We start from the raw sequence: 112,239 nt of genomic DNA, 5'->3' as shown, positions 1-112,239 counted from the left end.
TCGCCGCTTCCTGATGCTGCACGGAGAGGGATTGGCCGCCGAGCGCCCGGCCGTCTGGGCCCTGCGCTTCTCGCCGCTCGTCGGCATCTGGGGCGAGGAAGGGCTGCTCATAGAAACCACTGGCCTGCCCGAGCGCGAGCCCGATCTGCTGCGCCGCGTGCTGGCCGCCTTCTCCGCAGCGGGCGCCCCCGCGCGCGGCCTGCTGGGTGCCGCCCCGGCCGCCCTCGCCGCCTTTCTCCGCGCCGGAACGCGCCCGCAGGTGCTGGCGCCCCGGCAGGAGGCCGCCACCCTGCCCCGCCTGCCCGTCACCGCCCTCGCCCTGCCGCCGGAAATGATCACGGCCCTGCACCGCATGGGCCTACGCGACGTGGCAGCGCTGGAGGCGCAGCCGCGCGGCCCCCTCGCCCGCCGGTTCGGCCGCGCCATCGCCGAGGAACTGTCGGCCCTGCGCGGCCGCATCGCGCCTTTCACCCCCATCCGTCCGCCGCCCCGGCATCATCAGGCGCGCGAATACCTCTCACCCCTCTGCACCGCCCCGGCGCTGGAGCGGGCCATCGCCGCTCTCGCCGACCGGCTCTGCACGGGCCTCCTGGAATCCGGCGAGGGCGTGCGGGCGCTGCGCCTCACGGCCTTCCGGGGCGATGGCTCCTGGCAGGAGCTTCGCCAGGGCCTGGGCCAGGCGAGCCGCGACCCCGCGCATCTGCGCCGCCTGCTGGACCGCCGCGTGGAGGAGCTGCGCCCCGAGCTCGGCTTCGAGAAGCTGATCCTGGCCGCCGAGGTGGCGGAGGCGCTGAACGCCCGCCAGGCTGCCCTGCCCGGCGAGGAGGTACCGGCGGAGAGTTTGTCCGAAATGCTCGATCGCCTCGCGCAGCGGGTGCGAATCTGGCGGCTGGCCCCGCAGGAATCCCACTGGCCGGAGCGCGCGGCGGCACGCGCGGATGCCTTCGGGCCGGTCGGCGAGGCGCCCGCCGCGCCGCGCCCGCTGCGCCTGCTGCGCCGGCCCATCCCGGTAAAGGCCAGCGCCCTTCTCCCGGACGACCCGCCCTTCCAGGTCACGCTCGGCCAGCGCGTCGAGCGCGTGATCTCCGCCGAGGGGCCGGAGCGCATCGAGCCCGAATGGTGGCGCGCGCCGGAAGACCGGCCGCCGCGCGACTATTATCGCCTGCAGCTCGCCTCGGGCGCGCGCTGGTGGGTCTGCCGGCGTGGCGAGCGCTGGTTCATCCACGGGCACCTGCCATGAGCGTGATCCGCCTGCCCCAGGGGCCGCCGCGCCCGCCACGGGAACCGGCGCAACGCGCGGCGGTCTTCGGCGAGCTGGGCGCGCTGTCCAACTTCACCTTCCTCGAGGGCGCCTCGCACCCGCATGAGCTCGCGATGACGGCTGCGCTGCACGGGCATCGCGTGCTCGGCATCGCGGATCGCAACTCCGTGGCGGGGCTGGTCCGGGGCTGGGTGGCTTGTCAGGAGGCCGGGCTGCGCTTCCTCGCGGGCGTGCGGCTCTGCCTGACGGATGGCAGCGAATACCTCGCCTGGCCGACCGATCGCGCCGCCTGGGGCCGCCTCTGCCTTCTGCTCTCGACGGCGCGCATGGAGGCACCCAAAGGCGAATGCCCCATCACGCCCGAGCAGATGTACGCCGCCATGGAGGGCCAGGTGCTCGCGCGCATGGCACCCGCGATGCCCGACGCCGCCTTCGCCCAGCGCCATGCGCGCGAGGCGCGGATGCTGCGCGAACGCCTCGCGATGCCGCTGCTGCTCGCCGCGCAGACCCGCGCGCGCGGCGCCGACCGGCACTGGCTGGACCTGCTGTCGCAGGTGCCCGAGGCACGGCTGATCGCGGCCGGGGGCGTGCGTTACCACGTATCGGACCGCCGGCGGCTCGCGGATGTGCTGAGCGCCATCCGCCTCGGCTGCACGGTGGACGAGCTCGGCCTCGCCGCCGAGCCCAATGGGGAAGCGTGCCTCAAGCCCGAGATGGAGATGCGCCGCCTCTTCAGGGAACATGAGGAAGCGGTGGACCGCGTGGCCGAGGTGGTGGCGGCGTGCCGCTTCGACATGAAGCAGCTTCACTACGAATATCCGGAGGAGATCCTCGACCCCGGCCGGACGCCGCAGGAGACGCTGGAGGCGCGCGTCCGCGAAGCCGCGCCGCGAATGTGGCCCGGCGGCGTGCCGGAGCGTGTGCAGGCGCAGCTCGACAAGGAGCTCGCGGTCATCGGGAAGCTGAAATACGCGTCCTACTTCCTGACGGTCAGCGAGATCGTTCGCTACGCCAGAAGCAAGGATATCCTTTGCCAGGGCCGTGGTTCGGCCGCGAATTCCGCGGTCTGCTATGCGCTCGGCGTCACCTCCCTCAATCCCGATACCTACCAGCTCCTCTTCGAGCGCTTCATCAGCGAGGAGCGTGGCGAGCCGCCCGATATCGACGTGGATTTCGAGCATGAGCGGCGCGAGGAGGTGATCCAGCACATCTACCAGCATTACGGCCGCCACCGCGCCGCCATCGCCGCGACCGTCATCCGCTACCGCAGCCGCAGCGCGATCCGAGAGGTCGGCAAGGCGCTGGGCATCGAGGAGGAAGCCACCGCCTTCATGGCAAAGGCCAAGGGTTCCCCCGGCAATGAAGGAACCTGGGAGCATATCGCCGAGGCCCGCGGACTCGACCCCACGGATCAGCGCGTAAAGCTGGCCTGCGAGCTGGCCGAGGAGATCTACAATTTCCCTCGCCACCTCGCGACGCATGTGGGCGGCTTCGTCCTCACGCGCGGTCCGCTTACCGAGTTCTGCGTCGTCACCCGCGCGGCGATGGAGGACCGCCACACCATCGAGTGGGACAAGGACGACATCGACGCGATGAAGATGCTGAAGGTCGATGTCCTCGGCCTCGGCATGCTGAGCTGCATCCGGCGCGCGCTGAAGCTCATCGGGTTCCAGGCGATGACGGAAATCGAGCCCGAGGATCCAGACACCTACGAGATGCTGTGCCGTGGCGAGAGTCTGGGTGTTTTCCAGGTGGAGAGCCGCGCGCAGATGAACATGCTGCCGCGCCTCAAGCCGCGCAGATTCTACGACCTGGTGGTGGAGGTCGCGATCGTGCGTCCCGGCCCCATCCAGGGCGACATGGTGCACCCCTATCTGCGCCGCCGGAACGGCGAGGAGCCGATCGACACGCCCGAGGGCCTGCAGGAGGTTCTGAAGGAGACGATGGGCGTGCCGATCTTCCAGGAGCAGGCCATGCGCATCGCCATGGTCGGCGCCGGCTTTTCCGGAACGCGCGCCGACGAGCTGCGCCGCGCCATGGCCACCTTCAAGCACACGGGCGATGTGCCGAAGTTCAAGCCGGACTTCATGGAGGGCATGAGGAAGAACGGCTACGACCAGGACTTCGCCGAGCGCTGCTTCAAGCAACTCGAGGGCTTCAGCTCCTACGGCTTTCCGGAATCCCACGCGGCCAGCTTCGCGCTGCTCGTCTACATCTCCGCCTGGCTGAAGTGCCACCGCACCGCGGCGTTCACCTGCGCGCTGCTGAACAGCCAGCCGATGGGATTCTACTCGCCCGCGCAGATCGTCCGCGATGCGCGCGACAATCATGTGAAGGTCCGTCCCATCGACGTGACGGTCAGCGAATGGGATTCCACGCAGGAGGAGCTGGCGGGCTCGGACGCCCCATTGGGACACAAGCTTCGCCACGCGCTGCGTCTGGGCCTGCGCCTTATCAGCGGACTGTCGGAGGATGCCGCAAACCGCATCATAGCCGCGCGTCCCTTCGCCGATCTCCGCGACATGGTGCTGCGCGCGAAACTGGACCGCCGCAGCGTGGAGCGGCTTGCGGAGGCCGATGCGCTGCGCGGGCTCGGCCTCAACCGGCGGGAGGCGATGTGGGAGGCCGCCGCCGTGGAGCGCGAAATGCCGCTGGACGCCCCCGTCGCGGAACCCGCCTCATCCCTGCCGGGCGCCACGGCGGGCGAGCAGGTGGTGCTGGACTACACCGCCACCGGCCTCAGCCTGCGCCAGCATCCGCTGACCCTGCTCCGGCCGCAGCTGCGGAAGCTGCGCGCCGTCAGCACCGCCGAATTCGGCCGCGCGCGCGATCATGCCTGGCTGCGTGTGGCGGGGCTCGTGCTGGTGCGGCAGCATCCAGGCAGCGCCAAGGGCGTGATCTTCTTTACCATCGAGGACGAGCATGGCGTCGCCAACCTCGTGCTCTTCCGCCACGTCTCGCGGAAGTACCGCGCCGAGGTGGTGAGCTCTCGTCTCGTCATCGCGGAGGGCCGGCTGGAGCGCGCGGAGAAGGGCCACCACGTGCCCATCCTGCACCTCGTGGTCCATAAGCTGGAGGACCATTCCGACTTGCTGCACACCCTGCACGGCCTCGATCTCGACCCATGGAACCGCGTGATCGCGCCGGCGGACGAGATCCTGCACGGGCCGGGGCTGCGCCAGCCGAGCCGGGACTTTCACTAGAGCAGATCCCGCTCGGGCGGATCGTGCCATCGGGTGAAGATGCTCGCCCAGCTAGTCGGGCTTGCGCGCCTCCGCCCCGCCATCCTCGCCGGGCAGCGCGAAGCCGGCGACGGCCTGCCAGACGCGCAGCACGAAGGCGTCGTCCCGTCCACCCTGGCCGATCGCGCGCTGCGCCACGAAGAGCTGCAGCGCCTGGGCGGCGAGCGGCACGGGCAGCGAGGCCTCGCGCGCCATGGCCTCCACGAGGCCGAGATCCTTCACGAAGATGTCGCCCGCCGAGAGCGGCGTGTCGTCGCCTGCCAGCACATGCGCCATGCGGTTCTTGAACATCCAGGACGCGCCCGCCGCGCCGTTGACCACCTGGTAGACCGTGTGCGGATCGAGCCCCGCGCGCAGCGCCAGCGCCATGGCCTCGGCCGCGGCCGCGATGTGCACGCCGGCCAGCAGCTGATGCACCACCTTCATAGCAGCGCCCTGCCCCGGCTCGGCGCCGAGGTTCCAGACCTGGCCGGCCGCCGCATCCAGCAACGGCTTCGCGGCGGCGAAGGCGGCCTCCGATCCGCTGGCCATCACCGTCATCCGCCCCTCGCGCGCCGCAGCGGCGCCGCCGGACACCGGCGCGTCGAGATAGAGCAGGCCGCGCGCCTCCGCCTCGGCCGCCAGGCGCCGCGCATCGGCCGGCGACATGGTGGCCGAGCAGACCACGACCCCGCCCGGTGCCAGCCGCTGCGCCGCGCCTTGCTCGCCGAACAGCGCGGCCTCGGCCTGGGCGGCATTCACGGTCAGGACCAGCACGGCTTCCTGCCCGGGATCGAGATCGGCGCCGCGCGCCACGGCACGGTTGCCGAAGGCGCGCCGCGCCCCCTCGCTCGGATCGACGCCGGTCACCTCCAGCCCTGCGCGCAGCGCACTCGCCGCCACGCCGCCGCCCATGCTGCCGAGCCCGATCACCGCACACCGCATCGCCATCCCTCCTCGATCCTTCCCCTGGGCTCTTGCTCAGGCCCGCACCCGGATCATAAATTCGTTGGCATGTTCAGGACCCTGGCACTTCCATTCACCCTGACCTGCCTCGTGGCCAGCTTGGCGCCGCTGCCGCTGCTTGCCCAGTCTCGCCCCAGCGCCCCTGGCTCCGGCGGCGTCTTTGTGAGCCGCGAGGGCGGGCGGGCATCGATCGTGGTGACGGGCCGCATCTCTCCGGAAACCGAGACGGCCTTCGCGGCCGCGGTCCGCAGCAACCCCAATGCCCGGGTCGTGCTGAACAGCGCGGGCGGCTCGCTCAATCCGGCCCTCGCCATGGGCCGCCTGATCCATGAGCGGCGGCTGCAGACAGTGGTGCCCGACGGGCGCGGCTGCTTCTCCGCCTGCGGCCTCATCTGGATCGCGGGCGCGGAGCGGCATATCGGCACGGGTGCCCGCATCGGATTCCATGCCGCCTATGTCCCGCAGCAGGGCGGGCCTGGTCAGGTCAGCAGCTCGGGCAATGCCGTGATCGGCGCCTATCTCAGCCGGCTGGGCTTCAACGACAATGCGATCCGCTTCCTGACCGCCGCGCGGCCCGAGCAGATCTCGGTCGTGAAGCCCCAGCAATTCGCTGAGATGGGCGTGACCGTGCGCAACGTGGCCACCCGCATGCCGGACATCCCGGACACGCCGGCGGCGGCGCAGCCCGGCGGCACGGGCAAGTTCATGCCGCCGGACAAGAGGCCGCGATAGTTTCAGCTATCGCCGCTGGCGCCCGTGAGCCGCACCAGCTCTTCCATAAGCACGACGTCCTGGCGCTGCATCTCGGCCATGGCCGCCGCATCGCCGCCGGCCGGGATGTAACCGAGCTGCTCCAACCGCTGCTTAGTGCGCGGGGCGCGGACGGCCTCCGCGATCACGCCCGACATGCGCTGCACGATGGGCTGCGGCAGGCCGGCCGGGCCGAAGATGCCGATCCAGCTGCTGAAATTGTAGCCGGGCACGGTCTCGGCGATGGTCGGCATGTCGGGCAGGCTGGCCACGCGCTCGGGGCGCGTGATGCCCAGCGGGCGCACCTGCTCGGTCCGCACGAAGGGCAGCACCTCCACCATCGGCGCAAAGATGACGTCGAGCCGCCCGGCCACGAGGTCGGCCATGGCCGGCGCGCCGCCGCGATAGGGGACATGGGTGAACTGCACGCCCGCCCGCTGCTCGAACAGCGCGCCGGCGAAGTGCTGCGTGCTGCCCGGGCCGCTGGTGCCCATGTTCAGCTTGCCTGGATTGGCCTTCGCATAGGCGATGAATTCCGCCAGGTTTCGCGCGGGCACGGAGGGATGCACCGCCAGCAGCGCGCCGCCAAGCAGCACCAGCGACACAGGCGTGAAATCGCGCACCACATGGAAGCCCATGTTCCGGAAGAGGAATTGATTGGTGGCATGCGTGCCGACCGAAGCGACGACATAGGTGTAGCCATCGGGGGCGCTGCGGGCGACGAATTCCGAGCCGATATTGCCCGAGGCGCCGACCCGGTTCTCGACCACCACGGGCTGCCCGAGCGGCCCGGAGATCGCCTCGGCGATGACCCGGCCGGAGGTGTCCGTGCTGCCGCCGGGCGCGAAGCCCACGACGAAGCGGACGGGCCGGTCGGGCGTCCATGACGCCTGCGCGTTGGCAATGCTGGGCAAAAGTGGCGCAGCGGCAAGCGCACGCGCGAAATCGCGACGATTCATGGACTTATCCTCCGTTATTGTCCGGAGCATAAGACCAATCTCGGGGGCGAGACTAGACCGCCCGCCCTTCCTCGACCGCATGGCATGCCACCATCGTATCGCCGGCCGGCTTCATCATCGGCACCTCCGCGCGGCAGCGCGCATTGGCGAGCGGACAGCGCGGGTGAAAGGTGCAGCCCGGCGGCGGCGTGATGGGGCTCGGCACCTCGCCGCCCACGGGGATGCGCTGCCGGCCCGTCATGTCGAGGTCCGGGATCGCCTCCATCAGCGCGCGCGTATAAGGGTGGCGCGGAGCCTCGAAGAGCGTCTCGGCCGGTGCGAGCTCGACCAGCTTGCCGAGATACATGACCCCGATCCGGTCGCTGACCTGCCGCACGACGGCGAGGTTATGGCTGATGAAGAGGTAGGTCAGTCCCAGGCGCTGCTGCAGCTCCTTCATCAGATTCAGGATCTGCGCCTGCACCGAAACGTCGAGCGCCGAGGTCGGCTCGTCGCAGACCAGGAATTCCGGGTTGGAGCTCAGCGCGCGCGCGATGGAGATGCGCTGCCGCTGCCCCCCGGAAAACTCGTGCGGGAATTTCTGCCCGTCCAGTGGCGAGAGGCCGACCTGCATCAGCAGCTCGCCCACGCGGGCCTGGATCGCCGCCTTGTCGCGCAGTATATGGAAGGCGCGGATGGGCTCGGAGATAATGTCGGCCACGCGCCAGCGCGGATTCAGCGAGGCGTAGGGATCCTGGAAGATCATCTGCATGCGGCTACGCTGCGTGGAATCCGCGCGCGCTACCTGCAGATCCTGCCCGTCGAAGACCACCTTGCCGAAGGTCGTGCCGTAGAGACCGACGACCAGGCGCGCCACGGTGGATTTGCCGCAGCCGCTCTCGCCCACCAGGCTCAGCGTCGTGCCCTTCGGAATCGCGAAGGACACGCCATCTACCGCGCGCAGCGTGCGCTTGCCCTCGCGGGCGATCAGGCGCTGCAGCGCGGGCCGGGACACGTCGAAATGGCGCGCGATGTTCTGCGCCTCGAGCATCGGGCCGGTCATCGCGCGCCCTCCGCATGGAGCCAGCAGGCGGCTTGCGTGGTGCCCGCATCCATGAGTTCGGGCCGGTCCACGCGGCATCGGTCGAAGACCTGCGGGCAGCGCGGATTGTAGGCGCAGCCCTGGGGAATGGCGGAAAGCCGGGGCATGGCGCCGTCGATCTGCTGCAGCCGCTCCACGCGCCGGTCGAGCGGCGGGATGGAGCCCATCAGGCCCTGTGAATAGGGATGCCGCGGATGCTTCACCAGCTCGCGCACCGGACCGATCTCGCTGACGCGACCCGCATACATGACGGCCACGCGATCGGCGGTCTCGGCGATGACGCCCATGTCGTGCGTCACCAGCATCATCGCCGTGCCCTTTTCGCGGGCCAGCGTCTTCAGCATGGCGATGACCTGCGCCTGAATGGAGACGTCGAGCGCCGTCGTCGGCTCATCGGCCACGATCAGCTTGGGCTCGGCGCAGAGAGCGAGCGCGATGACCACGCGCTGGCGCATGCCGCCCGAGAATTCGTGCGGGTAGCTGTTGATGCGCTCGCGAGCGGCAGGAATTCCCACCAGTTCGAGCCAGCCGATCGCCTTCTCCCGTGCCTCGCCGGGACCGACCGGCAAGTGCGCGGTGATCGTCTCCACCAACTGCCGGCCGATAGTGTAAAGCGGGTTCAGGGTGGTCAGCGGATCCTGGAAGATGGCGCCGATCTGCCGGCCACGGATGCGGCGCATCTTCTCGTAGGGCAGATTGTCGATCCGCCGGCCTTCGAGAAGAATCTGCCCGGCGGCAATGCGTCCCGGCGGCTCCAGCAAACCGATGATGGCGGCACCGGTCATGGACTTTCCGGCGCCGCTCTCTCCCACGACTCCCAGCACCTCGCCGGGCGCGATGTCGAAGGAAACGTCGTCGAGCGCCACCAGCGTGCCGCGCCGCGTCGGGAACTCCACGCGCAGGTTCTTGACTTGCAGCAGCGACATCAGCGGAGCTTCGGGTTGAGGGCGTCGCGCAACCAATCGCCCAGCAGGTTGACGGACAGGACCATCACGATCAGCGCGATGCCCGGGAAGATGGTGATCCACCATTCGCCGCTGAACAGGAAGTCGTTGCCGATCCGGATGAGGGTTCCGAGCGAAGGCTGCGTCGGCGGCACGCCCACGCCGAGGAAGGAGAGCGTCGCCTCCGCCAGGATCGCAAAGCCGAGATTCAGCGTCGCGATGACCAGAACCGGGGACATGACGTTGGGCAGCACGTGGCTTCGCATGATCCGCAGCGGCGAGAGGCCGATGACGCGGGCCGCCTGCACGTACTCCTTGTTGCGCTCCACCAGGGTGGAGCCGCGCACGGTGCGGGCGAATTGCGGCCAGTTCGAAATGCCGATGGCGAAGATCACGACGAAGAGCGCGATCTGGTCATGCACCTCGCGCGGGAGCGCGGCGCGCACGACCCCATCCACCAGAAGGGCCACCAGGATGGAGGGAAAGGTGAGCTGGATATCGGCGATGCGCATCAGCACCGAATCCACTTTGCCGCCCATGTAGCCGGCAGCCAGGCCCACGCAGACGCCGACCACGGTCGAGAAAATCACGGCGCAGAAGCCCACCAGCAGGGAGACGCGCGCCCCGTACATGATGGCCGAGAGCATATCCCGCCCCTGGTCGTCCGTGCCGAGAGGGTACAGCGCATCGCCCTCGGCCTCCCAGGACGGCGGCTTGAAGGCGTCCATGAGCTGAAGGGATGCGAGATCGAAGGGGTTGTGCGGTGCGATCAATGGCGCCAGCAGCGCACCCGCTATGCAGATGAACGCCACGATCGCCGAGGCGACGGTGATGGGCGAGCGCGTGAAGCTCCACCAAAGGTCGGAGTCGAAGAAAGCCCTCATCTCAGTGCCCCCTGCCCCGGCCGATCCGCAGCCGCGGATCCACCGCGTAGTAGAGCAGGTCCACAATCAGGTTGATGGTCACGAAGACCAGCGCGATCATCATGAGGTAGGCCGCCATGACGGGAATGTCGGCCGCGCCGACGCTCTGGATGAAGAGCAGCCCCATGCCTGGCCACTGGAACACCGTCTCGGTCACGATGGCGAAGGCGATGATCGAGCCCAGCTGAAGCCCGGCAATGGTGATCACCGGAACGAGCGTGTTCTTCAGCGCGTGGCCGAAATAGATGGCCCGGTTGGACAGCCCACGCGCCCGCGCGAACTTGATGTAGTCCGTCCGCAGCACCTCCATCATTTCGCTGCGGACGAGGCGCATGATGAGGGTGAGTTGGAACAGGCCCAGGGTGATCGCCGGCAGGATCATCGCCTTGAGGCCCGACACCGTCAGGAAGCCCGAGCTCCACCAGCCCAGCCGCACCACGTCGCCGCGCCCGAAGCTCGGCAGCCAGCCCAGCCAGACGCTGAAGGTGAGGATCAGCAGGATCCCGATCAGGAAGGTCGGCAGCGAGACGCCGATCAGGCTGAAGGTCAGGAAGAAGCGACTCAACCAGGAATGGCGGAAGATGCCGGTGTAGACGCCCATCGGCACGCCCACGCAGAGCGCGATGACGGCGGCGCAGAGCGCCAGTTCCAGCGTCGCCGGGGCGCGCTCGGCGATGAGTTCGGCGACGGGACGGGAAAGCCGGTAGGACAGGCCGAACTCGCCTTGCGCGGCGTTCACGACGAACTTGGCGAACTGCACAAAGAAGGGCTGGTCGAGGCCGAGATCGTGAACCAGGGCCGCGCGCTGCGCTTCGGTGAAATCCTGCCCCAGCATGATCGCCACTGGATCACCGACATAGGTGAACATGGCGAAGCTGATGAAGGAGACGACGAACATCACCGGCAGGGCTTGAAGAATCCGGGAGACGACGAAGGAGAACATCAGCAGGCGCCTCCGGCCCGCTCATCCCCGTCCCGCACATTCCCGACAGCGTCGCGGCATGGCGCCGCGACCTGCGTCAGTCGCCCCATTCTGCTGTCTCCCAGCCCGCCATCCACGGCAGGAATTTTCGCTATACGGGCTCGGAAGGCCGGGTGGAAGCCTCTTGCGGACGCCCGGTCGCCCATTCCTTGATGATCGAGTAGCCCACTGCCAGCAGGACGGGCCCCAGAAACAGGCCCAGGAAGCCAAAAGCGAAGACGCCACCCAGCGCGCCCAGGATCGTGAGCAGCAGCGGGAGGTCGGCGCCCCGGGCGATCAGCCACGGCCGAATGAAGTTGTCGACGGACGAAATGCCCAGTGCGCCATAGGCCAGCATGAAGATGCCCCAGCCGATGCTGCCCGAGGCCAGCAGCCACACCGCGGCCGGTAGCCAGACGAGCGGCGCACCTACCGGCAGGATGGAGATCACGCCCGCGATCACGCCCAGCAGCACCGGTTGCGGCACACCGGCGAGCCAGAGCCCGAAGAAGGTCATGAAACCCTGCACGACGGCGGTGCCGAGCAGCCCATAGACCACGCCCTGGGTGACATTGCCCGTCAACTCCCAGAGGGGAGCCGCGCGAGGCCCTGCCACCTGGCGCACGAGGGAGAAGGTGTGGTCGGCGATGGCGGCGCCGTCCCGATAGATGAAGAAGGCGAGCAGGATCGCGATCAACATCTCCGCGATGCCCGAAAGCAGCGCGAGCAGCATCGAGAGGGCCGTCTGCGCGATGGTTCCCGCATAGGGCCGGACGAAGGTGACGAGGTGGGAGGTGTCTCCCGCAATCACGTTCCACCAGTTGTTCAGATACTCGCCCACGATGGGAATGGTCAGGAAGAAGGCGGAGAGATCCGGCAGGCCCTCGGTGAAGACGCGCTCGATCCAGCCACGAATGTTGTCCACATCCTCCCGGCTGGTCGGGGCGGCGAAGACCAGGGGCAGGCCGATCACCAGGAACTCGACCACCACCATGACCACGGCGGCGGTATTCGGCCCGAGGCGCAGCCGGTCCGTCAGGGCGCGATAGGCGGGCCAGGTGCAGAAGACGAGGATCACCGCCCAGAGCAAGGAGGAGATGAACGGCCTGAGCACGAGAAAGCAGCCCACTGCCAACGCGGCCGCCGCCAGAAGGGCCACGAACCGGGCCACCATTTCCTTCGAATCCATGATCCGCCCTTTGCCCAGGTCCCCGGTAGGGGACTACAATGCCGATGTGAACGTCCTCGCACCACCCCGGCCACGACTTTCCATCGAGGTCGTCTTCGATCTGGTCTGCCCGTGGTGCTACCTCGGCATCCGGCGCCTGCTGCGCGTCCTCGAAGGCCGGCACGACCTGCAGCCGGAGTTGCAGTGGCGCCCCTTCCTGCTGAACCCGGAAATCGCGCCCGGCGGCATTCCCCGGCAGGATTGGCTCACCCGGAAATTCGGCGGCGAGGACCGGGTACGCCGGCTGCACGGGACCATCGCCGAACTCGGCCGCGCCGAGGGAATCGCCTTCCGCTTCGACCTCGTCCGCCGCATCCCCGCGAGCCTGGATGCCCATCGCCTTCTGCGGTGGGCCAGCCGGTACGACCGGGTGGACGCGCTGGTGGAGCGCATCTTCGCCGCCTATTTCTGCGAGGGCCTGGATATCGGCCACCATCCCACCCTCGCCGGCCTTGCGAGCGACCTGGGCTTCGACGGGCCTGAGGCGCTCCGCTTCCTGGGCAGCCCAGGCGAGATCGAGTGGGTGCACCTGGAGAACCTCCGCGCCCACCGCCTCGGCATCAACGGCGTGCCCTGCTTCCTCGTGGAAGGCGAGCACGCCATCGCTGGCGCGCAGGAGCCCGAGGTGCTGGAACGGCTGATCGAGGTCGCCCTGGCGTTCTAACTGTCCTCGAACGCCGGGCGGCGCGTCGCGCTTTGCGACCCCGCTCTCCGGACCTGGCTCGGAGCGCCAGGCTGCCCGTCAGGCCGCCTTGGCCTGCTGCGCGATCTCCAGGAGCTTCGACACCAGCCCGCGCGCCGCCTTCACCCGCGCGTCGAAGGGCAGCTCCCTCAGCAAGGCGAGCTTGTGGTCGGGCCGCAGCGAGATCAGGCCCTTCTGGCTCGACACCCAGGCCACCAGCCCGCCGGGATTGGCGAAGCGGTTCTTGTGGAAGGCGATGATGACGCCCTTCGGCCCCGCATCCACCTTCTCGACCCCCGCCCCACGGCATTGCAGCTTCAGCGCCACGACCTGCAGCAGGTTCTCGACCTCGACCGGGATGGGCCCGAAGCGGTCGGCCAGCTCCGCCGCCATGGCCTCGATCTCCGCCTCTACGGCCAGCGCGCCGATCCGGCGGTAGAGGCCGAGACGGACCGGAAGCTCCTGCACATAGGTCTCGGGGATGAGCACCGGCAGGCCGAGGTTGATCTGCGGCATGAAGGCGCTCTCCGCCTCGCGCCCCTTGCGCGCGCCGGCGCGCAGGTCGGCCACCGCTTCCTCCAGCATCTCCTGGTAGAGCTCGATGCCGACCTCGCGGATCTGGCCCGACTGCTCCTCGCCCAGCAGGTTGCCCGCGCCGCGGATGTCGAGGTCATGGCTGGCCAGAGTGAAGCCGGCGCCGAGGTTGTCCAGCGTCTGCATGACCTCCAGCCGCTTCTGCGCCGTGGGCGAGAGGCGGTGGTGCGGCGGCCAGGTGAGATAGGCATAGCCACGCTGCTTGCCGCGCCCCACGCGCCCGCGCAGCTGATAGAGCTGTCCCAGGCCGAACATGTCCGCGCGATGGATGATGAGCGTGTTCACCGCTGGCATGTCGAGACCGCTCTCGACGATGTTGGTTGCCAGCAGGATATCGTACTTGCCGTCGCCGAACTCGGTCATGATCTGCTCGAGCTCGGTGGGCGCCAGGCGTCCATGCGCCTGGGCGATACGCGCCTCGGGCGCGATCTCCACCAGGCGCTCGGCCATGCGCTGCATATCTTCGATGCGTGGCACGACACAGAAGATCTGGCCGCCCCGGAAGCGCTCGCGTTGCACCGCCTCGCGCAGGACGAGGCCGTCCCACGGCATGATGAAGGTGCGCACCGCGAGGCGATCCACCGGCGGCGTTGCGATTACGCTCATCTCGCGCACGCCGGAGAGGGCCAGCTGCAAGGTGCGGGGGATGGGCGTCGCCGTCAGCGTCAGCACATGCACGCCAGCCTGGAGCTCCTTCAGGCGTTCCTTGTGCTTCACGCCGAAATGCTGCTCCTCGTCCACGATGACGAGGCCGAGATCGGCGAACTGGATCGTCTTGCCCAGCAGCGCGTGGGTGCCGACCACGATGTCGATGGAGCCGTCCGCCACGCCTGCCTTCACGGCCGCGGCCTCCTTGGCGGTCACCATGCGGCTGAGCTGCGCGATCCGCACGGGCATGCCCGCGAAGCGCGCGGTGAAGCTGCGATGATGCTGGCGCGCCAGCAGCGTCGTCGGCACCACCACGGCCACCTGCGCGCCCGACATCGCGACCGTGAAGGCCGCGCGCAGCGCGACCTCCGTCTTGCCGAAGCCGACATCGCCGCAGATCAGCCGGTCCATCGGCTTGCCGAGCGCCAGATCCTCCAGCACGTCGGCGATGGCGCGGAGCTGGTCATCCGTCTCGGAATAGGGGAAGCGGGAACAGAACTCATCCCACGTTCCCTCGGGCGGCGCCATGGTCGGCGCCTCGCGCGTCTGCCGCTCGGCCGCGATGCGGATGAGGGCCGAGGCCATGTCCGCGATGCGCTGCTTCGCCTTGGACTTGCGCGCCTGCCAGGAGGCGCCGCCGAGCTTGTCCAGCGTGACGCCCGCCGTCTCGCTGCCGAAGCGCGAGAGCATCTCGATATTCTCGACAGGGACGAAGAGCTTGTCGCCGCCGTCGTAGATCATCCGCAGGCAGTCATGCGGCGCGGCGCTGACCTCGATGGTCTCCAACCCGTCGTAGCGCCCGATGCCGTGGTCCTGATGGACCAGCAGGTCGCCGACCTCGATCTGCGTGGCGTCGGAGATGAACTGGTCCGCGCGCTTCTTGCGGCGGGGGGGGCGGGCGATGCGCTCGCCCAGCAGGTCCTGCTCCGCCGTGATGGACAGGCCATCCGCCGTGAAGCCCCGCTCCAGGCCCAGGATGCCCACGCCCACCACGCCGGCCGTCAGGCGCTGGAACTGATAGTAGTCGTCCACCGGCTCGGCGGCGACGCGGTTCTCGCGCAGTAGTGTCACCAGCCGCTCGCGCGAGCCGCGCGTCCAGGCGGCCAGCATGGGCTGCCGCCCCCGGCCGCGCTCGGTCTCGGCATGGGCGCCGAAGGCGTGGAAGACATTCTCGCCGGCCTGGCGGATCTCGGTGAAGAGGCGCCCGGCGCGGCCGCCGGCATCGAAGCCGGGCGCGCCCTCAGGCTGGTGGAAGGGGGAAAAGTTGAACCGCTTGCCGCCCGCGAGCATGCGGTCCCAGCCCTTCTGGTCCAGATAGAGCAGCTTGGGCGGCGCCGGGCGGTAAGGAACCTCGCCCTCGCTGATTCGGGCGGGGATGCGGCGGGCCTCGTAGTGGTCCTCGATCATCTCCAGCCGCGCGGCCAGCGCGTCGCGCGCCTGGGCATCCAGGCTGACCGAGGCGCCGGGCAGGTAGTCGAGCAGCGTCTCCATCTTCGCGTGGAAGAGCCCGGCCCAGTGCTCCATGCCCGGATGCCGGCGCCCCGCGCTGATGGAGACGTAGAGCGGGTCCTCGGCGGCCGCATTGCCGAAAAGCTCGCGATAGCCGGTGCGGAAGCGCTCGATGGAATCCGCGTCGAGGAAGACCTCGCCCACGGGCCGCAGCGTCAGGCGGTCGATCGCGGCGCCGCTGCGCTGGGTACCCGTATCCAGGCGGCGGATACTCTCGATCTCGTCGCCGAAGAGGTCCACCCGGACCGGGTCGCTCTCGCCTGAGGGGAAGAGGTCCAGGATGCCGCCGCGAATGGCGTATTCGCCGGGCTCCATCACGGTCCCGGTGCGGCCATAGCCATTGGCATCGAGGAAGCGGGCGATCTCCTCGATATCCGCGCGCCCGCCCTTGCGGAGCAGCAGCGCCGCGCCCCGGAAGGCCTCGCGCGGGGGCACCTTCTGGACCAGCGCGTTCACCGTCGTCAGCACGATGCGCGGGCGAGTGGGCGGCGCCGTCAGCTCGGCCAGGGTGGCGACGCGCTCGGCCACCAGCTCGGGATTCGGCGAGACGCGGTCATAGGGAAGGCAATCCCAGGCCGGCAGGCGGAGCACCTCGGCCTCGGGCATGAAGAAGCCCAGCGCATCGGTCAGCCGCTGCATCCGCGCGTCGTCGCGGCAGACATGAATGACCGGCTCCTGCGTCTCGGCGCGGCGCTGGCGGATGAGGAGGGCGTCGTAACCCTCGGGCGCCCCGTAGACGTCGAGGCCTTGGGAAGGCTCGCTCACGGCAACTCGCCCGGCCGGCCGGAGCGGAGATGATCCGGCAGGCCCGCGCCAGGCTTCATCATCTCGGCCACGATGCGATCCAGCAGCGGGTTCCGCAGGTCAGCGGGCACGGGGTGGCGCCCGGTCAGCCAGTCGGTCAGGTCCACGTCGGGCAGGTCGAGGATGGCTTCGAGCTGGTCCAGCTCCGCCGCCGACATGCCCGCGATGTGGCGGCTCACATAGCCGCCGAGCATCAGGTCGCATTCCTTGGTGCCTCGATGCAGCGCCCGGAACAGCATGCGGCGTTGGCGCGGGGGGAGCCCAAGGGGCTCAGGGGTTTCGTCAGGACTCGTCACGAATGGCATATAGGCCCGCGTGAGCCAGCCTGTCAGCCTCATGGGCCTATTGGAGCCCCTTGATAGCCTTCCGGGCGTCGGCCCGCGGCGCGCAGCGCTGATCGAAAAGGCCTGCGGCGGGGCGCGCGTGCTGGATCTGCTCTTCCACCTGCCGGACCGGGTGACGGAGCGGCGGCGCATCTCCCACCCCTCCGAGGCGCCGGCGGAGATTGAGGCGGTGCTGCGGGTCACCCCCCTCTCCTACCGCTCGGCCATGAGCCGGGCCTCCCGCCGCTACATCGAGGTCCGGACGGCGGAGGAGGTCACGCTCCGCTTCATGCAGGCCAATCTCGGCTGGATCGAGCGCCTGCTGCCGCGCGGCGAGGCGCGCTTCATCTCCGGCCGCATCCGGCCGGAGGGGGAGGCCTGGTCCTGCATCAGCCCGGACGTGGCCAAGGACGAGGCCGCGCTGCCCAGCCTCGAAGCCGTCTGGCCGCTGACTGAGGGCCTGTCCCGCACGCATCTGGCCGGCGCGATGGCGGCCGCCCTGAGCCGCCTGCCCGCCTTCGAGGAATGGCACGACGAAGCCCTGATGCGCCGCGAGGCCTGGCCGGGCTTCGCCGATTCACTGCGCGCCCTTCACGCCCCTCGGACCCGGGCGACCGAGAAGCCCTGGGAGAGGCTCGCCTATGACGAGGCCCTGGCCGGGCAGATCGCGCTCGGCCTGCTGCGGCGGCGCCGGCGGCAGGAGCCGGGGCGGCCGCTGACCGGCGACGGGACCCTTCGGGAAAAGGCCCTTTCCGCCTTCGGTCACCCCCTGACCGCCGACCAAGCCTCGGCCCTGGCCGAGATCGAGGCCGACCTCGCCGCTCCGCACCGCATGCTGCGACTGCTGCAGGGCGATGTGGGCGCGGGCAAGACGCTGGTGGCGGTTTTGGCCATGCTCCAGGCCGTGGAGGCCGGCGCCCAGGCAGCACTCATGGCGCCGACCGAGATTCTGGCCCGCCAGCACGCCCGCACCCTCGAAAAGCTGAGCCCTGTCCCAGTCGCCCTGCTCGCGGGCAGCGTGAAAGGGGCCGAGCGGCGGCGCGTCATGGCCGGGCTGGCCGATGGCTCCATCCCCATCGTGGTCGGCACCCATGCCCTGTTCCAGGAGGCCGTGGAGTTCCACGACCTCGGCATCGCCGTGGTGGACGAGCAGCACCGCTTTGGCGTGGAGCAGCGGCTGGAGCTCTCGCGCAAAGGTGAACAGGTCGACATGCTGGTCATGACCGCCACCCCCATCCCGCGCACGCTCCAGCTGACCCAATGGGGCGAGATGCAGGTCAGCCGGATCGCCCGCAAGCCGGCTGGCCGCCAGCCCATCGCTACCCGCATCGCCAGCGGCGGCAGGCTGGAGGAGATCATCGCCCGCATGGGGGCCGCGATCGGTCGGGGCGAGCGCGCCTATTGGGTCGTCCGGGCCATCACGGGCGGGGAGCATGACGACAGCGTCGCCGCCGAGGACCGCTTCGCCGAGCTCTCCAAGCTCTTTCCCGGCAAGGTCGGCCTCGCCCATGGCGAGCTGGACGTGGATGTCCGTGAGAGGGCCCTGGGCGATTTCGCGGCCGGACGCACGCAGATCCTGGTGGCCACCACGGTCATCGAGGTCGGCGTGGATGTGCCGGAGGCGACCATCATCCTCATCGAGCAGGCCGAGCGCTTCGGCCTCTCCGCCCTGCACCAACTGCGCGGCCGGGTGGGGCGCGGGCCCAAGCCCTCCTCCTGCCTGCTGGTCCATTCGGAGCACCTGTCCGAGCGGGAGAAGGAGCGCCTGCTCATCCTCCGCGACACCGAGGACGGCTTCGTGATTGCCGAGGAGGACCTCCGCCTGCGCGGTGGCGGCGAGGCGCTGGGCACCCGCCAGGCCGGGCAGGTCCAGTTCCGACTCGGCCTGCGCGGCGAGGACGAGGCCAGCATGGCCCGAGCCGAGCGCCGCCAGCGCGACCTCGTCGAAATGGCCTCCCAGGACGCGGAGGTCCTGCTGAGCCGCGATCCCAGCCTGGCCACTGCCCGGGGGCGGGCCGTCCGGACCCTGCTGAAGCTCTTCGACAAGGACGAGGCCGTCGGCAAGCTGGCCGCCGGATGAACGCCCTGCGGCTTGTCAACGGCGCCCTCTTTTGTAAACCGGCAGGGCATCGGGGGGCTTGCTGTTGACGGCACTGATCGAGATCGAGGGGCTGACCAAGCGTTTCGGCAGCTTCACGGCGGTGGATGGGGTGAGCTTCACCGTCCAGCGCGGCGAGGTCGTGGGCTTCCTCGGCCCCAATGGCGCGGGCAAGTCCACCACCATGCGGATGCTGGCCGGCTTCATGCTGCCCACCGCCGGAACCGCGCGCATCTGCGGCCAGGACGTGGTGGAGAAGCCCGTCGCCGCCAAGCGGGAGCTCGGCTTCCTGCCCGAGGGCGCGCCGACCTACCCCGAGATGAGCGTGGTCGACTTCCTCACCTTCTGCGGCCGCATCCGCCGCTTCTCGGGCGCGGAGCTGGCCGGGCGGGTGGCCCACGCCATGGCTCAGACCCAGTTGGAGGGCGTGCGCCTCCAGCCCATCGAGACGCTGTCCAAGGGCTTCAAGCGCCGCGTCGGCCTGGCCCAGGCCCTGCTGCACTCGCCGCCGGTCCTGGTGCTGGACGAGCCGACGGACGGCCTCGACCCCAACCAGAAGCATGAGGTGCGGGAGCTGATCCGTGCCATGGCGCCGGAGAAGGCCATCATCATCTCGACCCATATCCTCGAAGAGGTGGCCGCCGTCTGCACGCGCGCCATCATCATCGCCCATGGCCGCGTGCTGGCCGACGCCCCGCCCGCCGAGCTGGTGAAGGACGGCCGCAGCATGGACGACGTCTTCCGGGCGCTGACGCTGGGAGAGGCGGCATGATGGCCGCCCTCGTCGTCGCGCGGCGCGAGTTCGCCGCTTATTTCGCGACACCCGTCGCCACCGTCTTCATCGTGATCTTCCTGGTGCTGTCCGGCGCGCTGACCTTCACGCTGGGCGGCTTCTTCGCGCGCGGGCAGGCGGACCTCATCCCCTTCTTCAGCTTCATCCCCTGGCTGTTCCTCTTCCTGGTGCCGGCGCTGACCATGCGCCTCTGGGCCGAGGAGCGGCGCCTCGGCACCATCGAGCTGCTGCTGACCCTGCCGATCACGGCTGGCCAGGCGGTGGTGGGGAAATTCCTGGCCGCCTGGGCCTTCTGCGCCGTGGCCCTGCTGCTGACGTTCCCGATCTGGATCACGATCAACCTCCTGGGCAGCCCGGACAACGGCGTGGTGCTGACCGGCTATCTCGGCTGCCTGCTGGTGGCGGGCGCCTATCTGGCGGTGGGAGCCGCGATCTCGGCGCTGACGCGCAACCAGGTCATCGCCTTCGTGCTGGCCGTGAGCGCCTGCTTCATCTTCGCCGCCGCAGGGTCGCCGGTGGTGACGGAGTTCCTCTCCAACCGCTTCCCGATCCTGGCCGACATCGCGCGCGGCCTTTCGGTCTCCGAGCATTTCGGCGGCTTCACGCGGGGCGTCATCGCCGCGAAGGACTTCGTCTTCTTCGCGAGCTTCATCGCGTTCTGGCTTTTCCTGAACGCCGTCATCCTCGAACACAAGAAGGCGGATTGATTCCATGCGGAACCGTCGCCTCACCTATTCCCTTCTCGGCGTCGCGGCCGCGCTCGCGCTTGCCGTCGGCGTGAACCTGCTGGCCGACCGCGTGCTCAACGCGGCGCGCATCGACCTCACGCAACAGCGCCTCTACACGCTCTCCCCCGGTACGCGGCAGGTGCTGGCCGGGCTGCATGACCCGATCACGCTGCGCCTCTTCTATTCCCGCAAGCTCGGCGCCGAGGTGCCGCAATACGGCGCCTATGCCGAGCGCGTGCGCGAAATGCTGCGCGAATACGTGGCTGTCTCGGGCGGCAAGCTGCGGCTGGAGTTCTTCGACCCCGAACCCTTCTCCGACGTCGAGGACCGCGCCATCGCTCTGGGCCTGCAGGGCGTGCCGCTCGATCAGGGCGGGGAGCAGGTCTATTTCGGCCTTTCTGCCGCCAACCAGGCGGACGAGGAACGCAACATCCCCTTCTTCCAGTCGGACCGGGAGCGCTTCCTGGAGGCGGACCTGACGCGGCTGATCTTCGAGCTGTCCAACCCCACGCGCCCCGTCATCGGCGTCATGTCGCCGCTGCCGCTGAACGGCGACCCGCGCGCCATGATGATGCGCCAGCCCGCCCTCGCCCAGCCGCAGGTGGTGATGCGCCAGCTCCGCGAGAGCTTCACCGTGCAGGACATCGCGATGGACGCGCAGGTGATCCCGCCCGAGGTGCAGATCCTGCTGCTCGCCCATCCTCAGAACCTCTCGGACCAGGCGCAATACGCCGTGGACCAGTTCGTGATGCGCGGCGGCAAGCTCTTCCTGATGCTCGACCCGCATAGCGAGATGCAGGCGACGCGCCCTGGCCCCAGCGGCCGCCCGCCGACCGAGACCTCCTCCTCCCTGCCCCGGCTGATGAACGCCTGGGGCATCGAGGCCCCGTCGGACCAGGTGGTGCTGGACCTGCGCGGCGCCTGGCGCGTCCGTGCCTCGCCGACCGATCGGGTCCAGGCGGTGGACTACATCGCCTGGTTCAACCTCCAGGGCGACAGCGTGAACCGCCAGGAGGTCGCGACCGCGCAGATCGAGCAGGTGACGGTAGGCTCCAGCGGCTACATCGCACCGCGCGAGAATGCCGGCGTCGAGTTCATCCCGCTGCTCACCAGTTCCGCGCAATCCATGGTGACGGATGCGGCCAAGGTGCGGACGGATCCCTCGCCGACGCGCATCCTCGCCGAGTTCCGCGCGGACGGGCAGCGGCGCGTCATCGCGGCGCGCATCCGCGGCAACCTCCGCAGCGCCTTCCCCGACGGGCCGCCGCCCCCGGCCGAGGGCCAGGAGCGCCCGGCCGATTTCCCCGCCCATCGCGCGGCGACGGAAGCCCCGGCCAGTATCGTCGTGGCCAATGACAGCGACATCCTGGAGGACCGCTTCTGGGTCCGCGTGCAGGACTTCTTCGGCCAGCAGGTCGCCACGCCCTTCTCGGGCAATGGAAGCTTCGTGGTGAACGTCGCCGACACGCTGGCCGGCTCGGACGCCATGATCAGCCTCCGCTCGCGCGGCGAAGGGCAGCGGCCTTTCGAGCTGGTGGACAACATCCGCCGCCAGGCCGACGCGCAGTTCCGCCAGACCGAGCAGCAGCTGACCGAGCGCCTGACCGCCACCGAGCGCCGCCTGCGGGAGCTGCGCCAAGGCACGGGCGGCGAAGGCGCGCGCAACACCAACCAGACCGTCATCACGCCCGAGCAGCGCGTCGAGATCGACCGCGCGCGCGAGGAGATCGCGAATACGCGAAGGCAGCTGCGCGCCGTGCAGCTGGAGCTGCGGCGCGATATCGAGACGCTGGAGTTCTGGCTGCGCGTCTTCAACATCGCCTTTGTGCCCGTGCTGCTGACGATCTTCGCGCTGGGCCTGGGCTGGGTGAGGAGCCGCCGTCGCGCGGCGGCCCGCGCATGATCGGGCGCCGCGGAGTCCTGCTGCTGGGCGCGGCGGCTGGCGTCACCATCGGCGCCGCCGTGTGGTTCCAGCCGAAGAACGAGGCCGAGGGGCAGTTCCAGCCCGGCGCCCTGGCCTTCCCCGGCCTGGCGCCCCGGCTGGCACAGGCCGCGAAGATCGAGCTGGTCCGCCACAACCAGACAACCACGCTGACCCGCGACGGCGACGATTGGCGCATCGCGGAGCAGCAGGGCTACCGCTCCCGACCCGAGCGCGTGCGGGAGCTGCTGACCGGCCTCACCGAATTGCGCCTCGTGGAGGAACGCACCTCCGACCCGTCGCGCTACGCCAGCCTCGGCGTGGACGACCCGAGGCAGGAGGGCAGCACGGCCACGCTGCTCCGCGTGCTGGACGCGCAGGGCACGGCCATCGCGGAGCTCATCCTCGGCCGCCGCCGCGTCCGCACCCAGGGCAACGTGCCGGAGAGCGTGTATGTGCGCCGCCCGGCCGAGGCACGCTCCTGGCTCGCCGAAGGGCGCGTGCTGACGGATGCGGACCCGGGGCTCTGGGTCAACCGTGACATCGTGGCCCTGGTGCCCGACCGGCTGCGCCGCGTCGAGATCGCCCGCAACGGCGAGCCAGCGCTGGTCCTCGCCCGCGCGGGCGAGGTGGATGCGCCGCTCGAGGTCGTGACGCCGCCCAACACGATCGCCGACCGCGGCGCCGTCGAAGAGGTCGCCCGCGCCTTCGACATGCTGAGCTTCGTCGAAGTCCGCCGCGCGGCCGATGCGCCCGGCGAGGCGCTGGGCGAAGCGAAGTTCACCTATACCGACGGCCTCACCATCACCGTCCGGCCGCAGCAGGACGGCCAGGTGCTCTGGGTGAAGCTGACCGCCGAGGGCGACAGCGATGAAGCCCGCCAGCTCCAGGCGCGCTGGGACGGCTGGGCCTATCAGCTGGGCATCTGGAAGGAGAAGGCGCTGGTCCCGCGCCTCGCCGACCTGCTGCCCGAGGCCCCGGCGACCGACGCCACGCCGACCGCGCCTCCTGCCCAGTGAGCGACGACCGGGAATATCCGGAGCGCCCCTGGGTGGGCATCGGCGTCGTGCTGTTCCGTGGCGACGAGGTGCTGCTGGTGCAGCGCGGCAAGCCGCCGCGCATCGGCTCCTGGTCGCTGCCCGGCGGCGCGCAGCATCTGGGCGAGACCGCGCAGCAGGCCGCCCGGCGCGAGTTGCTGGAGGAAACGGGCGTCGAGGCCGGGCCGCTCATGCTGGCGGATGTGGTCGATGCCATCGCCCTCGATGCGCGCGGCAAGCCCCGCTACCACTACACGATCATCGATTATTGCGGTCATTGGCACGCGGGCGAGGCCACGCCCGGCGACGACGTGGCGACCGTCGCCTGGGTGAATCCTGTGCAGCTGGCTGGCTACAAGCTGACCAAAGCCGTCCTCGATATGATCGCTCTCGCGCGCCTGCGGCTTGCTCAAGCCTCGGCTTGAGCCGACATTCCTTCCGGAAAAACGGGAGACACGCGGTCATGACCCTTCGACGAAGCCTCATCCTGGGCGCGGCGACGCTGCCGCTCGCCGCCCCTGCCCTGCGCGCCCAGGCGCGCCCGCTGCGCCTCGTGGTGCCCTTCCCGCCCGGCGGCGCGGTGGACCTGCTGGGCCGCATCATGGCCGAGAAGCTGCCGCCCGTGATCGGCTCGCCGGTCATCATCGAGAACCGGGGCGGCGCCGGCGGCCTGATCGGCGCCGACTACCTGGCCAAGGGCGACAAGGACGGGACGATGATCGGCCTGCTCGGCGTCACGATCCTTTGCGCCTTCCCCTTCATGAGCAACCGCCTGCCCTTCAACCCCCGTACCGACTTGGCACCCGTCTCGCAGATCACGGACGGCGCGCTGATGTGCGTGGTGAATGCGGAATCCGCGCGGCGGAACGGCTGGACCGACTTCCGCTCGCTCATCCGCTGGAGCCGCGCCAACCCGGACCAGGTGAAGATGGGCAGCAGCGGCACCGGCACCGCCAGCCATATCAACATCGAGGCCATCAACGCAGCGGCGAACGCGAAGATCCTGCACGTGCCCTATCGCGGCGGCGGCCCCGCCATCACGGACACGCTGGCAGGCACCATCGACATGATGTTCGACGTGATGCCCGCCCTGATGCCGCATGTGGCAAGCGGCAAGTTCCTGGCCTTCGCCGTGAGCTCGCACGAGCCGCTGTCGATCCTGCCGAACGTGCCGGGCATGAAGGATTTCGCGGATCTCGGCCTGGGTCAGCACAATGTCGTGACCTGGAACGCCGTGATGGCCCCGGGCGGCACGCCGGCCGAGCACCTCAACCGGCTGAACGCGGCGATCCGCAACATCGCGGCCCAGCCGGACTTCATCGAGAAGCTGAAGCCGCTGGGCTACGGCACCGTCGTCAGCGACACGCCGGCGAAGATGGGCGAGCTCATCGCGGCGGAGATGCCGGTGTGGGAGCGGCTGGTGCAGGTCTCGGGGGCGCGGCTGGAATAGCCGGCCCCGCCGAGCGTCAGACGGGCAGGTTGTCGATCAGCCGCACCTGCCCGAGCCAGGCCGCGCCGAGGACGCGGCCCGGCTTCGCCAGCCCACTCATTTCCTCGAACCCGTCCTCGCTGCGCAGCGCCACGTAGTCCACCTGCCGGAAGCCAGCTTCGCCCAGGCGGGCCTCGGCCTCACCGCAGGCTTCGGCCGCCGTCGCGCCCGCCTTCAGGCGCTCCGCCACATGGCTCAGCGCCTGGTACATGGCCACCGCCTTCGCCCGTGCCTCCGCGTCCAGGTAGGCGTTCCGCGAGGACAGCGCCAAGCCGTCCGCCGCGCGCACCGTCGGCACCGTCACGATCTCGATGGGCAACGCCAGGTCGGCTGCCACGCGGCGCACGACCATCACCTGCTGCCAATCCTTCTCACCGAAGACGGCGACATCCGCGCCGCTCAGCCCGAAGAGGCGCGAGCAGACCAGCGCCACGCCGCCGAACATCTGCGGCCGGTGCGTGCCCTCCAGCCCTTCGGCGGGGCCGCCCATGCTGATGCGGGTCGCGAAGCCCGGCGGGTACATCACCTCGACGGAGGGCGCGAAGAGCAGGTCGCAGCCCGCCGCCTCCAGCTTCGCGATATCGCCCGCCTCGTCGCGCGGATAGCGGCCGAGATCCTCGTGCGGCGCGAACTGCGTCGGGTTCACGAAGATGGTCGCGACCACCCGCTGCGCCAGCTCCCGGCCCCGCGCGACGAGGGCCAGATGGCCCTCGTGCAGGTAGCCCATGGTGGGGACGAGCGCGACGCGCTCGCCGGCCGCATGCCAGGCGGCGACCGCGGCCTTCAGCGAAGCCGCGTCACGGACGACACGCATCAGACGGCCAGCGACATGCCGATGGGCGGCTTCGCATCCTCCGGCAGCGGCGAGACGTAGGGGCCGCCCGCCTTCGCCGCGTGGTCCGCCTTGGCAGCCGCGATGAGCGCGGGGTTGTTCAGCGCGTCCACCGCCGTGCCGGCCATCACCTTGGCCACATGCACCATGCCCTTGTGCGCGTGCGGCAGCTTGCCCTGAGCGGTCGCCTGCCAGGAGTGCAGCGGGGTGCCGATGGCGTGCGTGGCGCCGCGCGCCTGCACCGTCGGCACCACCCAGGAGACGTCGCCCACATCCGTGCTGCCCACCATCGGCGCGCGCTTGGAATCAAGCGGCACGATCGCGTCCGTCAGTGCGGATTCGATCACCGGCATACCCATCTTGCGGAAGGCGGAGGCGACATCCTCGGCGGAGAGCGTGTCCTGGAACTTCTTCGCCGTCTCCCGGTCGGCCGCGTCGAAGGGCGGCGGGCCGAGGCGGTCGAGATTGTCCTGCATCAGCCGCTCGAGCGGATCGTTGCCCAGGAGGTTGGAGACGGCGGAAATCACCGTCGTCTCCACGCGCGTCTCGGTCATTAGCGCCGCGCCATCGGCGATCTTGCGGACGCGCTCCACCAGCGGGCGCAGCGTGGCCACGTCGGCGGCGCGGATCAGGTAGCGCACCTTCGCCTTGGCCTGCACCACGTTGGGCGCCACGCCGCCCGCATCGAGATAGGCGTAGTGGATGCGGCTCTCGGAGGGGATGTGCTCGCGCAGGTAGTTCACGCCGACGGACATGAGCTCCACCGCGTCCAGCGCGCTGCGGCCCAGATGCGGCGAGGCCGCGGCATGGCTCGCGCGGCCGTGGAAGGTGAAGTCGATGCGCGTGTTGGCGAGGCTGACCGGCTCGTTCACGCCGGCGAAGGAGGCGGGATGCCAGGAGATGGCGATATCCACGTCGTCGAAGAGGCCGGCGCGGGCCATGAAGCCCTTGGCGGCGCCGCCTTCCTCGGCCGGGCAACCGTAGTAGCGGACGCGGCCCTTGAGGCCGTTGGCGGCCAGGTAGTCCTTCACCGCGGTGGCCGCGAGCAGCGAGGCGGCGCCCAGCAGGTTGTGGCCGCAGGCATGGCCGTTGCCGTCGCCCGGCACCGGCTTGTGCTCCGCCACGCCCGCCTCGTTGGAAAGGCCGGGCAGCGCGTCGAACTCGCCCAGGATGGCGATGACCGGCCCGCCCTCGCCCGCCTCGCCCATCATGGCGGTCGGGATGCCGGCCAGGTTCTCGGTGACGCGGAAGCCCTCGGCATTCAGGTAGGCCGTGTGCTCGGCGGCCGAGCGCGTCTCGGCATAGGCCAGCTCGGGCATGCCCCAGACGCGGTCGGAGAGCTCGATGGCCGCATCCTGCTTCTCGTCGACGTGGCGCCAGATGGATTCGCTGTTCTGCATGGCAGTCTCAAATTCCTGAAATGGGCGGAAGCGTTTCCGCAAAGGCCGGACGCGCGGTCGCGGCATCGTACCAGGCCGCCAGTTTGTCCCGTCCCTCGCGCCAGCGGAAGACGGTGTGGCGGCGATCGCAATAGCTCAGGGCGCAGGCCAGCGCCACGCCTTCGGGCGTGAAGGCGCCATAATCGGCGGCGTCCAGCGCATCCAGCACGCGGCCGGCCCGCATGCGCTCCAGCGCCTGGAAGGACGGCGAACGCTCCTCGGGCGGGCGGCGCAGGTCGCGGTTCCAGACCGCAATGCCATCCGTCAGCGCCAGGGCCCGGCCGAGCCGCGCGACGCCGGCGGGGTCCGGCGGCAGCCAGCCGAGATGGGCGAGGATCAGCGGCACCTCCGCGATGGCGTCCTCGCCGTCCAGCAGCACCGGCACGCGGCCGGAGGGGCTGTGAGCCAGCAGCGGCGAGGCCGGGTCGCGCAACGGCACCTCGGTCTCGCGCAGGGACAGGCCGCGGTCGCGCGCCAGCACGCGGATCATCCGGGCGAAGGGGCTGCCCGCGGAAATGTAGAGGATCATCAATCCAGCCTGAGGGCCGCCCGCCGCTCGATCAAGCCCGCCGGGTCCTCGACGCCCGCGAGCCGGGTGGCAGCCAGCGTCGCGAAGCGATGCAGCAGCGCCTTGCGCCGGGCGGGCGCCATGGGATGGGCCGGCGCCTCGCGCACATGCGCCGCCTCCCACCCGTCGCTGACGATGAGGCCGACATCCTCCGGGATCAGGGCCTGGGGGAAGTCGAGGTCCACGGCGAAGTGCAGCTCGTCGGAAAATCCGCGGTAGTCCTGCCACTTGGCGTCGCACAGATAGTCCCGGGCACAGGACTTCACCTCGATAATCACGAATCCGCCATCCGGCCGGAGGGCCAGGATGTCGGCCCGGCGGCCATCGGGCAGCGGTACCTCGCAGAGCGGCGACCAGGCGCGGGCGAGGCAATAGCGCAGGGCGGCTCGGGTGGTGGAGAGAGTTCGGGCAGGCGCGTCCATGGCGCGATTTACGCCCGGCACCCTACCGTGAACAAGAGGGGAACTCCTTTTCCGCCTCAAGCACCGCGCGCGGCTGCACCCGAACCCGCAGAAAGGCGGTTTCCCAGCGCGGAGCTTAGCCTCGCGCCATCAGATCAGCCGATCTATGGCTGCCGCCATCCTCAGATCGCGCGTCGAAAGCCCGCCCGCGTCATGCGTGCTGAGCGTGATCTCGACCCGGTTGTAGACGTTGAACCATTCCGGATGGTGGTCCTGCGCCTCGGCCAGCAGGGCCACGCGGGACATGAAGCCCCAGGCGGCGGAGAAATCCTGGAACCGGAAGTCGCGCCGGATGGCGTCCCTGCCCTCCACCATCCGCCATTCCTGCAGCTCTGCCAGCCTCGCCCGTCCCGCCGCGTCCAGCTTCTCGACCATCCGACCCTCCCATGCGATGGAGACGGGATGCGACCTACCACGCCCCCCAGCCTCGAAGACCTCATGGAGATGGCGGAGGACGCGCTTGCCGCAATCCCCGCCGAGCTGCGGGAGATGGTGCGCGGCGCTGCGATCCTCGTCGAGGAGGTCCCGGACGACGAGACGGTCGCTGAGCTCGGCCTCGACAGCCCATGGGAACTGACGGGCCTCTACCGCGGCACGCCGCTGACTCGGAAATCCGTGCTCGACGCGCCGGGTGAGCCCGACACCATCCTGCTCTTCCGCGAGCCGATCCTGCTGGAGTGGATCGAGACGGGAGAGGACCTCTTCCGCCTCATCCGCAACGTCGTGATCCACGAAATCGGCCATCATTTCGGCCTCTCCGACGAGGATATCGACCGGCTGGAGAATGAGGGCTAGCGCCGCCTTCGCGCGCTGGCGTCAAGCCGCGCGCATCGCCCCCGCGACGATGACGGCCGCGCCGAGCAGGCAGAGCGCCGCGCCCGCGAGGTCCCAGGCGGTGGGCCGGAAGCCCTCCACCAGGATGAGCCAGCCGAGCGACGCCGCGACATAGACGCCGCCATAGGCGGCGAAGGCGCGGGCCGCCGCATCGCCCGGGGTCCATGTCAGCAGCCAGGCGAAGAGGGCCAGGCTCGCCATGCCGGCCACCAGCCACCAGCCCGAAGCGGCCTGGCGCAGCACCATCCAGAAGGCGAAGCAGCCCGCGATCTCGGCGATCGCGGCCAGCGGGAAGACGAGGGCCGCGCTCAGAGCTGGCGCAGCGCCAGGCAGACGCGGGCCACCTGCTCGTCCGTCAGCTCGGGATACATGGGCAGGCTGAAGACCTCCTGCGCCGCGCGGGCCGTCTCGACGCAGCCGGCGGGCCCGAGGGCGACGCGGCCCTCATAGGCCGGCTGAAGGTGGACCGGCACCGGGTAGTGGACGCCCGTGCCGATCCCCTCGGCCTTCAGCCTCGCCATGATCGCGTCGCGCTCCGGATGGCGCAGCACGTAGAGATGGAAGACGTGGTAGGCATCCTCCCGCCGCCTGGGGGGCGGCAGCGGCGTGCTGGAGAGCGCGGCATCATAGGCCTCGGCGATCTCGCGCCGGCGGGCGTTCTGCGCGTCGAGATGCGGCAGCTTCACCCGCAGGATGGCAGCCTGAAGCTCGTCGAGGCGGGAGTTCACGCCCGTCATGTCGCTGATGTAGCGCCGCACCCAGCCGTACTGGCGGATGGCGCCGATCCGAGCCGCCAGCTCGGCGTCGGGCGTCGCGATGATGCCGCCATCGCCCAGCGCGCCGAGGTTCTTCGTCGGATACAGGCTGAAGGCCGCCGCATGCCCGATCGTGCCCAGCTTCCGCCCGCCGAGCTCCGCGCCGTGGCACTGCGCGCAATCCTCGATGAGCATGACGCCCGCGGCCTCGCAGGCCTGCTGAATCGGGCCGAGTTCCACCGGCTGGCCGTAGATGTGCACCGGGATCACCGCGCGGATCGGCGGCAGGCCGGGCGGCGGGTCGGCCAGCACGGAGACCAGCTCGTCCGCGTCCATCGTGTAGGTGTCGGGGTCGATATCGAGCAGAAGCGGGGTCGCGCCCGCCATTTCGATCGCGGCCACCGTCGCGACGGCGGTGTGGCTCACGGTCACGACGGTGCTGCCCTCGCCGATGCCCATGCCGCGCAGGATGAGCATCAGCGCGTCCGTGCCGTTGGCGCAGCCCACAGCGTGCATCCGGGGCGCGCCCGGCTTGTTCCCCAGCCAGGCGGCGAACTCGGCCTCGAAGGCCTCTCCCTCGCGGCCGAGGATGTACCAGCCGGAGGCGAGTGCGCGGGCCACGGCGGCGTCGATCTCGGGCTGCAGCGCGCGATAGCCGGCGCCCGGATCGGCGAAGGGGAGCATGGGGAGGCTTGCGTTCATGGTCGTGTCTTTCGTGGCGTTCCCGGCTCAGGCCTTCACGGTCTGGTCGAGATCAACGTAGTCGCTCATGCGGTCCCGATACCAGTCGAGGCTGGCGCGCAACCCCTCCTCCAGCGAGACCTGGGGCGCCCAGCCGGTGGCGGCACGGAACGCGCTGTCATCGGCATGGTAGCTGCCGATGTCGATGGGCGCGCGATCGGCCGGGAATTCCCGCGTGACGTAGCTCCCGCGGCCGCCATTCGCCTGGATCACGGCGGCGGCGAGGTCGCGCAGGGAAATCGGCGGCGAGCCGCCGAGGTTGAAGACCTGGCCCGAGACCTTGGGATCGCTCGCCTGCTCGGCGGCCATCAGGAAGGCGCGGGTCACATCGTCCACATAGGCGAGGTCGCGCAGCTGGTCGCCGCCCCAGACCTCGAAGGGCTGGTCCTCCAGGAGCCGGCGCATCCAGATGCCGAGGAAGGTCTGCCGTGCATCCGCGATGCGCAGCCGCGGGCCATAGCAATTGGTCAGGCGCAGCGAGACGACGGGCCGGTGCAGCACGCGGTTCTCGAGTAGCCAGTACTGCTCGCCCGCCCATTTGGAGACGCCGTTGGCGTCCGGCGGATTAACGGGGTGGAACTCGTTCACCGGCAGGCTGATCGGGCGGCCGTAGAACTGGCGGGTGGAAGCATGCACGACGGCCGCCTTGGGCGCCGCCTCGCGCATCACCTGCACCAGCCGCACCTGGGCCACCGCGTTGATCGCGATATCGGCCACGGGGTCGCGCTGCCCGCCCATATGGCTGGTTTGCGCCGCCATGTTGAACAGCACGTCGGCGCGGTCGCAGAGGCTGTGCAGCTCGGTGTCGCGCAAATCGCCGCGCACGAGCATGACGCCCGCGCCCTCGAGGTTCGCGGGGTTTGCGCCCCCATCGGGAAGCATGGCGTCCAGCGCCGTGACGCGCGCGCCGAGGGCCGCGAGCGCATGGCAGATGTTGCTGCCGAGGAAGCCCGCGCCCCCGGTGACCAGCACGCGCTTTCGGCGCCAGAATTCAGGATTACCCAGCATCGTCTTCGCAGTCATACCTCAATCTCGCCCCTCCGGTTTCTTCCGGCAATGCGGCGGAATCACGCCAAAGGGATGGTCTTATTTCTCCTGCCTCTCGCCTCCATGGCTCCGCATGATCTCCGCGAAGCCGAAGAGCAGAAGGAGCTGCCCCAGGATGATCTCGGCCGCCGCCAGCAGGCGAATTCCGTCATCGGCCGGCTGGATGTCGCCGTAACCCACCGTGGATAGCGTGGCGATGCTGAAATGCAGCGCCTCCGGGAAAGTCAGCCGCGCGGGCTGGCCCAGATAGACGAAGAGATGCGTCGCGGAGAACCCGTCGCATATCCGGTAGAGCCCGCCAAAGCCCACCGCCAGAAAGGTGAAGAGGCTCACATAGGTCGCGATGGGCACCGCCAGCACCTGCAACCGCCGCCCGACGCGGCGCATGATCGCCGCAATCTCCATCAGCAGCCGGACGATGGGCATGACCGAGCGGGCGCTCACCGCACCGATCCCGGCCATGGCCAGGATCAGGGCGATATTCTGCAGTTCGGGCTCCGACCGGTTCACGGGCAGCGCGAGCGAGAGGGCGCAGATGGCGCTGACCGGCACGACCCAGCCCGCAAGCGGCGGAAAGCGCCGGCTCTCGACATGCCGGAGCTCGTGCGCCGCCGCGGCAAGCGCCCGCCGCCGCAACACGCCCGCGACGACGAAGGAGATCACAGGCAGCAGGAAGCCCACCGTCCGCGCCCATTCCGCCGCGCCCGGAAAGGCCGCGCGGCCGATCACCACGAAGAGGCACACATAGATCGCGAGGCTATTCGCCAGGGCCAGCGCGAAGAGCAGCCCGCGCGGCACGAAGGCCTGCATGACGCCCAGGGCCACGCTCGCGGCGAGGATGGAGGCGATCGCGTCCTTCCACTCCTCGTCCGAGACGCCGAGCGCCACCAGCAGCATGAAGGCGAGCGTCAGCCCGGCCGCCAGCAGCGTCCGCCGGCGGGCCGAGCGCGAGATCATCAGGGCAGCGCCGCGACGCCCGTGATCTCGACCTTCCAGGACGGATCGACCAGCGGGGCCTGGATGGTCATGCGCGCGGGCTTGTTCCGCACGTCGAGCCACGCGTCCCAGGCGCGGTTCATGGCGGGCGCGTCCTGGATGTCGGCCAAGATAATCTGGACCGACAGCAGATACCGCTTGTCGGTGCCGGCCGCTTCGAGCAGGGCGTCGATCTGACGGAGGATATCGGCGGTCTGGCCCTCGGCATCGAGACTGCTGTCATCGGCTACCTGGCCCGCCAGATAGACCAGGCGGCCATGCACGACGGCGCCCGAGAGACGCTCCTCTTGGGCCAATCGCAGGATCATCGGTCCACTTCCCTCCGCAAGACGATGATCGCGCTTAACGCGTCCCGCGCCGGCCGCAAATGGGTGCGCCGCCTTACTATCTTACTATCTTACTTTTGTGCGGCACGAAGACGCAGTGCCATGGCTCCGTCTTGGAACGGAGACGCAATGGCATCTCCGCAGGCAAAGCTATGCCGTAACCGCCTCAAAAGTCAAAGCATTATGGCCTGTTCTTCCGCCATTTCTGTACCTGGCGATCACGAATTGAATCAGCGGGCCCAATTGCTTTGCGCAACGGGCGGGGTGGGCAGACAATGGCCTCTTACAACAGGAGGGCGCGCCCATGCCGGCTGGCCCTAGCTACGTCATCTCCTTCTATTTCCACCGCGAAGGCGACCTGCCGATCCCCAGCGTTCATTGGAGTGGCAGCCTGCGGGATGCCGAGGATTGGGGCCGGGAGCGCCTGGTCTTCCTGGCAGAGCGTCCCAAGCCTATCCGGCGCCCCAACGCATGCCGGGTGCGCAGCTTCCAGGGTGAGTTGATCTCCACCTGGCAGGTCCCCAGCATGGCCCTTCACTAGGATCGCGCGGCGGTCGAGGCGGGGAGCTAGACTTCCTCGACGCCCGAGACGCCGGACAGCAGCTTCATCGCCTGCATGATCCGTGGCGAGACGTTCCAGAGCCCAGGCAAAGTCAGCTCCACCTCTTGCCCCGGCGCCAGGCGCGGGACGAGGCTGACACGTCCCTTGCCGCGTCCGTCGCGCTCCAGGAGCTTGCGTATGTCCGGAACCGCCGTCGCGGTATCGAGGAAGATCCGCATCCCCTGCCCCACACCCGCCGCCGCCTTCTCCAGCGGCTCGACATCCTGGGCCGTGAGGCGCAGCGCCTCGCCGTCCAGCCGCGCCTCCGCCGTTACCAGCACGGCCTGCCCTTCCTCCAGCAGCTCGCGCGAGCGGTTCAGGATCTCGCTGAAGAAGGTCACCTCGTAACTGCCGGTCTGGTCCGAGAGGCTGACCCAGGCCATGCGGCTGCCGGTCTTGGTGTTGCGCTCCTTCTTGGCAGTCACCGTGCCCGCGAGCTTGAGCCGGGTGCTGCCGCCCTTGGCCCGCTCGGCGATCTGGGCCGAGGGGGTGGCACCGAGCCGCCGCAGCGCGCCGCGATACTCGTCCAGCGGATGCGCCGAGAGATGGAAGCCCACCGCTTCGGCCTCGAAGGACAGGCGGTCCAGCGTCGGCCAGTCCGGCGTCTCGGGCAGACGCAGCATGGCGGGGCCCTGCTCCACCTCGCCAAACAGGCCGATTTGATTGCTCGTGCGGTCCTCGGCCGAGGCCTGGGCGCGGCGCAGCACGGTCTCGGCGCCCATCACCATGCGCGCGCGGTTGCCCTCCAGACTGTCGAAGGCGCCGGCCTTGGCGAGGTTCTCCAGCTGCATCTTGTTGAGCAGCCGCGGGTCCACGCGCCCGGCGAAGTCGGCCACGCTCAGGAAGGGCTCTCCCTGGTCGCGGGCGGCGACGAGGTCGCGCATCGCCTGCAGGCCCACACGCTTGATGGCCGAAAGCGCGAAGCGGATGGCCTGCTTCCCGTCGCGCTCCTCGATGCGGAATTCCGCGCCGCTCAGGTTGATGTCCGGCGGCAGCACCTTGATGCCAAGACGCCCGGCCTCCTGCATGTGGGAGGCGAGCTTCTCGGTCTTGTCCATGTCGAGCGTCATGGAGGCGGCGAGGAAGGCCACCGGATGGTTCGCCTTGAGCCAGGCCGTGTGATACGAGACGAGCGCGTAAGCCGCCGCGTGCGACTTGTTGAAGCCGTAATTCGCGAATTCGGCCATCAGGTCGAAGACCTCGCCGGCCGTCTCGGGCGAAATGCCGTTCTTGGTCGCGCCCTCGAGGAAGGTGCCGCGCTGCGCCTCCATCTCCGCCGCGATCTTCTTGCCCATCGCGCGGCGCAGCAGGTCGGCGCCGCCGAGCGAATATCCCGCCATCACCTGCGAGATCTGCATCACCTGCTCCTGGTAGACCATGATGCCGTAGGTCTCGGCCAGGATCTCGTGGATGCAGGGATGCGGGGACTTCCACTCCTCGCCATGCTTGCGCGCGCAATAAGCGGGGATGTTGGCCATAGGGCCCGGGCGGTAGAGCGAGACGGCGGCGATCAGGTCCTCGAAGCGATCGGGGCGCATCATGCGCAGGCAGTCGCGCATGCCCTGGCCTTCGAACTGGAATACGCCCGCCGCGTCGCCGCGCGCCAGCATCTCGTAGGTCTTGGCGTCGTCCAGCGGGACCTTCGAGAGGTCCACATCGATCCCCTGCGCCTTCAGCAGCTTCACCGCGCGCTCCAGCACGGTGAGCGTCTTGAGGCCGAGGAAGTCGAACTTCACCAGGCTCGCCTGCTCGACATACTTCATCGAGTACTGGGTGATGAGCGAGGGCGAGCGCGGGTCGCGGTAGATGGAGGTGATCTCGATCAGGGGCTTGCGGCCGATCACCACGCCCGCCGCATGCGTCGAGGCGTTGCGGTAGAGGCCCTCGACCTGCAGCGCGGTCGAGAGCAGGAGCTGCACGTTCTCGTCCGTGTCGCGCATTTCCTGCAGGCGCGGCTCGCCGGCGATGGCATCCCCGAGCGAGACCGGATTGGCCGGGTTGTTCGGGATCAGGCTCGCGATCTTGTCGACCTGGCCATAGGGCATGCCCAGCACACGCCCCACGTCGCGCACCGCCGCCTTGGCCTGCAGCTTGCCGAAGGTGATGATCTGCGCGACCCGCTCGGCGCCGTATTCGCGGCGGACGTAGTCGATCACCTCGTCGCGGCGGTCCTGGCAGAAGTCGATGTCGAAGTCCGGCATCGAGACGCGCTCGGGATTGAGGAAGCGCTCGAACAGCAGCCCGAAGCGCAGCGGATCGAGATCGGTGATGGAGAGCGCCCAGGCGGCGACGGAGCCGGCGCCCGAGCCGCGGCCCGGACCCACCGGGATGTCGTGCTGCTTCGCCCATTGGATGAAGTCGGCGACGATGAGGAAGTAGCCGGAGAAGCCCATCTTGTCGATGACGCCGAGCTCGTACTCCAGGCGCTCCGCATGCTCCTTCGGCACGCCCTCGGGGAAGCGCTTGGCCAGGCCCTCGCGCGCCATGACGGCAACGGTCTCGGTCTCGGTGCTGCCTGGCAGGACCTTGGGGCAGATGGGCAGCTCGGGCTTCTTGCTCTCGGCCATCACCGTGCACATGCGCGCGATGGCGAGCGTGTTGTCGCAGGCCTCCGGCAGGTCCGCGAAGAGGGCGCGCATCTGGGCGGCGGGCTTGAACCAGTGATGCTCGGTGACGCGGCGGCGGTCGGCCTCCGCCACCAGGCGGCCTTCGGCGATGCAGAGCAGCGCGTCGTGCGCGAGGTGCATCTCGGGCTTGGCGAAATAGACGTCGTTGGTCGCGACGATGGGCAGCGCGGCATCGTCCGCGAGGCGGAGCAGGCCAGGCTCCAGCGCCTTCTGCCGCTCCGTGTCGTGGCGCATCAGCTCGACGGCGAGGCGGTCCGGGAAGGCCTCGCGGAGTTCCGCCAGGAAGCGGGCGGCCTGGGCGCCCTTGCCCTCGGCCAGCAGGCGCGAGAGCGGGCCGCCGTCGCCGCCGGTCATGAGGAAGATGCCGGGCGCGTGGTCGAGCAGCTGGCGCATGGTCAGCGCCGGCCGGCCCGAGTTGTCGTCGTTCAGCCAGCCCTGCGACGAGAGGCGCTGGAGGTTGTCCCAGCCCTGGGCGTCCATGGCCAGCGCGGTGACGATATCGGCGCCCGCGCGCAGGGCATCCGGCCGGTCCTCACCAGAGGCGGCGCGGGATAGCCAGAGCTGGCAGCCCATGATGGGCTGCACGCCCTTGCCCGAGGCCGTCTGCGCGAATTCGAGGGCGCCGAAGAGGTTGGCGGTGTCGGTGAGGGCCACGGCGGGCATGCCGGCGCCGACCGCGAGATCCACGAGCTTGCCGAGCTTGATGGCGCCTTCGGAGAGCGAGTAGCTCGAATGGGTGTGAAGGTGGATGAAGGACTCGGGCATCCGACCATCTTATCAGCGCCCGCCGGCCGGATCATCGCGAACCAGCGCGAAGCAGCCCCTCAAACAAAAGGCGCCCGGTGCCTTGCACCGGACGCCCTTCACCCAGTCGCGGCCGGGATTAGAGCCCGAACTGGCTCACGAACTTCGTGTTCAGATAGGCCTCGATCGCCTCGGACCCACCCTCGGTGCCGTAGCCGCTGTCGCGGACGCCGCCGAAGGGAACCTCGGGCAGCGCCAGGCCGAGGTGGTTGATCGTCATCATGCCGACCTCCACGCCCGCCGCGAGCTGCTGCGCCGTCTTGCCGCTGCTGGTGAAGGCGTAGCTGGCCAGGCCGAAGGGCAGCCGGTTCGCCTCGCCGATCACCTCGTCCAGCGACTTGAAGGAGCGCATGAGGGCGACGGGGCCGAAGGGCTCCTCGTTCATCGCGCGCATGTCGGTGGTGGCGCCGGTCACGACCGTGGGCTCGAAGAAGTAGCCCTTGTTGCCGATGCGGTTGCCGCCGGTGGCGATCTCCGCGCCCTTCTGCTTGGCATCGGCGATCAGCGACTCCATCACGGGCACGCGGCGCTCATTGGCCATCGGGCCCATGGCGACGCCCGCCTCCATGCCGTCGCCGACCTTCACGGTCTTGGCGTGCGCCACGAAGCTGGAGACGAACTGGTCGTACACCTTCTCCTGCACCAGGAAGCGCGTGGGGCTCACGCAGACCTGGCCGGCGTTGCGGAACTTCGCCATCGCCAGCGTCTTGGCCGCGGCCTCGACATCGGCATCCTCGAAGACCATCGCCGGCGCATGGCCGCCGAGCTCCATGGTGACGCGCTTCATGTGCTGGCCGGCCATGGCCGACAGCATCTTGCCCACGGGGGTCGAGCCCGTGAACGTCACCTTGCGGATCGTCGGATGCGCGATGAGGTAGGAGCTGATCTCGCTCGGCACGCCGTAGACGAGGCCGATGACGTCGCCCGGCACGCCCGCGTCGAGGAAGCACTTGATGAGCTCGGCCGGGGAGGCCGGCGTCTCCTCAGGCGCCTTCACGATGATCGAGCAGCCCGCCGCCAGCGCGGCCGAGAGCTTGCGGACGACCTGGTTGATCGGGAAGTTCCACGGCGTGAAGGCCGCGACGGGGCCGACCGGCTCCTTGATCGCCAGCTGGTAGATGCCCTCGCCGCGGGCCGGGATCACCTGGCCGTAGGTGCGGCGCGATTCCTCGGCGAACCACTCGATGATGTCGGCGCCCGCGAGCGTCTCCATCTTCGCCTGGTCGAGGGGCTTGCCCTGCTCCAGCGTCATCAGCGGCGCGATCTCGTCCGCGCGGGCGCGCAGCAGGTCGGCAGCCTTGCGCATGATCTTCGAGCGGTCATAGGGCGCGACCTTGCGCCACTTGGCGAAGCCGCGCTCCGCAGCCTCCAGCGCCGCGTCGAGGTCCTTGATCGAGGCATGGGCGACCGTGCCGATCACCTCCTCGCTGGCGGGGTTCAGCACGTCGATGCGCTTGCCGCCATCGGCATCGCGCCACTCGCCGGCGATATGGAGCTGGACGTTCGGATACTTGGCCATGTGCGGGTCTCTCCGTTTTCTTTGGCGGAAGGTGGCTCAGGCTGAGATGAGTTGCAATGCGCTCTCATCAACCCTCGGCCGGATCGTGGCAGCAGATGCATAGCTTGTTGCCGTCCGGGTCGCGGAAATAGGCCCCGTAATAGTGGGGGTGGTACTGCGGGCGCAGGCCGGGGCCGCCCTCATCCGTGCCGCCCGCGGCCATGGCCAGGGCGTGGCAGCGGTCGACTGTCCGGCGGTCGGGGGACAGCAGCGCCAGCATGGTGCCGTTACCGGGATCCGGGGCCGCGCCATCGAAGGGTCGGCCCAGGATGAAGAGCGGCCGGGGCACGCCGGGCGTCATCCAGCCGGCCCAGCTCTCGTCGCGGAATTTCGGAACCAGGCCGAGGGCGGCGAGGATGGGCCCATGGAAGGCGATGGCGCGGCCGAGGTCGGAGACGCCGAGATGGATGTGCGAGATCATCCGCGAGACCATACGCGACAGACGCGACCGTTCCACCCGAGACACGAACCCGCGCCATCCTCTATTGCGCCGCTCCTGCCTCAACCGGCCCACAGAGACACGACATGCCGCAGCCCCTCGACCTCGACGCCTATCTGGCCCGCATCGGCTACGACGGCCCGCGCACCGCGACCTATGAGACGCTGGCCGGGGTCCTCGCGGCCCATATCGCCCGCATTCCCTTCGAGAGCTTCGACGTGCTCCTGGGCCGCCCCATCCGGCTCGACCCCGAAGGGCTGCAGGCCAAGATGATCGACGCCCGGCGCGGCGGCTACTGCTTCGAGCACGCCAGCCTGATGCACGCCGCGCTCCAGGCACTGGGCTTCTTTCCCATCCGCCACGCCTCCCGCGTGCTGGTCTTCGAGCCGCGGCACGAGAGCGGCCGCCAGCACATGTTCCTCACCGTCGCGGTGAAGGGCGTCACCTATGTGGTGGATCCGGGCTTCGGCCCCTTCGCCTGCCCCGCCCCCATTCCGCTCGACGGGACGCCGGTACCGGCGGGCGCGCCCACCCACCGCATGGCACGCGAGGGCCGGGATTGGATCCTCTACATCCCTCGGGACGGCGGGGAGATCCCCGGCTGGGCCTCCGACCTCGACGAGGAGAACCCCGTCGATTTCGAGATGATGAACCACTACATCGCGACCCATCCCGGCTCCTTCTTCGCGCACAACATCCTGGCCAGCGCCGTCGTGCCGGAGGGGCGCGTGAACATCATGAACCAGGGCCTCAACGTCATCCGCGGCGGCTCGGCCGAGGGTTCGGAACTCGCGGACCGCAAGGCGCTGCGCTTGGTGGTGGCCCAGCATTTCGGCTTCGACCTGCCGGAGCTGGAAACGATGCGCGTGGACGGCGTGGCAGGCTGGCATTAGGCGCAACTGGCCGCTTCCTCCCCGCAGGTCTAACGTCCGGACCTGGAATGAACGGGAGGCTGCCTTGCCCACACGCCGTGCCGCGCTAGGCGCGCTGCTCGCCACGCCCGCCCTGCGCCCCGCGCTGGCGCAGGAAGCGGGCGACTTTCCCAACCGCCCGGTCCGCGTGGTGCTGCCTTATGCGGCGGGCGGCCAGGCCGACACGATCGCGCGCATCATGCAGCCGCGCATGTCGGAGTTCCTGGGCCAGCCGGTGGTGATCGAGAACCGCTCGGGCGCGGGCGGCTCCATCGGCGCGGGCGTGGTCGCGGGTGCCGTGCCCGATGGCTACACCATGCTCTTCGACGCCGCGGCCTTCCTGATCGTGCCGCTGGCCGTCCGCGGCCTCACCTTCGACTACGAGACGGCCTTCGCGCCCGTGGGCGTGGTGGCGGAGCAGCCTTATGTGCTCGGCGTCGCACCCGAGCTCGGCGTGGCGGACCTGCCCGCGCTCATCGCCAAGCTGCGCGGGGCGCGCGAGCCCCTGCCCTACGGCACGCCAGGCATCGGCAGCATCGGCCATCTGGCGGGCGCGCTGCTGGCCAAGCGCGCGAATATTCCGCTGGAGCACGTCGCCTATCGCGGCGGGGCCGACGTCTCGCGCGACATGATGGCCGGCACGCTGCAAGCCGGCATCCTCAGCTACAACTCGCTGGCGCCGGTGCTGCACAACAACAAGGCGCGGGCCATCGCGGTGACGAGCGGCATCCGGCGCGGCGACAGGAGCATCCCGACCATCGCCGAAGCCGGCTTTCCCGGCTTCGACGTGACCAGCTGGACCGGCGTTTTCACCCGCGCCGGCACGCCGCCCGCCGTGATCCGAAAGCTGGCCGCCGCCTGCAATCACGCGACCATCGACCCCACGGTGCGCGAGCGCATGGCGACCATCGGCAGTGACGCGGCGGAGGCCGACCCCGATAGCTTCGGCCCGCGCCTGACGGCCGAGCGCGAGGTGGTGAAAAGCATCGTGCGTGAGGCGAATATCGTCTTCCAATAGGATGGGCGGGCGCAGCGCCGGGCTGCTGCTGCTGGTCGTGACCACGGCCGGCTGGGCGCTGAACTGGCCCGGCATGAAGATCCTGCTGCGGGAATGGCCGCCGCTGGCCTCGCGCGGCGTGGCGGGCGTGGTGGCCGGGCTCATCCTGGCGGCGCTGGCCTGGCGCGCGGGGGAGAAGCTGTCGGTACCTCGCGAGGCGGTGCCTCGCCTGCTCTTCGCGACCTTCACCAATGTCGTCGCCTGGATGGGCTTCGGCACGCTCTGCATGGTGTGGCTGCGCGTCTCGGAGGGTGCGCTGCTGATCTACAGCATGGCGCTCTGGGCCACGCTGCTGGCCTGGCCGCTGCTCGGCACGCCGCCGACGCTGCGCCAGGGCGCGGCGCTGGTGCTGGGCTTCGGCGGGATCGGCGTGTTGCTGGGCGGCGACGGCTTCTCCCTGGGCGCCGAGAAGCTGCCCGGCATCCTCTTCGCGCTCGGCGCGGCGGTGTTCTTCGCGCTGGGCGCGGTGCTGAACCGCAAGCCGCTGCCCATCTCGCCCATGACTTCCGCGGCCTGGCAGGTGGGCCTGGGCTGCCTGCCCATGCTGGCCTGGGGCTTCCTGGTGGAGCGGCCGAGCTGGGGCGACCTGACGCCCGCCGGCTGGGGCGTGCTGATCTACATGACGCTGGTGCCCATGGGCCTTTGCTACGTCACCTGGTTCGAAACGCTGCGCCGCCTGCCGCCGCAGACGGCCGCGACAGGGACGCTGCTGGTGCCGCTGTTCGGCGTGATCTCGGCGGCGGTGTGGATCGGCGAGCCGCTGGGATGGCGGGAGGCCGTGGCGATGGCGCTGGTATTGGGCGGAGTGACGCTGGCGCTGAGGAAGGCCTAGGCCGCGACCACCCCGCCCTCACGCAACGTCACGGTGCGGTCCATCCGCGCCGCCAGTGCCGGATTATGCGTGGCGATCAGCGCCGCCAGGTTCCGCTCCCGCGCCTCGCGCAGCAGCTCCTCGAAGACCAGCTCGGCCGTGGCGACGTCCAGGTTGCCCGTCGGCTCGTCCGCCAGCAGGACCTTCGGCGCGTTGGCCAGCGCGCGTGCGATGGCCACGCGCTGCTGCTCGCCCCCCGACAGCTTGCCCGGCCGGTGATCGAGCCGCCCCGAAAGCCCGAACTGCCCCAGGATGGCGGCCGCCCGATCCCGCGCCGCGGGGCGCGAGACACCGGCCGCCAACTGCGGCAGCACCACATTCTCCAGCGCCGTGAATTCCGGCAGCAGGTGATGGAACTGGTAGACGAACCCGATCGTGTTGCGGCGGATGGCCGTCCGCGCGTCGTCGGAGAGGGTGCCGGCGGCCTGGCCGTCAACGAAGACCTCGCCGCCGTCCGGCCGCTCCAGCAGCCCGGCCACATGCAGCAGCGTGGACTTGCCCGTGCCCGAGGGCGCGACGAGCGCGACGATCTCACCCGGGCGCAGCACGAGGTCGGCGCTCTTCAGCACCTCCAGCGTCGCGGCCTCGGTCTTGTAGCGGCGCTGGACGCCGCGCAGCTCCAGCGGCGCACTACTCATTGCGAAGCATCTCCACAGGGTCGGTCTTGGCCGCCCGCCAGCTGGGATAGATCGTCGCCAGCAGCGCGAGCGAGAGCGCCAGCACCACCACCTGCGTCACCTCGTGCCAGTCCAGCACCGCGGGAAGCTGGGTCAGGAAGTAGATCTCCGCGTTGAAGAGGTCCGTGCCGCTCAGCATCTGGATGAACTGGCGGATGCTCTCGATGTTCCAGCAGAAGAGCACGCCCACGATGAAGCCCGCGAGCGTCCCCGTCACGCCGATCCAGGCGCCGCACATCAGGAAGATGCGCATGATGGCGCCGCGCGTGGCGCCCATCGTCCGCAGCACCGCGATGTCGCGTCCCTTGTCCTTCACCAGCATGATCAGCGAGGAGATGATGTTGAAGGCGGCGACGATGATGATCAGCGTCAGGATCAGGAACATCACGTTCCGTTCCACCTGCACCGCCGCGAAGAAGCTGCTGTTGGAATCCTGCCAGTCCACGATTCGCACCGGGCGGTTGCCGATGGCGCGGCGGATCTCGTTGTTCACCAGCCTGACGCGCGTGGGATCCTGCACGAAGACCTCGACCTGCGTCGCCGCATCGCCAGTCTGGAAGTAGATCTGCGCGGCGGGCAGCGGCATGAAGACGTAGCTGCTGTCGTACTCGTTCAGCCCGACCTCGAAGAGTGCGACCACGGTATAGGAGCGCAGGCGCGGCACCGTGCCGATCACCGTCGCGCGGCCCTGCGGGCTGATCAGCGTGATCTTGTCGCCGATGCCGAGGCCCAGCCGGTAGGCCAGCCGGGTGCCGATGGCCACCGCGTCCTCGCCGTCGAAATCCGAGAGCGAACCCGCGCGGATATTGTTCGCAATGATCGACTTCGCGCGCAGATCCTCGGGCCGAATGCCGCGCGCGAGGCCGCCGGTGGCGCTGTTGCCCTGCCCCGTCAGCAGCACCTGGCCCTCGACGATGGGCGTCGCGCTCACCACGCCGGGCAGGCCCCGGATGGCGTCCGCGACGGCGTCGAATTCGCGCAGGTTGCCGCGCTCGGCCGAATAGACGCCGAGATGGCCGTTGAGGCCAAGGATGCGGCCCAGCAGCTCCTGCCGGAACCCGCCCATCACCGACATCACGATGATGAGCGTCGCCACGCCCAGCATGATGCCGACGAGCGAGAAAGTGCCGATGACCGCCGTGAAGCGGTCGCTCTTGCGCGACATGAGGTAGCGCGCGGCCACCGCCCGCTCGAAGGCTCCGAACATCAGGCGCGCAACTTGGCCAGCGCGTCTTCGAGCGAGAGCTCCTCGCGCTCGCCTGTCGCGCGGCGCTTCAGCTCCACCTTGCCCGCGGCCGCGCCGCGCGGCCCGACGATGGCCTGCCAGGGCATGCCCATCAGGTCGGCATCGGCGAACTTCACGCCCGCGCGCTCGCCGCGGTCGTCATAGACGGCGTCGTCCGGAAAGGCGGCGTGCAGCTTCTCGCAAAGCGCGTCGCAGGCGGCGTCTCCCACCTTGAGGTTGAGGATGGAGAGCTTCCAGGGCGCCACCGCATCCGGCCACTTGATTCCGTTCTCGTCGTGGTTCGCCTCGATCAGCGCAGCCACGAGGCGCGAGACGCCGATGCCGTAGCTGCCCATCTGCGGCACCACCGTATTGCCGTCCGGCCCGGCGACGGAGAGGCCCATCGGCTCCGAATACTTGGTGCCGAAATGGAAGATGTGCCCGACCTCGATGCCCTTGCCCTCTCGCTGGCTGGCGGCCGGGACGGCGGCCCAGGCGGCCTCGTCGTGCATCTCGTCGGTCGCCGCGTACATGGAGGTGACCTGCTCGAAGAAGCTATTCAGCGCCTCCACGTCGTCGTAGCCGACTTCCGTGCCGGCCCAGTCGAATTCGTCGAACTTCGTGTCGTAGAAGACCGTGCTCTCGCCCGTCTCGGCCAGGATGATGAACTCGTGGCTGAGCTTGCCGCCGATCGGGCCGGTGTCGGCGCGCATCGGCACGGCCTTCAGCCCCAGCCGCTGGAAGGTGCGGAGGTAGGCCAGGAACATCTGCCGGTAGGAGTGCTCCGAGGCCTCCTTCGTCAGGTCGAAGGAATAGCCGTCCTTCATCAGGAACTCGCGCCCGCGCATGACGCCGAAGCGGGGACGGACCTCGTCCCGGAACTTCCACTGGATGTGGTAGAGGTTGCGCGGCAGGTCGCGGTAGCTGGTGGCGTAGCTGCGGAAGATGTCGGTGATCATCTCCTCGTTGGTCGGGCCGTAGAGCATCTCGCGCTCATGGCGGTCCGTGATGCGCAGCATCTCCTTGCCGTAGTCCTCGTAGCGGCCGGACTGGCGCCAGAGCTCGGCCGACTGGATCGTGGGCATCAGGACTTCCTGGGCGCCCGCGCGGTTCTGCTCCTCGCGCACGATCTGCGTGACCTTCTGCAGGACGCGCCAGCCCGCCGGGAGCCAGGCGTAGATGCCGGCGGAGGTCTGCCGGATCAGGCCCGCGCGCAGCATCAGCCGATGGGAGACGATCTGCGCCTCGGCGGGCGTTTCCTTGAGCGTGGGCAGGAAGGCACGGGTCAGACGCAAGGCCAGGATTCCTCAGGCGATCGATAGGGCGCGGGAAACTAACCGAGTTTCTCCCCTGCCGATACGCCCAGCCGCGGCACGTAATATTGCTGCGCCGCACCATGCGGAAGCCTTAAGAAAATGTCTTGCAAAGGGGTCTGGGTTCCGCCAAAGAAAAGAAAGGGCCACCCCCCGTAAGAGGGAGCGGCCCAAGTTTAGGGAGGAAACGCCAGTCACACGGCAGAAAGAGGAAAGCCCTCTCTCTGACTGAAAGATTGCCGCAAAGCGCTCCGAAGGCTCAACGCCAAAGGGCGTCTCAGACGGCGAAAAAAGGGGCTTCCAGCCAATGGATGCCCAAAATAGAGGCGGCAGTCCGGGGGAGCCCAGACAGTCGCCTTTTCTTTGTGCAGGCAGTTAGTCTGGGATCGCCAGCCAGGTGTCTCGGAAGCTGATCAGGTCGCTTTCGATGAAGGCGTAGATCGCCAGCCAGATCACAGCGGAAATAACGGTGGTCCAGATCACCTTGCGGCCGATGCGCGGCTGCTCCGGCGCGCCGCGCCAGCCGCCGGCCTCCAGATCGCCCTTCGCATCGGGACGCACGCCGATCGGCAGGACCGCGAAGAGAATGGTCCACCAGATCAGCGAATAGACGACAAAGCCCAGAAACCAGCCCATCACGCGCTCCAGGTCACGGGGTCAGACCCGCAGCAGATGCACTTCCACGTTCGGGCGCTTGCGCACGCGGCGGCCGATCGCCTTGCGAAGCGCAGCCCGCGCCGCCTCGGTCAACGCCTCATCCTCCTTGCGGAGGCCCTTGGGCAGGTCTCCCAGGCTGCGCGCCAGCTCGTCGGCGATCTGCTCCGGCTCGGGCCCTTCCGAATCGAAAAGTCCGGGAGCGGAAACGCGGGGCCGGCCCACGACGCGGCCGCCTTCATCCACCGCGAGGCTCGCCACCACCACGCCGTTGAAGAGCATGCGCTTGCGCGCGCCCATCACCGCGCCCTCGAGAGGCAGCAGGCGGCTACCATCCACGGCCAGCCGCCCGACCGGCGCGCTGTCCACCACATCCACCTTCCCAGGCGCGAGGCGCAGGATGTCGCCATCCTCGATCAGCACCGGATGGGAGCCGCATTCGCGGGCAAGCCCGGCATGCTCGGAAAGGTGGCGCCATTCGCCATGCACGGGCACCGAGTATTTCGGCTTCACCAGGCTGTAGAGCCGGCGCAACTCATCGCGCGCCGGGTGGCCGGAGACGTGGACCGCATGGTCGTCCGCCGTCATGACCTTGCAGCCGCGCCGCGTCAGCTCGTCCTGCACATGCAGGATCAGGCGCTCGTTGCCCGGGATCATGCGGCTGGAGAAGATGACCGTATCCCCCTCGCCCAGCGAGAGGTTCGGGTGCGTGTCGGCCGCGATCTTGGCCAGCGCCGAGCGCGGCTCGCCCTGGCTGCCGGTGCAGATGACCAGCAGGTTGTCGTCGGGCAGGAAGCCCGCCTCCTCCTCGGTCACGAAGTCGCGGACGGATTCGAGATAGCCGCATTCCCGCGCCGCCTGCACGGCATTGCGCAGCGAGCGCCCGAAGAGCGCCACGTCCCGCCCCGCGGCCTGACCCGCCAGGGCAATCGACTCGATGCGCGCGAGATTGGTCGAGAAGCAGGTGACCGCGATGCGCCCCTTCAGGCCGCGGATCAGCGCCTGGAGGTTGCGCCGCACCTCGCCCTCGCTGCCCGAATGGCCCTCCACCATGGCATTGGTGCTGTCGCCCACCATGGCGAGCACACCCTCCTCGCCGAGGCGCGCGAAGGCGGCCTCGTCGGTCGGCGGGCCCAGCAGCGGGTGGGGATCGAGCTTCCAGTCGCCCGTGTGCAGCACGGTGCCGTGCCGCGTGCGGATGGCGAGCGCGCAGGCCTCGGGCACCGAATGGGTGACACGGAGGAATTCGATATCGAAGGGCCCGACCGTGCGGCGGCTGGGCAGCGGCACGGTGATGAGCTCGACATCCTGGCCGAGCCCGGCCTCGGCCAGCTTCCGCCGCAGCACCGCCGAGACGAAGGGCCCCGCGATCACCGGGCAGCGCAGGCTGCGCCAGAGATGCGCGACCGCGCCCACATGGTCCTCATGGGCATGGGTGATGACGACGGCGAGCAGATCCTCGCTGCGCTCGGACAGCCAGGCGGGATCGGGCACCATCACGTCGACGGCCGGATTGTCCGGGCCACCGAAGCCGATGCCGCAATCCACCGCGAGCAGCTTGCCGTCGCAGCGGTACACGTTGAGGTTCATGCCGATCTCGCCCGTGCCACCGAGCGGGAGGAAGGCCAAATCGTTCATGGGGTCTGGGAGGTTCACTCAGTCTCTCGGGAAGAGATGGGGGCGGGGTTACGCGCTGCCAACAGGCGAAGCCCCTCCAGCGTGATATCGGTGTCGATCCGCTCGATCATGGTGGTGCCCTCGGCCAGCAGGGGCGCGAGGCCGCCGGTACCCACCACCTTCATGGAGGCGAACTCGGCCTCGTTGCGGATGCGGGTGACGATCCCCTCGATCATGCCGACATAGCCCCAGAAGATGCCGGATTGCATCGCCGAGACCGTGTTGCGGCCGATCGCGGACTGCGGCCGGCCGATGCCGATGCGCGGCAGCCGGGCGGCGGCACGGTGCAGCGCCTCGATCGAAAGGTTGATGCCGGGCGCGATGACGCCGCCCAGGTAGGACCCTTCCTCGTCCACCACGTCGAAGGTGGTGGCGGTGCCGAAGTCGATGACGATCAGCGGGCCCTTGTAGTGGTAATGGGCGGCCAGCGCGTTGAGCAGGCGGTCGGCGCCCACCTCCTGCGGCTGGTCCACCTTGATCTTGAAGCCCCAGTCCAGGATCGAGCGCGCGATCAGCGGCTCGCAGTCGAACCAGTCGCGGCAGAGGCGCCGCAGGTTGTAGAGCGCGGCCGGCACCACGGTGCCGATGACGCAGCGGTCCACGTCCAGGGTCTTCAGCCCCACATGCTGCATGAGCGTGAGCAGCCACACCGCGTATTCGTCGCTGGTGCGGTCCGCGCGCGTCGCGATGCGCCAGCGGCCGCGCCACTCGACCCCGTCGTGAATGGCGACCACCACATTGGTGTTGCCCGCATCAATCGCGAGAAGCATGTCCGTCCCCGATGATCTCCCCGGCATGGTGGACCTCGACCCGGCCCTCGCGGGCCAGGAGGAGCCCCCCATCCTCGGCGAGCCCTTCGTAGCGGCCTGTTACGGGCTTGTCGCCCTGCCGCAAGATCAGGCGTGATCCGCGCTCAGGTCCACGCTCGATCCAGGCGGCGCGGATGGGCGCGAAGCCTTGGGCGGCCTGGACGGCATGCCAGTGTGCGAGGCGCTCCAGCAAGGTTTCCGCGAAATCCTCGGGCCGGATGGGACCGAGGCACGCGGTCTCGCGCCCCTCGACCTCCGGCGCATAGGCGAGGTTCACGCCAATGCCGATGATGAGATGCGCGATGCCACCGGCGGGGTCGAGCGAAGCTTCCGTGAGGATTCCGGCGATCTTCGCGCCGTTCTCCATCAGGTCGTTGGGCCATTTGAGGCGGAGCGCCCGGCCCGGGGCGTGATGCGCGGCCGCCTCGTGCAGGGCGACGGCCGCGAGTAGCGCATGGCCCGCGATCTCCCGCGCCGGACCCTGGGGCCGGAGCAGGATGGAGATGTGCAGATTCCCCTCGCGCGAGGTCCAGGCCCTTCCGGCCCGCCCCCTGCCCTGGCTCTGCCGCCGGGCGAGGATGGCAAGGCCGGCGGCCTCGCCATCCTCGGCCAGTTCGGCCGCGAGGGTCTGTGTGCTGGGGAGAAGGTCGTGGATCTGGAGGCGGAAGGATCCGCTCACCCGATCAGGGCCATCACCGCCTGCCGCGCGGCGTCGAGCACCGCGGCCGGGAAGAGGAAGAAGAAGAGCGTGAAGGCGCCCGTCCCCGCCAGCACCACGGACAGACCGGCCGGCCGCGGGTCGAAGCCCTCGGCGCCCTGGTCGAAGTACATGACCTTCACGATGCGCAGGTAGTAGTAGGCCGAGACGACCGAGGACAGCACGCCCACCACCGCCAGGATCCAGAAGCCCTGCTCCACGGCCGGGAGCAGCACGTAGAGCTTGGCGAAGAAGCCGGCCAGCGGCGGGATGCCCGCCATCGAGAACATGAAGATCGCCATGGCCAGCGCCATGGCCGGATCCGTGCGGCCGAGGCCGGCGAGATCGTCCACGCCCTCGACGGCGCGGCCGTTGCGGCGCATGGCGATGAGCACGGCGAAGGCGCCGAGGTTCATGGCGATATAGATGGCGATGTAGAGCAGGACGCCGCGAAGGCCGGCCTCGCCGCCCACCGCCAGGCCCATCAGCGTGAAGCCGATATGGCCGATGGAGGAATAGGCCATCAGGCGCTTGATGTTCTTCTGCCCGATGGCCGCGAAGGCGCCGAGCGCCATCGACAGCAGCGAGGACAGCACGATCACCTGCTGCCACTGCCCCACGACATCGCCGAAGGGCCCGGAGAGCACCCGAACCAGCAACGCCACCGAGGCCACCTTCGGCGCCGAGGCGAAGAAGGCCGCGACCGGCGTGGGCGCGCCCTCATAGACGTCCGGCGTCCACATGTGGAACGGCACGGCCGCCAGCTTGAAGGCGATGGAGGCGATGATGAAGATGATGCCGATCACGACGCCCTGCGACACGCCCTCGGAGGCCGACAACGCATCGGCCAGACGGTCGAAATTCGTGGTGCCCGCGAAGCCGTAAACCATGGACGCGCCGTAGAGCAGGATGCCCGAGGCCAGCGAGCCCAGGATGAAGTACTTCAGCCCCGCCTCGGCGCTGCGCGGATTGTCCCGGTCGATGGCGGCCAGCACGTAGAGCGGCAGCGACATGAGTTCGAGCCCCAGATAGAGGCTCATCAGATCGTTGGCCGAGATCAGCACCAGCATGCCGAGCGTGGCGAAGAGCACCAGGATCGGGAATTCGAAGCGGGTCAGGCCCTGCTTCTCGTTCCAGTCCAGGGCCAGCAGCAGGCTTGCCGCCGCGGCGCCCAGCGCCAGCACCTCCATGAAGGCGGAGAAGGCATCGGCGACATACTGGCCGCCGAAGCCCGTGCCCTCGCCCTGGCTCACCACCAGGACGCCAGTCAGCACGAAGGCGCCGATGACGCCCATGGTGCAGCCGAAGGTCGTATCCCGCTTGGGAATGACGCCGGCCACGAGGATGACGAGGCCGCAGATGGCCAGCGCCAGTTCCGGAAGGGCGATCGTCCAGTTCATCAGAGGCCTGCCACGCGCGAGGCGGCGCCGATCGCGGCCTGGTGCTGCTGCACCATCTGCGAGACGGTCACCGAGAAGAAGGAAAGGAAGGACTGCGGGTAGATGCCCATCCACAGCGCCAGCACCATGAGCGGCGCGAAGACCGCAACCTCGCGCGGGCTGACGTCGAGCATCGCCTTCACGTCGGCCTTGGTCAGCTTCCCGAAGGCCACGCCCCGGTAGAGCGTCAGCATATAGGCCGCACCGAGCACCATGCCGGTCGCCGCGCCTACCGCCACCCAGGGGTTCACCGCCCAGGCACCGACGATCACCAGGAACTCGCCCGGGAAGCCTGCCGTGCCCGGCAGCGCCACGCTCGCCATGGTGAAGAGCATGAAGATCATCGCATAGGCGGGCATCACCTTGGCCACGCCGCCGTAGCGCGCGATCTCACGCGTGTGCAGCCGGTCGTAGACCACGCCCACGCAGAGGAAGAGCGCGCCCGAGACCACGCCATGCGAGAGCATGGTGAAGAGCGCGCCCTCGATGCCCTGCTGGTTGAAGGTGAAGATGCCGAGCGTCACGATGCCCATGTGGGCGACGGACGAGTAGGCGATCAGCTTCTTCATGTCCTGCTGCGCCAGCGCGACGAGGCTGGTGTAGACCACCGCCACGATGCTCAGCACGTAGATGAAGGGCGCGAAATAGGCGCTCGCTTCCGGCAGCAGCGGGATGGAGAAGCGCAGGAAGCCGTAGGCGCCCATCTTCAGCAGCACGCCGGCCAGGATGACCGAGCCCGCCGTCGGCGCCTCGACGTGCGCGTCGGGCAGCCAGGTGTGCACCGGCCACATCGGCACCTTCACCGCGAAGGAGGCGAAGAAGGCGAGGAAGAGCCACACCTGCATGTTGAAGGGGATGTCGAACTCCGACAGCTCGGGGATGTTCGTCGTCCCCGCCTGATACCAGAGCGCGATGATCGCCAGCAGCATCAGCACCGAGCCGAGCAGCGTGTAGAGGAAGAACTTGTAGGAGGCGTAGACGCGCCGCGGGCCGCCCCAGACACCGATGATGAGGAACATCGGGATCAGCACGCCTTCGAAGAAGATATAGAAGAGCATGAAGTCCAGCGCGCAGAACATGCCGACCATCATCGTCTCGAGGATGAGGAAGGCGATCATGTACTCGCGCACCCGGTTCTGCACCGACTCCCAGGAGGCGATGACGCAAAGCGGGGTCAGCAGCGTGGATAGCAGCACGAAAAGCACCGAGATGCCGTCCACGCCCATCAGGTAGGCGATGCCGAAATCCGGCAGCCAGGAGACCTGCTCGACGAACTGGTAGTCCGCCGTCGACTTGTCGAAGCGGAACCAGAGGATCAGCGACAGCACCAGCACCACGAGGCTGGTCCAGAGCGCCGTCCAGCGGGCGTTGCTCGCCACCACGGCGTCATCGCCGCGGATGCTCATGATGATGACGACGCCGAGAAGCGGCAGGAACGTCAGAAGCGAAAGGATCGGGAAACCCGCGGCGTTCATGGGTCAGCGCCCCATCAGGAAGAGGGTCACGAAGACCACGAGGCCGATGATCATGGCGAAGGCGTAGTTGGCCACCCTCCCCGTCTGGAGCCGCACGACGCCGCGTGCCGTCCCGGCGGCGAGGCTCGCCGCGCCGTTGGGCATGCCGTCGATGATGCGGACGTCGCCCACCTGCCAGAGCTGCTTCGCGAGGCGCTTGGCCGGCTGCACGAAGATCGCGTCGTACAGCTCGTCGAAGTACCACTTGTTCAGCAGGAAGCGGTACAGGCCGGGCACCGCCGCCGCGATCCGCCCCGGCACCTTCGGGAAGAAGCCGTAGAGGATGATGGCGAGCACGATGCCGCTCACCGCGACCGTGAGCACGAGGTTGGGCACCCAGTGCGGGACGTGGTGCATCGCCTCCATCATGTGCTTGGCCGGGAGGTTGAAGATCGCGCCATTCCAGAAGTGCTCGTGGTCGTGGCCGATGAAGTAGGGCGCGAAGACCATGCCGACGAAGACCGCGCCGGTGGCGAGCAGGATTAGCGGGATGAGCATCACCGCCGGGCTCTCGTGCACGTGCTCCATGGTGTGGTGATCCGCCCGCGGCGCACCGTGGAAGGTGAGGATCAGCAGGCGCCAGGAGTAGAAGGCCGTCAGGAAGGCCGCGACGATGCCGCAGACGAAGGCGTACATGCCCACCGTGCTGTGCGCACCGAAGGCGCCCTCCAGGATCGCGTCCTTCGAGTAGAAGCCCGCGAAGATCGGGATGCCGGCCAGCGCCAGCGAGCCGATCCACATCACCGTGTAGGTGACCGGGATCTTCTTCCAGATGCCGCCCATCTTCCGGATGTCCTGCTCGTCCGACATGGCGTGGATGACGGAGCCGGCGCCGAGGAAGAGCAGCGCCTTGAAGAAGGCGTGCGTGAAGAGGTGGAACATCGCCGCCTGGTACAGCCCCACGCCGGCGGCGAAGAACATGTAGCCGAGCTGCGAGCAGGTCGAATACGCGATGATGCGCTTGATGTCGTTCTGCACGCAGCCGATGGTCGCGGCGAAGAGCGCGGTCGAAGCGCCCACCACCGTCACGACGCCGAGCGCGAAGGGTGCGTATTCCATCACCGGCGACATGCGGCAGACCAGGAACACGCCGGCCGTCACCATCGTCGCCGCATGGATCAGCGCGGAGACGGGCGTCGGGCCCTCCATGGCGTCCGGCAGCCAGGTGTGCAGCCCGAGCTGGGCCGACTTGCCGCAGGCACCGCCGAAGAGGAGCAGGCCGATGAGCTCCAGCGAGGGGATGCCCATGAAGGTCGCGTCCACCTTGGAGGAGGCCGCCGCGAAGATCGCGTCGAACTCCAGCGTGCCGAAGGTGAGGAAGGTCAGCGCCATGCCGAGCATGAAGAAGACGTCGCCCACGCGGTTCACGATGAAGGCCTTCATGGCCGCAGCATTCGCGCTCTCGCGGTCGTACCAGTAGCCGATGAGAAGGTAGCTCGCGAGGCCCACGCCCTCCCAGCCGAAGAAGAGCTGGACCAGGTTATCGGCGGACACCAGCATGAGCATCATGAAGGTGAAGAGCGAGAGATAGGCGAAGAAGCGCGGCGGCGTCGCGTCATGCGACATGTAGCCGATCGAGTAGAGGTGGATCAGGGTCGAGATGGTCGTGACCATGCCGATCATGATCGCGCTCAGCGTGTCGTAGCGGAGCGCCCAGGAGAATTCGAGCTCGCCCACATCCATCCAGGTGAAGATCTCGACCGTGGTGGGCTGGCTGCCCATCGCGACCTGGAAGAAGGCCGCGATACCGCAGGCCGCGGCCAGCGCCATGCAGATCACGGTGGCCCACATGGAGGCCTTCACGCCGATCCAGCGGTTCAGGAAGCCCGAGATGCAGGCCCCGAGAAGCGGGAAGAAGACTGCGCCGACGAACATCGGACTAACCCTTCAGGGCCGAGATATCCTCGACCTCGATGCTGCCGTGATTACGGAAGTAGATGACCACGATGGCGAGCCCGATCGCCGCCTCCGCAGCGGCCACCGTCAGGATGAACATGGCGAAGACCTGCCCCGTCAGGTCACCCAGGCGGGACGAGAAGGCCACCATGTTCAGGTTGACGCTGAGCAGGATGAGCTCGATCGACATCAGGATGACGATCACGTTCTTCCGGTTCAGGAAGATGCCGAAGATGCCGAGCACGAAGAGGATGGCGCCCACCGTGAGGTAGTGCGCGAGGCCGATGGTCAGCATCAGTGGTGGCCTCCGCCATGGGTACCGTGGCCATGGTCATGATGGTCGTCGTCATGCCCGTGCGGGGCGGCCACTTCCTTCACCGGAGGCGGCAGCGGGCGCAGGATCTCCTCGCGCCGGATGCCCTGGCCGATGGCGGGCTGGGCCATCAGGAGCTCGGGCGAGCGGGAAACCTGGGCGGCGATGTTCTGGCGCTTGCTGCTGTGCTTGTCGCGCAGCGTCAGCACGATGGCGCCGATCATGGCCACCAGCAGGATGAGACCCGATGCCTGGAAGAGGAAGATGTAGTCCGTGTAGATCACCCGGCCGAGCGCATGGGTGTTGGACACGCCCTCCGGCGTCGGTGCGAGCCTGAGGTCCGCGACGTCGGCCGAGAACTGCCAGGCCCCGAAGACCAGCAGCAGCTCCAGGAACAGGATGCCGCCGATGATGGCCCCGATCGGGGCGTAGCGCTGGAAGCCCTCGCGCAGCTGCACGAAGTCCACGTCGAGCATCATGACAACGAAGAGGAACAGCACCGCGACCGCGCCCACATAGACGATGACCAAGGTCATCGCCAGGAACTCCGCCCCCGCGATGAGGAAGAGCGCCGCGGCGTTGAAGAAGGCCAGGATCAGGTACAGCACCGAGTGCACCGGATTGCGCGAGGTGACGACCATCACCGCCGACGCGATCAGGATGAAGGCGAAGAGATAGAAGGCGAGCGCTGCGATCACGGCATGCGTCCTTCCGGAAGAGGGGTCATAACCGGCATCCGTTCAGCGATAGGGAGCGTCGAGCTCGAGGCGCTTGGCGAGCTCGCTTTCCCAGCGGTCGCCATTCGCGAGCAGACGGTCCTTGTCGTACATCAGTTCCTCGCGCGTCTCGGTCGCGAACTCCATGTTCGGACCCTCGACGATCGCGTCCACCGGGCAGGCTTCCTCGCACATGCCGCAGTAGATGCACTTCGTCATGTCGATGTCGTAGCGCGTGGTCCGGCGGGAGCCGTCCTCGCGGGGCTCGGCCTCGATGGTGATGGCCAGCGCCGGGCAGACGGCCTCGCAGAGCTTGCAGGCGATGCAGCGCTCTTCCCCGTTGGGATAGCGGCGCAGCGCATGCTCCCCCTTGAAGCGCGGCGAGAGCGGCGTCTTCTCGTAGGGGTAGTTGAGCGTGACCTTGCGGCGGAAGAAGTACTTCAGCGTCAGCCACATGCCGCCGGCCAGCTCGGTCAGCAGAAAGGATCGCGCGAAGCGGTCGAGCGTCATCATGCCGGCAGCATCCCGGTGAGCTTGAGGAAGGCCGCGGTCAGCACCAGCCACAGCAGGCTGAAGGGCAGGAAGACCTTCCAGCCCAGCCGCATCAGCTGGTCATAGCGGTAGCGGGGGAAGGTCGCGCGGACCCAGAGGAAGACGAAGAGGCAGAAGCACACCTTCAGCGCGAACCACACTGGCCCGGGGATCCAGGTGAAGGGCTCCATGTGCAGCGGCGGGTACCAGCCACCCAGGAAGAGGATGGTGGTCAGCGACGACATGAGGATCATGTTCGCGTATTCGCCGAGGAAGAACAGCGCGAAGGTCATCGAGCTGTATTCGACGAAGAAGCCCGCCACCAGCTCGGACTCGCCTTCGGGAAGGTCGAAGGGCGCGCGGTTGGTTTCCGCGAGCGTGCTGATGAAGAAGATGATGAACATCGGGAAGAGCGGGATGACGAACCAGAGGTTCTCCTGCGCCCTCACGATCTGGGTCAGGTTCAGCGAACCCACGCACATCAGCACGGTGACGATCACGAAGCCCATCGAGACTTCGTAGGACACCATCTGCGCCGCCGAGCGCAGCGCGCCGAGGAAGGCGTACTTCGAGTTCGACGCCCAGCCCGCGATGATGACGCCGTAGACACCCAGCGAGCTGATGGCGAAGAGGTAGAGGATACCGACATTGATGTCGGCGATCGCCCAGCCGTCATTCACCGGGATCACCGCCCAGCCCAGCATGGCCAGGACGAAGGTGAGCATCGGCGCGCCGACGAAGAGAAGGCGCGACGCTCCCGAGGGGATAATCGTCTCCTTCATCAGCATCTTCAGCGCATCGGCGAAGGGCTGCAGCAGGCCGAAGGGCCCAACCACGTTCGGCCCCTTGCGGAGCTGCATGGCGGCCAGCACCTTGCGCTCGGCCCAGGTCAGGTAGGCGACGAAGATCAGCACCGGCACCAGAAGCGCCAGCGTCTTGGCGACGGTCAGCGCCAGGATGCCGATCGGTGAAGCGAGGAACTCGGTCATCGCCTCACTCCGCCGCCAGCAGGGGTTGCGGCTTCAGGTAGGTCGCGGCGCATTCCGCCATGGTGTCGCTCGCCCGCGTGATCGGGTCCACCTGCCAGTAATTGGCGATGGGCATGGTGAAGGGCTCCGCCCCCAGCGCGCCGCCGGCGGCCGGGCCCGCATCGTCCGTGCAGCCGGCGAGCGGCCCCTGGTCCATGCGGCGGAAGATCGGATGCGCGGTTGCCATCTCGGCGCGCAGCGCGTCCAGCGTGTCGTAGGGCAGCGTGACGCCCAGGAACTGCGAGGCCGCGCGGATGACCCGCCAGTCCTCGCGCGCCTCGCCCGGCGGCGGCACGGCCATGCGGCCATGCTGGGCGCGGCCCTCCGTGTTCACCCAGATGCCGTCCTTCTCGGTATAGGCGGCGCCCGGCAGGATCACGTCGGCGCGGGCGGCGGCCACCTCGCCGTGATGGCCCTGGTAGACCACGAAGGTCGAGGCCGGGATGCGCGCCACGTCGAAGCCGTCGGCGCCGAGCAGCCAGAGCGCCTCGACCCCGCCCGAGAGCATCGCGTCCATGTCCTTGCCGCCCTCGCCCGGCAGGAAGCCGATGTCGAGCGCGCCGACCTGGCCGCCGAACTGATGCAGCATGTTGAAGCCGTGCCAGTCATCGCGCAGCGCGCCGGCGGCGCGGGCCAGGTCCCAGGTCGCGGCCAGCACCGCCGCGCCATCGGCCCGCGCCAGCGCGCCACGGCCGAGGATGATCAGCGGGTTCTTCGCGCCATTCAGGAACTCGGCCGCGCGGGCAATGTCGGCCGGGCCCGTGCCCAGCTGCGTCGCCGGATAGGTGAGATCGAGCTTCGGCCCGATCACGCCCACCTTCATCCCGCCCAGCGACCACCGCTTGCGGATGCGCGCGTTGATGACCGGCGCCTCGACGCGCGGGTTGCTGCCGATGATGACGATCGCGTCGGCCTGCTCGATGCCGGCGATGCCGCTGTTGAACAGGTAGTAGTCCGGCCGCGAGGCGTCGATCTTCGCGCCGTCCTGCCGGCAGTCGAGGTTGGTGCTGCCCATGGCGGCCAGCATCGACTTCAGCGCGAAGAGCGCCTCGGTCTCCACCATGTCGCCGGCGATGGCGCCGACGCTCTTGCCGCGCACGCCCTGCACCACCGCGCCGAAGGCCTCGGCCCAACTCGCGGGCACCAGCTTGCCGTCGCGCCGCACCCAGGGGCGGTCGAGGCGGCGGCGCTTCAGCCCGTCGAACGCGAAGCGCGAGCGGTCGCCCAGCCATTCCTCGTTCACGTCGTCATGGGTGCGCGGCAGGATGCGCAGCACTTCGCCGCCGCGCACGTCCACGCGGATGGCAGCGCCGGTGGCGTCCAGCACGTCCACGCTGTCCGTCTTGCTCAGCTCCCAGGGGCGGGCGACGAAGGCATAGGGCCGCGAGGTCAGCGCGCCGACCGGGCAGAGGTCGATCAGGTTGCCGGACAGCTCGCTGGTCAGCGCCTTCTCGATATAGGTGCCGACCTCCATGCTCTCGCCGCGGTTGGTGGCGCCCAGCTCCGGCGTGCCCGCGACCTCGGCCGAGAAGCGGATGCAGCGCGTGCAATGAATGCAGCGGGTCATGATCGTCTTGATCAGCGGACCCATGTACTTGTCCTTCACCGACCGCTTCTCTTCGCGGTAGCGGCTGCCGTCCTTGCCGAAGGACATGGCTTGGTCCTGCAGGTCGCACTCGCCGCCCTGGTCGCAGATCGGGCAATCCAGCGGGTGGTTGATCAGCAGGAATTCCATCACGCCGCGGCGGCCGTTGCGGACCATCGGCGTGTCGGTGAAGACCTTCATGCCATCCATGACCGGATAGGCGCAGGAGGCGACGGGCTTCGGCGCCTTCTCCACCTCGACCAGGCACATGCGGCAATTGCCGGCGACCGAAAGCCGCTCATGATAACAGAAGCGCGGGATCTCCTTGCCCGCAGCCTCGCAGGCCTGCAGCACGGAGGAGCCGTTGGGGACTTCGACCTCGATGCCGTCGACGGTGACCTTGGCCATGTCCTTACTCCGCCGCCATCGGGAAATGCTTCGCCTTGTACTCGGCGATGCGCTCTTCCATCATCGGACGGAAGTGCCGGATCAACCCCTGCACCGGCCAGACGCCGCCATCGGCGAGCGCGCAGATGGTGTGGCCCTCGATCTGGCGCGTCACCTGCTCCAGCACGTCGATCTCCTCGATCTCCGCGCGGCCCTCGACCATGCGGAGCATGACGCGGTTCACCCAGCCCATGCCCTCGCGGCACGGCGTGCACTGGCCGCAGCTCTCATGCTTGTAGAAGGCCGAGAGCCGCTGGATCGCCTTGATAAGGTCGGTCGACTTGTCCATCACGATCACGCCGGCGGTACCGAGGCCCGTCTTGTGTTCGCGCAGCGCGTCGAAATCCATCAGCACGTCGTCGCAGACGCTCTTCGGGATCATCGGCGTGGAGGAACCGCCGGGGATGACCGCCAGCAGGTTGTCCCAGCCGCCGCGCACGCCGCCCGCATAGCGGTCGATCAGCTCGCGCAGGGGGATGCTCATCTCGGCTTCCACGTTGCACGGCTTGTTCACATGGCCCTGCAGGCAGAAGATCTTGGTGCCCGAGTTCTTCGGGCGACCGATGCCCGCGAACCAGGACGCGCCGCGCCGCAGGATGGTCGGCACCACCGCGATGGTCTCGACATTGTTCACGGTGGTCGGGCAGCCATAGAGGCCGACGGCCGCGGGGAAAGGCGGCTTCAGCCGCGGCATGCCCTTCTTGCCCTCGAGGCTCTCGATGAGGGCCGTCTCCTCGCCGCATATATAGGCGCCGGCGCCGCGATGCGAGTAGAGGTCGAAGTCGTACCCGCTGCCCGCCGCGTTCTTGCCGAGCAGGCCCGCGTCATAGGCCTCGTCGATCGCGGCCTGGAGGATATTGCCCTCGTTGAAGTACTCGCCGCGGTAGTAGATGTAGCCCGCGGTCGCGCCCATCGCCATGCCGGCGATGAGGCAGCCCTCGATCAGCTTGTGCGGATCGTGGCGCAGGATGTCGCGGTCCTTGCAGGTGCCGGGCTCGGACTCGTCGCTGTTCACGACGAGGTAGACTGGCCGGCCGTCCGCTGGGCGCTCCTTCGGCATGAAGGACCACTTGAGGCCCGTCGGGAAGCCCGCGCCGCCGCGGCCGCGCAGGCCGGACTGCTTCATCTCCTCGACGATCCAGTCGCGGCCCTTGGCCATGATGCCGGCCGTGCCGTCCCAGTCGCCGCGCATGCGCGCCGCCGCCAGGTTCCACGGCTGCGTGCCGTAGAGATTGGTGAAGATGCGGTCCTTGTCGGAAAGCGCCATGACCTATTCCTCCGACCCGGTGAGGACCATCGGCCCGCCCTCGGGCGCGCTGGTCTGCCGGCCGATCACGGAGCCGGGCTTCGGCCGCTCGCCGCGCTTCAGCGCCTCGAGCAGCTTCACCGTACTCTCGTAGTCCATGTCCTCGTAGTAGTCGTCGTCCACCTGCAGGATCGGCGCGTTCACGCAGCCACCCAGGCACTCCACCTCGGTGAGGGTGAAGTTGCCGTCGGCGCTGGTGTCGCCATAGCCCTTGAGCGCGCCGGCATCCTTGCAGGCGCGCAGCACGTCGTCCGACCCGCGCAGCCAGCATGGCGTGGTGCCGCAGACCTGCAGGTGGAACTTGCCGATCGGCTTGGTGTTGAACATGAAATAGAAGGTCGCGACCTCGTAGACGCGCATCGGCGCCATGCCGAGCCGCGCGGCCACCGCATCCATCGCCACCCTCGGCACCCAGGCGCTGCCCGTCTGCCGCCCCATCTGCTTCTGGGCGACGTACAGCGCGGGGATCACCGCGCTCGCCTGCTTGCCCTCGGGATAGCGCGCGACGATCTTCGCGATCTGCGCCTCGCTGTCCGCGTCGAAGGCGAAGCTCGCGGGTTCGATGTGCTCGTGCGGGCTGCTCATCGGTCGATCTCCCCGAAGACGATGTCGAGGCTGCCGATGATGGAGACGGCATCGGCCAGCATGTGACCCTTGCTGAGCTCTTCCATCGCCTGCAGGTGCGCGTAGCCGGGCGCACGGATCTTGCAGCGGTACGGCTTGTTGCTGCCGTCGGAGACCAGATAGACGCCGAACTCGCCCTTCGGCGCCTCGACCACGGAATAAGTGCTGCCCGCCGGCACGTGATAGCCCTCGGTGTAAAGCTTGAAGTGGTGGATGAGCGCCTCCATGGAGCGCTTCATCTGCGCCCGCTTGGGCGGCACGATCTTGTTGTCCAGGATCTTGACCGGCCCCGGCTGCATCTGGTCCAGGCACTGGCGGATGATGCGCAGCGACTGCCGCATCTCCTGCATGCGGACCAGGTAGCGGTCGTAGCAATCGCCGTTGCGCCCGACGGGGACGTCGAACTCCATCCGGTCATAGACCTCGTAGGGCTGCGACTTGCGCAGGTCCCAAGCGACGCCCGAGGCGCGCAGGCAGGGACCGGAGAAGCCCCAGTCCATCGCCTGCTCGGCCGTCATCACGCCGATATCGACGGTGCGCTGCTTGAAGATGCGGTTGCCGGTCAGCAGCGTCTCGAGCTCGTCGAGGAACTTCGGGAACTGCGCCAGCCAGCGCTCGATCTTCGCGGGCAGCTCGGCAGGGATGTCCTTGGCCACGCCGCCGGGGCGGAAGTAGTTCGCGTGGTAGTGGCTGCCCGAGGTCATCTCATACATCTCGATGAGATGCTCGCGCTGCTCGAAGCCCCAGAGGGCGGGCGTGATGGCGCCGCAGTCCAGCGCGTAGGTCGTGACGTTCAGCAGGTGATTCGCGATGCGCGTGATCTCGCTGAACAGCACGCGGATGTACTGCGCGCGCTCCGGAATATCCTGCGTGATGCCGAGCAGCCGCTCCGTGCCGAGCGCGAAGGCATGCTCCATGCACATCGGCGACACGTAGTCGAGGCGATCGAAATAGGGCAGCGCCTGCAGATAGGTCTTGTACTCGATCAGCTTTTCGGTGCCGCGATGCAGCAGGCCGATATGCGGATCGGCACGCTCCACCACCTCGCCCTTCATCTCGAGGATGAGGCGCAGCACGCCGTGCGCGGCCGGGTGCTGCGGGCCGAAGTTGATCGTGTGGCTGTCCATCTCGACGATGCGCCGCTCGGTCTCGTTCGCGGGCGTATCCGCGCCGATGGGGCTCAGGTCGCTCACGGCTTGTCGCCTTCCGTCTGGACCGGCTCCGGCGGCGGAATCCGGTTGAGATGCACCTTCTCGTCGCCCGGAAGCGTCGTCATCGCCTCCCACGGGCTCATGAAGTCGAAGGAGCGGAAATCCTGGGTCAGCTGCACCGGTTCCTGCACCACGCGGCCGGCCTCGGCGTCGTAGCGCAGCTCGACGAAGCCGCTCAGGGGGAAGTCCTTGCGGAGCGGATGGCCCTCGAAGCCGTAATCCGTCAGCAGGCGACGCAGGTCGGCGAGACCCGCGAAGATCACGCCGTACATGTCCCAGGTCTCGCGCTCGAACCAGGTCGCGGTCGACCAGATGGGCGCGACGCTCGGCACGGGCTGCGCCTCGTCCGTCGTCACGATCACCGTCACGCGCGCGTTCCGCGTCAGCGAGAGCAGGTTGTAGACGACGTCGAATCGCTCCGGCCGCTCGGGCCAGTCGACGCCGCAGACGTCCATCAGCTGCGCGAAGTCGAGTGCGGGAGAATCGCGCAGCAGGAGCATGAGCGGCAGCAGCGCATCGCGAGTCGTGCGCAGCACGAGCTCGGCGCCGAATCGCTCGCGCGCGAATTCGACCGGCAGGCGGTCGCCCAGGATGTTGCGGATATCCGCCTCGAGCGCATCAACCACGAAGGATGGTCCCCGTCCGGCGAATCTTCTTCTGCAGCTGCAGGATTCCGTAGACCAGAGCTTCGGCCGTCGGCGGGCAGCCGGGCACGTAGATGTCCACGGGAACGATGCGGTCGCAGCCGCGCACCACGCTGTAGCTGTAGTGGTAGTAGCCGCCGCCATTGGCGCAGCTGCCCATGGAGATGACCCAGCGGGGCTCGCTCATCTGGTCGTAGACCTTGCGGAGCGCGGGGGCCATCTTGTTGGTCAGCGTGCCAGCCACGATCATCACGTCCGACTGGCGGGGCGACCCGCGCGGGATGATGCCGAAGCGGTCGAGATCGTAGCGCGCCATGTAGGCGTGGATCATCGGCACGGCGCAGCAGGCGAGACCGAAGGTCATCGGCCAAAGGCTGCCGGTGCGCGCCCAGTTCACGACCTTGTCGAGATTGGCGACGACGAAGCCCTTCTCCTCGATCTCGCCCGTGACGGCGCGCAGCACGGCGTCCTGACGGGCGCCCGGGGGCGCGGCTTCGGTGTTCCAGGCCAGCTCGTTCATGGGCCTACTCCCAGTCCAGGGCGCCTTTGCGCCACTCGTAGATGAAACCCACCGTCAGCACGCCCAGGAAGCCCATCATCGAGCCGAAGCCGAGCCAGCCCACTTCGCCCAGCGTCACCGCCCAGGGGAAGAGGAAAGCGACCTCAAGGTCGAAGATGATGAAGAGGATGGCGACGAGGTAGAAGCGCACGTCGAAGCGCCGGCGCGTGTCGTCGAAGGGCGCGAAGCCGCACTCATAGGCGGAGAGCTTTTCCGCGTCGGGCTTCTGCCGCGCCAGCAGCAGGCTGCCGCCGACCATCGCCATCGCGATGCCACCGGCGATGCCCAGGAAGACGAGGATCGGGAAATACTCGGCGAGGAGGGGCTGCGTCATCTCGGGGCCTTGTGTTCCACTTTGCCTCGGCTTTCGTGCACGCCTGTGCAGACCGTTGAGGGGCGATCGGAACAGGCATCGTCAAGACGGATGCAATGCACCCTTCTGACGCGGCGCACCATACAGCAAGGGGCCGATGTTCCGCCATAGGGGGCAACCGTTAAACCCACGTCAGAGCAAGGGATTCCTTGGGCTCTGCGAATCAGTCTCAACAATTTGGGAAGGGATGAACTGGCGCGAGTGACGGGGCTCGAACCCGCGACCTCCGGCGTGACAGGCCGGCGCTCTAACCGACTGAGCTACACCCGCGAACCAGTGGGGCGCCGTTTAGGCCCCTGCCCCCCACCTGTCAACCGACCCCCTGGGAAGAAAATGTGGTGGGCGCTGACGGGGTCGAACCGCCGACATCCTGCGTGTAAAGCAGGCGCTCTACCTCTGAGCTAAGCGCCCTTCGGCGACGCGCAGGAACGCGTCGTCGAAAGATATTCTCGCCCCCGGACACCTGCCCGCGATGGGCGCTTCAGGCGGCGCGGGCCGCCGGATACTCCATCGGCCCGCCGCATACTGCAAGCGCCGCGCAGGAGGGCTTCTGAGGGCCCTCGTAAAGAACTCGGGCCCCGGCGCCCTGCCCGCTTCCGGACAAGGCCCCGAGGCCCAGCAAAATCACGGAATGATTTTGTCGTAGATCAGTTCACGCTGTCCTTGAGGCCCTTGCCCGCCTTGAAGCGGACAGTGGTCGAGGCAGGGATCTTGATCTCTTCGCCGGTGCGCGGGTTGCGGCCCTTGCCGGCCTTGCGCTTGCTGGTGCTGAAGGTGCCGAAGCCCACGAGGCGAACCTCCTGCTTCTTCTTCAGAGCCTTCGTGATCGCCTCGAACACGGAGTCGAGCACGTCGCCGGCCTTGGCCTTCGACAGCTCGCCCGCCTCGGCAACGACCGCAACCAGATCCTGCTTGTTCATGGGATAGCCCCCCTTCACTGACCGCTGGCGAGAAGACCGATTCCACCGCCCTGATCGATGCCGGACACTAAGGGCCGGTTTTCCGCGGCGTCAATCGCCACTTCGCGCGAATCGCCGCGGAATGCCGCGGTTTTCTGGGGATTTCTGTCCAAGGCATTGATGCCGCGCCGCAAACGAAAAGGGCGCGGCCGAAGCCGCGCCCCATCCGAATCCATGACGACTCGTCCGTTCAGTGCGGACGAACCGAAGGCTCCGACTCGGCTGGCGGCACCGGCGACTCCTCCGGCTCCGCCCAGGTGATCGCCTCCGGCGCACGCACCAGCGCCTGGCTGATCACCTGGTCCGCATGGCTGACCGGGATGATCTTCAGCGCCTTCTTCACGCTCTCCGGAATCTCCACGAGATCCTTCTCGTTCTCCTTCGGGATGAAGACGGTCGTGATGCCCGCGCGCAGCGCGGCCAGCAGCTTCTCCTTCAGCCCGCCGATCGGCAGGACGCGGCCGCGCAGCGTGATCTCGCCCGTCATCGCCACGTCGCGCCGCACGGGAATGCCCGTCAGCACCGAGACGATGGAGGTCGCCATCGCGACGCCGGCGGAAGGCCCGTCCTTCGGCGTGGCACCCTCGGGCACGTGCACGTGGATGTCGCGCTTCTCGAACAGCGTGGGCTTGATCCCGAAGGTGACCGAGCGCGACCGCACGTAGGACAGCGCCGCACTCACGCTCTCCTTCATGACGTCGCCCAGCTGGCCCGTCGGCTTGATGTTGCCCTTGCCGGGCACCACCACGCTTTCGATCGAGAGGATGTCGCCACCCACCTCGGTCCAGGCCAGGCCGGTCACCACGCCGACCATGTCCTCGCTCTCCGCCTCGCCGTAGCGGAACTTCTTGATGCCCGCGTACTTCTCGAGGTTCTTGACGGTGATCGCGACCTTCTTCGCCTTCTTCGAGACGATCTCCTTCACCGCCTTGCGCGCCAAGCCGCCGAGCTCGCGCTCGAGGTTCCGGACGCCGGCCTCGCGCGTGTAGTAGCGCACGAGGTCGAGCAGCCCATCATCCGTGAGCGACCATTCGCCGGGCTTCAGGCCATTCGCCTCGCTGACCTTGGGGATCAGGTGGCGCTTCGCGATCTGCACCTTCTCATCCTCGGTGTAGCCCGCGATGCGGATGATCTCCATGCGGTCCAGCAGCGGCTGGGGCATGCGCAGCGAGTTCGCGGTCGTCACGAACATCACGTCCGAGAGGTCGTAGTCCACCTCCAGGTAGTGGTCCGCGAAGGTGCCGTTCTGCTCGGGGTCCAGCACCTCCAGCAATGCGGAGGACGGATCGCCGCGCCAATCGGCGCCAAGCTTGTCGATCTCGTCGAGCAGGAAGAGCGGGTTGGACGTCTTCGCCTTCTTCATGCCCTGGATGACCTTGCCCGGCATGGAGCCGATATAGGTCCGCCGGTGGCCGCGGATCTCGGCCTCGTCCCGCACGCCGCCGAGCGACATGCGAACGAAGTTCCGGCCCGTGGCCTTGGCGATCGACTTGCCGAGCGAGGTCTTGCCGACGCCCGGAGGGCCGACGAGGCACAGGATGGGCCCGCGGATCTTCTTGCTGCGCGACTGCACAGCCAGATACTCCACGATACGCTCCTTCACCTTCTCGAGGCCGTAGTGATCGGCGTCGAGGACGGTCTGCGCGTGCTCGATGTCGTTGCGGACCGCGCTGCGCTTCTTCCAGGGGATCGAGAGGATCCAATCCAGGTAGTTGCGCACCACCGTCGCCTCGGCGCTCATGGGCGACATGCTGCGCAGCTTCTTAAGCTCCGCCAGCGCCTTCTCGCGCGCCTCCTTCGAGAGCTTGGTGGCCTTGATTCGCTGCTCCAGCTCGGCGGCTTCGTCCTTGCCATCCTCGCCTTCGCCCAGCTCCTTCTGGATCGCCTTCAGCTGCTCGTTCAGGTAGTACTCGCGCTGCGTCTTTTCCATCTGCCGCTTCACGCGGCTGCGGATGCGCTTCTCCACCTGCAGCACGCTCATCTCGCCTTCCATATGGGCGAAGATGCGCTCCAGCCGTCCGGCGACCGACGGGATCTCGAGCAGCTCCTGCTTCTCGGGAATCTTGATCGACAGATGGCTCGCCACCGTGTCCGCGAGCTTGCTCGCGTCGTCGATCTGGTTGATCGAGACGAGCACCTCGGGCGAGATCTTCTTGTTGAGCTTGATGTAGCTCTCGAACTGCGAGACGACGCTGCGCATCAGCGCGTCGACCTCGGGCTTCTCCGAGTTGCTCTCCTCCACCACCTCGGCATAGGCGGTGAAGTAGTCCTCGGTGTCCTTGAACTTCACGATACGGGCGCGGCGCGCGCCCTCGACCAGCACCTTCACCGTGCCGTCGGGCAGCTTCAGCAGCTGCAGAACCGTGGAGATGGTGCCCGTCTCATACAGATCGCCGGCGCCCGGGTCGTCCTGGGCCGCGTTCTTCTGCGCGACGAGGAGAATCTGCTTGTCCTCGCGCATCACGGCTTCGAGCGCGCGCACGGACTTCTCGCGCCCGACGAAGAGCGGCACGATCAGATGCGGGAACACCACGATATCCCGCAGCGGCAATACGGGTAGAAGTTCGCCGCGAATCACTTCCGTCATCAGGACCTCACTGGGACAGTCGGCCAGGCGGATGCCCGCAATCGGCACATCCACCCGAAGCCACGGGTTTGAACCAACATGTGGTCACGGGGGGCCCACCAAACAAGCGAGCCCCCGCGGCACCCTCATGCCGAGCTTTGCTCGGCCGGCTTCTCGCCATAGATGAAGAGAGGCTGCGCGCGGTTCTCCGCCACTTCGCGGTTCACCACGACCTCCTCCACATCGGTCAGGCCCGGCAACTCGAACATGGTTGAGAGCAGGATCTGCTCCATGATCGAACGCAGGCCACGCGCGCCGGTCTTGCGCTGGATGGCCCGGCCAGCCACCGACTTCAGCGCATCGTCCGTGAAGGTGAGCTTGGCCCCCTCCATCTCGAAGAGCCGCTGGTACTGCTTCAGCAGCGCGTTCTTCGGCCGAGTCAGGATCTCGATGAGAGCCTTCTCGTCCAGGTCCTCGAGCGTCGCGACCACCGGCAGGCGGCCGATGAACTCGGGGATCAGGCCGAACTTCAGCAGGTCCTCGGGCTCGACCTCGCGGAGCACGGCGCCCATGCGCCGGTCCTCGGGGCTGCTGACCTCGGCACCGAAACCGATGCCCGAGCCCTTCCCGCGCGAGCCGATGATCTTCTCCAGCCCCGCGAAGGCGCCGCCGCAGATGAAGAGGATGTTGGTCGTGTCCACCTGCAGGAATTCCTGCTGGGGATGCTTCCGGCCGCCCTGGGGCGGGACGGAGGCGACCGTGCCCTCCATGATCTTCAGCAGCGCCTGCTGGACGCCCTCGCCCGACACGTCGCGCGTGATGGACGGGTTGTCCGACTTGCGGCTGATCTTGTCGACCTCGTCGATATAGACGATGCCGCGCTGCGCCCGCTCCACGTTGTAGTCCGCGGCCTGCAGCAGCTTGAGGATGATGTTCTCCACATCCTCGCCGACGTAGCCGGCCTCGGTCAGCGTGGTCGCGTCCGCCATCGTGAAGGGCACGTCGAGGATGCGCGCCAGCGTCTGCGCCAGCAGCGTCTTGCCCGAGCCGGTGGGCCCGATGAGCATGATGTTGCTCTTGGCGATCTCGACGTCGTTGTTCTTCGCGCCCGCCGCCAGCCGCTTGTAGTGGTTGTGGACCGCGACCGAGAGGACCTTCTTCGCATGGTCCTGGCCGATGACGTAGTCATCGAGGACCTTGCAGATTTCCTTCGGCGTGGGAACGCCGTCGCGGGTCTTCACGAGGTGCGTCTTATGCTCCTCGCGGATGATATCCATGCACAGCTCGACGCACTCGTCGCAGATGAACACCGTCGGGCCTGCGATGAGCTTGCGGACCTCGTGCTGGGACTTCCCGCAGAAGGAGCAGTAAAGAGTATTCTTGCTGTCGCCTGACTTGCTCATGCCTACTCCTCGCGCCCCGGGCCGGGATGGCGTCCCGGCCAGGTGCGTTCCAAAATCATAGCCCCCCCTCGGGGCCCGGGGGAAGCATGGCCTGCCTCATGGGCCGATCATGCCCCCGCAACCTTGCCGCGGCGCCGCTCAGCTCTTGGGGGCTTCCAGCCCCGCAGGGCGCTTGTCCACCACCTCATCGATGAGGCCCCAGTCGCGGGCCTCGACGGCCGACATGTAGCTGTCGCGCTCGAGCTTGGCTTCGATCGCCTCGACCGTCTGGCCGGTGTGCGTCACGTAGATCTGGTTCAGCCGCTTGCGGAGTTCCAGGATCTCGCGGGCCTGGATCTCGATATCCGTGGCCTGGCCCTGGGCACCGCCGGAGGGCTGGTGGACCATGACGCGGGCGTTCGGCAGCGCGAAACGCTTGCCCTTGGCGCCGGCGGTCAGCAGCAGGGAGCCCATGGAGGCCGCCATACCGATGCAAACCGTGCTCACCGGGCTGCGGATATACTGCATGGTATCGTAGATCGCGAGGCCTGCGCTGACCACGCCGCCCGGGCTATTGATATAGAACGAGATGTCCTTGTTGGGGTTCTCGCTCTCCAGGAACAGCAGCTGGGCGCAGATCAGCGAAGAAACCTGATCGTAAACCTGCCCGGTCAGGAAGATGATTCGCTCCTTCAGGAGGCGCGAATAGATGTCGTAGGCACGCTCGCCACGGCTCGATTGTTCCACAACCATCGGAACAAGCGAGTTGTTGTAGATTTCGATTGGATCGCGATCCCGCACGTTTTGGTATCCCATCATCTGATCGGCCGCCCCGGAATGGGCGCGGCCCGATCGGGACCGGCGAATCAGCCCTGGCCCGTCGTCAGATTGCAGCATGTGGGCAGGACGGCGCCCAGGGAAAGGGGGGATGCCCCCTTCCCCTCGTTCGCTGCAGGTCAGCCCTGCTGCGCGGCCTCGGCCAGCTTCTCGGGGGAGACCGTCTCCTCCTCGACCTTCGCCAGCTCCAGCATGAAGTCGATCACCTTGTCCTCGAAGATCGGGGAGCGGAGGTTCTCGATGGCCTGCGGGTTCTTCTGGAAGAACTCGTAGATCTGCTTCTCCTGGCCCGGATAGCGCTGCACCTCGGCCCGCATGGCCTGGCCCAGTTCCTCGCGGGAGACCTGGATGTTGTTCGTCCTGCCGATCTCGGAGAGCAGAAGGCCCAGGCGGATCCGGCGCTCGGCGATGGCGCGGTACTCGGCCTTCAGCGTCGCCTCGTCCTTATCCTTGTCCTCGCCCTCCAGGCGGCCGGCCTTCATGTCGGCCTCGACACGCTGCCAGATCTGGGCGAACTCGCCGTCCACCATGCCCTCGGGCACCGTGAAGCTCGCGCGCTCGGCGAGGGCGTCCAGCAGCTTCCGCTTGATGGAAACGCGGCTCAGGCTGTCGTACTCGCGCTGGAGCGAGTCCACGATGGCCTCGCGCAGCTTCTCCATGCTCTCGAGGCCGAGCTTCTTGGCGAACTCGTCGTCCAGCGCCGGGCGGGAATAGACCTTGAGCGTCTTGGCGGTGACCGTGAACTCGGCATCCTTGCCGGCCAGGTCCGCCGCGCCGTAATCCGCCGGGAAGGCGACCTTCACGAGGCGCTCCTCGCCCGGGGCCATGCCCTCGAGCTGCTCGGTGAAGCCGGGGATGAAGCCCGGACCCGCGACCTCGATCGGCATGTCGCTGGCCGTGCCGCCCTGGAACTCGACGCCATCGATGCGGCCCACGAAGTCGCAGATCAGCACCTCGCCCTTGGCGGCGGCGCGCGCCTCGGTCTCCTCGAGGGAAGCCTGGCGGCGGGAGATGTTCTCCAGCGCCTTGGTCACGTCCTCATCGCCCGGGACGGCCTTGAGGCGCGTCAGGCTGATGCCGGAGAAGTCGGGCATCGGAATCTCGGGCAGGACTTCGACGTCCATGCGGAACTCGAGGTCGCCGTCGTTCTCGGGGAACTTGGTCACCTCGATCTTGGGCTGGAGCGCGGGGCGGAGGTTGTTGTCGCTGACGACCTTGCCGCTCGCCTCCTGGACGGAAGCCTCCAGCACCTCGCCCATCACGGCCTGGCCGTAGCGGGCCTGGACGATCTTCTGCGGCACCTTGCCGGGGCGGAAGCCGGGAATCTTGATGTCCTTGGCGATCTCCGCGAGGCGCTTGTCCTTCTGCTGAGCGATGCTCGAAGCGGGAACCACGACGGTATAGGCCCGCTTCAGACCCTCGTTCGTGACCTCTGTGACCTGCATTGCGCTCGAATCCATCCGATTGATTTGCTGGTGAATTCGAGTGGTGCGGACGGAGGGACTTGAACCCCCACGGCTTGCGCCACTGGAACCTAAATCCAGCGTGTCTGCCAATTCCACCACGCCCGCGACCGCGTTTGCCGGTAGGAAGCGGGGCGTGTAGCCGAAAGCAACGCCCCCGCCAATACTGCCCTGATGAGCGAATCCCACGACCCGGGCGGTAAGGTCCGGCTCAGGCTCGGCGCCGACATTGTCTCGGCCGCCGCCTTCTCCCCCTGCCGGCGCTGGCGATGGTGGCTGGAACGCCGCTGGGACGGCCAGCCCATGGCCACGCCCGGCTACGGCGTGGTCATCGGCATGAACCCCTCCACGGCCGATATCGACGTGGACGACCCCACGGTCGCGGGCTGCGTCTGGCGGGCGCGCTACCGCTGGGGCCTGCCGGCGCTCGTGATGCTGAATGCCTTCGGCTACCGCGCCACGGACAAGAAGCGGCTGCTGGAGGTCGAGGATCCGGTCGGCGAGGAAAACGACGAGACCATCGCGCACTACGCCCGCGGGGCGTCGCTGGTGGTGGTCGCCTGGGGCCAGCCGCCGAAGCCCCTGATGGGCCGCGGCGCGCAGGTGGCGCGAATCCTGGAGGGCGTGGGCGCCAGGCCCATGTGCTTCGGGGTCAACGGCGACGGCAGCCCGAAGCACCCGCTCTATCAGCGGCGGGATGCGGAGCTGATGGAGTGGAGAGCCGCCTAGCCCAGCGGCTCCGAGAGATCCTCGCGCTGGACGGGCGCCCGGAAGCTTCGATTCCACTCGGGGACATGCGCCTCATGGTGGGTGGCGCGCAGATGCTGGCGCCACGCCTCGATCCGCGATGCCCGCTCCTCGGCCGAGGCCGCGAAGCCCAGGCTGCGGCGCATGCCGTTGCTGGGGCTGGCAGGGCGGTCGGCGGGCTGGGACATTGGCTTCCTCGGCGGCGGTCTGGCCGCTCCTTCGGAGCTCATTCTTCTCCCGCAGGTTAACCGCCGTCAAGGATCAAATCATTGAGGATAAAGCGAAATCAACCTATCAAGAGTTGCGCGCAAGCATCGAGAATCGCTGCCTCATCCAGCCCGTACTCCGCATAGAGCGCGGGGATGTCGCCACCCTGGCCGAAGCGATCGACGCCCAGCGCCGAGACCCTTTGCCCACGAACGCCGCCGATCCAGTCCAGCGCCGCGGGATGCCCGTCCAGCACGGTGACGATGCCCGCCCCGGGCGCCAGCGGCCGCAGCAGGTTCTCGATATGGGAGGGCGCCGCCCCGGGGCCCGAGCGCGCCTTCTTCCGCGAATCCAGCCATCCCTGGTGCAGCCGGTCCGGCGAGGTCACCGCCAGCAAGCCCGCCCCGGGCTCCTCCTCGCGCAGCGCCTCGAAGGCCGCCAAGGCTTCCGGCGCCACCGGCCCCTGGTAGGCGATGGCGATCCGCGCGCCCTCGACAGGCGGCACCATCCAGTAGCCGCCCGCGATCACCTGCGCCGGATCCAGCGCCCGCTCCGGCTGCTCCAGCGCGCGGGTCGAGAGCCGCAGCCAGACGCTGGAACCATCAGGCTCCTGCATATGGGCGAAGGCGTGCCGCATCAGGATCGCCAACTCGTCCGCAAAAGCCGGCTCGAAGGCGGCCAGCCGGTCCTGGGCCATGCCGATGAGCGGCGTGTTGACCGACTGGTGCTGCCCGCCCTCCGGGGCGAGCGTCAGGCCGGACGGCGTGGAAACCAGCAGGAAGCGGGCGTCCATGTAGCAACCGTAGATCAGCGCATCGAGGCCGCGGTTCACGAAGGGGTCGTAGACCGTGCCGATCGGCAGCAGCCGCGCACCGTAGAGCCGGTCGGCCAGGCCCAGCCCCGAGAGCATCAGGAACAGGTTCTGCTCGGCGATACCCAGTTCCACATGCTGCCCCTGCGGCGACATGCCCCAGCGCTGGGCCGAGGCGAGCTTGGCGTCGCGGAACACATCGTTCTTGAGGTGCCGGTCGAAGATCCCGCGCCGGTTCACCCAGGGGCCGAGATTGGTGCTGACCGTCACGTCCGGGCTGGTGGTGACGATGCGGCCCGCCATGGGGCCGTACTCCCCCTCCCCGCGTCCGATCCCGGCGAGGATTTCGCCGAAGGCCATCTGGGTGGCGAGCTTGCGGCCCGCGGGCACCTTGGGCACCGGGAAGGCCGCCGGAATGGGGATCTTGGGCGAGACGAGGCTGCGGCCCTCCGGCGTCAGCTTCTGCGCGAAAGGCACGGCTTCGACGAATTCCCGCAGCTCGGCCTCCGGCAGGCCCAGCCCCTCGAAGAGGTCCCATTCATGGCCAGGGCGGATGGACATGGACTGGCGGAAGCCCTCCATCTGCTCCTTGGTCATGAGGCCGGCGTGGTTGTCCTTGTGCCCGGCGAAGGGCAGGCCCATGCCCTTGATGGTGTAGGCGATGAAGCAGGTGGGCTGGTCGCCCGCCGCGTCCTGGGCGCGGAAGGCCTCCATCATCGTCTCGACGTCATGGCCGCCGAGGTTGTTCATCAGCGCCGCCAGCTCGTCATCCGAGAGCGGATCGATGATGGCGCGCACCCCGTCCTCGCGCCCCAGCTCCGCGAGGAGGGCCGAGCGCCAGGCGGCGCCTCCCTGGAAGGTCAGGGCCGAGTAGAGGCTGTTCGGGCAATCGTCGATGAAGCGGCGCAGCGCCTCGCCGCCCGGGCGCGCGAAGGCGGCCTGGAGCTTGCGGCCGTATTTGATGGTGACCACGTTCCAGCCCATGTCGCGGAACAGGCCCTCGATGCGGCCGAAGAGACGGTCCTGCACCACGCTGTCCAGGCTCTGGCGGTTGTAGTCCACCACCCACCAGACATTTCGGATGTCGTGCTTCCAGCCTTCCAGCAGGGCCTCATAGATATTGCCCTCGTCCAGCTCGGCATCGCCCACGATGGCGACGTGGCGGCCGGCGGGGATGGCCTCCGGATTGAGCTTCTTCAGGCGGACATAGTCCTGCACCAGGCTGCCGAAGCTGGCGAGCGCCACGCCCAGGCCGACGGAACCCGTGGAGAAATCCACCTCCGCGCCGTCCTTCATGCGCGAGGGATAGGGCTGAATGCCGCCGAACTGGCGCAGCGTCGCCATGCGCTCGGCCGTCTGGCGGCCCAGCAGCAGGTTGATGGCGTGGAAGACAGGGCCGGCGTGCGGCTTCACCGCCACGCGGTCCGCGGGCTTCAGGATGTCGAAGTAGAGCGCTGTCATGATCGAGATGACCGATGCGCAGGAGGCCTGGTGCCCGCCCACCTTCAGCCCATCGCGGTTGGGGCGGATGTGGTTGGCGTTGTGGATCATCCAGGCCGACAGCCAGAGCAGCTTGCGCTCGACGGCGTGCAGCATGGCGAGCCGGCGCGCGTCGTCCGGCGCGGCGGCACGGATCAGGGGGGACTGCTGGTTCATGTCGGCTCGTTCCTCAGTTAAGGGCAGTGTACCCCGCGCGGGCCGGATGGCGAGGGCCGCGACAAGGAAGCAAGTCGTCCGGATGTCCAGATGCTCGGTTTCGGGCTATCCGGGCACCATGATCATCCGTCCCTGCGAAGAGTCCGACATCCCCGCGATCACCGCCATCTATGGGCACTGGGTCACCCACGGCCGCGCCAGCTTCGAGCTGGAGGCGCCCGCGGAGGCCGAAATCGCGCGGCGCCGCGCCGCGGTGCTCGACGGCGGCTACCCCTACCTCGTGGCCGAGGAGGAAGGCGAAATCCTGGGCTATGCCTATGCCACCGCCTACCGCCCCCGCCCCGCCTACCGCTTCACGGTGGAGAACAGCGTCTATGTCCGCCCCGGCGGCGCTCGGCGCGGCGCGGGCCGCGCCCTGCTGGACGCGCTCATCGAGGAATGCACCCGGCGCGGCTTCCGGCTGATGGTGGCCGTCATCGGCGACAGCGCGAACAACCCCTCGATCGGCCTGCATGCCGCCGCCGGCTTCACCCATACGGGCGTGCTGCCCGGCATCGGCTGGAAGCACGAGCAGTGGCTCGACACCGTGCTCATGACGCGCGAACTCGGCGAGGGGCGGTCGACGCCGCCGGTTGGCTAGGCCGGCAGGTTCAGCGCGCGCCACAGCTTCTCGGGCGTGGCGGGCATGGTCACGTCCGCTCCCACCGCATCGCGGATCGCCGCCATCACCGCCTGAGGGGCCGCGATGCAGCCCGCCTGCCCCGTCCCCTTTACGCCCAGCCCGTTCGCCTGGGTCGGCGTGTCCTCGCGCAGATGTATATGCAGGCCCGGCAGGTCCGACGCGCGGGGCATCGCATAGTCCATGAATCCGGCCGAGATGAGCTGCGCGCTGTCCTCGTCATAGACGATGCGCTCCATCATCGCCTGCCCGATCCCCTGCGCCACCCCGCCCTGCACCTGCCCGCGCGCGAGCATGGGGTTGAGCAGGGTGCCGTAGTCGTCCACCGCGACGTAGGAGAGGAGTCGCGCCTCGCCCGTCTCCGGGTCCACTTCCACCTCCGCCGCATGGGCGCCATTGGGGAAGGTGATGAGGTCCAGCGAATGCGCGGCCTCGCCTTCCAGCACGCCCTCCTCTTCCGCGAGCTGGGCGAGGCTGAGGCCCCGGCCATCGGCCAGGTTGAAGCGGCCCTCCGCATAATGCAGCGCCTCGGGTGTCGCCTGCAGCATGCGCGCGGCCACGCTGCGCGCATGGGCCAGGAAGGCGCCGGCCGCCAGACGCATGGCCTCGCCGCCCATGTGCAGGCTACGCGCGCCGCCATGTCCGTTGCCGCTGACGATGCGCGCCGTATCCGCCTGCGCGTAGCGGATGCTCTCCATCGGCACGTCCAGGAGATGGGCGATGTATTGCGGAAAGCTTGTCTCGTGGCCCTGGCCGTTGGACTGCGTGCCGACCGCGATCTCGATCCCGCCATCGGGCCTCGCGCGCAGCCGTGCCCACTCGCCGGGCGTGCCGCGCGCGGTTTCGAGGAAGCAGGTCAGGCCAAAGCCGCGCCGCTTGCCGCGCGCGGCACTCCCGGCGCGTCGGGCGGCGAAGCCCGCGCGATCGGCCAGCCGCGCGCATTCCTCCAGCCGCGAGAGGAAATCGCCGTCACGGATCTCCATGCCGAAGGCCGTCCGGTGGGGCAGCGCCGCGATCAGGTTGCGCGCGCGCAGCGACTGCCCGTCGATGCCCATCTCGACCGCCGCGCGATCGATCAGCGTCTCGATGATGAAGTTGGATTCGGGCTTGCCCGCCCCCCGGTAGGCTTCCATCGGCGCGGTATTGGTGAAGGCGCCGCGCACGGTGAAATGGATGTCCGGAATGGCGTAGCAGCCACCCATGGCGGTGGCGGCGGCATTCGTCGGGCAATGCGGCCCGAGCGCCGAGAGATAGGCCCCCATCTCCGCGACTGAATCCACTTCCAGCGCCAGGAACCGGCCCTCCGCGTCGAGAGCCAGGCGCGCCTGCGCGTAAAGCCCGCGCCCATGCGCCGCGCCGGAAAAATCCTCGTTCATCTCGGCCTGCCAGCGCACCGGCCGGCCCAGCAGCCGCGCGGCGTGCAGCAGGGAAACATGTTCCGGGAAGGCCACGTTCTTCACGCCGAAGCCGCCGCCCACATCGGGGGCGACCAGATGCATCTCCTCCGCCGCGATGCCCATCGCGGCGGCCAGCTGCGCGCGAATGCCGTGCAGCGCCTGCCCATTGCAGCGGAGCGTGAGCAGCCCGTCCTCGACCAGCGCCACGGCCGCGCGGGTCTCGATCGGCGCGCAGGTCACGCGCGGGTTGGGGATCTCGGCCGAGACGATGCGCGCGGCCCGCGCGAAGGCCGCCGCGACCGCCGCCGCGTCGCCCTTGTGCCAGAGGAAGGCGAGGTTGCCAGGCGCCGTCGCATGCAGTTGCGGCGCGCCCGCTTCCAGCGCCGCATCCGGGCAGGCGACGGCATCCAGCGGATCGTAATCGACCTCGATCACCTCGGCGGCGTCGCGGGCTTCCGCCAGCGTGGCGGCGAGGACGCAGGCGACGGGCTGGCCGACATGGCGCACCGCATCGGTGGCGAGGGCGGGGCGCGGGGGAACGACGAGCGGCTTCTCCGCCGCCAGCACGGCGTTGCAGGGAAGGCTGCCGATGCCCGCGGCCTCCAGCTCGGCGGCCGTCAGCACCAGCGCCACCCCTGGCGCGGCCCGCGCCGCCTCGACGGAGACCGACGCGATACGCGCATGGGCGTGCGGGCTGCGGAGGAACCATGCCTCCAGCGTTCCGGGCGGCATCGGCAGGTCCGCGACATACTGGCCGCGGCCCGTGAGAAAACGCTGATCCTCGACCCGCCGGATGGATTGCCCGAACATTCGCCTCTCCGCTGCCTTGCCGCAGGATTACGCGAAGAATCCGGTTCTGGCTAACGCGCCGGCGGGGTGGAATCCGCCAGTCCGAACAACCCGCGCAGGAAGCCGGGCGTCAGCGCCGCCAGCGGGTTCACCGTCACCTGGGCGTCCTCCGGCGGGCCCTGGACCCGGAAGGTCGCGGCGAAGACGCCGCCGCCGGTCTCCGGGCTGAACAGCCGCCCCACCAGCGGGAGATTCCCCAGCAGCGTGTTGAAGAAATAGGCCGGCACGATCGTGCCCTCCATGTCGAGGATCACGCGCTCCCGCATCACGCGCCCGCGCGCCGTCAGCCCCAGCGAGGAGGAGAAGGCACGCGCTTCGTTGATCCGCAGCGCCTCCTGCGTCAGGGTGAAGGGGACCACGGCACGGCTGAATTGCAGCCCCCTGCCCCCCTGCAGCGCATCGACCACGCCGAAGAGCGTCATGGCCTGAAGCACCTTGCCCAGCACCGGCGCGTTGCGGACGGTGAAGTTCTGCAGCTCGGCCGAGCCGGTGAGCGGCGCGCCGGGGCGGGCCTCCGGATACTCGGCATCGACGCTCAGCCGCCCGCCCTGGATGGTCTCGATGATGCCGAAGGCGCGCAGCAGCGTGCCCCCGTCCTCCGCCGTGCCGCGCAAGTGGCGGGCTTCGCCGCGCGGCGTCAGGGCCATCTCGAAGGCACCGGCCTGGCGCGCGGTGCGGCCGCGCATGCTGGCGTCGCGCACCACGCCGTTGCGGTCGATGCGGCCGCGCATCTGCGCGGCGTAGAGCTCGCGCTCGGGCCCGAGCAGCACCTGGTCGAAGCGCATGTCGAGCAGCAGAGGCGGCTGGGTGCCTTCCGGCGCCTCGATCTCGACGCCGCGGGAGCGGGCACCGCCGCCGGATACCTGACTCCCCGTCCCGAAGACCGAGCGAAGGTCGAGCACGGGGCCCCGCAGCGTGATGGTCCAGGGCGCGTTGCGGTTCGCGGGCGGGGGCGCGCGGGCATCGCCCGTCAGCCGGCTCGCGCCGAAGCTGGTTTCCTGGAGCTCCACGCGCTCGATCCGCCCGGCGCGGGCGACGGCACGGGCGCGCAACGCCAGCTCCAGTGCCTCCAGCCGGATGTTGTCGATGCCGGTGAGGGTATCGCCCTGCAGGCGGACCGTCGCCTCCGCCTGTCCGGGACTGCCGTCGGGCTTGATCCATTGCAGCGGCGAGAAGGCGAGGACCGCGTCGCGCAGGTCCGCGCGCACGGCGACCGTGCCCTGGCCGTTGCGCCGCCGCTCCGTCCGCACATCGAGGGCGATCGGCCCGCTCGCCAGCGCGCCCACTTCGAAGCCGAGCTGGCTGAGATGCCGGGGCTCCGGCCGGGCCGTCACCGTCTCGCGGCTCGTCACCTGGTTCGCGGGGCCGGGGCGGAAGTCCATTTCCACGCCCAGGCGCAGCGGCACGCCCACCATGCTCGCGGTGCCTGAGAGGCGAAGCTGCTCGGTATCGGTGACGAGATCGATATTGGCGTCTTCCAGATCCTTCTCGAAGAGGAGGCGCGTCAGCCGGGCGTGGCTCGCCCGCGCCTCGGCGCGCAGCCGCACCTGCTCCATCTGCAGGTTCGCGACCATCGGGAAGCCGATGTTGAGCCGCCCCTCGAACTGACCGGCCGCGACCTGGGCCGGGAAGGGCCGCTTGTCAAAAAGATGCAGGCGCGGATGGCGCAGCACCTGCACCACCTCGGCCAGCGGCCCCGCCAGGTTGAAGCTCATCTCCGTGCGGTCCTGCCCGGCCTGCGGCAGGAGGAAACGCAGGTCTGCGCCGCGCACCTCAAGGGCGCCGGGCTGGCCGTTGGCGTTCTCCTGCCGGCCCGCGCTGGCCTGGACCGTGATCTCCTCCAGGCCGAAATTCACGCGCCCGGCGACGCCGCGCATCGGCGGCACGGGGCGCAGCCAATGGACCGTCGCGCCCTGCACCTCCAGCTCGCCCGCGAAGCGGCCGACCTCAATGCGGGAGAGATCCTCGGGTGCCTCCAGGGCAATCTGCCAGCGCCCGGCCGAGGCTTCGCCGGCCGTGATGTTCTCGGTGATCCAATACCGCGCGCCCTCGCCGATCCCCCGCGGCCAGAGAATGGGCAGGTCGGCAAATCGCGCGCGATCCAGACCGAGGTCGATCGCCGCGCGCCATCTGCCGCCGTCCAGATCGGCCTGCCCGCGCGCGGTGACCCGCGCAGGCTCACCGCCCCCCGGCGCGGCCAGGCTGAGCACGAGGTTCTCGACCTTCAGCTGCTCGGGGCCCGCCCGCATCGCGACGTCGATCCCCGAGACCGGGATCGCCACGCCGGCGGGCGTCATGAACAGGGCGTCCGCAATGGCGCCCTCCAGGCGCATCGCGGGCAGGCTCCATTGCGTCAGCGTGGCGTCGCTGACGGCGTCCACGCGCAGCACGGCATCGCCGACCCGTCCGCCGCGGATGGCGTCCAGCGCCTTCGCCCGCACCTCATCGGCGATCCCCACAGGCCAGAGCCGCGCGAGGCCGGCGAGCTCCAGCCGCTGGAGGTCGAAGCGCACCTCGCCCGCCCAGCCGCCCTCGCGCCGCGCCAGCTGCCCGGAGCCTTCGAGGGAGGTCCGGTCGCCGCCTGGAAGCTCGATCCGGGCCTGGTTCAGGACGATGCGCTCGCCGTCCCCCTCCAGGTTCGCCGAAAGCCGCTCGAAGGGCAGCGAGCTGCGGTCGGTCAGGCGCAGGGTGCCGCCCTCGGGCGATTGCAGGTCGAGCCCGAAGGAGGCCGGCCGCCCCGCCGCGTCGAATTCCGCGCGGGCCTGGATGGCGATGGGCGCATCGAGCACCGAGAAGGGACGCAGGTTCGGCAGCAGGGGCGCCAGCTCGGACGGACGCAGGACCGGCAGGTCCAGGCGCACGCCGAAGCGCATGGGCTCGTCGCGCACATTGCCGGTGAGATGGACGGGCAGCGCGACCTCGCCCATCCGCATCACCGCTTCGCCATCCCCCTCCACGCCGCCGTCGCCGAGCCGGCGGAGCTCGATATGCGTGCCTTCCAGCGACCAGTCGCGCCCGATGAAGCGGTCCCGCACCAGGACCCGGCCCCCGGTGATGCGGATGCTGCGGATCGAGGTATGGGCGGCGGCCTCGTCGGCGGGGCGCATCAGGTCTGCGAGGATGTTCCGGCCGCCCTCGCCCGTCACTTCGGCGCCGCCCGGCGCACGGCCCGCCGCTCCCGGACCGAGCGCGAGCCCGCCCTCGGCATCGCGCGCCAGCTCGATGCTGGGGTTCCGGAGCTCCACCGAAGCCGGGGCAAGCATGCCGCGCAGGAGCGGGGCGAAGGCCAGGGTCACGCCGGCCTCGGGCAATGTGACGTGCGAGGTGCCCTCCGCATCCCGCAGCACCACCTCCTCCAGCCGGATCTGCAGGGGCGCGCGGCCGCCGCGCCACCCCTCCCAGGCGATCGAGGCCCGGGCGACGGAGACCCGCATCTGCGGATCGACGCGATTGCCGGCGTTCTCGATCTGCCTCGCGATGAAGGACCATTCGATGGGCCCGCGCGCGAGGCGCCAGGCCAGCGCCCCCAGCGCCAGGCCGCCCAATAATGGAAGCGCGATGACAAGGCTGCACAGCAGCCCTGCCAGGCGTGGCAGGTGGCGACGCCTCGGGGCTTGACCTTCGCTCACCCGAGCGCCTCCCTTCCGTGATGGATTCCGTGACGCTCTACGATCCCGAGGCCGCCGCGCGCCTCATCACCCGGCTCGGCGAAGGCGACGCGGCCCGGCAGGCGCTGGCCGCGCGGGCCGACGCGCAGCCGCTGCTCCAGGTGATGGGCGCCGACAGCCCCTATCTCTCGGATCTCTGCTGGGCCGAGGCGCCGACGCTGCTGCGCCTGCTCGACCGCGGGCCCGAGGACGCCATGCAGGCCGCGCTGGACCCGCTCACCAAGGCCGACCCCGCCGGCGCGCGCGAGGCGGTGGCCAGCCTGTTGCGCCGCGCCAAGCGCCAGGGCGCGCTGGTGGCGGCGGCGGCCGACCTCTCCGGCGCCTGGCCGCTGGACCGCGTGACCCAGGCGCTGAGCGACCTCGCGGACCTCTCGATCGACTTCGCCTGCGCGCATCTGCTGCTGGACGCCGCGCGGCGCGGGCAGATCAACCTGGCCCGCACCAAGGGCGAGCCCAGGCAGATCACGAAGGGCTCCGGCCTCATCGTGCTGGGCATGGGGAAGCTCGGCGGGCGCGAGCTGAACTACTCCTCGGATATCGACCTCTTGCTGCTGCATGATCCTGACTCCCCCTCCTACCACGAAGAGCACGGCGCGGCGCCCTACATCCGGCTGGCCCGGGATCTCGTGCGGCTCATGGAGGAAAGGACATCGGAAGGATACGTCTTCCGGACGGACCTGCGCCTGAGGCCGGACCCGGCGGCGACCCCTCTCTGCGTCAGCGTTCCCATGGCGCTCTCCTATTATGAGAGCCTCGGCCAGAACTGGGAGCGCGCGGCCATGATCAAGGCCCGCCCCGTGGCCGGCGACCGCGTGTCGGGCGAGTCGTTCCTGCGCGAGCTCCGCCCCTTCGTCTGGCGCCGGCACCTCGACTTCGCGGCGGTGGCCGACATCCACTCCATCAAGCGCCAGATCAACCGCCACAAGGCCGAACGGGGCGCGGGCGACGACCTTGCCGTGGCGGGGCACGACGTGAAGCTCGGCGGCGGCGGCATCCGCGAGATCGAGTTCACGGTCCAGGTCCTGCAGCTCATCTGGGGCGGCCGCGACCCGGCGCTGCGGGACCCCACGACCCTCGGCGCGCTGGCGGCGCTGGCCGCGGCCGGCAAGCTGGACCGGCGGGCGGCGGCGGATCTGGCGGATGCCTATGTCTTCCTCCGCAACACCGAGCACCGGCTCCAGATGGTGGCGGACCGCCAAACCCATCGCCTGCCCGAGGCGGAAGACGAGCTCCGCCGCATCGCGAACTTCATGGGGTTCCCCAGCACAGCCGCCTTCGCCGAGGCGCTGACCGCGCATCAGCGCCGGGTGCAGGGCCACTACAACCGCCTGTTCGAGGCCGCGCCCTCGCTGTCGGCCGATTCCGACGCGGGCAGCCTGGTCTTCACCGGCGTGGACGACGACCCCGAGACCATGGCGACGCTGCGCAGCATGGGCTTCCGCGACCCGCCCTCGGTCGCGGCCATGGTGCGCGCCTGGCATCACGGCCGCCCCCGCGCCACCCGCAGCGAGCGCGCCCGCGAAGTGCTGACCGAGATGATGCCCTCGCTGCTGACGGCCTTCGCCCGCCAGCGCGAGCCCGAGGCCTCGCTGGCGCGTTTCGACATGCTGCTGCACCGGCTGCCGGCCGGCGTGCAATTCCTCTCGATGCTGCACCGTAACCCCCGCCTCATGCTGCGCCTGGCCGGGCTGCTGGGCGCCGCCCCGCAGCTGGCCGACCACTTGGCGCGGCGTCCCGTGGCGCTGGAGGGCCTGCTGGCGGGCAGCCTCGCCGCGCCGGGCGAGAAGCCGCTGGCCGCCCTGCCTGCCCTGCTGCGCGAATCCCGCGACGTGGAGGAGGCGCTGGACGCGACGCGGCGCCTCGTCACCGAACGCATGTTCGAGATCGACGCCGCCGAGCTCGAGAACCGGCTCGATTCCGATTCCTCGGGCGAGGCCCGGAGCGCGGTCGCGGACGCGGCCATCTCGGCGCTGCTGCCCGCCGTGCAGGGCGACTTCGCCCGCCGCTTCGGGCGCGTGGCCGGGGGCGCCTTCTGCGTCGTGGCCCTCGGCAAGCTTGGCGGGCGGGAGATGCTGCCGGCCTCCGACCTCGATCTCATCCTCATCTACGACCATGAGGACGGTGCCGAGGCGAGCGAGGGCGGCGCGCGGTCCCTGGCGCCGTCGGAATACTTCATCCGCCTGTCGCACCAGATCGTCGCCGCGCTGACAAGCCCGGGCCCGGAGGGAACCACCTTCGCCGTCGACATGCGGCTGCGCCCCTCGGGCAACAAGGGACCCGTGGCGACCCGCCTCTCCTCCTTCCGGCGCTACCATGCCGAGGAGGCCTGGACGTGGGAGCGCATGGCCCTGACGCGGGCACGCGTGGTGGCGGGGCCCGCCCCGCTGGCGCGCGAGATCGGCATCGCGGTGGACGCCGCGCTGACCGCCCCGCGCGACCCGGCCAAGGCGCTGGCCGACGCCGCCGCCATGCGCGCGCGCATGCTGAAGGAGCTGCCGGCGGATGGCCCCTGGGACCTCAAGGCCATGCCCGGCGGGCTGGTGGAGGTGGAATTCATCGCCCAGGCCATGACCGTCGCCCACGCCGCCGCGCATCCGCGCCTGCTGAAGCGCACAACGCGCCTGGTGCTGGGCGAGCTCGGCCGCGAGGGGCTGATCGACGAGCGCGAGGCCGCGACGCTGATCCAGGCCGAACGCCTCTGGCGCTGCCTCCTCGGCATCATGCGACTGACGGTCGGCAAATGGCGCGAACCGGGCCTGCCGCCCCTGACGGAGGAAGCGATGCGGCTGGGCGCGGGCACCCTGGTGCATCAGGAGATCACCAGCCTGGCGGCGCTGCGCGAGCTGATGGCCGCGCATGCCTCCGCGGTGCGGGCCGGGTTCGAACGCTATCTGGACCCGCTGCCGGGCTGAGCCCGGCAGATTCCCTCCATTAGATGACGCCTAGGTCGGGAGGTTCGGGACCTGGCCGCCCTGCCTCTCGGCGCGGCCGGAAACCTATCGCGTTTCCTCGTATTGCGAATGATTCTAAGTATCACTATCAAATGGGCAGGCCGTAACATCGAATCCATCCTCCGAGAGACCCTGCCTTGCCCCGCCCCAAGCGCTCGTCCCGCCTCGCCCTCCTCCTCCTGTCCTCCGTGGCCCTCGTTCCAGGCGCCCTCGCCCAGGCGCCCGCGCCCGAGGCCGCCGCGGGTTCCGTCAACCTTCCCGAGGTGAACGTCTCGGGCGAGACGCCGCGCGGCTATTCGCCAGTCCGTGGCTTCGTGGCGCCCGTCACCAGCACGGCCACCAAGACGGACACGCCCATCCTCGAGACGCCGCAATCCGTCTCGGTCATCACGCGCGACCAGATCGAGGCCCAGGCGGCGCAGAACCTCAACGCGATCCTGCGCTACACGCCCGGCGTGGTCGTGGAAGCGCGCGGCATGGTCTCGCGCCTTGACCAGTTCACGATCCGCGGTTTCTCGGCGCCGCAGTTCCTCGACGGCATGCGGACCTTCGGCGGCCGCGACGCCAACCCGACGGTCGATCCCTACCGGCTGGAGCGCGTGGACGTGCTGCGCGGCCCCGCCTCGGTCATGTTCGGCCAGTCCGGCCCCGGCGGCCTCGTGAACATGATCACCAAGCGGCCGACGGACATCACCCAGCGCGAGATCATGCTGCAGGGCGGCAGCTTCGGTACCTTCCGCGGCGGCATTGATGTCTCCGGCCCGCTGAATGACGACCGCACCGTGCTCGGCCGGATCGTGGGCTCCTACTACCGCTCCGACACGCAGATCGACCACGCGTCGGAGGAGCGCTATTTCGTCGCGCCCTCCGTCACCTTCCGCCCGACGTCGGACACCACCATCACGCTGCACGGCCTCTATCAGCGCGATCCGCTGGGCGGCACCTATGGCGGCGTGCCGGCCTATGGCTCGGTGCTGTACAACCCGAACGGCCGCATCCGCCGGAGCTTCTGGGATGGCGACACCGGCTTCGACACGCTCAACCGCGAGCAGTACCAGATCGGCTACATGGCGGAGCACCGCTTATCCGAGAACCTGACGGCGCGACAGAACTTCCGCTACGCGAATTCGAACGCGACCTATCGCCAGTCCAACGGCACGAACCTCCTGCCCGACTACCGCACCTATACGCGCGGGCAGACCATCTCGGGCGTGAACTTCGACACGATCACGCTGGACAACCAGCTGGAGGGCCGTTTCCGCACGGGCCCCGTGAGCCACACGCTGCTCGCCGGCCTCGACTACTTCAACGTGAACAGCGACACGTTCGCCGGCTCGAACTCCGTGGGCGTGCCGTCCATCGACCTCTTCGCGCCGAACAACAGCTTGCGCATGCCGGTCGTGGGCTATTCCACGCGCACCCGGCAGGAGCAGAACGGCGTGGGCCTCTACGCGCAGAACCAGATGCGCTTCGGCCCCATCTCCATCCATCTCGGCGGGCGGCAGGACTGGTATGATTCGACCACCCGCGCGCAGAACCTCGCGACCCGCGCGACGACCCGCACGCCCTTCAGCACGGACGCCTTCACGGGCCGCGCGGCCATCATCTACCAGACCAGCTTCGGCCTCGCGCCCTACTACTCCTACACGGAGAGCTTCGAGCCGCAGACCGGCACCTTCTCGCCGGCGCGCGGCGGCGGGCCGTTCCAGCCGACCTCGGGCCAGCAGCATGAGATCGGTGTGCGCTACCAGCCGCCGGGCACCAACGTCCTGCTGTCCGCGGCCGTCTTCGACCTGCGCCGCCAGAACGTGACGACGACCGACCCCCAGGATACGCGCTATTCCATCCAGACGGGCGAGGTGCGCACGCGCGGCGTCGAACTGGAGGCGAAGGCGAGCCTGGCCGCCGGCCTCGACCTCACGGCCGCTTACACCTATCTCGACAGCGAGGTGACGAGCAGCAACTCGACCGTCACGGTCGACCGCAGCGTGGGCAACCGCACCTCGACCCGTCCACAGCGGGGGCTGGAGCCGAACTCGGTGCCGAACCACATGGCCTCGGTCTGGGCGAACTACACCTTCCAGGAAGGCTCGCGCGCGGCGGGCCTCGGCGTGGGCGGCGGCGTGCGCTATGTCGGTGCGAGTTGGGGCGATGCCGCGAACACGCTGCGCGTGCCCGCCTATACGCTGGTGGACCTGATGGCGCGCTACGACCTCGGCCGCCTCAGCCCGAACCTCCAGGGCTCCTCCGTGCAGTTCAACGTCACGAACCTCTTCGACAAGGAATACGTGACGTCCTGCCTCGGCTACCAATGGTGCTACTGGGGCTATCGCCGCACGGTCCTGGCGACGCTGCGGCATCGTTTCTGATCCGAACGTAACGGGTCGTTACGTCTTGCCTTATTGAGGCGCCATTCCGGTCGGGATGGCGCCTCTTCCTTTCCGCAGTGTTGCACGCATGACATTCCATAGGAGGAAAGCCATGCGTCACCTTCTCGCCGCCGCGGCCCTCGCCCTCGGAATCTGGGGCGGCGCGGGCGCGGTCTCTTCCGCTTCGGCCTTGCCTGTCGCGGCGGCCGTGCCAGCGGCGCTGCCGGGCGGCGTCACGACGGTGCAGTGGCACGGGCATCACCGGCCGCATTACCGGCATCATCACCGGCCGCATCACCCTCACCACTGGCGGCCGCACCATCACCACCGCCATCATGGCTGGCACCGCCCGCCGCCGCGGCACTACGGCCACTGGCACCATCGCCACCCCGGCTATCGCCATTACGGCTGGCGCTACTAGCTAGTCCCGCCGGGCCAGGCCATCCGCCACGAGGTTGCAGCCCAGCACCGCGAGGAGGATGGCCAGCCCGGGCCAGAGCGCCGAGAGCGGCGCCTGGAAGATCAGCTCCTGCGCATTGGCCAGCATGTTGCCCCAGGAGGGCGCGGGCGGCGCGATGCCGAGGCCGAGGAAGCTCAGCGCGCTTTCGGCCAGCACCGCGCCGCCCACCGCCAGCGCGGTGGCGATCGCCACGGGCGGGATGAGCTGCGGCGCCACATGCCGCCACAGCATACGCCTCTCGCTCACGCCCAGAGCGCGCGCTGCGCGCACGAAGTCGCGCGCCAGGACGGAGAGCGCCGTGGCGCGCACGAGGCGCGCGACGCCCACCCAGCCGAAGGCCGCCAGCAGCACGGCGATGCGCAGGATATCGGCCGTCGCCTCGCCGCGCGGCAGGCCGACCACGGCCGGGTCGAGCGCGGCCAGGATCACCAGCAGAGGCAGGGCCGGCAGCGCCAGCAGCCCGTCCGCGAGCCGCATCAGCACCGCATCCGCCGCGCCGCCGCGCCAGGCCGCGAGCAGGCCGACGAACGTGCCCAGCACCGTCGCCGCCAGGGCAGCCAGCAGCCCGACCGCGATTGAGACGCGCGCGCCGTAGAGCAGCCGCAGCAGGATATCGCGCCCCAGATCGTCCGTGCCCAGCGGATGCAGGGCGGAAGGCGGCTGGAAGCGGGTGAAGAGATCCGGCAGGAACGGGTCGTGGCCGAGCCACTGCGTGGCCCAGGGCGCGGCGGTCGCGGCCAGCGCCAGGAAGGTGAGCAGCCCCAGGCCGAAGGCGAGCCGCGTCATGCGAGCCTCGGGTCCAGCCAGCGTTGCGCGAGATCCGCCGCCAGCGTCGCCAGCATCGTCACCAGCGCCACCACGATGAGCGCGAGCAGCGCGAGGTTGAAGTCGTTGCCCATCACCGCGTCGTAGATGAGCTTGCCCATGCCGGGCCGCGCGAAAATGGTCTCCGTGATGAGTGCGCCCGAGACCAGCGCGCCCGCGTCCAGCGCCATCAGTGTCAGCAGCGGCACGCCCGCGTTGGGCAGCGCCTCGCGGAAGAGGATGCGTGCCTCGCCCGCGCCCTGGGCGCGCGCCGTGCGGATATGGGGCTCGGCCATCGCCGCGGTGAGCGCCGCCGTCGCATGCCGCGCGTAGCTCGCCAGATGCGCGAAGCCGAGCGTGGCGATGGGAAGGACCAGGAAGCGCCACCCGCCCTCGCCCCCCGCCGGCAGCCAGCCGAGGGTGACGGCAAAGAGGATGATGAGCAGCAGACCGAGCCAGAAGGCCGGCACCGCCTGCGCGAAGAGCGCCACGCCCTGCACCAGCGGCCCGAGCCGCGGCCGCAGCGCCGCCACCGCGCCCAGCCCCACGCCCAGCAGGATCGCGAGCGACAGCGCGAGGCCCAGCAACTGCAAGGAGTTCCACAAGGCCGGCCCCAGCAGCTGCGCCACCGGCTGCGCGAAGAGGCGCGAATGCCCGAAATTCCCGTGCAGCACCGCGCCCGCCCAGGCCAGGTATCGCGCGATCACCGGCTGGTCGAGCCCGTGCAGCGCGCGCATCCGCGCCGCGTCCTCGGCCCCCAGGCGCGGATCGGCAGCGATGGCGAGGTCGATGGGATCGCCCGGCATGGCCGCAATCAACAGGAAGGCGCAGAGCGAGAGCAGCGCGACCGTCACCGCGATCTGAACAAGCCGCGAGAGGATCAGGCGCGTCATGCCTCGCGCCGGTGGCAGGCGGCCTCGACTCGGTTGCCATCCGGGTCGCGCAGGAAGGCGGCGTAGTAGCCCTCGTGATACTCCGGGCGCGGCCCGGGCGCGCCGTCATCCGTGCCTCCGGCCGCGAGACCCGCCGCGTGGAAGGCCCGCACCGCCGCACGGTCCGGCGCGCGGAAGCACCAGTGCCGCCGGTCCGCCACGACACCCGGCCGCACATAGATCGCGAGGTAGCTGTGCGCGTCGTCCTCCGGCGTGCTGCGGATGCCGTAGCCGATCCCCTCCTCCGTCACCCAGACGCGCGGCACGCCGAGCGCGCCCATGACCGCATCGTAGAAGCGCAGCGCCGGCGCCAGCGCGTTCACCGTGATGGAGACGTGATCCAGCATCAGCGCACGCGCCACTCCTCCACCCAGAGGCTCGAGAAATTCAGGTGCCCCGTGGGCCGAACGCCCTCCAGCCAGAGCGGCCAGACATGCGCATCCTGCCGGAACCAGAGCGGCAGGGCGGGCAGCTCCTCCGCCGTGATGGCCTGCAGGCGGTGCCAGAGAACGCGGCGCTTCTCGCGATCGAGCTCGATGGGCAGCGCCTCCAGCAGCGCGTCCATTTCCGCGTTGCGGAAGCCCGGGTAGTTCTGGCCCGACCAGTTGCGCGCGGCGGTCGGGATCTCCTCCGAATGCAGGCTGGTGCGCGGCACGCTCTCGGGCGCCGAGACCCAGGCATAGAGGCCCATGCCCTGGAAGCGGCGGCGGGACATGGTCTCGCCGAAGAAGACGCGCGGCGGCTCGTTGCGGATGCGCGCCTCGATGCCGACCTGGCGCCACTGCGCCTGGATCACCTGCTGCGTCGCCTCGCGCGAGCGGTTGCCCGCCGTGGTCATGAGCTCGAAGGAAAGGCGTTCGCCAGCCGCGTTGCGGCGGATGCCGTCTGGGCCCGTGCGCCAGCCCGCCTCGTCCAGCAGCGCCGCGGCACGGCGCGGATCATAGGGCCAGGACTGCACTTGGGGGTCGTGCGGCCAGTCGAGCGGGTTCACGCTGGTATTCGCCACCGTCTGCCGCCCCTCGAAGAGCCGCGCCACGATCTGCTGGCGGTCCAGCGCCATCAGCATCGCCTGGCGCACACGCCGGTCGGCGAAGATCGGCAGGTCGAGGTTGAAGTCCATATGCTCGTAGATGAGGCCCGGCCGGTACTCCACCCGGAAGCGCGAGCCGGTGCGCCGCGCCAGCGCCGAGGCCTGCTCCACCGGCAGGCCGAGCTCGCCCGCGATCATGTCGAGCTGCCCGGCGAGAAGCTGCGCCTCCAGCGCCGGCGTGCTCTCCACGCTGCGGATCACGATGCGGCGGAAGGCGGGCGGCGGGCCGTCCCAGCGCTCGTTCCGCTCCAGCGTGATGGAAGAGCCGGGCTGCACCTGCACGATGCGGTACGGCCCGTTCCAGAGGCCGGGCGTCGCGGGCTCCGTGTCGTAGAGGGTGCGGTTGCGGTAGGTCCGGGGATTGGCCTGCCAGCGCTCGCGCTCCAGATGCGCGGGCAGCGGCGCGAAATCGCCGAGGCTCGCGAATTCGAAGGTCACGCGGTCGAAGCGCAGCGTGAAGGTCCGCTCGTCATCCGCGATGAACTCGTAGGCGGAGCGGAAGAACTCGGCGGGGCCGATGCCCGTCTGCGGCTCGCGCCCCGCGTCGTAGGCGAAGCGGAGGTCGGCCGTGGTGATGGGCGTGCCGTCGCCCCAGCGCAGCCCCTCGCGCAGGCGCCATGTGACGCGGATTCCGGGCTTGCCCTCGGGCGTCGTCTCCAGCTTCGCGAGCCCGTTCTCGAGTGTCGGCAGCGTCTCGCACAGCATGCAGATCAGCCGCCAATCGGCGTCGTAGGCCGTGACGGGGCGCCGCGCGAAGCCCAGCGTGTAGGACTTCGCCACCATGCTCTCGATATTGGGATGGAGCGTCGAGGGGTATTGCGTGATGCCGATGGTCAGCGTGTCGCGCGTCTGCGCGGCGGCGGGCAGCGCCAGAACCAGGGCCAGGAACAGGATACGGATCATCCCGCCCATGGTGGCCCGGCGCGGCCCTGCCCCGCAACTCAGGCGGAGGGGTCGATCAGCGCGATGCCGAATTCCGCCCGCTTGCGGCGCCGCAGATGGGTGGGCGCCTCGACCAGCGTCACCTCCAGCGTCGGGCGCACGATGGCTTCCATGAGGTGCCCGCCCCGCGTCGAGCCGTCGCGCATGCCCAGCACGACATGCGCGTGCAGGCTGGGCTTACCCTCGTCATCCACCGCGATGTCGCCGATCAGGCTCAGCACCTCGGTCTGGTCGGGGATGGGGATCTTGATGTAGTCGCGCGCCTTCAGGTCGAACCAGGCGACGGTCGCGCGCTCGAAGGCGCCGAGCGCGGTGAGCGAGGCGGCGGTGACCCCTTCCCGCTTCGCGAAATCCGTGATGGCGCCGAAGGCTTCCTCGCCCGGGTCCAGCACGAGCAGGAAGGTCTTGAGCCCTTCCGCCTCGGCAATCCGCTTCGCTTGCATGGGGACCTCCGCCGGTTGTGACGGAGGGTCAACACGGAACCGCGGCCGGAGTTACCTCAGGCCACCTTGCCCTTGTGCGCCAGCGCCTCTTCCAGGCTGCCCACGCCGCCATGCGCGCGGCTCCAGGCCACGGGATCCTCGAGGAAGCGGCGCACGCCGGTCAGCGAGGCCTCGGGGAAGTAGTCGCGCTCGCGGCAGACCTCGAGCACGTCCCACCAGGTGGCGAGGTGGTGCAGCGAGAGGTTCATGCCCTTCATCTGCTCGAAGCTGCCGGGGAAGACGCCGTAGTAGAAGACGACAAAGGTATGCGCGCACTTGGCGCCCGCATCCCGCAGCGCCTCGGCGAAGCGGATCTTGCTGGCACCGTCGGTCGTCAGGTCCTCGACCAGCAGCGTCTCCTTGTCCACCGGCACGTCGCCCTCGATGAGGGCGTTGCGGCCGAAGCCCTTCGGCTTCTTGCGAACATAGGCCATGGGCAGGTTCATGCGGTCCGCGATCCAGGAGGCGAAGGGAATGCCCGCCGTCTCGCCGCCCGCGATGCTCTCGATCGTCTCGAAGCCGACGGCGCGGTTGATCTTCTCCACGCCCAGGTCGCAGATCCGGGTGCGGGCGCGCGGGTAGGAGATGATCTTGCGGCAATCGATGTAGACGGGGCTCTTCCAGCCCGACGTCAGGGTATAGGGTTCCTCGGGGCGGAAATTGACCGCCTTGATCTCCAGAAGGATGCGCGCCGTGGTCAGGGCGGCGTCCCGTTCCCAATCCGAGGCGTGATGGCCACTCATTCGTCTGCTCCGGCTCCGATGGCGTCTCGTAACGCCCGAGGGGCGCCACGTCCATGAGCCGGGAGATATGGGTGCTCGAGGACCCGCGCGCGGGCACGGCCGCACAGGCGCTGGGCCTGGGCGAGCGGCTGGGCCGGCCCTTCCGGCGCATCCCCCTCCGTTTCGGGCGGCTCGCGGGCCTGCCGCTCCCCTTCCCGAGCCTGCTCGGCCTCGCGGATCGCGAGGAATTCCGCGCGCCTTGGCCCGGATTGGTGATCTCGGCCGGGCGCCGGTCCGCGCCCGTCTCGCGCTGGCTGCGCGCGCGGGGCGCCCGGACGGTGCATGCCATGCGCCCCGGCATCGGCGCCGCGGATTTCGACCTGCTGGTGATCGGCGCGCATGACCGGCCTGCCCCGGCCGCAAACCTCCTGGTCATCCAGGGCGCCATGCACCGGATGACGCCGGAGGCCCTGGCGGCCGCTGCCGCCCAGTTCCCGGAGCTGGCGGAGCTGCCGCGCCCCATCGTCACCCTCCTGCTGGGCGGCCGCGTCCGGGCGGAGGGGATGGAACCGGAGATCGCCGCCGCCATCGCGCGCCAGGCGGCGGATCACGGCGCCTCGGTCCTCGCCACCACCTCCCGCCGGACGGGCGAGGCGGCGGCGGATGCGGTGGCATCGGTCCTCGGAAAACTTCCGCACCGGCTGTATCGTTGGGGCGGGGCTGGAGCGAACCCCTTCCGGACCATGCTGGCCCAGGCCGACCGGCTGGTGGTCACAGGCGATTCGATTTCCATGATGTCCGAGGCCCTGATGACCACCGCCCCCCTCCTCATCGCCGACCCCGGCGGCCTCGGCCCGCGTCACCGCGCCATGGCCGCGGCGCTCTATGCCGCCGGCCTCGCCGCGCCACTGGAGGGCGGTGCCCTGCCCCCGCCGCGCGACGCGGTGGACGAGACCGGGCGCGTGGCCGCCGAGATCATCGCCCGGGGCTGGGCGTGAGCGCGGCGGCCCGCGCGCCCCGGAAGGAGCTGCCGGCCTGGGTGCTCTGGCGCGACCGCGGGGGGAAGCTCTCGCCGCTCCGCATCGCCATCCTGGCGATCCTCTTCGCGCCCGCGCTGTGGCTGCTGTGGGATGCGATCCAGCTCAACCTCGGCCCCGAGCCGCTGAACGCGGCGATGCACGAGACCGGGCGCTGGTCCATCCGCTTCCTGATCGCGAGCCTCGCCGTGACGCCGTTCGGGCGCATCCTGGCCTGGCCGAGGCTCTACCAGATCCGGCGCATGGTGGGGCTCGGCGCGCTCGCCTGGGTGCTGCTGCACCTGGTGCTTTACCTGGCGGACCAGAACTGGATCGTGACGACCGCCATCGTGGAGATCGTGAAGCGCTTCTACCTGACCATCGGCTTCGTCGCGATCGCGGGCCTTGCCGTGCTGGGCTGGACCTCGACCGATGGCTGGATGCGGCGGCTCGGGCGGCGCTGGAAGCGGCTGCACCGGCTGATCTTCCCCATCCTCGTCCTCGCCATGCTGCATGCCTTCATCCAGGCCAAGTCCGACGTCAGCCAGGAGGTGTTCCTGACCGGGCTGCTCCTCTGGCTGCTGCTGTGGCGTCTGGTGCCGGAGCGCTGGCAGGCGCATTTCGGCGCGCTGGCAGCGCTGACGGCGGTCTCGTTCCTCGCCACGGTCGGCATCGAGTACCTGTGGTACGCGCTGGGCACGAACCTGCCCGCCGCGCGCGTCGCGATGGCCAATTTCGATCTGACCTTCGGCCCGCGCCCGGCGGTGCAGCCCAGCATCGTGGCGGGGTGCTTCCTCCTGCTAACCCTGCTGCGGCGGCTTGCCGGTCGGCTGCGCGCGGCGTAACTCGGCAGGGACCCAATAACAGGACACGCCATGGCCCGCACGCACCGTATCGCTGTCATCCCCGGGGATGGCATCGGCAAGGAAACCACGCCCGAGGGCCTGCGGGTCCTGGATGCGGCGGCGCGGCGCTTCGGCTTCGAGCTCAAGCTCAGCCACTACGACTGGTCCTGCGAGACCTATGCCAAGACCGGCAAGATGATGCCGGATGATGGGCTCGACCAGCTGAAGGACAGCGACAGCGTCTTCCTCGGCGCCGTGGGCTGGCCCGGCGTGCCGGACCATGTCTCGCTCTGGGGCCTGCTGATCCCGATCCGCCGCGGCTTCGACCAGTATGTCTCGCTGCGCCCCTGCAAGCTGCTGCCGGGCGTGGCCACGCCGCTGGCGAACCGCACCCCGGCCGAGATCGACTTCTACGTGGTCCGCGAGAACACCGAGGGCGAATACTCCTCCGTCGGCGGCCGCATGTTCCCCGGCACGGACCGCGAGTTCGTCTCGCAGCAGAGCATCCTGACCCGCACGGGCACCGACCGCATCATCAAGTACGCCTTCGAGCTCGCGATGAAGCGCCCGCGCAAGAAGGTGACCAGCGCCACCAAGTCCAACGGCATCACCTTCACCATGCCCTACTGGGACGAGCGCTTCGACGCGATGGCGAAGAACTACCCCGAGGTGAAGACGGACCAGTTCCACATCGACATCCTCTGCGCCCATTTCGTGCAGCACCCCGACTGGTTCGACGTGGTGGTCGGCTCCAACCTGTTCGGCGACATCCTGTCCGACCTCGGGCCGGCGGTGGCGGGCTCCATCGGCGTGGCGGCCTCGGCCAACATCAACCCGGAGAAGGCCTTCCCCTCAATGTTCGAGCCGGTGCACGGCTCGGCGCCGGACATCGCCGGCCGCTTCATCGCCAACCCGATCGGCCAGATCTGGTCGGGCGCGATGATGCTGGATCACCTGGGCGAGCACGAGGCGGCCAAGGCCATCACCGACAGTATCGAGAAGCTGCTGGCCCAGGGCGGCCCCCGCACGCGGGACCTTGGCGGCCAGGCCGGCACGGTGGACGTGGGCAAGGCGATCGCCGAGGCCGTCGCGGCCTCCTGAGGCAGGAAAAGGACACGGAACGGACATATCTGAACGCCGTCACTTGAACGGTCGTTCAGATATCGCTATCGTGACCTGACGTTGCGACTGATTCGCAATCAGAGAGGTTTTGATGGGCCGAGACTTCAGCCATATCGCCCGGCGTTGCGAGCGTGCCGTCGTGACCGCCTATCGTGAGCTGCGCGACGTGGGCACGCCGGACCTGGCCGCCTTCCAGGCCTGCACGACCCTCTATCGCGTCCACCACCCTGAGGCCTCGGTGACCGAGGCCCGGCGGCTCGTCGCCGAATGGGTGGATCATCACGTGATGCGGAACTCGACCGGCCCGACCGACGGCTGCGACTGCGATTGAGCGGGCGCGGCCCTCGCGCCGCCTTGATCCTCGATTTTCCAAGATTTTTGCGCTAGGCTCGGCGCATCAACGCCCGTGCCTCGGCCATTTGTCCGAAAGCCGCGCGGGCGCGTTCCGGTAAGATAGTAAGATAGTAAGGCGCGGCCCCTCACACGGTGAAGGGTGGCTGCCGGACCCATGGATTGCCGTTGCGGGCTTTCTCGAAGCCGTAGTTGAACAGCGGCGTCATGTAGGCCTGATCAAAGGGTTTGTCGTAGGCGATCGTGAAGTCCTGGCCGATATAGGCCATGCGGAACTCGATCCCGTCCCGTTCCGCGTTCAGCCAGATTCGCACCGCGTCGTTGTAGCCGCTGGCTGCGGTCATGGTCGCGACCGCACGCTGGGCGATGCTCAGCGTGCGGCGATTCGTCGAGGCCCAGGCGGCGTCCATCCGCCCATTGCGGATCAGCCAGGCCCGGATCGTCGGCACCGGACGGCGGGCGCGCATATTGGCCCGCCGTGCCGCGCCGATGACGCTGGGGTAGAGGAAGGCCTGCGCCACCGCGCCGCCATCGACATGCAGCTCCTGGAACTTCTGCCCATCCACCTCGACGTCGAACAGAACGGGCGGGAAGGCGCCCGGAATGGCGGCCGAGGCCAGCAGAATGCGACGGATGAGATTCGGCGCACGCGGGTCGCGACTATTGGCGATGGCGCCGATGTTCCAGACGATGGGCAGCTGGGTGTCGAGATCGGTGGTGCCGACGAACAGCAGCCTCCCCTCCTCGAGGTAGCCCCTCGCGATCGCGGCCAGCATGGCGTCATCCAGCTCGCGCGTGATGGTGGCGAAGAGTGGCGAGGTATCGGCCATGGCGTCGTCGAAAATCGCCGCCATCATCCCGCGCTGGACCGCGACATCGGCGAGGGTGATGCCGGTATAGACGCGCTTGATCGCGGCGTCGCCGGAGGAGCCGATAAAGGCAAAGGGCGCGCTGAGCGCCCCGGTGCTGACGCCGGTGACGAGACCGAAGGTCGGCCTCGAGCCCTCGGCCGTCCAGCCATTGAGCAGGCCCGCGCCGAAGGCCCCGTCCTCGCCGCCGCCCGAGATGGCGAGGAGATCGATGGCCGGGAGCGTCGCCCCGGGCGGCAGGCCGAGAAACGCGCGCCGCCGCTCCATCGCGGACATGTATTCCTGCGTGATGGCCGCATAGCCCTGGCCAATGAAGAACCGTTCGTTGGGCAGACCCAGCACCGTGGCCCGGTTTGCCAGGCCCTGGGGGACGGCGGGCTCCCGACGGGGCAAGGCGCATGCGGAAAGGCCGAGGCCCGCCAGGAGAGCTCCTCGTCGGGACAGCGTGTCGGCCATGGGCATTCCTCCGGCTCTTGCCGGGGCAGCGAAGCCGAATTGGCCGCGGCCGGCAACGCCGGATTATCCTCGCGCCAGCGGGTGGTGCTCCTCCACCACGGCGCGCAGGCGCTCCTCCAGCACGCGGGTGTAGATCTGCGTTGTCGCGATGTCGGCGTGGCCTAGCAGCATCTGCAGCGCCCGAAGATCGGCGCCGCGCGAGAGCAGATGCGTCGCGAAGGAATGCCGCAGCACGTGCGGGCTGACCTTGGCGGGGTCGAGCCCGCCCGCCAGCGCAGCCTGCTTCAGCAGCAGTCCCACGCCCTGCCGCGTCAGGTGACCATTGGCCCCGCGCGAGGGCAGCAGCCAGCGCCGCGCGGCTGGGCGTTCCTTGCCGCGCTCGGTGAGCGTGCCCCGCGCCTCGGCCGCCGCCTCCCTCGCACGGCGGGAGATGGGGACCAGGCGCTCCTTCCCGCCCTTGCCGCGCACCGCGACCAGCGGCTCCTCGGCGCGCAGCGTGCCGGCGGGGAGCGTGACGAGCTCGGTGACGCGCAGGCCGGAGGCGTAGAGCAGCTCGATGGCCGCCGTCGCGATGGCAGCCTGGCCGGCGCGCAGCTTGGACGCCCCCTCGATGAGAGCGGCCATCTCCGCTTCGCTCAGGGCCTTCGGCAGCGGCGCCGGGGCCTTGGGACTGTCGAGCAGCTCCGTGGGGTCGTCCGGCCGCAGGCCCTCGCGCACCAGGAAGCGGTAGAACTGCCGCAAGGAGGAGAGGCGCCGCGCCTGCGTCCGGGCCGAGAAATGCGCAAGCGTCGCGAGCCACCCGCGTAGCGCGTCGGGCTCCGCCCGCTCGGCGCCGGGGCCCAGATGAGCCAGCGCCGATTCGAGATCCGCCCGATAGGCCGCCAGGGTGTTGGGGGCGGCCCCGCGCTCGGCCGCCATCATCTCCAGGAAGGACTCGAGGAGCGGCGTCACCGCACCTGGAAGCGGTCGTTGGGCAGGCTGCGCTCGACCGGCGCCATGTTCACCGCGGGCGGGAAGGCGCCGAGCGCCAGGAGGCCGAGGCCCGCCAGCAGCAGCAGCAACAGAAGAAGGGTCAGGAAGGGCCGTCGGAACATATGGGAAGGCGTCCACTCGCGCGGATGGGAGGCTGTGCTACCTTTGCAGGCCGTGTCACGCAACCTCGCCCAGCCCCATTCCGCATCCCCCGCCCCTAGCCGCAGCATCGTGCTCGTCGGCATGCCCGGCGCGGGGAAATCCTCCATCGGCCGCCGCCTCGCGGCGCGCTGGGGCATGCCTTTCCGCGATGCGGACGCCGAGATCGAGGCCGCGGCGGGCATCCCCGTCTCCGAGATCTTCGCCCGCTACGGCGAAGCCGAGTTCCGCGAGGGTGAACGAAGGGTCATCGCCCGTTTGCTCGGCGCCAACGAGCCGATCGTGCTCGCGACCGGCGGCGGCGCCTTCGCGGATCCGCGGACGCGGCAGGCCGTGCGCGACTCGGGCGCGCTCTCTGTGTGGCTGAAATGCCGCCTTTCCACCCTGCTCCGCCGGGTTGCGGGCCGCGACCACCGGCCCATGTTCGTGAATGCGGATCCGCGCGAGGTGCTGGAGCGCCTGATGGCCGCCCGCCACCCCGCCTATTCCGAGGCCGACTTGACCCTTTCCTGCACCGATGAGCATCCCGACGTGACCACCCGCCGCGTGGCGGAAGCGCTGACCCACCACAGCCCGCCCGCCCGGATGCGCGTCGGCCTCTCGCGCAACCCCTATGACATCGTCATCGGCGAGGGCGTGCTGCGCCGCGCGGGCGCGGAGATGGCACAGCGGCTGGAGGGCCGGCGGGTCGTCGTCGTCAGCGACCAGTCCGTCGCGCCGCTGCACCTGCCCACGCTGCGCGAGTCGCTCGCCGATGCGGGCTTCACCATCGCCGGCGAAATCCTCGTGCCGCCCGGCGAGGGCAGCAAGTCCTTCGCGCAGTTCACGCGCATCGTGGACGCGATCCTCGACACCAAGGCCGACCGGCGGCTGGCCGTGATCGCGCTGGGCGGCGGCGTGGTGGGCGATCTCGCGGGCTATGCCGCGGCCTCCGTGCTGCGCGGCCTGCCCTTCGTGCAGTGCCCGACGACCCTGCTGGCCCAGGTGGACAGCTCCGTCGGCGGCAAGACCGGCATCAACACGCAGCACGGCAAGAACCTGGTCGGCGCCTTCCACCAGCCCAAGCTGGTGCTGGCCGATACCGCCGTGCTGCGCACTCTGCCCCTCCGCGAGCTGCGCGCCGGCTGGGCCGAGGTGGCGAAGCACGGGCTGCTCGAAGGCCCGCTCTGGGACTGGTGCGAGGCCGAGGGGCCGGAAGCCATGCGCGGCAACCCGCAGGCCCTGGCCCATGCGGTGCTGGAGAGCTGCAAGCTCAAGTCGGCCGTCGTCATGGACGACGAGTTCGAAACCAAGCCCGAGGGCGGGCGTGCGCTGCTGAACCTCGGCCACACCTTCGGCCATGCGCTGGAGGCCGAGTGCGGCTACGGCAGCATGCTGCTGCATGGCGAAGCCGTGGGCATCGGCCTTGGCCTCGCCGCCGAGCTCTCCGCGCGGCTCGGCCTCTGCTCGCAGGAGCTGCCGGGCCGGGTGCGCGAGCATCTGCGCGAGGTCGGCCTGCCGGTGCGCATCAGCGACCTGCCGCGCCGCTTCTCCATCGACCGGCTGATCGGCCGCATGCGCACGGACAAGAAGGCGCGCGACGGCGCGCTGCGCTTCGTGCTGCTGCGCGGACCCGGCGACGTATTCACCGCAGGCGACGTGACCGAGGAAACGGTCCGCGCGCTGCTCCGCGAGGAAGGCTGCGATCCATGAGCGAGAAGAACCTCCAGGTCCTGCTGAAGCGCCGCCCGGTCGGCGAACCGGTGCCGGGCGATTTCGAGGTGGTCGAGACAGACGCGCCCACGCCCGGCCCCGGGCAGGTGCTGGTGCGCGCGCGCTTCCTCAGCCTGGATCCCTACATGCGCGGCCGCATGAGCGACGCGAAGAGCTACGCGAAGCCCGTCGATCTCGGCGCCGTCATGGAAGGCGCCACGGTGGGCGAGGTCGTGGCCTCCAACCATCCCGATTTCGCGCCGGGCGACAGCGTCATGGGCGGCTACGGCTGGCAGCGCTTCTGCGCGGTGGATGCCATCAAGCTGCGCAAGGTGGACACGGCCGAGGCGCCGCTCTCGGCCAATCTCGGCGTACTCGGCATGCCGGGGCTGACGGCCTGGGTTGGGCTCGAGGATATCGGCGAGCCCAAGCCGGGCGAGACGGTGGTGATCAGCGCGGCATCGGGCGCGGTGGGCCAGGTCGCGGGGCAGATCGCCAAGGCGCGCGGCGCGCGCGTGATCGGCATCGCGGGCGGTGCGGCCAAATGCGCGTTCGTGAAGGACGAGCTCGGCTTCGACGACTGCCTCGACCATCGCGGCGATCTCGACGCGCAGCTCGACCGCGCCTGCCCCGAGGGGATCGACGTCTATTGGGAGAATGTCGGCGGCCATGTGCAGGAAGCCGTCTTCCCCCGCTTCCGCGATTTCGGCCGCATGGTGATGTGCGGCATGATCGCGCAGTACAACCAGGCCCCCGGCGCCGATGCCAAAGGGGCTCCGGCCGGCCCGAACCTCGGCCCGGTCGTGCGCAAGCGCCTTCGTATCCAGGGCTTCATCGTGAGCGACCATGGCTGGCCGCGCTATCCGCAGTTCCGCGCCGCGATGCTGGGCCTGATGCAGAGCGGCCAGCTCGTCTGGAAGGAAGATGTGGTGCAGGGCCTGCGCAACGCGCCCGAAGCCTTCATCGGCCTGCTGAAGGGCAAGAACTTCGGCAAGCTCGTGATCGCCATCGACTGATGACCGAGGCGCCGCATCGCTGCGCCTGGGCGGGCGAAGACCCGCAGATGCGCGCCTATCACGACGAGGAATGGGGCGTTCCGCAACATGACCCGCGCATGCTGTGGGAAATGCTGATGCTGGAGGGATTCCAGGCCGGCCTCTCCTGGATCACCGTGCTGCGCAAGCGCGAAGCCTTCCGCCGCGCCTTCGCGGGTTTCGATCCGAACACGGTCGCGTCATTCGGCGAAGCGGAGATCGCACGGCTGCTGCAGGATCCGGGCATCATCCGCTCGCGCGCCAAGATCGAGGCGACCATCGGCGGCGCGCGCATCTACAACGAGATGATGGCGCGCGGCGAGGATTTCGCGGCGTTCTGCTGGTCGTTCACCGGCGGCAAGGTCGTGCAGGGCGATGGGAAGAAGCTGCTCGCGACCACCGCGCTGTCCGAGGCCGCCTCGAAGGAGCTGAAGCGTCGCGGCTTCAAGTTCGTGGGCCCCACCATCGTCCATGCCTGGATGCAGGCGGTCGGCATGGTGAACGACCACACCAGCGGCTGCTTCCGCCGCGGCCAGCTGTCATAGCCCGGCGTCGCGGAAGAATTCAGGATGCGCCGCGAGGCGGCGCGCGGCGGTGGCCAGGAGCGCTGCCTCATCGCCTGCCACGGGCGCGAGGCGCTTCGCCACGCGATCCAAGGCCCGCACCGCTTCCTCCGGCTCCCGTCGGAGGCGTGCGAGGCGGCGCAGCGCGGCATCCACCGCGCGCGGCTCCAGATCCGGCGCCACGGACCGGATTTCGCGCAGCCGCATGACGGCATGGCCGAGCCCGAGCAGCGCGAGCCCGGCCTCCACGACGCGCATCTCCGTCACGCCGGCACGGTCGCCGAGACGCAACAGGCGCAGCAGCCGGTGATAGAGGCGCGCGCGCCAGACCTCGCGATGGCGGGGCGCATCGGCATCCCCCGCCATGGTCTCGATCTCGGCGGCCATGGCCGCACGCAGCCGTCGCAGACGCCGTGGCGGATCCACCGGCAGCACGAACCGGAAGGCGAGAAGCGCTACCGCCGGCCCCGCGATCACCGCCAGCGCGGCCCAGAGTGAATCGCCGAGGCTGCCGGACGGCGGATAATGCGGCGTCAGCAGCAGAAGGAGGATCATGTTGAAGTCCGGGCCGGCGAACATGCTGCGGCGATGCGCGAAGGGCAGCACGCCCGACAGCATGAAAGGGATCATCCCCAGCACGAGGCCGAACTCGTCCCCGGCCAGAGGCCAGGCGAGCCACCGGCAGATCAGGGCCGCGATCGCCCCGAAGAACTGACCCACCAGGACGTGGCGCATGATCCAGACGGGGTTCTCGAAGGTCGAGAAGAGCGAAATCATGACCGAAGTGCCGAGCAGCACCAGCGACCCCATGCGCCAATCGGTCAGCAGCCAGAAACCGCCGACGGCGAGCATCGTCGCCATCGCCCGCACGGCCGCATGGCCCGCGCCGACCCAATCGCGATGCAGGACCAGCCGCGCCGAAGGGCCACGGCGGATCTCCGGCTCGTCCCGCCACAGGCGCTCGCGGATCGCGGTCTCGAGCGTCAAGAGGGTAGCGCGCAGCCCGGCATGCCCGGCCGCCAGCGCGACGGCACGCTGCAGGCCTGCGATCACCTCCTCCGGCGCGGCGCGGGCGTCCATCGCATCGGCCACGACGTCGAGCTCCCGCCCGATGGCCGCGCCGCCCTCGATGCGCTCGCGCTCCTCCAGCCAGAGCAGGGCTTCCACCTGGGCGATGAGGATGGCGCGAATGGTGCGCGCCGAACGGCGCGAGCGGAGGGAACCGGCGCCATGCGGGTCCAGCCCCTCCTCGATCGCCGCCATGCCGCGCAGCACGGCCCCCCGGTCCGCCGCGGACGGCCCCTCGCCGTCCCGGAGCCAGGCCGACAGGTCGCGCAGCACGGCCGCTGTCAGCCGGCGCGAACGGCCGGCGAGCTCCTCCTCCGCATCGGGCGGCGTCAGCAGCATGCCGACTGCGGCCGCGACCAGGACGCCCGTCATGACGGTGAGGAAGCGGTCGAGGCCGAGTGCCCACACATGGTCTGGGTGCGCCGTATCCAGCAGCACCACCATCGAGGCCGAGTAGCCCATGACGATGGTGCCATATCCCGGCAGCCCCCTGAGCAGGTTGCCCGCCCAGGCGGAGAATCCGATCCAGAGCGCGAGTCCCGCCACGAGCCGGGCGGGCTCACCGCCCGCGATCCACATGAGGCCCACGCCATAGGCGACGCCCGCCACCGTGCCGAGCGTCCGGAACAGGCTTTTCTCCAGCAGCAGGCCGCGCGTCGGCTGGGACGCCGCCCAGACCGTCATGGCCGCCCATTGCGGATGCTCGAGCCCGGCCAGCCAGGCGATCAACAAGGCCACGCAGGCCGTGACCGCCGTGCGTAGGCCAAAGCGCAGCCGCTCCGGGTCGAATCCCCAGGCCGCGAGCGCTCTCATGCCGTCATGCGCCCCGTCCGGGCCGGCGGAACCCGGCTCCCTTGCCTCAGCCGACGCGGCGCAGGGTAAGCGCCTCGCGCAGCAGCCGGACCTCATCCTCTAGCGAGCTCAGGCGTTCGCCAACCGGGTCGAGCTCGCGGGCCGGAAGGCCATAGCCTACGGTATCGGTCTTTCGACAGTCGGGCCCCGTGCAACGGGCAGGGATGCCGACCACCGTCGTACCGTCCTCGACCGGCGCGACGGCCACGGCATTCGCCCCGACCCGGGAGCCGCGCCCCACCGTGATGGGGCCGAGCACCTGCGCGCCGGCGCCGATGATGGCGCCATCCAGCACGTCCGGATGGCGCTTGCCAGCTTTGAGCGAGAGTCCGCCCAGCGTGACGCCGTGATAGATCGTCACGTCATCGCCGATCGTCGCGGTCTCGCCGATGACAGTGCCCATGCCGTGGTCGATGAAGAGCCGGCGGCCAATCTTCGCCCCCGGGTGAATCTCGATGCCCGTCAGCATGCGCCCGAGATGGGAGAAGAAGCGCCCGAGGCCGCGGAAGCCCCAGGTCCAGAGACGGTGGGCAAGCCGGTGCCAGAGGATGGCGTGCAGGCCGGGGTAGGAGAAGATCACCTCCGGCCAGGACGGACGCGCCGGGTCGCGCTCGCGGATGGCGCGCCCCAGCTCGATGATCTCGAGCGTCATGACAGCCAGCTCGGCACGGGCAGACCCTTCCCCCGGAGGAATTCCGGATTGAACAACTTAGATTGGTATCGCGCCCCGCCATCGCAAAGGATGGTCACGATTCTATGACCCGGCCCCATCTCGCGGGCCAGCTTTACCGCGGCCGCGACATTGATCCCGGCGCTGCCGCCGACACAGAGCCCTTCGTGCAGCGTCAGGTCGAAGACCTGCTCCAGCGCCTCAGGGTCCGTCACCTGGATGGCATCGTCGATGGGCGCACCCAGCAGGTTCTCCGGCACGCGGGACTGGCCGATGCCCTCGGTCACGGAGGTGCCCTCGCTCATCACCGGCTCGCCCGTCTTGCGCCAGGAATAGAGCGCGGAGCCCAGCGGGTCGGCCAGCACGATACGGGTGGAGGCATCGGCTTCCTTCAGCGCGAAGGCTACGCCGGCGAGCGTGCCGCCCGTGCCGCAGGCGCAGGTGAAGGCATCCACCTTGCCGCCCGCCTGGCGCAGGATCTCGGCGCCCGTGGTGCGGCGGTGGCCCTCGCGGTTGTCGAGATTGTCGAACTGGTTGGCCCAGATGGCGCTACCGGGCTTCTCGGCGTTCATCTCCTCGGCCAGACGGCGGGAGACGTGCACGTAGTTGCCCGGATCCTTGTAGGGCTTGGCTGGAATCAGGCGCAGGTCGGCGCCGATCATGCGGAGGAAGTCGATCTTCTCCTGGCTCTGCGTCTCCGGCATCACGATGACGCTTCGGAAGCCGAGGGCATTCCCCACCAGCGTAAGGCCGATGCCGGTGTTGCCCGCGGTCCCCTCCACGACCACCCCGCCTGGCTTGAGATCGCCACGCGCCAGCGCGCCCTCGATGATGGCGAGGCCCGCGCGATCCTTCACAGAACCCCCGGGATTCATGAACTCCGCCTTGCCCAGGATCTCGCACCCGGTGGCCGCGCTGGCGCGCGCGAGGCGAATGAGGGGCGTGTTGCCGATGGAACCGAGCAGCCCCTCGGCCGGGGTTTTGATGACGGCGTTCATGGCGGGCACGATATCAGCCCACGCGCGTCGTGAAACAGGAAGCTTTGCGTCAGCGTTGCGTTCAGCGCAGATTCACAATGCGTAAATCCGCGGGCAGCTGCGAATATTTCACCATTGACGCTGCATGAAGCGAACTCCATACCACCATCAATGATCGTATTTGACGCCGACATCGGGAAGCGATCTCCCCGGGGAATTTCCACCAAGCCCTGACATTCCTTCTTCGGAGAAATCACCATGCTTCGCCGTCATTTCTTCGCGCTACCCGGCATCGCCCTTGCGGCCCCTGCCCTCGCGCAGTCCGACCGTGCCGTCCGGCTGGTGGTGCCCGTCGCGCCCGGCGGCAGCCAGGACATTGTGGGCCGGCTGATCGCCCGTCATCTCGCCGCCGTCCTCGGGCAGCAGATCGTGGTGGAGAACCACCCCGGGGCGGGCAGCAACATCGGCTACGAGCTCGTCGCCCGTGCCCGGCCGGACGGCCAGACGCTGCTCGCGGGCTCGGACAGTCTGTCGATCAACAAGGGGCTGTTCCGCCGGCTGTCCTTCGATCCGGTGGAGGATTTCGCGCCTGTCGCCCAGGCCACCTCGGTGCCGCAGATCCTGGTGGTCAAGGCGGACAGCCCCGTGGCGAGCTTCACCGACTTCGTCGCGCGCAGCCGCACGGAGCAGGTTGCCGTGGGCACGCCGGGCAATGGCAGCCTTGCGCATCTGCTGATCGAGCTCATCCAGCAGGCGACCGAGACGCGCTGGACCCACGCGCCCTATCGCGGCGGCGCGCTGGCGGTGAACGACCTGCTGGGCGGCTCCCTGCAGGGCGTGATGATCAACATCGGCGCCGTGACGCAGCATGTGCAGTCCGGGCGTCTCCGTGGCCTCGCCGTTTCCACCGGTACCCGCACCACCGCCCTGCCGGAGGTCCCGACGCTGATCGAGAGCGGCCTCGCCGGCGTGGATGTCGCGGGCTGGCACGGGCTGGTCGCGCCCAAGGGCACGGATCCGGCCCTGGTCACACGCCTGAATCAGGCAGTGGGCGAGGTGCTGAAGATCACCGAAGTGCGGGACCGGCTCTCGGCGCTGGGGATCGAGCCGGTGGATGCCTCGCCGCAGGTCCTCGCCGCCAAGATCCGCGACGACGCCGCGCGCTGGGCGACGGTCATTCAGCGGACCGGCATGCAGGCCGACTGATCAGACGCAGCTGATCCGCACGACCTCGGCCAGCTGCTGGCCGCGCAGCGGCGGCGAGCCCGGCATGTTGGGCTGGTAGCCCAGGCCGATATTCTGCGTCGCCCCAGCCGCGACCTGGCGAGCCTGCGGGACAGGGCGCCCGAGGAAGGGCGCGGTGACAACGAGCTGGAACGTGCGCGCCTGCCCGCTGCTGTTGCGCAGCCTCATCGAATAGGTCGCCCGCCCGCCCAGGCCGGGGACGACCTGCGTGTCGAAGGTGTCCGCCACCAGCGCGCCGCTGCAATAGCTCGTGGTCTGCGCGCTTGCGGAGGCGGACGCGATGGCCAGCGTCAGCGCCGCCAGGGTCAGGGCACGAATCATCGGGAGACCATTCCTTCGGATGCGCGGAAGATGCCATTGCTTCCGTCGCCGGCCAATCGCGCCGTATGTGGCGTCTGTCGCGTCGAACATCCCTCCTCCGCCTCGCGCCGCGCCAATCGGCGCTTCCGATGGCCATCATCGCCCGGCCGTTGGGCAGCGGGCGCGCCGCGCCGTGCCGTGGCAGCCCCAGGGCAGCTTGCGGTCCGCATGCGCCGGCGCGACGCTTCTGCCCATGCCGAAGAAGATGCACCTCGTCGCCTACCTCAAGGCCGGACCCTCCGCGAGCTATCCCAGCACCTGGCGCCACCCCGCCGCGACACTGGACGACCTCTTCACCGCCGAGCGCTGGGAGAAGCTGGCCCGCACCATGGAAGAGGCGCGCTTCGACGCCTGCTTCTTCGCCGACGGGCTGGGAATTCCCGATCTCTACAAGGGCAGCTACGACGACTATCTCGGCCGGGGCGGGCAGCTCTCGCTGATGGACCCCATGGTGCTGCTGCCGCTGATGGCGCGGGCGACGAAGCATCTCGGCCTCGGCGTCACGCTCTCCACCACCTTCATGGCGCCCTACATGATCGCGCGCTACCTGGGCTCGCTGGACCTGCTGAGCGGCGGGCGCGCGGCCTGGAACGTCGTCACCACGGCGCGCGACTTCGAGGCCCAGAATTGCGGGCGCGAGGGATTGCCGCCGAAGGAGCAGCGCTACGACATGGCCGACGAGGTCATGGAGGCCTGCGACGCCCTATGGAACGGCTGGGACGAGGACGCCCTGCTGCTGGAAAAGGAGAGCGGCCGCTTCGTCGACCCCGCCAAGGTCCGCTACGCGCACTACAAGGGCAGGTATGTCAGCGTGCGCGGGCCGCTCTCCATCCCGCGCACGCCCCAGGTGCGGCCCGCCATCATGCAGGCCGGCTCCTCGCCGCGTGGCCGCGAATTCGCCGCGCGCTGGGGCGAGATGCTCTTCGCCACCCCCGCGACCAAGGCCGACGCGCTGGCCTTCCGCACGGACATCCGCGCCCGCATGGAGGCCATCGGCCGCGACCCGGATGAGTGCAAGGTGCTGCCCTCGATCACCGTCGTCGTGGGCGAGACTGCGTCCATTGCGCAGGAGAAGGCGGCCTACCTGGAATCCCTGGTGGATCCCGAGCTGGTGATCGCCTCCAGCTCCTGGTCCGTGGTGGCGGATCTCTCGAAGATCGAGAATCCGGACGAGCTGGACAGCCCCGGCAGCAACCAGGGCGTGGCCGGGCATAGGGACCGCATGATGCAGGTGGCACGCGACAAGGGCATCACCTTCGCCGAGGCTGTCCGCCGGCCGCGGGCCCTTCTGGCCGGCACGCCCGCTACGATCGCGGATGTGATGCAGGACTGGTTCGAGAGCGGCGCCTGCGACGGTTTCATCCTGCCGCCGACCATCTTCCCGACGACCTTCGAAGAGTTCGGCCGCATGGTGGTGCCTGAGCTGCAGCGGCGCGGCCTATTCCGGCGCGAATATGCCGCGCCTACCCTGCGCGGCAACCTGCGCGACCACGGCTGAGGGTTTGCCACGCCGGAGTCGTAATCTCCGCTAGCCCAGCCAGCGCTCCAGGCCTCTTGCCTCCTCGATCGTGGTCACGCCCACCTGCGCCATGTTGGCCCGCAGTTCCTCCAGGAAAGCGTAGGTCGCATGGTTGCCGCCGGCCTCGCCCAGCGCGGCCACGGCCCAGAGGAAGGCCCGCGCCGCGAAGGTGAATTCCGCGCCGCTGGCCAGGCCGCGGAGGATATCCAGCCCCTCGCGCATCGAGCCGTCGAGCAGCACGCGCGCCCTTCCCGCCACGCGTTCCACGATCGCAGGCAGCATCTCGATCGCAGCAGGCGCGGCGTCGAACTGACGGCCGCCATGGTTGGAGACCAGGATGCCGTCGCAACCGATCTGGACCGCGCGCTCGGCATCGTCCGGATGCAGGATGCCCTTCACCACCATTGCGCGCGGCCAGGCATCGCGCAGCCGCGCCACCCAGTCCCAGGTGATGGCCTGCCCCATCTCGCGCTGCCCGAAGGCCGCGATGTCGAAGATACTGGAGCCCTCGGGCACATAGGCGCGCAGGCTCTCGAAGGCCGGGCGTCCCTTGCGCAGCGTCTCCAGTGCCCAGGCGGGGCGCATGGCGATGTCGCGCATGGTGCGCGGGCGGAAGCGGAAGGGCACTTCCAGCCCGTTGCCCACGTCCCCTACCCGCTTTGGCCGGCACGGCACGTCCATGGTGACGACCAGCACGTGCGCGCCGGCGGCCTCGGCCCGGCGAACCAGATCGAAGGAGCGGCGATGCTCCTCGCCCGGGATGGCGTAGAGCTGGAACCAGTAGACATCGGGCGCCAGCTTCGCGAGCGTCTCGATGCTCTCATTGGCGACGGTCGAGCCGATATAGGGGATGCGCGCCTTCTGGGCCGCGCGCGCCAGGATGCCGCAGGTGCCGGGCCAGACGATGCCCGGGTTCCCCATGGGCGAGACGCCGATGGGCATGGCGTAGTCCCGCCCGAAAAGGCTGACCCGCGTGTCCACCCCTGCGACGGGCACGCCGTAGCGCGGCACCAGCCGCACCGCGTCCATCGCATGGCGGTTATGCGCTACATTCGGCGATCCCTCGCCCACGCCATTCGCCGCGTAGTCGTAGGCAAAGCGTGGAGCGCGCCGCTTCGCCCGCTGCTCCAGCGAACCGTAGGTGGGGAAAAGACGGCGCAGGCGAAGCGCCTCCGCATCCGGCGCAGGCCGCGGCGGAGCGGCCAAAATGGGGTCAGGCCCGAGGGAGTCCGGCATCAGGCGCCTCGGCGCCGGTCGGGGTGAAATTGGCCTGCCATCCGGAAGTTCCTGTGTCCCTTCCGGGAAATTTCGCGCGATTCCTCCCGCGGGTCCATGCCCGGGCAGATGCTGCACCGCAGCGTGACTTTGCATTCGCAACCTGTAATGGATCGCTACATTGGGAAGGGACGTCCGGTATCGCACACGGAAGGACTCCCCCCATGGACAGCAGCGGCATCGTCGCAGGCAGCCCGCATGAGATGCGTCAACGCATCCGCGCCATCGTCGGCGCCGCCTCGGGCAATCTCGTCGAATGGTATGACTTCTACGCCTACGCCTTCACGGCGCTCTACTTCGCCCACGCCTTCTTCCCGGCCGGTGACACGACGGTCCAGCTGCTGAACACGGCGGCGGTCTTCGCCATCGGCTTCCTCATGCGGCCCATCGGCGGCTGGCTGTTTGGCCGGATCGGCGACCGCATGGGCCGCAAATTCTCCATGCTCACCTCGGTCCTGCTGATGTGCGGCGGTTCGCTGCTCATCGCCGTCATTCCGACCTACGAGACGATCGGCATCGCCGCCCCCGTGGTGCTGCTGCTCGCGCGCATGGCTCAGGGACTTTCGGTCGGCGGCGAGTACGGCACCTCGGCGACCTACATGAGCGAGGTCGCGACCTCCAAGAACCGCGGCTTCTACGCCTCCTTCCAGTACGTGACGCTGATCGGCGGCCAGCTTCTCGCCGTGCTTGTCATCGTGGTCCTGGAATTCATGCTGACGACAGAACAGCTGCGCAGCTGGGGCTGGCGCATTCCCTTCGTGGTCGGCGCTCTGGCGGCCGTGGTGGCGCTGTACCTGCGGAGCTCGCTGCACGAGACGACGACGGCCGAGAGCCGCGCGAACAAGAACGCCGGCACGATGCGCGCCCTGCTGCAGCATCCGCGCGCGCTGCTGACGGTGATGGGCCTGACGGCCGGCGGCTCGCTCGCCTTCTACACCTTCACCACCTACATGCAGAAATACCTGGTCAACACAGCGGGCCTGCCTGTGAAGACGGTGAGCGTGCTCATGGCCGTGGTGCTGCTGATCTACATGGCCATGCAGCCCATCTTCGGCGCCATCTCGGACCGGTTCGGCCGGCGCAACCTGCTCTTCGTCTTCTGCATCGGCGGCATCCTCGCGACAGTGCCCCTGCTCGGCGCGCTGGGCGGCGCGACCACCGCGGGGTCGGCGGGTGTGCTGCTGGTCTGCGCGCTCGCGATTGTGAGTTGCTATACCTCGATCAGCGGCGTGCTGAAGGCGGAGCTATTCCCCGCCGAGATCCGCGCGCTGGGCGTCGGCCTCTCATACGCCATCGCCAATGCGCTGTTCGGCGGCACGGCCGAGTACGTGGCGCTGAGCTTCAAGGCGAGCGGCAACGAGGGCGGCTTCGCCTGGTATGTCGTGGCTATGATGGTCGTGGCGCTGATCTCGGTCAGCTTCATGCCGGACATGCAGAAGCACGGCCACATGCGCGACGAGCACAGCCCGCCACGCTGAACCGGGCTACTCGGGCTTCAGCCCCATGCGCTGGACCACCTCGGTCCACTTGCGCACCTCGTTCGCGACGTAGGTCGCGAACTCCTCGGGCGTGCCGCGCTGGGGCTGGATGCCCTGGCGCGACAGCTGGTCCGAGATGCGCTGCATCGAGGTGCCCAGCGCGCCATTCAGACGCAGCACGATGGCCGGCGGCAGCCCCGCCGGCCCCATCACGCCGCCCCAGCTCACCGTCTCGAATCCCGGAACAGTCTCCGCCGCCGCTTCCAGGTCGGTGGCCTCCGGAATGCGCTGGAGCGTGGTGACGGCAATGGCCTTCACCCGCCCTGCCCGCGCATGCGGCAGCAGCACAGGCGCGGTATCGCAGCTCATGGGCACCGTCCCGGCGATGAGGTCCGAAGTGAGCGGCGAGCTTCCGCGATAGGGCACATGCGTCATCTCGAGCCCCGTCATCGATTTCAGGAGCTCGATGCCCATATGCCCGGCCGAGCCGACCCCCGCCGTGCCGTAGCTGAAGCCCGAGCCACGCTCGCGCATATGCGCGACGAGCTCGCGGAAGTTCGAGACCGGAACCGAAGGGTGCAGCCCGATCACCAGCGGCACAACCGAGACCGCCATGATGGGCGCAAAGTCGCGCACCGCGTCATAGGGAGTGCGGCTGCCGTAGAGAGCGGGGCCGGTGCCATTGGGTCCGGCATTGCCCATAAGCAGCGTGTAGCCATCGGGGGCGCTGCGGGCGACATGCTCGGCCGCGATGAAGCCATTGGCGCCGGGCCGGTTCTCGACCACCAGCGTCTGGCCCAGCAGCTCCGTCATATGCGGCGCAAGCAGCCGCGCGATGATGTCGCTGGCGCCGCCCGGCGGATAAGGAATGACCATGCGGATGCTGCGCGCGGGCCATTCGGCCTGAGCCAGGGCGGGAAGCGGCGCGAGGGCGGCAAGACCTAGCGCCTGCCGGCGAAGCAAGGACATGGACGACTCCCGGAAGCATGCGGCGGGCGTCTGGTGCGCCCTCTTCCGCATGCTGCCCCGGAAACGGTCAGCCCGTCACCATGGCGATCTTGCCGAAGTGCTGGTTTGCCTTCATGCGCGCCAGCGCCTCGACCACCTGGTCAAGGTGGAAGACCTTGTCGATGGGCAGCGCAAGCTTCCCGGCTTCCAGGGCGGGCCAAAGATCCGCACGGGCGCGGCGGACGATCTCGCGCACTTCCTCCACGCTGCGCGTGCGGAAGGTGACGCCGACATAGGTGATGCGGCGCGCGGCGTGCAGGTCGAAGTCGAATTCCGCCTTGAAGCCGCCGAGCCGCCCGACATTCACGATGCGCCCCAGAATCGCCGTCGCCGCCAGCGTCTGCGAAACGAGCGGGCCACTGATCTGGTCCACGACGGAATCCACGCCTCGGCCGCCCGTCGCATCCAGCACCTGCTTCACCCAGCCGGGGTCGTTCGTGTCCACCGCCAGCGTCGCCCCGAACTCGTGCAGGCGCGCGCGCTTCTGGGGGTTGGTGGAGGTGCCGACGACGGTCGTGGCGCCCATCAGCTTCGCGATCTGCAGCCCCATGAGCCCGACGCCGGAGGACGCGCCCTGGATCATCACCGCCTTGCCCGGCGCGCAGAGCCCGTGCGTCACCACGGCGTCGTGCATGGTCTGCAGCGCCACCGGCAGCGTGGCCGCGACCTCCCACGGCATGTTGGTGTCGGGCACGGCATGCAGGCGGCCCCAGTCCGTCACCGCATACTCCGCGTAGGACGAGCCCATTCCGCCCATGACGCGCATGCCGGGTTGGAAGCTCTTCGGCACCTCGGCGCCGCATTCCACGATCTCGCCCGCGCCCTCGAGCCCCGGGATGGCCCCGATGCCGCCGACGGCGCCGTGCGCATGGCCGGAGGCAATGGCGAGGTCCGCCCGGTTCAGGCCGATGGCCCGCAGCTTCACCAGCACCTGCTGCGGTCCAGGCCTGGGCACGGGGACATCCTGCAGGGCCATGCCCTGCGCGGTGTAGACGGCTGCTTTCATGGAACTCTCCCGGAATCGAAATCGGCGCCGAGCTTGGCCCGAAGCGCCGCCTCCGAAAATGGTGGCCATTTCACTTGAAAAGATCTTATCAAGATATATCTTGATGCTATCAAGACTAATCGAAAAGGATCGTACATGTTTGGACACAGACACTTCCGCCACGGCGAGCATGGCCGCCATCACCCCCACCACATGGGCCCTCGCAGCATGCGGGGGCACCGTGACTGGCAGGGTGAGGATGGCGAGCGGGGCCATGGCCGCCGGCGGCATTTCGACGGCACGGGCCTCCGGCTCATCCTGCTCAAGCTGATCGAGGAAAAGCCGCGCCATGGCTACGACCTCATCCGTGAGATCGAGGAGCGAACGGGCGGCCAGTACGCGCCGAGCCCCGGCGTGGTCTATCCGACCCTCACCCTGCTCGCGGAGATGGGTCATATCGCCGAGACCGAAACGGACGGCGCGCGCAAGCTCTACGCCGTCACGCCGGAAGGAACGGCACATCTCGCGGAGAATGCGGAGGCGGTGAAGGCCCTCTTCGCCAAGCTCGCCGCGATGGGCGAGGCGCGCTCGCGCCTCGATACCGTGCCGCTGCGGCGCGCCATGCACAACCTGCGCGCCGTGCTGGTCAACCGGATGGAGGCAGGCCTCGACCAGGCCAGGCTGCATCAGGCGATCGCACTGATCGACGAGGCCGCCGGCAAGAT

At 69.2% G+C, this 112,239-nt stretch carries 102 protein-coding genes and 3 tRNA genes (2 of these 105 running past the window's edge); 32 read left to right on the top strand and 73 right to left on the bottom strand.

The annotated features are described in order from the left end of the window. Together WJM96_RS18585 and WJM96_RS18580 are read left to right on the top strand one after the other, a co-directional pair. A protein-coding gene (locus WJM96_RS18585; RefSeq protein WP_424814027.1) for a hypothetical protein crosses the window boundary here: on the top strand, nucleotides 1-1,240 show its 3' portion. It extends 110 nt beyond the left edge of the window; the window shows 1,240 of its 1,350 coding nt (coding positions 111-1,350); the start codon falls outside the window, past its left edge; its stop codon occupies nucleotides 1,238-1,240. Continuing rightward, on the top strand, nucleotides 1,237-4,464 hold the full coding sequence (locus tag WJM96_RS18580; protein ID WP_424814026.1) for an error-prone DNA polymerase: 3,228 nt from the start codon (nucleotides 1,237-1,239) through the stop codon (nucleotides 4,462-4,464). Before WJM96_RS18585 ends, WJM96_RS18580 begins: the two co-directional genes overlap by 4 nt. A gap of 51 nt (nucleotides 4,465-4,515) precedes the next feature. Here WJM96_RS18580 and ltnD read toward each other — a convergent pair whose 3' ends face one another. Then, on the bottom strand, nucleotides 4,516-5,427 hold the full coding sequence (ltnD, locus tag WJM96_RS18575) for an L-threonate dehydrogenase (RefSeq protein WP_424814044.1): 912 nt from the start codon (nucleotides 5,425-5,427) through the stop codon (nucleotides 4,516-4,518). A 69-nt stretch (nucleotides 5,428-5,496) separates the two neighbouring features. Between ltnD and WJM96_RS18570 the strand changes: the two genes are divergently transcribed. Continuing rightward, a complete protein-coding gene (locus WJM96_RS18570) occupies nucleotides 5,497-6,180 on the top strand; it encodes a hypothetical protein (protein ID WP_424814025.1) in 684 nt (227 codons plus the stop codon). A gap of 2 nt (nucleotides 6,181-6,182) precedes the next feature. On the opposite strand, the gene WJM96_RS18565 is transcribed toward WJM96_RS18570, so the two are convergent. The 6 genes from WJM96_RS18565 to WJM96_RS18540 form a co-directional block, all read right to left on the bottom strand. Further along, nucleotides 6,183-7,157 carry a Bug family tripartite tricarboxylate transporter substrate binding protein gene (locus tag WJM96_RS18565; RefSeq protein ID WP_424814024.1) on the bottom strand — a complete coding sequence of 325 codons (975 nt, stop codon included), beginning with the start codon at nucleotides 7,155-7,157 and terminating at the stop codon, nucleotides 6,183-6,185. Between the two features lie 52 nt (nucleotides 7,158-7,209). Continuing rightward, entirely contained in the window at nucleotides 7,210-8,199 is a 990-nt protein-coding gene (locus WJM96_RS18560) for an ABC transporter ATP-binding protein (RefSeq protein ID WP_424814023.1), read from the bottom strand. Further along, nucleotides 8,196-9,164 (bottom strand): ABC transporter ATP-binding protein, encoded by a 969-nt coding sequence (locus WJM96_RS18555; RefSeq protein WP_424814022.1) that lies wholly within the window; start codon nucleotides 9,162-9,164, stop codon nucleotides 8,196-8,198. The genes WJM96_RS18560 and WJM96_RS18555 overlap by 4 nt, the downstream gene beginning before the upstream one ends. Then, complete coding sequence (locus tag WJM96_RS18550; RefSeq protein ID WP_424814021.1) at nucleotides 9,164-10,066, bottom strand: ABC transporter permease; 903 nt, start codon at nucleotides 10,064-10,066, stop codon at nucleotides 9,164-9,166. Before WJM96_RS18550 ends, WJM96_RS18555 begins: the two co-directional genes overlap by 1 nt. 1 nt (nucleotide 10,067) lies before the next feature. After that, nucleotides 10,068-11,048 carry an ABC transporter permease gene (locus WJM96_RS18545; RefSeq protein ID WP_424814020.1) on the bottom strand — a complete coding sequence of 327 codons (981 nt, stop codon included), beginning with the start codon at nucleotides 11,046-11,048 and terminating at the stop codon, nucleotides 10,068-10,070. 130 nt (nucleotides 11,049-11,178) lie between these two features. Continuing rightward, the gene (locus tag WJM96_RS18540) at nucleotides 11,179-12,255 is read right to left on the bottom strand and encodes an AI-2E family transporter (RefSeq protein WP_424814019.1); all 1,077 of its coding nucleotides are present in this window, start codon (nucleotides 12,253-12,255) and stop codon (nucleotides 11,179-11,181) included. Here WJM96_RS18540 and WJM96_RS18535 point away from each other — a divergent pair. Then, nucleotides 12,254-12,958 carry a DsbA family oxidoreductase gene (locus tag WJM96_RS18535; RefSeq protein ID WP_424814018.1) on the top strand — a complete coding sequence of 235 codons (705 nt, stop codon included), beginning with the start codon at nucleotides 12,254-12,256 and terminating at the stop codon, nucleotides 12,956-12,958. The two genes, WJM96_RS18540 and WJM96_RS18535, sit on opposite strands and share 2 nt — an antisense overlap. A gap of 78 nt (nucleotides 12,959-13,036) precedes the next feature. Here WJM96_RS18535 and mfd read toward each other — a convergent pair whose 3' ends face one another. Both mfd and WJM96_RS18525 read right to left on the bottom strand, forming a co-directional pair. Next, nucleotides 13,037-16,492: a transcription-repair coupling factor gene (gene mfd, locus WJM96_RS18530; protein ID WP_424814017.1), complete on the bottom strand. Its 3,456-nt coding sequence runs from the start codon at nucleotides 16,490-16,492 to the stop codon at nucleotides 13,037-13,039. Then, the gene (locus tag WJM96_RS18525) at nucleotides 16,489-16,770 is read right to left on the bottom strand and encodes a succinate dehydrogenase assembly factor 2 (RefSeq protein WP_424814016.1); all 282 of its coding nucleotides are present in this window, start codon (nucleotides 16,768-16,770) and stop codon (nucleotides 16,489-16,491) included. Before WJM96_RS18525 ends, mfd begins: the two co-directional genes overlap by 4 nt. Before the next feature lie 76 nt (nucleotides 16,771-16,846). Between WJM96_RS18525 and recG the strand changes: the two genes are divergently transcribed. The 7 genes from recG to WJM96_RS18490 all read left to right on the top strand — a co-directional run bounded on the left by recG (nucleotide 16,847) and on the right by WJM96_RS18490 (nucleotide 24,881). Further along, nucleotides 16,847-18,934 carry an ATP-dependent DNA helicase RecG gene (recG, locus tag WJM96_RS18520; RefSeq protein ID WP_424814015.1) on the top strand — a complete coding sequence of 696 codons (2,088 nt, stop codon included), beginning with the start codon at nucleotides 16,847-16,849 and terminating at the stop codon, nucleotides 18,932-18,934. A gap of 64 nt (nucleotides 18,935-18,998) precedes the next feature. Continuing rightward, the gene (locus tag WJM96_RS18515) at nucleotides 18,999-19,724 is read left to right on the top strand and encodes an ABC transporter ATP-binding protein (RefSeq protein WP_424814014.1); all 726 of its coding nucleotides are present in this window, start codon (nucleotides 18,999-19,001) and stop codon (nucleotides 19,722-19,724) included. Continuing rightward, the gene (locus tag WJM96_RS18510) at nucleotides 19,721-20,452 is read left to right on the top strand and encodes an ABC transporter permease subunit (RefSeq protein WP_424814013.1); all 732 of its coding nucleotides are present in this window, start codon (nucleotides 19,721-19,723) and stop codon (nucleotides 20,450-20,452) included. The genes WJM96_RS18515 and WJM96_RS18510 overlap by 4 nt, the downstream gene beginning before the upstream one ends. 4 nt (nucleotides 20,453-20,456) lie before the next feature. Further along, nucleotides 20,457-22,376 carry a GldG family protein gene (locus WJM96_RS18505; protein WP_424814012.1) on the top strand — a complete coding sequence of 640 codons (1,920 nt, stop codon included), beginning with the start codon at nucleotides 20,457-20,459 and terminating at the stop codon, nucleotides 22,374-22,376. Then, nucleotides 22,373-23,413 (top strand): DUF4340 domain-containing protein, encoded by a 1,041-nt coding sequence (locus WJM96_RS18500; RefSeq protein WP_424814011.1) that lies wholly within the window; start codon nucleotides 22,373-22,375, stop codon nucleotides 23,411-23,413. Before WJM96_RS18505 ends, WJM96_RS18500 begins: the two co-directional genes overlap by 4 nt. Then, nucleotides 23,410-23,856, top strand: coding sequence for an NUDIX hydrolase (locus WJM96_RS18495; protein ID WP_424814010.1), 447 nt, complete (start codon nucleotides 23,410-23,412; stop codon nucleotides 23,854-23,856). Before WJM96_RS18500 ends, WJM96_RS18495 begins: the two co-directional genes overlap by 4 nt. A 38-nt stretch (nucleotides 23,857-23,894) precedes the next feature. Then, nucleotides 23,895-24,881, top strand: coding sequence for a Bug family tripartite tricarboxylate transporter substrate binding protein (locus tag WJM96_RS18490; RefSeq protein WP_424814009.1), 987 nt, complete (start codon nucleotides 23,895-23,897; stop codon nucleotides 24,879-24,881). A gap of 16 nt (nucleotides 24,882-24,897) precedes the next feature. Here the strand turns inward: WJM96_RS18490 and panC are convergent, their stop codons facing one another. The 5 genes from panC to WJM96_RS18465 form a co-directional block, all read right to left on the bottom strand. Then, nucleotides 24,898-25,734: a pantoate--beta-alanine ligase gene (gene panC / locus WJM96_RS18485; RefSeq protein WP_424814008.1), complete on the bottom strand. Its 837-nt coding sequence runs from the start codon at nucleotides 25,732-25,734 to the stop codon at nucleotides 24,898-24,900. Further along, a complete protein-coding gene (locus WJM96_RS18480; protein WP_424814007.1) occupies nucleotides 25,734-27,152 on the bottom strand; it encodes a M20 family metallopeptidase in 1,419 nt (472 codons plus the stop codon). The genes panC and WJM96_RS18480 overlap by 1 nt, the downstream gene beginning before the upstream one ends. 7 nt (nucleotides 27,153-27,159) lie before the next feature. Then, a complete protein-coding gene (locus WJM96_RS18475; RefSeq protein ID WP_424814006.1) occupies nucleotides 27,160-27,720 on the bottom strand; it encodes a glutathione S-transferase family protein in 561 nt (186 codons plus the stop codon). Further along, the gene (locus WJM96_RS18470; RefSeq protein ID WP_424814005.1) at nucleotides 27,720-28,181 is read right to left on the bottom strand and encodes an MmcB family DNA repair protein; all 462 of its coding nucleotides are present in this window, start codon (nucleotides 28,179-28,181) and stop codon (nucleotides 27,720-27,722) included. The genes WJM96_RS18475 and WJM96_RS18470 overlap by 1 nt, the downstream gene beginning before the upstream one ends. 129 nt (nucleotides 28,182-28,310) lie before the next feature. Beyond that, the gene (locus WJM96_RS18465) at nucleotides 28,311-28,595 is read right to left on the bottom strand and encodes a 4a-hydroxytetrahydrobiopterin dehydratase (RefSeq protein WP_424814004.1); all 285 of its coding nucleotides are present in this window, start codon (nucleotides 28,593-28,595) and stop codon (nucleotides 28,311-28,313) included. 27 nt (nucleotides 28,596-28,622) lie between these two features. On the opposite strand from WJM96_RS18465, the gene WJM96_RS18460 reads away from it, so the two are divergent. Then, nucleotides 28,623-29,015 (top strand): metallopeptidase family protein, encoded by a 393-nt coding sequence (locus WJM96_RS18460; protein ID WP_424814003.1) that lies wholly within the window; start codon nucleotides 28,623-28,625, stop codon nucleotides 29,013-29,015. Between the two features lie 21 nt (nucleotides 29,016-29,036). Here WJM96_RS18460 and WJM96_RS18455 read toward each other — a convergent pair whose 3' ends face one another. The 5 genes from WJM96_RS18455 to WJM96_RS18435 form a co-directional block, all read right to left on the bottom strand. Next, a complete protein-coding gene (locus WJM96_RS18455) occupies nucleotides 29,037-29,366 on the bottom strand; it encodes a YnfA family protein (protein ID WP_424814043.1) in 330 nt (109 codons plus the stop codon). Further along, nucleotides 29,363-30,511 (bottom strand): DegT/DnrJ/EryC1/StrS family aminotransferase, encoded by a 1,149-nt coding sequence (locus WJM96_RS18450; protein ID WP_424814002.1) that lies wholly within the window; start codon nucleotides 30,509-30,511, stop codon nucleotides 29,363-29,365. The genes WJM96_RS18455 and WJM96_RS18450 overlap by 4 nt, the downstream gene beginning before the upstream one ends. Nucleotides 30,512-30,538: 27 nt before the next feature. Next, nucleotides 30,539-31,573 (bottom strand): NAD-dependent epimerase/dehydratase family protein, encoded by a 1,035-nt coding sequence (locus WJM96_RS18445; RefSeq protein WP_424814001.1) that lies wholly within the window; start codon nucleotides 31,571-31,573, stop codon nucleotides 30,539-30,541. 63 nt (nucleotides 31,574-31,636) lie between these two features. Further along, the gene (locus tag WJM96_RS18440) at nucleotides 31,637-32,554 is read right to left on the bottom strand and encodes a potassium channel family protein (RefSeq protein WP_424814000.1); all 918 of its coding nucleotides are present in this window, start codon (nucleotides 32,552-32,554) and stop codon (nucleotides 31,637-31,639) included. Continuing rightward, the gene (locus WJM96_RS18435) at nucleotides 32,554-32,901 is read right to left on the bottom strand and encodes a RidA family protein (protein ID WP_424813999.1); all 348 of its coding nucleotides are present in this window, start codon (nucleotides 32,899-32,901) and stop codon (nucleotides 32,554-32,556) included. Before WJM96_RS18435 ends, WJM96_RS18440 begins: the two co-directional genes overlap by 1 nt. Before the next feature lie 322 nt (nucleotides 32,902-33,223). On the opposite strand from WJM96_RS18435, the gene WJM96_RS18430 reads away from it, so the two are divergent. Further along, nucleotides 33,224-33,460, top strand: coding sequence for a hypothetical protein (locus tag WJM96_RS18430; protein ID WP_424813998.1), 237 nt, complete (start codon nucleotides 33,224-33,226; stop codon nucleotides 33,458-33,460). A gap of 26 nt (nucleotides 33,461-33,486) precedes the next feature. Here WJM96_RS18430 and dnaE read toward each other — a convergent pair whose 3' ends face one another. The 3 genes from dnaE to WJM96_RS18415 all read right to left on the bottom strand — a co-directional run bounded on the left by dnaE (nucleotide 33,487) and on the right by WJM96_RS18415 (nucleotide 38,930). After that, on the bottom strand, nucleotides 33,487-36,912 hold the full coding sequence (gene dnaE / locus WJM96_RS18425; protein WP_424813997.1) for a DNA polymerase III subunit alpha: 3,426 nt from the start codon (nucleotides 36,910-36,912) through the stop codon (nucleotides 33,487-33,489). 118 nt (nucleotides 36,913-37,030) lie between these two features. Then, nucleotides 37,031-38,470, bottom strand: a complete 1,440-nt coding sequence (locus WJM96_RS18420; protein WP_424813996.1) for an NAD-dependent succinate-semialdehyde dehydrogenase — start codon at nucleotides 38,468-38,470, stop codon at nucleotides 37,031-37,033. 67 nt (nucleotides 38,471-38,537) lie between these two features. After that, nucleotides 38,538-38,930: a VOC family protein gene (locus WJM96_RS18415; RefSeq protein ID WP_424813995.1), complete on the bottom strand. Its 393-nt coding sequence runs from the start codon at nucleotides 38,928-38,930 to the stop codon at nucleotides 38,538-38,540. Nucleotides 38,931-39,034: 104 nt separating this feature from the next. Here WJM96_RS18415 and WJM96_RS18410 point away from each other — a divergent pair, with 104 nt between their 5' ends. From WJM96_RS18410 to WJM96_RS18400, 3 genes are all read left to right on the top strand, one after another. Next, nucleotides 39,035-39,841, top strand: coding sequence for an arylamine N-acetyltransferase family protein (locus WJM96_RS18410; protein ID WP_424813994.1), 807 nt, complete (start codon nucleotides 39,035-39,037; stop codon nucleotides 39,839-39,841). A 64-nt stretch (nucleotides 39,842-39,905) separates the two neighbouring features. Further along, complete coding sequence (locus tag WJM96_RS18405) at nucleotides 39,906-40,877, top strand: Bug family tripartite tricarboxylate transporter substrate binding protein (RefSeq protein ID WP_424813993.1); 972 nt, start codon at nucleotides 39,906-39,908, stop codon at nucleotides 40,875-40,877. A 1-nt stretch (nucleotide 40,878) separates the two neighbouring features. After that, complete coding sequence (locus WJM96_RS18400; protein WP_424813992.1) at nucleotides 40,879-41,748, top strand: DMT family transporter; 870 nt, start codon at nucleotides 40,879-40,881, stop codon at nucleotides 41,746-41,748. Here WJM96_RS18400 and WJM96_RS18395 read toward each other — a convergent pair. The 30 genes from WJM96_RS18395 to WJM96_RS18250 all read right to left on the bottom strand — a co-directional run bounded on the left by WJM96_RS18395 (nucleotide 41,745) and on the right by WJM96_RS18250 (nucleotide 70,340). After that, nucleotides 41,745-42,425 (bottom strand): ABC transporter ATP-binding protein, encoded by a 681-nt coding sequence (locus WJM96_RS18395; RefSeq protein WP_424813991.1) that lies wholly within the window; start codon nucleotides 42,423-42,425, stop codon nucleotides 41,745-41,747. The two genes, WJM96_RS18400 and WJM96_RS18395, sit on opposite strands and share 4 nt — an antisense overlap. Beyond that, a complete protein-coding gene (locus WJM96_RS18390; RefSeq protein ID WP_424813990.1) occupies nucleotides 42,418-43,671 on the bottom strand; it encodes a lipoprotein-releasing ABC transporter permease subunit in 1,254 nt (417 codons plus the stop codon). The genes WJM96_RS18395 and WJM96_RS18390 overlap by 8 nt, the downstream gene beginning before the upstream one ends. After that, the gene (gene proS, locus WJM96_RS18385) at nucleotides 43,671-44,984 is read right to left on the bottom strand and encodes a proline--tRNA ligase (RefSeq protein ID WP_424813989.1); all 1,314 of its coding nucleotides are present in this window, start codon (nucleotides 44,982-44,984) and stop codon (nucleotides 43,671-43,673) included. Before proS ends, WJM96_RS18390 begins: the two co-directional genes overlap by 1 nt. Nucleotides 44,985-45,377: 393 nt before the next feature. After that, entirely contained in the window at nucleotides 45,378-45,638 is a 261-nt protein-coding gene (locus WJM96_RS18380) for a DUF1467 family protein (RefSeq protein WP_424813988.1), read from the bottom strand. Between the two features lie 21 nt (nucleotides 45,639-45,659). Further along, nucleotides 45,660-47,294 (bottom strand): ribonuclease J, encoded by a 1,635-nt coding sequence (locus WJM96_RS18375; RefSeq protein ID WP_424813987.1) that lies wholly within the window; start codon nucleotides 47,292-47,294, stop codon nucleotides 45,660-45,662. 14 nt (nucleotides 47,295-47,308) lie between these two features. Next, the gene (locus WJM96_RS18370; RefSeq protein WP_424813986.1) at nucleotides 47,309-48,103 is read right to left on the bottom strand and encodes a type III pantothenate kinase; all 795 of its coding nucleotides are present in this window, start codon (nucleotides 48,101-48,103) and stop codon (nucleotides 47,309-47,311) included. Continuing rightward, nucleotides 48,087-48,821 (bottom strand): biotin--[acetyl-CoA-carboxylase] ligase, encoded by a 735-nt coding sequence (locus WJM96_RS18365; protein WP_424813985.1) that lies wholly within the window; start codon nucleotides 48,819-48,821, stop codon nucleotides 48,087-48,089. The genes WJM96_RS18370 and WJM96_RS18365 overlap by 17 nt, the downstream gene beginning before the upstream one ends. Continuing rightward, complete coding sequence (nuoN, locus tag WJM96_RS18360; protein WP_424813984.1) at nucleotides 48,818-50,239, bottom strand: NADH-quinone oxidoreductase subunit NuoN; 1,422 nt, start codon at nucleotides 50,237-50,239, stop codon at nucleotides 48,818-48,820. Before nuoN ends, WJM96_RS18365 begins: the two co-directional genes overlap by 4 nt. Further along, nucleotides 50,239-51,753, bottom strand: a complete 1,515-nt coding sequence (locus WJM96_RS18355) for an NADH-quinone oxidoreductase subunit M (RefSeq protein WP_424813983.1) — start codon at nucleotides 51,751-51,753, stop codon at nucleotides 50,239-50,241. The genes nuoN and WJM96_RS18355 overlap by 1 nt, the downstream gene beginning before the upstream one ends. A gap of 3 nt (nucleotides 51,754-51,756) precedes the next feature. Then, complete coding sequence (gene nuoL, locus WJM96_RS18350) at nucleotides 51,757-53,667, bottom strand: NADH-quinone oxidoreductase subunit L (protein ID WP_424813982.1); 1,911 nt, start codon at nucleotides 53,665-53,667, stop codon at nucleotides 51,757-51,759. Nucleotides 53,668-53,671: 4 nt separating this feature from the next. Beyond that, entirely contained in the window at nucleotides 53,672-53,983 is a 312-nt protein-coding gene (gene nuoK / locus WJM96_RS18345; RefSeq protein ID WP_424813981.1) for an NADH-quinone oxidoreductase subunit NuoK, read from the bottom strand. Next, nucleotides 53,983-54,699, bottom strand: coding sequence for an NADH-quinone oxidoreductase subunit J (locus WJM96_RS18340; protein WP_424813980.1), 717 nt, complete (start codon nucleotides 54,697-54,699; stop codon nucleotides 53,983-53,985). The genes nuoK and WJM96_RS18340 overlap by 1 nt, the downstream gene beginning before the upstream one ends. Before the next feature lie 42 nt (nucleotides 54,700-54,741). Continuing rightward, the gene (gene nuoI / locus WJM96_RS18335) at nucleotides 54,742-55,230 is read right to left on the bottom strand and encodes an NADH-quinone oxidoreductase subunit NuoI (protein ID WP_424813979.1); all 489 of its coding nucleotides are present in this window, start codon (nucleotides 55,228-55,230) and stop codon (nucleotides 54,742-54,744) included. Next, on the bottom strand, nucleotides 55,227-56,237 hold the full coding sequence (gene nuoH, locus WJM96_RS18330) for an NADH-quinone oxidoreductase subunit NuoH (RefSeq protein ID WP_424813978.1): 1,011 nt from the start codon (nucleotides 56,235-56,237) through the stop codon (nucleotides 55,227-55,229). Before nuoH ends, nuoI begins: the two co-directional genes overlap by 4 nt. 4 nt (nucleotides 56,238-56,241) lie before the next feature. After that, complete coding sequence (gene nuoG / locus WJM96_RS18325) at nucleotides 56,242-58,269, bottom strand: NADH-quinone oxidoreductase subunit NuoG (protein WP_424813977.1); 2,028 nt, start codon at nucleotides 58,267-58,269, stop codon at nucleotides 56,242-56,244. Nucleotides 58,270-58,273: 4 nt separating this feature from the next. Further along, nucleotides 58,274-59,575: an NADH-quinone oxidoreductase subunit NuoF gene (nuoF, locus tag WJM96_RS18320; protein WP_424813976.1), complete on the bottom strand. Its 1,302-nt coding sequence runs from the start codon at nucleotides 59,573-59,575 to the stop codon at nucleotides 58,274-58,276. 3 nt (nucleotides 59,576-59,578) lie between these two features. Further along, nucleotides 59,579-60,199: a complex I 24 kDa subunit family protein gene (locus WJM96_RS18315; protein ID WP_424813975.1), complete on the bottom strand. Its 621-nt coding sequence runs from the start codon at nucleotides 60,197-60,199 to the stop codon at nucleotides 59,579-59,581. Then, nucleotides 60,196-61,365, bottom strand: a complete 1,170-nt coding sequence (locus tag WJM96_RS18310) for an NADH-quinone oxidoreductase subunit D (protein WP_424814041.1) — start codon at nucleotides 61,363-61,365, stop codon at nucleotides 60,196-60,198. Before WJM96_RS18310 ends, WJM96_RS18315 begins: the two co-directional genes overlap by 4 nt. A gap of 62 nt (nucleotides 61,366-61,427) precedes the next feature. Then, the gene (locus tag WJM96_RS18305) at nucleotides 61,428-62,027 is read right to left on the bottom strand and encodes an NADH-quinone oxidoreductase subunit C (protein WP_424814040.1); all 600 of its coding nucleotides are present in this window, start codon (nucleotides 62,025-62,027) and stop codon (nucleotides 61,428-61,430) included. Between the two features lie 40 nt (nucleotides 62,028-62,067). Beyond that, nucleotides 62,068-62,613, bottom strand: a complete 546-nt coding sequence (locus WJM96_RS18300; protein WP_424813974.1) for a NuoB/complex I 20 kDa subunit family protein — start codon at nucleotides 62,611-62,613, stop codon at nucleotides 62,068-62,070. Nucleotides 62,614-62,617: 4 nt separating this feature from the next. Next, complete coding sequence (locus tag WJM96_RS18295; RefSeq protein WP_424813973.1) at nucleotides 62,618-62,986, bottom strand: NADH-quinone oxidoreductase subunit A; 369 nt, start codon at nucleotides 62,984-62,986, stop codon at nucleotides 62,618-62,620. Nucleotides 62,987-63,218: 232 nt separating this feature from the next. Beyond that, nucleotides 63,219-63,295: transfer RNA gene (locus tag WJM96_RS18290), tRNA-Asp, on the bottom strand. Nucleotides 63,296-63,361: 66 nt separating this feature from the next. Beyond that, nucleotides 63,362-63,436, bottom strand: a tRNA-Val gene (locus WJM96_RS18285). Between the two features lie 236 nt (nucleotides 63,437-63,672). Then, a complete protein-coding gene (locus WJM96_RS18280) occupies nucleotides 63,673-63,945 on the bottom strand; it encodes an HU family DNA-binding protein (protein ID WP_424813972.1) in 273 nt (90 codons plus the stop codon). Nucleotides 63,946-63,959: 14 nt separating this feature from the next. Further along, complete coding sequence (locus WJM96_RS18275; protein ID WP_424813971.1) at nucleotides 63,960-64,160, bottom strand: hypothetical protein; 201 nt, start codon at nucleotides 64,158-64,160, stop codon at nucleotides 63,960-63,962. Between the two features lie 14 nt (nucleotides 64,161-64,174). Beyond that, nucleotides 64,175-66,571 (bottom strand): endopeptidase La, encoded by a 2,397-nt coding sequence (gene lon, locus WJM96_RS18270; protein WP_424813970.1) that lies wholly within the window; start codon nucleotides 66,569-66,571, stop codon nucleotides 64,175-64,177. Between the two features lie 125 nt (nucleotides 66,572-66,696). Beyond that, complete coding sequence (clpX, locus tag WJM96_RS18265; protein WP_424813969.1) at nucleotides 66,697-67,953, bottom strand: ATP-dependent Clp protease ATP-binding subunit ClpX; 1,257 nt, start codon at nucleotides 67,951-67,953, stop codon at nucleotides 66,697-66,699. Between the two features lie 138 nt (nucleotides 67,954-68,091). Further along, nucleotides 68,092-68,733: an ATP-dependent Clp endopeptidase proteolytic subunit ClpP gene (gene clpP, locus WJM96_RS18260; protein WP_424814039.1), complete on the bottom strand. Its 642-nt coding sequence runs from the start codon at nucleotides 68,731-68,733 to the stop codon at nucleotides 68,092-68,094. Between the two features lie 155 nt (nucleotides 68,734-68,888). Further along, a complete protein-coding gene (tig, locus tag WJM96_RS18255) occupies nucleotides 68,889-70,214 on the bottom strand; it encodes a trigger factor (RefSeq protein ID WP_424813968.1) in 1,326 nt (441 codons plus the stop codon). 41 nt (nucleotides 70,215-70,255) lie between these two features. After that, nucleotides 70,256-70,340, bottom strand: a tRNA-Leu gene (locus tag WJM96_RS18250). Between the two features lie 66 nt (nucleotides 70,341-70,406). On the opposite strand from WJM96_RS18250, the gene WJM96_RS18245 reads away from it, so the two are divergent. After that, nucleotides 70,407-70,961, top strand: a complete 555-nt coding sequence (locus WJM96_RS18245; protein ID WP_424813967.1) for a DUF1643 domain-containing protein — start codon at nucleotides 70,407-70,409, stop codon at nucleotides 70,959-70,961. Here WJM96_RS18245 and WJM96_RS18240 read toward each other — a convergent pair. Both WJM96_RS18240 and WJM96_RS18235 read right to left on the bottom strand, forming a co-directional pair. After that, entirely contained in the window at nucleotides 70,958-71,167 is a 210-nt protein-coding gene (locus tag WJM96_RS18240; RefSeq protein ID WP_424813966.1) for a hypothetical protein, read from the bottom strand. The two genes, WJM96_RS18245 and WJM96_RS18240, sit on opposite strands and share 4 nt — an antisense overlap. 98 nt (nucleotides 71,168-71,265) lie before the next feature. Further along, entirely contained in the window at nucleotides 71,266-73,653 is a 2,388-nt protein-coding gene (locus tag WJM96_RS18235; RefSeq protein WP_424813965.1) for a 1-deoxy-D-xylulose-5-phosphate synthase N-terminal domain-containing protein, read from the bottom strand. Nucleotides 73,654-73,771: 118 nt separating this feature from the next. Between WJM96_RS18235 and WJM96_RS18230 the strand changes: the two genes are divergently transcribed. Then, nucleotides 73,772-74,293 carry an N-acetyltransferase family protein gene (locus WJM96_RS18230; protein WP_424813964.1) on the top strand — a complete coding sequence of 174 codons (522 nt, stop codon included), beginning with the start codon at nucleotides 73,772-73,774 and terminating at the stop codon, nucleotides 74,291-74,293. Here WJM96_RS18230 and WJM96_RS18225 read toward each other — a convergent pair. Both WJM96_RS18225 and WJM96_RS18220 read right to left on the bottom strand, forming a co-directional pair. After that, complete coding sequence (locus tag WJM96_RS18225) at nucleotides 74,290-76,539, bottom strand: xanthine dehydrogenase family protein molybdopterin-binding subunit (RefSeq protein ID WP_424813963.1); 2,250 nt, start codon at nucleotides 76,537-76,539, stop codon at nucleotides 74,290-74,292. The two genes, WJM96_RS18230 and WJM96_RS18225, sit on opposite strands and share 4 nt — an antisense overlap. 50 nt (nucleotides 76,540-76,589) lie before the next feature. Then, nucleotides 76,590-80,207: an AsmA-like C-terminal region-containing protein gene (locus tag WJM96_RS18220; RefSeq protein WP_424813962.1), complete on the bottom strand. Its 3,618-nt coding sequence runs from the start codon at nucleotides 80,205-80,207 to the stop codon at nucleotides 76,590-76,592. A gap of 20 nt (nucleotides 80,208-80,227) precedes the next feature. On the opposite strand from WJM96_RS18220, the gene WJM96_RS18215 reads away from it, so the two are divergent. The 3 genes from WJM96_RS18215 to WJM96_RS18205 all read left to right on the top strand — a co-directional run bounded on the left by WJM96_RS18215 (nucleotide 80,228) and on the right by WJM96_RS18205 (nucleotide 85,987). After that, complete coding sequence (locus WJM96_RS18215; RefSeq protein WP_424813961.1) at nucleotides 80,228-83,158, top strand: bifunctional [glutamine synthetase] adenylyltransferase/[glutamine synthetase]-adenylyl-L-tyrosine phosphorylase; 2,931 nt, start codon at nucleotides 80,228-80,230, stop codon at nucleotides 83,156-83,158. Between the two features lie 176 nt (nucleotides 83,159-83,334). Then, nucleotides 83,335-85,566: a TonB-dependent siderophore receptor gene (locus WJM96_RS18210; RefSeq protein WP_424813960.1), complete on the top strand. Its 2,232-nt coding sequence runs from the start codon at nucleotides 83,335-83,337 to the stop codon at nucleotides 85,564-85,566. A 112-nt stretch (nucleotides 85,567-85,678) separates the two neighbouring features. Then, the gene (locus WJM96_RS18205; RefSeq protein WP_424813959.1) at nucleotides 85,679-85,987 is read left to right on the top strand and encodes a hypothetical protein; all 309 of its coding nucleotides are present in this window, start codon (nucleotides 85,679-85,681) and stop codon (nucleotides 85,985-85,987) included. Here WJM96_RS18205 and WJM96_RS18200 read toward each other — a convergent pair whose 3' ends face one another. Genes WJM96_RS18200 through WJM96_RS18175 form a run of 6 tightly spaced genes read right to left on the bottom strand, consistent with a single transcriptional unit; the run spans nucleotide 85,988 to nucleotide 91,019 of the window. Next, on the bottom strand, nucleotides 85,988-86,812 hold the full coding sequence (locus WJM96_RS18200) for an ABC transporter permease (RefSeq protein ID WP_424813958.1): 825 nt from the start codon (nucleotides 86,810-86,812) through the stop codon (nucleotides 85,988-85,990). Next, complete coding sequence (locus WJM96_RS18195; protein WP_424813957.1) at nucleotides 86,809-87,723, bottom strand: ABC transporter permease; 915 nt, start codon at nucleotides 87,721-87,723, stop codon at nucleotides 86,809-86,811. Before WJM96_RS18195 ends, WJM96_RS18200 begins: the two co-directional genes overlap by 4 nt. Then, the gene (locus tag WJM96_RS18190) at nucleotides 87,720-88,124 is read right to left on the bottom strand and encodes a VOC family protein (protein WP_424813956.1); all 405 of its coding nucleotides are present in this window, start codon (nucleotides 88,122-88,124) and stop codon (nucleotides 87,720-87,722) included. The genes WJM96_RS18195 and WJM96_RS18190 overlap by 4 nt, the downstream gene beginning before the upstream one ends. Beyond that, the gene (locus tag WJM96_RS18185; RefSeq protein WP_424813955.1) at nucleotides 88,109-89,755 is read right to left on the bottom strand and encodes a peptide ABC transporter substrate-binding protein; all 1,647 of its coding nucleotides are present in this window, start codon (nucleotides 89,753-89,755) and stop codon (nucleotides 88,109-88,111) included. Before WJM96_RS18185 ends, WJM96_RS18190 begins: the two co-directional genes overlap by 16 nt. 38 nt (nucleotides 89,756-89,793) lie before the next feature. Beyond that, a complete protein-coding gene (locus WJM96_RS18180; protein ID WP_424813954.1) occupies nucleotides 89,794-90,237 on the bottom strand; it encodes a PPC domain-containing DNA-binding protein in 444 nt (147 codons plus the stop codon). Nucleotides 90,238-90,293: 56 nt separating this feature from the next. Beyond that, nucleotides 90,294-91,019, bottom strand: coding sequence for an orotate phosphoribosyltransferase (locus tag WJM96_RS18175; RefSeq protein ID WP_424813953.1), 726 nt, complete (start codon nucleotides 91,017-91,019; stop codon nucleotides 90,294-90,296). 53 nt (nucleotides 91,020-91,072) lie between these two features. Here WJM96_RS18175 and WJM96_RS18170 point away from each other — a divergent pair, with 53 nt between their 5' ends. The 4 genes from WJM96_RS18170 (at nucleotide 91,073) to WJM96_RS18155 (ending at nucleotide 94,312) form a co-directional block, all read left to right on the top strand. Further along, nucleotides 91,073-91,996, top strand: a complete 924-nt coding sequence (locus WJM96_RS18170; RefSeq protein ID WP_424813952.1) for a mitochondrial fission ELM1 family protein — start codon at nucleotides 91,073-91,075, stop codon at nucleotides 91,994-91,996. Continuing rightward, entirely contained in the window at nucleotides 91,993-92,859 is an 867-nt protein-coding gene (locus WJM96_RS18165; protein ID WP_424813951.1) for a sulfite oxidase heme-binding subunit YedZ, read from the top strand. Before WJM96_RS18170 ends, WJM96_RS18165 begins: the two co-directional genes overlap by 4 nt. A 30-nt stretch (nucleotides 92,860-92,889) precedes the next feature. Then, nucleotides 92,890-93,960, top strand: a complete 1,071-nt coding sequence (locus tag WJM96_RS18160; RefSeq protein WP_424813950.1) for a tartrate dehydrogenase — start codon at nucleotides 92,890-92,892, stop codon at nucleotides 93,958-93,960. 112 nt (nucleotides 93,961-94,072) lie between these two features. Further along, nucleotides 94,073-94,312 (top strand): hypothetical protein, encoded by a 240-nt coding sequence (locus WJM96_RS18155; RefSeq protein ID WP_424813949.1) that lies wholly within the window; start codon nucleotides 94,073-94,075, stop codon nucleotides 94,310-94,312. Nucleotides 94,313-94,460: 148 nt separating this feature from the next. On the opposite strand, the gene WJM96_RS18150 is transcribed toward WJM96_RS18155, so the two are convergent. From WJM96_RS18150 to WJM96_RS18140, 3 genes are all read right to left on the bottom strand, one after another. Further along, the gene (locus WJM96_RS18150; protein WP_424813948.1) at nucleotides 94,461-95,657 is read right to left on the bottom strand and encodes a patatin-like phospholipase family protein; all 1,197 of its coding nucleotides are present in this window, start codon (nucleotides 95,655-95,657) and stop codon (nucleotides 94,461-94,463) included. A 63-nt stretch (nucleotides 95,658-95,720) separates the two neighbouring features. Further along, nucleotides 95,721-96,608 (bottom strand): tyrosine recombinase, encoded by an 888-nt coding sequence (locus tag WJM96_RS18145; RefSeq protein ID WP_424813947.1) that lies wholly within the window; start codon nucleotides 96,606-96,608, stop codon nucleotides 95,721-95,723. Further along, nucleotides 96,605-96,751 carry a hypothetical protein gene (locus tag WJM96_RS18140; RefSeq protein ID WP_424813946.1) on the bottom strand — a complete coding sequence of 49 codons (147 nt, stop codon included), beginning with the start codon at nucleotides 96,749-96,751 and terminating at the stop codon, nucleotides 96,605-96,607. The genes WJM96_RS18145 and WJM96_RS18140 overlap by 4 nt, the downstream gene beginning before the upstream one ends. A gap of 52 nt (nucleotides 96,752-96,803) precedes the next feature. On the opposite strand from WJM96_RS18140, the gene aroB reads away from it, so the two are divergent. Genes aroB through WJM96_RS18125 form a run of 3 tightly spaced genes read left to right on the top strand, consistent with a single transcriptional unit; the run spans nucleotide 96,804 to nucleotide 100,059 of the window. Next, nucleotides 96,804-98,480 (top strand): 3-dehydroquinate synthase, encoded by a 1,677-nt coding sequence (gene aroB, locus WJM96_RS18135; protein WP_424813945.1) that lies wholly within the window; start codon nucleotides 96,804-96,806, stop codon nucleotides 98,478-98,480. Continuing rightward, nucleotides 98,477-99,496, top strand: a complete 1,020-nt coding sequence (locus tag WJM96_RS18130) for an NADP-dependent oxidoreductase (RefSeq protein ID WP_424813944.1) — start codon at nucleotides 98,477-98,479, stop codon at nucleotides 99,494-99,496. The genes aroB and WJM96_RS18130 overlap by 4 nt, the downstream gene beginning before the upstream one ends. Then, complete coding sequence (locus WJM96_RS18125; protein WP_424813943.1) at nucleotides 99,496-100,059, top strand: DNA-3-methyladenine glycosylase I; 564 nt, start codon at nucleotides 99,496-99,498, stop codon at nucleotides 100,057-100,059. Before WJM96_RS18130 ends, WJM96_RS18125 begins: the two co-directional genes overlap by 1 nt. Here WJM96_RS18125 and WJM96_RS18120 read toward each other — a convergent pair. From WJM96_RS18120 to WJM96_RS18105, 4 genes are read right to left on the bottom strand one after another with little or no spacing between them, the layout of a single operon-like run. After that, complete coding sequence (locus WJM96_RS18120) at nucleotides 100,054-101,958, bottom strand: FUSC family protein (RefSeq protein WP_424813942.1); 1,905 nt, start codon at nucleotides 101,956-101,958, stop codon at nucleotides 100,054-100,056. The two genes, WJM96_RS18125 and WJM96_RS18120, sit on opposite strands and share 6 nt — an antisense overlap. 46 nt (nucleotides 101,959-102,004) lie before the next feature. Beyond that, nucleotides 102,005-102,649 carry a serine O-acetyltransferase gene (gene cysE / locus WJM96_RS18115; protein ID WP_424813941.1) on the bottom strand — a complete coding sequence of 215 codons (645 nt, stop codon included), beginning with the start codon at nucleotides 102,647-102,649 and terminating at the stop codon, nucleotides 102,005-102,007. Further along, nucleotides 102,646-103,665, bottom strand: a complete 1,020-nt coding sequence (locus WJM96_RS18110; protein ID WP_424813940.1) for a cysteine synthase A — start codon at nucleotides 103,663-103,665, stop codon at nucleotides 102,646-102,648. Before WJM96_RS18110 ends, cysE begins: the two co-directional genes overlap by 4 nt. Continuing rightward, the gene (locus WJM96_RS18105) at nucleotides 103,662-103,904 is read right to left on the bottom strand and encodes a hypothetical protein (protein WP_424813939.1); all 243 of its coding nucleotides are present in this window, start codon (nucleotides 103,902-103,904) and stop codon (nucleotides 103,662-103,664) included. The genes WJM96_RS18110 and WJM96_RS18105 overlap by 4 nt, the downstream gene beginning before the upstream one ends. On the opposite strand from WJM96_RS18105, the gene WJM96_RS18100 reads away from it, so the two are divergent. Beyond that, nucleotides 103,903-104,850, top strand: coding sequence for a Bug family tripartite tricarboxylate transporter substrate binding protein (locus WJM96_RS18100; protein WP_424813938.1), 948 nt, complete (start codon nucleotides 103,903-103,905; stop codon nucleotides 104,848-104,850). The genes WJM96_RS18105 and WJM96_RS18100 overlap by 2 nt on opposite strands. Here the strand turns inward: WJM96_RS18100 and WJM96_RS18095 are convergent, their stop codons facing one another. Beyond that, on the bottom strand, nucleotides 104,851-105,210 hold the full coding sequence (locus WJM96_RS18095) for a hypothetical protein (protein WP_424813937.1): 360 nt from the start codon (nucleotides 105,208-105,210) through the stop codon (nucleotides 104,851-104,853). A gap of 232 nt (nucleotides 105,211-105,442) precedes the next feature. Between WJM96_RS18095 and WJM96_RS18090 the strand changes: the two genes are divergently transcribed. After that, nucleotides 105,443-106,747, top strand: a complete 1,305-nt coding sequence (locus tag WJM96_RS18090; RefSeq protein WP_424813936.1) for an NtaA/DmoA family FMN-dependent monooxygenase — start codon at nucleotides 105,443-105,445, stop codon at nucleotides 106,745-106,747. 30 nt (nucleotides 106,748-106,777) lie between these two features. Here the strand turns inward: WJM96_RS18090 and WJM96_RS18085 are convergent, their stop codons facing one another. After that, nucleotides 106,778-108,004, bottom strand: a complete 1,227-nt coding sequence (locus WJM96_RS18085; protein ID WP_424813935.1) for an alpha-hydroxy acid oxidase — start codon at nucleotides 108,002-108,004, stop codon at nucleotides 106,778-106,780. Between the two features lie 203 nt (nucleotides 108,005-108,207). Between WJM96_RS18085 and WJM96_RS18080 the strand changes: the two genes are divergently transcribed. Beyond that, nucleotides 108,208-109,521, top strand: a complete 1,314-nt coding sequence (locus tag WJM96_RS18080) for an MFS family transporter (RefSeq protein ID WP_424813934.1) — start codon at nucleotides 108,208-108,210, stop codon at nucleotides 109,519-109,521. A gap of 6 nt (nucleotides 109,522-109,527) precedes the next feature. Here the strand turns inward: WJM96_RS18080 and WJM96_RS18075 are convergent, their stop codons facing one another. Then, nucleotides 109,528-110,490 carry a Bug family tripartite tricarboxylate transporter substrate binding protein gene (locus tag WJM96_RS18075; RefSeq protein WP_424813933.1) on the bottom strand — a complete coding sequence of 321 codons (963 nt, stop codon included), beginning with the start codon at nucleotides 110,488-110,490 and terminating at the stop codon, nucleotides 109,528-109,530. A 67-nt stretch (nucleotides 110,491-110,557) separates the two neighbouring features. Next, nucleotides 110,558-111,535, bottom strand: a complete 978-nt coding sequence (locus WJM96_RS18070) for a zinc-binding dehydrogenase (protein WP_424813932.1) — start codon at nucleotides 111,533-111,535, stop codon at nucleotides 110,558-110,560. Nucleotides 111,536-111,742: 207 nt separating this feature from the next. On the opposite strand from WJM96_RS18070, the gene WJM96_RS18065 reads away from it, so the two are divergent. Further along, a protein-coding gene (locus tag WJM96_RS18065; RefSeq protein ID WP_424813931.1) for a PadR family transcriptional regulator crosses the window boundary here: on the top strand, nucleotides 111,743-112,239 show its 5' portion. Its footprint extends 13 nt past the window's final position; only the first 497 of its 510 coding nucleotides appear in the window; it begins with the start codon at nucleotides 111,743-111,745; its stop codon lies beyond the right edge, outside the window.

It is taken from the genome of Roseococcus sp. YIM B11640 (assembly GCF_049727625.1).
Lineage (GTDB): Bacteria > Pseudomonadota > Alphaproteobacteria > Acetobacterales > Acetobacteraceae > Roseococcus.
This window is presented reverse-complemented; position numbering and strand designations above follow the sequence as displayed.

Coding starts and splice junctions, on each gene's coding strand:
- WJM96_RS18580 (WP_424814026.1), top strand. CDS start 1,237: ATGAGCGTGATCCGCCTGCCCCAGGGGCCGCCGCGCCCGCCACGGGAA.
- ltnD (WP_424814044.1), bottom strand. CDS start 5,427: ATGCGGTGTGCGGTGATCGGGCTCGGCAGCATGGGCGGCGGCGTGGCG.
- WJM96_RS18570 (WP_424814025.1), top strand. CDS start 5,497: ATGTTCAGGACCCTGGCACTTCCATTCACCCTGACCTGCCTCGTGGCC.
- WJM96_RS18565 (WP_424814024.1), bottom strand. CDS start 7,157: ATGAATCGTCGCGATTTCGCGCGTGCGCTTGCCGCTGCGCCACTTTTG.
- WJM96_RS18560 (WP_424814023.1), bottom strand. CDS start 8,199: ATGACCGGCCCGATGCTCGAGGCGCAGAACATCGCGCGCCATTTCGAC.
- WJM96_RS18555 (WP_424814022.1), bottom strand. CDS start 9,164: ATGTCGCTGCTGCAAGTCAAGAACCTGCGCGTGGAGTTCCCGACGCGG.
- WJM96_RS18550 (WP_424814021.1), bottom strand. CDS start 10,066: ATGAGGGCTTTCTTCGACTCCGACCTTTGGTGGAGCTTCACGCGCTCG.
- WJM96_RS18545 (WP_424814020.1), bottom strand. CDS start 11,048: ATGTTCTCCTTCGTCGTCTCCCGGATTCTTCAAGCCCTGCCGGTGATG.
- WJM96_RS18535 (WP_424814018.1), top strand. CDS start 12,254: ATGATCCGCCCTTTGCCCAGGTCCCCGGTAGGGGACTACAATGCCGAT.
- WJM96_RS18540 (WP_424814019.1), bottom strand. CDS start 12,255: ATGGATTCGAAGGAAATGGTGGCCCGGTTCGTGGCCCTTCTGGCGGCG.
- WJM96_RS18525 (WP_424814016.1), bottom strand. CDS start 16,770: ATGCTGTTCCGGGCGCTGCATCGAGGCACCAAGGAATGCGACCTGATG.
- WJM96_RS18510 (WP_424814013.1), top strand. CDS start 19,721: ATGATGGCCGCCCTCGTCGTCGCGCGGCGCGAGTTCGCCGCTTATTTC.
- WJM96_RS18505 (WP_424814012.1), top strand. CDS start 20,457: ATGCGGAACCGTCGCCTCACCTATTCCCTTCTCGGCGTCGCGGCCGCG.
- WJM96_RS18500 (WP_424814011.1), top strand. CDS start 22,373: ATGATCGGGCGCCGCGGAGTCCTGCTGCTGGGCGCGGCGGCTGGCGTC.
- WJM96_RS18490 (WP_424814009.1), top strand. CDS start 23,895: ATGACCCTTCGACGAAGCCTCATCCTGGGCGCGGCGACGCTGCCGCTC.
- panC (WP_424814008.1), bottom strand. CDS start 25,734: ATGCGTGTCGTCCGTGACGCGGCTTCGCTGAAGGCCGCGGTCGCCGCC.
- WJM96_RS18480 (WP_424814007.1), bottom strand. CDS start 27,152: ATGCAGAACAGCGAATCCATCTGGCGCCACGTCGACGAGAAGCAGGAT.
- WJM96_RS18475 (WP_424814006.1), bottom strand. CDS start 27,720: ATGATCCTCTACATTTCCGCGGGCAGCCCCTTCGCCCGGATGATCCGC.
- WJM96_RS18470 (WP_424814005.1), bottom strand. CDS start 28,181: ATGGACGCGCCTGCCCGAACTCTCTCCACCACCCGAGCCGCCCTGCGC.
- WJM96_RS18465 (WP_424814004.1), bottom strand. CDS start 28,595: ATGGTCGAGAAGCTGGACGCGGCGGGACGGGCGAGGCTGGCAGAGCTG.
- WJM96_RS18460 (WP_424814003.1), top strand. CDS start 28,623: ATGCGACCTACCACGCCCCCCAGCCTCGAAGACCTCATGGAGATGGCG.
- WJM96_RS18450 (WP_424814002.1), bottom strand. CDS start 30,511: ATGAACGCAAGCCTCCCCATGCTCCCCTTCGCCGATCCGGGCGCCGGC.
- WJM96_RS18445 (WP_424814001.1), bottom strand. CDS start 31,573: ATGACTGCGAAGACGATGCTGGGTAATCCTGAATTCTGGCGCCGAAAG.
- WJM96_RS18440 (WP_424814000.1), bottom strand. CDS start 32,554: ATGATCTCGCGCTCGGCCCGCCGGCGGACGCTGCTGGCGGCCGGGCTG.
- WJM96_RS18435 (WP_424813999.1), bottom strand. CDS start 32,901: ATGATCCTGCGATTGGCCCAAGAGGAGCGTCTCTCGGGCGCCGTCGTG.
- WJM96_RS18430 (WP_424813998.1), top strand. CDS start 33,224: ATGCCGGCTGGCCCTAGCTACGTCATCTCCTTCTATTTCCACCGCGAA.
- dnaE (WP_424813997.1), bottom strand. CDS start 36,912: ATGCCCGAGTCCTTCATCCACCTTCACACCCATTCGAGCTACTCGCTC.
- WJM96_RS18420 (WP_424813996.1), bottom strand. CDS start 38,470: ATGGCCAAGTATCCGAACGTCCAGCTCCATATCGCCGGCGAGTGGCGC.
- WJM96_RS18415 (WP_424813995.1), bottom strand. CDS start 38,930: ATGATCTCGCACATCCATCTCGGCGTCTCCGACCTCGGCCGCGCCATC.
- WJM96_RS18410 (WP_424813994.1), top strand. CDS start 39,035: ATGCCGCAGCCCCTCGACCTCGACGCCTATCTGGCCCGCATCGGCTAC.
- WJM96_RS18400 (WP_424813992.1), top strand. CDS start 40,879: ATGGGCGGGCGCAGCGCCGGGCTGCTGCTGCTGGTCGTGACCACGGCC.
- WJM96_RS18395 (WP_424813991.1), bottom strand. CDS start 42,425: ATGAGTAGTGCGCCGCTGGAGCTGCGCGGCGTCCAGCGCCGCTACAAG.
- WJM96_RS18390 (WP_424813990.1), bottom strand. CDS start 43,671: ATGTTCGGAGCCTTCGAGCGGGCGGTGGCCGCGCGCTACCTCATGTCG.
- WJM96_RS18380 (WP_424813988.1), bottom strand. CDS start 45,638: ATGGGCTGGTTTCTGGGCTTTGTCGTCTATTCGCTGATCTGGTGGACC.
- WJM96_RS18375 (WP_424813987.1), bottom strand. CDS start 47,294: ATGAACGATTTGGCCTTCCTCCCGCTCGGTGGCACGGGCGAGATCGGC.
- WJM96_RS18370 (WP_424813986.1), bottom strand. CDS start 48,103: ATGCTTCTCGCGATTGATGCGGGCAACACCAATGTGGTGGTCGCCATT.
- nuoN (WP_424813984.1), bottom strand. CDS start 50,239: ATGAACTGGACGATCGCCCTTCCGGAACTGGCGCTGGCCATCTGCGGC.
- WJM96_RS18355 (WP_424813983.1), bottom strand. CDS start 51,753: ATGAACGCCGCGGGTTTCCCGATCCTTTCGCTTCTGACGTTCCTGCCG.
- nuoL (WP_424813982.1), bottom strand. CDS start 53,667: ATGTTCGTCGGCGCAGTCTTCTTCCCGCTTCTCGGGGCCTGCATCTCG.
- nuoK (WP_424813981.1), bottom strand. CDS start 53,983: ATGCTGACCATCGGCCTCGCGCACTACCTCACGGTGGGCGCCATCCTC.
- nuoI (WP_424813979.1), bottom strand. CDS start 55,230: ATGATGACGCTCGACCGCTTCGCGCGATCCTTTCTGCTGACCGAGCTG.
- nuoH (WP_424813978.1), bottom strand. CDS start 56,237: ATGACCGAGTTCCTCGCTTCACCGATCGGCATCCTGGCGCTGACCGTC.
- nuoG (WP_424813977.1), bottom strand. CDS start 58,269: ATGGCCAAGGTCACCGTCGACGGCATCGAGGTCGAAGTCCCCAACGGC.
- nuoF (WP_424813976.1), bottom strand. CDS start 59,575: ATGGCGCTTTCCGACAAGGACCGCATCTTCACCAATCTCTACGGCACG.
- WJM96_RS18315 (WP_424813975.1), bottom strand. CDS start 60,199: ATGAGCAGCCCGCACGAGCACATCGAACCCGCGAGCTTCGCCTTCGAC.
- WJM96_RS18310 (WP_424814041.1), bottom strand. CDS start 61,365: ATGGACAGCCACACGATCAACTTCGGCCCGCAGCACCCGGCCGCGCAC.
- WJM96_RS18300 (WP_424813974.1), bottom strand. CDS start 62,613: ATGAACGAGCTGGCCTGGAACACCGAAGCCGCGCCCCCGGGCGCCCGT.
- WJM96_RS18295 (WP_424813973.1), bottom strand. CDS start 62,986: ATGACGCAGCCCCTCCTCGCCGAGTATTTCCCGATCCTCGTCTTCCTG.
- WJM96_RS18280 (WP_424813972.1), bottom strand. CDS start 63,945: ATGAACAAGCAGGATCTGGTTGCGGTCGTTGCCGAGGCGGGCGAGCTG.
- WJM96_RS18275 (WP_424813971.1), bottom strand. CDS start 64,160: ATGGATTCGGATGGGGCGCGGCTTCGGCCGCGCCCTTTTCGTTTGCGG.
- lon (WP_424813970.1), bottom strand. CDS start 66,571: ATGACGGAAGTGATTCGCGGCGAACTTCTACCCGTATTGCCGCTGCGG.
- clpX (WP_424813969.1), bottom strand. CDS start 67,953: ATGAGCAAGTCAGGCGACAGCAAGAATACTCTTTACTGCTCCTTCTGC.
- tig (WP_424813968.1), bottom strand. CDS start 70,214: ATGCAGGTCACAGAGGTCACGAACGAGGGTCTGAAGCGGGCCTATACC.
- WJM96_RS18245 (WP_424813967.1), top strand. CDS start 70,407: ATGAGCGAATCCCACGACCCGGGCGGTAAGGTCCGGCTCAGGCTCGGC.
- WJM96_RS18240 (WP_424813966.1), bottom strand. CDS start 71,167: ATGTCCCAGCCCGCCGACCGCCCTGCCAGCCCCAGCAACGGCATGCGC.
- WJM96_RS18235 (WP_424813965.1), bottom strand. CDS start 73,653: ATGAACCAGCAGTCCCCCCTGATCCGTGCCGCCGCGCCGGACGACGCG.
- WJM96_RS18230 (WP_424813964.1), top strand. CDS start 73,772: ATGATCATCCGTCCCTGCGAAGAGTCCGACATCCCCGCGATCACCGCC.
- WJM96_RS18225 (WP_424813963.1), bottom strand. CDS start 76,539: ATGTTCGGGCAATCCATCCGGCGGGTCGAGGATCAGCGTTTTCTCACG.
- WJM96_RS18215 (WP_424813961.1), top strand. CDS start 80,228: ATGGATTCCGTGACGCTCTACGATCCCGAGGCCGCCGCGCGCCTCATC.
- WJM96_RS18205 (WP_424813959.1), top strand. CDS start 85,679: ATGCGTCACCTTCTCGCCGCCGCGGCCCTCGCCCTCGGAATCTGGGGC.
- WJM96_RS18200 (WP_424813958.1), bottom strand. CDS start 86,812: ATGACGCGGCTCGCCTTCGGCCTGGGGCTGCTCACCTTCCTGGCGCTG.
- WJM96_RS18195 (WP_424813957.1), bottom strand. CDS start 87,723: ATGACGCGCCTGATCCTCTCGCGGCTTGTTCAGATCGCGGTGACGGTC.
- WJM96_RS18185 (WP_424813955.1), bottom strand. CDS start 89,755: ATGATCCGTATCCTGTTCCTGGCCCTGGTTCTGGCGCTGCCCGCCGCC.
- WJM96_RS18180 (WP_424813954.1), bottom strand. CDS start 90,237: ATGCAAGCGAAGCGGATTGCCGAGGCGGAAGGGCTCAAGACCTTCCTG.
- WJM96_RS18175 (WP_424813953.1), bottom strand. CDS start 91,019: ATGAGTGGCCATCACGCCTCGGATTGGGAACGGGACGCCGCCCTGACC.
- WJM96_RS18170 (WP_424813952.1), top strand. CDS start 91,073: ATGAGCCGGGAGATATGGGTGCTCGAGGACCCGCGCGCGGGCACGGCC.
- WJM96_RS18160 (WP_424813950.1), top strand. CDS start 92,890: ATGGCCCGCACGCACCGTATCGCTGTCATCCCCGGGGATGGCATCGGC.
- WJM96_RS18155 (WP_424813949.1), top strand. CDS start 94,073: ATGGGCCGAGACTTCAGCCATATCGCCCGGCGTTGCGAGCGTGCCGTC.
- WJM96_RS18150 (WP_424813948.1), bottom strand. CDS start 95,657: ATGGCCGACACGCTGTCCCGACGAGGAGCTCTCCTGGCGGGCCTCGGC.
- WJM96_RS18140 (WP_424813946.1), bottom strand. CDS start 96,751: ATGTTCCGACGGCCCTTCCTGACCCTTCTTCTGTTGCTGCTGCTGCTG.
- WJM96_RS18130 (WP_424813944.1), top strand. CDS start 98,477: ATGAGCGAGAAGAACCTCCAGGTCCTGCTGAAGCGCCGCCCGGTCGGC.
- WJM96_RS18125 (WP_424813943.1), top strand. CDS start 99,496: ATGACCGAGGCGCCGCATCGCTGCGCCTGGGCGGGCGAAGACCCGCAG.
- WJM96_RS18120 (WP_424813942.1), bottom strand. CDS start 101,958: ATGAGAGCGCTCGCGGCCTGGGGATTCGACCCGGAGCGGCTGCGCTTT.
- cysE (WP_424813941.1), bottom strand. CDS start 102,649: ATGACGCTCGAGATCATCGAGCTGGGGCGCGCCATCCGCGAGCGCGAC.
- WJM96_RS18110 (WP_424813940.1), bottom strand. CDS start 103,665: ATGAACGCCGTCATCAAAACCCCGGCCGAGGGGCTGCTCGGTTCCATC.
- WJM96_RS18100 (WP_424813938.1), top strand. CDS start 103,903: ATGCTTCGCCGTCATTTCTTCGCGCTACCCGGCATCGCCCTTGCGGCC.
- WJM96_RS18105 (WP_424813939.1), bottom strand. CDS start 103,904: ATGGTGATTTCTCCGAAGAAGGAATGTCAGGGCTTGGTGGAAATTCCC.
- WJM96_RS18095 (WP_424813937.1), bottom strand. CDS start 105,210: ATGATTCGTGCCCTGACCCTGGCGGCGCTGACGCTGGCCATCGCGTCC.
- WJM96_RS18090 (WP_424813936.1), top strand. CDS start 105,443: ATGCCGAAGAAGATGCACCTCGTCGCCTACCTCAAGGCCGGACCCTCC.
- WJM96_RS18085 (WP_424813935.1), bottom strand. CDS start 108,004: ATGCCGGACTCCCTCGGGCCTGACCCCATTTTGGCCGCTCCGCCGCGG.
- WJM96_RS18080 (WP_424813934.1), top strand. CDS start 108,208: ATGGACAGCAGCGGCATCGTCGCAGGCAGCCCGCATGAGATGCGTCAA.
- WJM96_RS18075 (WP_424813933.1), bottom strand. CDS start 110,490: ATGTCCTTGCTTCGCCGGCAGGCGCTAGGTCTTGCCGCCCTCGCGCCG.
- WJM96_RS18070 (WP_424813932.1), bottom strand. CDS start 111,535: ATGAAAGCAGCCGTCTACACCGCGCAGGGCATGGCCCTGCAGGATGTC.